This window comes from Streptomyces sp. NPDC091281 (assembly GCF_044757425.1).
Lineage (GTDB): Bacteria > Actinomycetota > Actinomycetes > Streptomycetales > Streptomycetaceae > Streptomyces.
In genome coordinates, this window is sequence record NZ_JBIVUY010000013.1 from 222,698 (window position 1) to 315,168 (window position 92,471).

Here is a 92,471-nt window from a genome sequence, read left to right on the forward strand (position 1 = left end):
CCGATACGGGTGAGGCGGATCGGCCCGATCCGGGCGAGGAAGCGCGCCGCCGTGTGCGTCGCCCGTCGGGGCGACGTCCGTGATCCGCCGGTCAGCCGGGCGCGCCCCACACCCTCCGCTTCGGTTCCGGTGCCGCGAAGCTGCCGGTCCGGCTGGTGCGCAGGCCCAGGTCCACCAGCGCCTCGGCCAGCTTCACGGCGGCGGCGACCCCGTCCACGACCGGGAGGCCGAGCTTCTCCGCCACCGTCCGTTGCAGTCCCGTCATCCCGGCACAGCCGAGCACGAGCACCTCGGCCCCGGCCTCACGGGCGCGTTCGGCGGCGGTGAGGAAGGCGGCCTCGGTGCGCTCGGCGTCGCCGAGGTCGAGCACGCCGAGTCCGGTGCCGACGACGGCGGCGCAGTTGCGGGCCACCCCGGCCAGTTCCAGGCTGTCCTCGATCTGGCCGCGCGAGCGCTCCAGGGTGGTGACGACGCCGTAGCGGCGGCCGAGCAGGCAGGCGAGGTGGGCGGCGGCCTCGGTGATGTCGACGACGGGTACGTCGACGAGTTCGCGCACGCCCTCGCGCCCGTGCTCGCCGAACCCGGCGAGGACGACGGCGTCGTAGGGCGGCCCGTCGTAGGTGCGCAGGGTGTCGAGGACGGCGGCGGCGGAGAGGTAGCTGTCGAGCCAGCCCTCGGCGGAGGCGGGTCCCCACGCGGGGGTCAGACCGGTCACGGTGGTGCCCGGACCAGCCGCGGCCCGGGCACCTCGTACGATCTCGGCGGTCATCTCCTGCGTGGTGTTGCAGTTGGTGACGACGATCCGCACGTCTCTCAGACCTCCGTGGACGTCTCGGCGGCGGGGGCGAGGGCCGGAGCGGGGGCCGCCCCGGCCGCGCGCTCGTCGCGGCACAGGAACAGGTACAGACCCCCGGCGAGGGCGGTCCCGATGAACCAGGAGTACGGGGCCACGTCACCGAAGGCCTTCACCAGTGCGAGGACCGCCGCGACCGCCGCCGAGGGGAGGAACGCCCCCAGGGCCTTGGGGTTGACGCCCCGGCGGTAGTGGTAGCGGGAGCCGGGGCGGGCGTCGAAGAGGGCGTCCATGTCGATCCGGCCGCGCTTGACCAGGAAGTAGTCGACCATGATCACGCCGAACAGCGGGCCGAGGAAGGCGCCGAGGCCGCCGAGGAAGTAGTTGACGACGGTGGGGTTGGAGAAGAGGTTCCAGGGGGTGACGAGCAGCGCGGCGACCGTGCTGATCAGACCGCCGACCTTGAAGGTGATCTTCTGCGGCCAGACGTTGGCGAGGTCGTACGCCGGGGAGACGAAGTTGGCGACGATGTTGACGCCCATGGTGGCCACGGCGAAGGTGAACGCCGCCAGCACGAGGACCCAGGTGTTGCCGACCTTGGCGACGAGTTCCGCCGGGTCGGTGATGGCCTCGCCGAACACCTCCAGCGAGCCCGCCGTGACGATGACCGAGACGACGACGAAGGCGGTGGAGTTGATGGGCAGACCCCAGAAGTTGCCGCGCCGCACGGTGCGGTAGTCGGGGGCGAAGCGGGAGAAGTCGCAGAAGTTGAGCATCAGGGTGCCGTAGGTGGCGAGGATCAGCCCGATCGCGCCGAACCACTGCCGCCACTGCTCGCCCACGGAGACCGGGTGCGGGGTGGAGGTGAGGGAGATCGTCCAGCCGGCCTTGGCGAGGATCCAGACGGCCAGCGCGATCATCACGAGCCAGATCGCGGGGCCGCAGAAGTCCTGGAACTTGCGGACCGACTCCATTCCCTGCGTGATGATCAGCGCCTGGATCAGCCAGAGCGAGACGAAGGAGACCCAGCCGAGCGCGTCCAGGCCGAGGAACGAGTGGTGGGTCCAGGACTCCAGACCGGGCCAGGCCGCGAGCAGCATCACGTTGACCGCGACGGAGGCCAGATAGGTCTGGATGCCGTACCACATGATGGCGATCACGGCGCGGATCAGGGCGGGGATGTTGGCGCCCCACACGCCGAAGCTGATGCGGCTGACCACGGGGAACGGCACGCCGTGGCGCTGGCCGATGCGGCCCATCCAGTTCATGCCGACGTAGATGAGGACGAAGCCGACGAGGAGGGAGGTGAAGACCTGCCAGACGTTCATGCCGAGGACCAGCAGACCGGCGGCGAAGGTGTAGTTGCCGAGGTTGTGGACGTCGGACATCCACAGGGCGAAGAGGTCGAAGACCTTCCAGTTCCGCTTTCCGGCGGGGGCCAGGTCTTCGTTGGTGAGCCGTGGGTCGGGGACGAACGCGGGGGCGCCGGTGGCTTCGGCGCGGTCGGCGAGGGACACGGGACCTCCAGGGCGACGGGGAGGGCGGAGGGGCTGCGGCCCGGCGGGGACCACAGAACGCGTCGTTTGGTATACCAAACTGCGGTCATGGTCCCGCCGTCAAGCGTTCCGACCGATGTCCGCTCCGTTACGGCTCCGTAAAAGCCCCCTCGCATCGGCGAAGATGGCTCCCATGAGCTCCCCGGCGAAGATCGAACCCCTCGGCGCGGTGCGGGAACGGGTCCTGGCAGCCCTGCGGCAGGAGATCATCGCCGGGCGGCTGCGCCCCGGCGACCGCCTGGTCGAACGCGAACTGGCGGACCGCTTCGGGGTGTCGAGGGTTCCGGTCCGCGAGGCCATCCGCGCCCTGGTGGCCGAGGGATTCGTGCTGTTCGAGACCCCGCGCCGGACGGTCGTGCGCAGACTGAGCCCGACGGACGTGAAGGAACTCTTCGAGCTGCGCGAGGCGTTGGAGGTGTACGCGGCCGGTCTCGCCGCCACCCGGGCCACCCCCGAGGCGCTGGCGGAGCTGCGGGAGCTGCTCGACCGGGCGGCCGAGGCGACCCGCGCCGGGGACGCCGAGACGATCACGGACGTCAACACCCGCTTCCACGACGGCATCCTGGCCCTGGCGGGCAACGGCCTGCTGATCTCGGTCATGGAACCGGTCGACGGCCGCCTGCGCTGGCTCACCCGGCAGAACGAGGAGTGGCCACAGCTCCTCACCGAGCACCGCGAGCTGTACGACGCCATCGCGTCCGGCGACCCGCAGCGCGCCCGTGCTCACGCCCTGACTCACGTGCAGGCCAACTACCGCTCCACGGTCCGCCACCTGTTCGGCGACGGGGCCGACCTGCCGCCGCCCGCCTGAGACGGGCTCGCCGCGGGATCGCTCAGCGCCGTCGGTCGTCCTGGACGGTGTCGGCGGGGTCGTCGGGGTCAGTGACGGGCAGGCCCGCCGTGAGCGCCGCCGTCCGCAGCACCTCCCGCAGCATGGCGGGGGTGAGGCGGCCGGTGAAGGTGTTGCGCTGGCTGACGTGGAAGCAGCCGTAGACGTCCAGGGGGTGAGCGGCGCCCGCGCCGTCGGGCAGGGGCAGGGACACGTGCGCGCCGTGGGCGAAGGCGGGTCGGGGGCGGGGGACGGACCGGCCGGTGGCGGCGAGGGCGGGCCAGGTGGCCTGCCAGCCGAACGCGCCGAGCACGACGACCGCCCGCAGCGTCGGCCGCAGCAGGCCCACCTCCCGGACCAGCCAGGGGCGGCAGGTGGTCCGCTCCTCGGGCGTGGGCTTGTTGGCGGGCGGCGCGCAGTGCACGGGCGAGGTGACCCGGACGCCGTGCAGGGTAAGACCGTCGTCGACCGCCACCGCGGTGGGCCGGGAGGCGAGGCCGACGTCGTACAGGGCCTGGTACAGCACGTCGCCGGAGCGGTCCCCGGTGAACATGCGGCCGGTGCGGTTGGCGCCGTGGGCGGCCGGGGCGAGGCCGACGATCAGCAGCCGCGCGTCGGGCGGACCGAACCCCGGTACGGGCCGCCCCCAATAGGTCTGCGTGGCGAAGGCCGCCCTCCTGGTCCGGGCGACCTCCTCCCGCCAGTCCACCAGCCGCGGGCAGGCCCGGCAGCCCGCGATCCGGTGGTCCAGCGCGGCCAGGGTGCCCACGGCAGCCCTGCCCCGTACCTCCTCCGCCGCGTCCGTCTCCCCACCGTAGGCGGAGCGGCCGCACGGGGCCGATCGGGTCGGGGCGGACCGGGTCGGGGCAGGGCGCTGCTTCGCGGCCCGCGTCACGCCGTACGCGTACGCCGTACCAGTCGTCGCAGGTCGGTCAGGGAGGCGCGGCGGACCCAGGCGATGAGGGCCAGCGGGACGAGCAGGATCAGGGGCGTGAGCGCGTTCTCGCCGTCGAAAGCGGTGAGCTGGACGACGAAGGCGCCCACCATGAGCGCGCCCAGCGCGGCGGCGCCGACCGAGCGCAGCACCGGGACGAGCAGCGCGATCGCGCCGGCGAGTTCGAGGACGCCGATGGCGTACATCCCGGGGTCGCCCCAGCCCATCCTGGCGAAGCTCTCGGCGGCCGACGGGTGGGCGATCAGCTTGGGCAGGGCGCTCGCGAGGGCGTAGAAGAGGGCGAGCAGGATCTCCAGCCCGAGGAGGGCGGCACGGGCCCGTCGGCGACCCGCGGTCATGCCGGAACCGCCCGCGGCGGGTACGGAGGCGGCGCCCGAGGCGGAAACATCGGTGGCGGGAGCGGCGGTGGCGGGAGCGGCGGTGGCGTCGGACATGGGGTTCTCCTGGGAAGCGGTCCGGGTGGTGTCGGAGAGATAGACCGGCCCGCCACCGTGAACTCATCGCGGACCGCACGATCCGGCCCGCACAATCCGGCCCGGCGACCGGGCCCGACGATCCCACTGCACGCCCCGGCCGCTCGTCTTCGCGCCGCAGCACCTCCGTGATCGCAAACTCCGTGATCGCGCCTCCCCCTCCCCCGGCTGCCCCACCACCGCCCTCTCCCTCTCCCCCTCTCCCTCTCCTCCTCCCCTCCCGCCACGGGGGAGTACCGTGCAGAGAGGAGTGGTGAGCGGATGCGGACCGGGAGTGAACCGACGACCGCGCGCAGCGCCCTGCGGATGCGGTGGTGGCTGAGCGTGTGGGGGCTGCTCTGGGCGGTTTTCGGGACGACCGCGTTCGCGCTCGTCGGACGGCCCGGCTGGGCGGTGGCCTGTGGGGTGCTGTGGCTGGTGGTCACGGTCGACCTCTCGGCGATCACCCGGCACCTGCGGCAGGGGCCGCACTACCAGCCGGGCCGCGACATACCGCCGTACCGGCCGCCGGAGGGCCGGATCAGGTGAATCCGCGGGCCCCCGGCCTCGCGGGGGGGGCAGGGGTACGCGGCTACGTGTCGAAGCGGGCCGCGCGCAGGTACTCCGGGTTCGGGTCGAGCGCGGCGGCGAGCCGGAAGTGGCGGGTGGCCTGGTCGCGGCGGCCCTGCCGTTCGTAGGTGCGGGCGAGCGCGAAGTGGGCGAACGCGTTGTCCGGCTCGCGCTCCAGGACGATCGTGAACTCCAGCTCCGCGGGACGCAGTTGCGCGGCGGCGAAGAAGGCGCGGGCACGCAGCAGCCGCGCCGCGGTGTTCTCGGGATGTGCGGCGATGACACCGTCGAGCAGCTTCACCGCGCCCCGCGGGTCCCGGGCGGCGAGCAGGTGCTCGGCGGCACGGAAGTCGATGACATGCGTCTCCGGAGTGCGTCCGGTCGAACCGCTGGTTTCGGGCACGGAAAATTCCTTCCCTCGCTCGCTGGGTTCAACGCGCCCGGAAAGCACCGCTATTCCGGCGCGCCGCTCCCCGGCTGATCCCCGGCCCGGTCGGGCGCCTGTGCCCGCCGGGTCAGCTCGGCCCACACCTCGTCGACGCGTCGTTCCAGGTCCGGCAGGGGTACGTCGTTGTCGATCACGAGGTCGGCGATCGCCCGGCGCTGTTCGCGGGTGGCCTGGGCGGCCATGCGGGCGCGGGCGTCGTCCTCGGTCATGCCGCGCAGCCGGACCAGGCGGTCGAGCTGGGTGGCGGGGTCGGCGTCGACGACGACGACGAGGTCGTAGAGCGGGGCGAGGCCGTTCTCGGTGAGGAGGGGGACGTCGTGGACGACGACCGCGTCGTCGGGGGCGGCGCTCTCCAGTTCGCGGGAGCGGGCGCCGACCAGGGGGTGCACGATCGCGTTGAGCGTGGCGAGCTTGTCGGGGTCGGCGAAGACGATCGCGCCGAGCGCGGGCCGGTCGAGGGCGCCGTCGGCGGTGAGGACGCCGGTCCCGAAGGCGTCGACCACGGCCGTGAGGCCGGGGGTGCCCGGGGCGACGACCTCGCGGGCGATGCGGTCGGCGTCGACCAGGACGGCTCCGCGGGCGACGAGCAGCCGGGACACTTCGCTCTTGCCGGCGCCGATCCCGCCGGTCAGGCCCACTTTCAGCATGACGGGAAGCTTAGGGCCTGCCGTGCGTGACGCCTACGGCAGGCCCTGACGGCTCGACGAGCGGACGAGGGGTCACGGTGTTCGGCCGTCGCCCCCCTGCCCGCCCCGAGGGCGGCTCTCAGCCGTCGCCCTCCCGCTCCGCGAGGAACTTCTCGAACTCCTGGCCGATCTCGTCGGCGGACGGGATCTCCACCGACTCGGCGAGCATGTTGCCGCGGGTCTCGGCGCCCGCGGCGGCGTCGTACTGGTGCTCCAGGCCCTGCACGAGGGCGGTCAGCTCCTCGTCGCCCTCCTGGACCTGGCGGTCGATCTCGGTCTGGGTGCGGTGGGCGTCGGTGCGCAGGGCGTGCGCGATGCCGGGCAGGACCAGGCCGGTTGCGGCCGTGATGGCCTCCAGGACGGTCAGGGCGGCGTCCGGGTAGGCGGAGCGCGCGATGTAGTGGGGGACGTGGGCGGCGACGCCGAGCACGTCGTGACCGGCTTCCGCGAGGCGGTACTCCACCAGACCCTCGGCGTTGCCGGGGACCTGTGCCTCGTCGAAGGGGCTGGGCCGGCCGGGCACCAGGTCGGTGCGGTTGCCGTGCGGGGTGAGGCCGACGGGCCGGGTGTGCGGGACACCCATCGGGATGCCGTGGAAGTTCACCGAGAGGCGGACGCCGAGGCGTTCGACGATCTGCCGGACCGCGGCGGCGAACCGCTCCCACTCGACGTCCGGTTCGGGGCCGGACAGAAGCAGGAAGGGGGCGCCGGTGGTGTCCTGGACGAGCCGGACCTCGATGGCGGGCTCCTCGTAGTCCGTCCAGCGGTCGCGCTTGAACGTCAGCAGCGGGCGGCGGGCCCGGTAGTCCACCAGCCGGTCGTGGTCGAAGCGGGCGACGACCTGGTGGGGCAGCGAGTCGAGGAGCCGGTCGACGATCTGGTCGCCGGTCTCGCCCGCGTCGATGTATCCGTCGAAGTGGTAGAGCATGACAAGTCCGGCCGACTCCTGGGCCAGCGCCACGTCGACGACAGCCAGCCCTTTCGGCTCCCATGCGTACAAACCCTGCGGATCAAGCACTTGGACCGCTCCTCCTCGTGTTCCTTCCGTACAACACGGGGGCGGGTGGCGGCATTCCCCGCCACCCGATCAAGATCACCGGAGTCTCGCGCGGCACACGCCCGCCGGAGCCGTTCCGGCGCTCCGAAGGTCCCTGGCACACGCCGAGGGCCCGCACCTCGGAAGGTGCGGGCCCTCGGTTCTCTCAGGCACTGCGGGTCTTGCTGGTCCTGCGTGGACGACGGCTACGACCGCTGCAAGCCCCGGGGGGCCTGCCGTGCGGTCGAGCCGGTCGAGCCGTCACCTGGAAGGTGTCAGCTCTGGCCGCCCGCGAGCTTCTCGCGGAGCGCGGCGAGCGCCTCGTCCGAAGCCAGGGCACCGGAGGTGTCCGCACCCTCGGAGGAGTACGAACCGCCACCCGAGGCGGCCGGAGCGGCGGCCTCGCCACCCTCGGCGGCAGCGGCGGCGTCGGCCTCGCGGGACTTGATGACCTGCTGCTGGTGCTGCTCGAAGCGGTTCTGGGCCTCGGCGTACTGGCCCTCCCACGCCTCGCGCTGGGTCTCGTAGCCCTCGAGCCAGTCGTTGGTCTCGGGGTCGAAGCCCTCGGGGTAGATGTAGTTGCCCTGGTCGTCGTAGGACGCGGCCATGCCGTACAGGGTCGGGTCGAACTCGACCGAGGCCGGGTCGGCACCGAAGGACTCGTTGGCCTGCTTCAGCGAGAGGCTGATGCGACGGCGCTCGAGGTCGATGTCGATGACCTTGACGAAGATCTCGTCGTTGACCTGGACGACCTGCTCCGGGATCTCCACGTGGCGCTCGGCCAGCTCGGAGATGTGGACCAGACCCTCGATGCCCTCGTCCACGCGGACGAACGCACCGAACGGAACCAGCTTCGTGACCTTGCCGGGCACGACCTGGCCGATCTGGTGGGTGCGGGCGAACTGCTGCCACGGGTCTTCCTGGGTCGCCTTCAGCGACAGGGAGACACGCTCGCGGTCCATGTCGACGTCCAGGACCTCGACCGTGACCTCCTGGCCGACCTCGACGACCTCGGAGGGGTGGTCGATGTGCTTCCAGGACAGCTCGGAGACGTGGACCAGACCGTCGACGCCACCCAGGTCCACGAAGGCACCGAAGTTGACGATCGAGGAGACGACGCCGGAACGGACCTGACCCTTCTGGAGGGTCGTGAGGAACGTCTGGCGGACCTCGGACTGGGTCTGCTCCAGCCAGGCACGGCGGGACAGGACCACGTTGTTGCGGTTCTTGTCCAGCTCGATGATCTTCGCCTCGAGCTCCTTGCCCACGTAGGGCTGGAGGTCGCGGACGCGGCGCATCTCGACCAGGGAGGCCGGGAGGAAGCCGCGGAGGCCGATGTCGAGGATGAGACCACCCTTGACGACCTCGATGACGGTACCGGTGACGATGCCGTCCTCTTCCTTGATCTTCTCGATGGTGCCCCAGGCACGCTCGTACTGGGCGCGCTTCTTCGAGAGGATCAGGCGGCCTTCCTTGTCTTCCTTCTGGAGGACAAGGGCCTCGATCTCGTCACCGACGGCGACGACCTCGTTGGGGTCGACGTCGTGCTTGATCGAGAGCTCGCGGCTCGGGATGACACCTTCGGTCTTGTAACCGATGTCGAGCAGGACCTCGTCCCGGTCGACCTTCACGATGACGCCGTCGACGATGTCGCCGTCGTTGAAGTACTTGATCGTCTCGTCGATCGCGGCGAGGAAGGCTTCCTCGTTACCGATGTCGTTGACCGCAACCTGCGGGGTGGTGGCGGTGGTCTCGGTGCTGCTCGTCATGTGGGAAAGGGCTCCGGTACGGACATTGAAGTCGTAGGTACTGCTTTACGCCGGGAGCCCGTTTCGCTCTGCAGAAGCCGGACAGCCAAGGAAGCGCCAACCGGTGACCCGGTGATGGCGCCTCGACAACCGAGGGGACATACAACAGATGCGAGCGCGACCTGCTACGTCTGAGGTGCGCAGGCCCGCAGCGCAACTTGTAGCATACGGGGGCAGCCGGGCAGGGTCAATGCGCGAAGGCGCACACCCGGGGCGGATCGCCGCATTCCCGGCACAGAACCTTTCTCACGAGGCCGCACAGGCCACGGTGAGACCCCCCGGAGCACCCCGTGTGCACCCCGGGAGAACCGCCCGAGGGCCTTCCCCCGGGCGGTGGGTTGGACGGAAGAGTACGACGAGGGAGCCGATCATCCAAGAGCCCGTGACGACCCCGGACCCGGCCGACGAGCCGGAGGCCACCCGCCGTGCGGCCGGGGTCACCGAGAGCGCCCGCGCCAACCGCGGCTGGTGGGACCGCAACGCGGACGAGTACCAGACCGAGCACGGCACCTTCCTGGGCGACGACCGCTTCGTGTGGTGCCCCGAGGGCCTTGACGAGGTGGAGGCCGAACTCCTCGGCCCGCCGGAGGAGCTGAAGGGGAAGTCGGTCCTGGAGATCGGCGCGGGCGCCGGCCAGTGCGCGCGCTGGCTCGCCGCCCAGGGCGCGCACCCGGTCGCCCTCGACCTCTCGCACCGCCAGCTCCAGCACGCGCTGCGCATCGGCGGGACGTTCCCGCTGGTCTGCGCGGACGCGGCGGTCCTGCCGTTCGCGGACGGCTCGTTCGACCTGGCCTGCTCGGCTTACGGGGCGCTGCCCTTCGTCGCCGATCCGGTGCTCGTGCTGAAGGAGGTGCGCCGGGTGCTGCGGCCGGGCGGCCGGTTCGTGTTCTCGGTGACGCACCCGGTCCGCTGGGCGTTCCCCGACGAGCCGGGCCCGGAGGGCCTGACGGCCGCCTCGTCGTACTTCGACCGCACGCCCTACGTCGAGCAGGACGACGAGGGCCGCGCGGTGTACGTCGAGCACCACCGCACGCTCGGCGACCGGGTCCGGGACGTCGTCGCGGGCGGTTTCCGCCTGGTGGACCTGGTCGAGCCGGAGTGGCCGGCCTGGAACACCTCGGAGTGGGGCGGCTGGTCCCCGCTGCGCGGCAGCCTGCTCCCGGGCACGGCCATCTTCGTCTGCGAGCGCGACTAGGGACGAGAGACTGCCGGGACCTTCCCCGAGGGCCGGGAAGGTCCCGAGGGCCGCGAAGCCCCGGCCCGCGCGCGTACGACACTTGGGGCGTGATCCGTGACGACGCCCTCGACGCGCTGCCCGTGCGGGCCGCCCTGCCCGCGCTGAACGACGCCCTGGACGCGCGCGGCGCGGCCGTGCTGGCCGCGCCGCCCGGTACCGGGAAGACGACGCTGGTCCCGCCCGCGCTGGCGGGGCTGCTCGGCGGGGGCCCGGCGCGACGGGTGGTCGTGGCGGAGCCGCGCCGGATCGCGGCCCGCGCGGCGGCCCGGCGGATCGCCTGGCTGCTGGGCGAACGGCCCGGCGAGCGGGTCGGCTACACCGTGCGCGGGGAGCGCGTCGTGGGACGGCACACGCGCGTGGAGGTCGTCACGACCGGCGTCCTGCTGCAACGCCTCCAGCGTGACCAGGAGTTGTCCGGTGTCGACGTGGTCGTCCTGGACGAGTGCCACGAACGCCACCTGGACGCCGACACGAGCGCCGCGTTCCTGTGGGACGTGCGCGAGACGCTCCGCCCCGACCTGCGTCTGGTGGCGGCCTCCGCGACCACCGACACCGCGGGCTGGTCCCGGCTGCTGGGCGGGGCGCCGGTGGTCGAGGCGACGGGCACGGCATACGACGTCGAGGTGGTGTGGGCGCCCCCGGCCCGTCCGGTACGGCCGCCGCACGGCATGCGGGTCGACCTGGCGCTCCTGGCGCACGTGGCGTCGGTGGTGCGGCGGGCGCTGGCCGAGCGGCCCGGGGACGTGCTGTGTTTCCTGCCGGGGGTGGGTGAGATCGCGCGGGTGGCCGGTCAGTTGGGCGGTCTCGGCGAGGTGGACGTGCTCCAGGTCCACGGGCGGGCCCCGGCCGCCGTGCAGGACGCGGTCCTCGCGCCGGGCGGACGGCGCCGGGTGGTGCTGGCCACGTCGGTCGCCGAGTCGTCCCTGACGGTGCCCGGTGTGCGGGTGGTCGTCGACTCGGGCCTGGCGCGTGAGCCGCGCGTGGACCACGCGCGCGGGCTGAGCGCGCTGACGACCGTACGCGCGTCGCGCGCGGCCGGGCGGCAGCGGGCCGGGCGGGCGGGGCGGGAGGCGCCCGGCGCGGTGTACCGCTGCTGGGCGGAGGCCGAGGACGGCCGCCTGCCCGCCTTCCCGGCTCCCGAGATCAAGGTCGCCGACCTGACGGCGTTCGCGCTCCAGGCGGCCTGCTGGGGCGATCCCGACGCCTCCGGGCTGGCACTGCTGGACGCGCCCCCGGAGGGCGCGATGGCGGCGGCGCGCGCCCTGCTGACGTCGATCGGCGCGCTGGACCCGGCCGGACGGGCCACCGCACGCGGGGTACGGCTCGCCCGGCTGGGCCTCCACCCGCGCCTGGGACGCGCACTCTGGGACGGCGCTTCGACGGTCGGCCTGGAGCGGGCCGCCGAGGTCGTCGCGCTGCTCAGCGAGGAGGTGCCGCGCGACTACGGCGACGACCTGGCCGCCGCGCTGCGCTCCGCCCGGCGTGGGGGTGACGGCTACGCGGCACGGTGGCGCGCGGAGGTGCGGCGACTGCGGTCGGTCGCGACGGCGGAGGGCGGCCTTGCGGGCGCGGGCGCCGTGGAGCCGGGCGCCCCGGAACAGGGCTCCTCGAAGCAGGGCTCCTTGCGGCACGGCTCTTCCGGCGGCGGGCGTCCTGGCGTCGGCGGGGCGAGCCACAAGGCGGCACGTCCGGCGAGCGACCAGGCCGAACGTTCGGCGAGCGACCAGGCTGCACGCACGGCGGACAACCATGCGGCACGCGCGGTGAGCGACCAGGCGCCACGCCCCGCGGGCGGCCAGGAGGGCCGTCACGGCATGTCCGACGACCGTGCCGTCGGGGAGGTCGTCGCCCTCGCCTTTCCCGAGCGGCTTGCGCGCGCGGACGGCGGTTCGTGCCTGATGGTGTCGGGGACCCGCGCCGAGTTGGGCGAGGCGTCCGCGCTGCGGGGCGTGCCGTGGCTCGCCGTCGCGGTGGCGGACCGCCCGCCGGGGAAGGGGCACGCGCGCGTGCGGCTCGCCGCGGTCGTGGACGAGGCGGCGGCGCGGCGCGCGGCGCGCGCGTTGCTCGACGAGCGGGACGAGGTCCACTGGTCCGCCACGGGCGGCGGTTCGGGTGGGTCCGGCGGGTCGGCCGGTTCGGGTGGGTCGGCCGGTTCAGGTGGGGACGTCGTCGCGCGGCGGGTGGAGCGGCTGGGGGCGGTGGAGCTGACGGTGCGCCCGCTGCGGGACGCCGACGCCGGACTCGTACGGGAGGCCCTGCTGGAGGGGTTGCGGCGGGAGGGGTTCGGGCTGCTGCGGTGGTCGGCCGAGGCGGAGGTGCTGCGGCGGCGGCTGGCGTTCCTGCGGACGCGGTGCGGTGAGCCGTGGCCCACGGTGGACGACGCAGCGCTGCACGCGCGCGTGGACGACTGGCTGGAGCCGGAGCTGAGCCGGGCCCGGCGGCGGGCCGACCTGGGGCGGATCGACGCGGGCCGGGCGCTGACGCGGCTGCTGCCGTGGGCGTCCGGGGAGGCGGCCCGGCTGGACGAGCTGGCGCCGGAGCGGATCACCGTGCCGAGCGGGTCCTCGGTCCGGGTCGACTACGGCGATCCGGAGCAGCCCGTGCTCGCGGTGAAGCTCCAGGAGATGTTCGGACTCCAGGAGTCGCCGCGGATCGCCGGGATGCCGCTCCTGGTGCACCTCCTCTCCCCCGCCGGGCGGCCCGCGGCGGTCACCGCCGACCTCGCCTCGTTCTGGAAGGACGGCTACCGGGGCGTACGGGCGGAGCTGCGGGGCCGGTATCCGAAGCACCCGTGGCCGGAGGACCCGGCCGCCGCCGAGCCGACCCGGCACACCAACGCGCGCCTCAGACGCTGACCGGCGCCGCCCCGGAGGACGCGACGCGCACGTGACGCGTACGGAGGCGGCCGCGGGCCTCCAGGTACAGCGACAGGACGAGCAGCAGGGCGCCGAGGGCGAGGAGGCCCCAGGGCAGGCAGGACGTCATCAGGAGGATCAGGACGCGCTGGGAGGCGACCAGGTCGACGGTGTGCCGGACGTAGTCCTCGCGCATCTTCACGTGGCCCGCGAAGGCCGTCACCCGGTCGCGGTCGCCGAGCAGGGTGCCGCCGCGCAGTTCCTCGCGGTGGATCTCCTCGCCGTAAACGGGCGCGCCGGTGAGGGGTTCGACCCAGAACCTGCGGACGGTGGTGTACCAGCGGGTGGTGCCGGTGGCGGCGACCGTCTCGGGGGTGATGCCCGCGACCGGCATGGTCTTCGGCATCGCGACGCGCGTCCAGGGCACGGTCTGCTCGAAGTAGTAGACCTCCAGGCCGCGGAAGTCGCGGGTGCCCCGGTAGTGGATCGGCGCGGTGGTGCGGGTCTGGGCGTCGAAGTAGGCGTAGTCGCGGCGTTGGGTGAGGAACGGCCACTTGAACTCCAGGCCGGTGCGGCGGACCGGGTCGCCGTCGACCGACTCGCCGGACGCGTGCACGGGCTCCTGGGTGTGGGCGTCGAAGACGTAGCGCTCGGGGATGCGGGAGACCATCTTGCCGTCGGGACCCTGGATGTAGGAGAGGGTGTCCCAGACGACGACGTCGCGGCCGGTGGTGCGTTCGACGCGCTCGGAGGCCTCCACGTCGCCCTTGAGGGTCTGCACGATGGTGATCTTCGGGACCTCTCGGGCGGTCATGGTGCCGTAGTCGAGGAGGGTGGCGTCGCGTGCCTCCAGGACGACCGCCTGGTAGGTGCCGAGCGGGATCTTCGCGAGGCGGGGGAACGCGTACCAGCGCAGCAGCGGGGCGAGCGCCGCGCTGAACACGGCGAGGGCGAGCAGGATCAGTGCGGCCCTGCGACGCATCTCGGCCTCCCTCCCGGACGGGTACGGGTCACGCGCGTGCGGGTCACGGGTGTGCGGGCACCGTGGTGAGCAGTGGTTTCGGGGAGGTCTCACCGGCCGGGGCGCGGGCGGCCACGGCGGTGAGCGTGAGCACCAGGGCGAGCGCGGCGGCGAGGCCCGCAGCGGCGGCGACGAGTGCGCGCACGGGTCCTCCCGGCTCGTACCTGATGGTGCGTCAGGTCGGCCACCGTAGCAACGGGCGCGCGAGAGGGGAACACGTCGGACGCGACGGGCACCGCGGACGGCACGGAGGAATCGGACGCGGCGGGCACCTCGTACACGTCGGGTCGGCGGCGGACGCGCGTGCGGTGCGGACGGCGGCGGCGCCCCCGCTCGCGGGGAGCGGGGGCGCCGTCGTGACGGGTGCGCCGGGCGGACGCGGTACGCGCGCGGGCTACGAGGTACGAGCTACGAACCGGTCGTCGCCGAACCGGAGGGGCTCGGGGAGGTGCTGCCTCCGGCGGGCGGCTCGGACGGGCCGGTGGGGTCGGTCGGCTCGGTGGGCCCGGTCGGGTCGGTCGGCTCCGGGGTGGGCGTCTCGGCCGCGGTGACGGTCAGCTCGACCGTGAGGGTCGCGCCGCCGGTGGTGGTGATGCGCAGCAGATACGTACCGGCGGTGTCGTCCGCGAACAGCTCGGGGAGCTTCAGGAGCCCCTTCGCGTCGGTCTCCAGGCCGGTGAGGGTACGGACGGGCTTGTCGCCAGCGCCCTTGAAGAGGGGGCCCTTGTCGTTGGCGGTCGGGTCCTCGGCCGACTTCACCAGGGTGGCGGTGGCCGCGACCCGGCCCGCCGCGGCGCCCTTCAGGGTGGCCTTGACCTCGACGCGGTCGGTGAACCGGCCGCCCGCCGTGACGGTGAGCGGGGTCGTCGCGGTGCGGGCGAGGGCGTCGGCGGCGCGGGCGGTGACGGTGGCCCGGTAGTCGACGGCGGCGACCGTCCGGCCGACGACGGTGGCGCGGACGGTGAACGTGCCGGTCTTCTCGCCCGCCTTGAGGGCGGGCGCGGTGGCGACGCCCTTGGCGTCCGTGACGACCGTGGCGACGCTCTCGCCGCCGGTGAAGACGGCGTCGGTGCCGCTGCCGGTGACGGTGACGGTGAAGCGGACGCGGACCTTGGCGACGGCCTTGCCGTCCTTGGTCTCGGCGCGGGTGGCGATCCGGTCGGTGAACGTGCTGCCCGCGGCGGCGGTGAGCTTCGCGGCGCCCGCGGCCTCCAGGTGGTGGACCGTGTCGGTCGGCGTCTGGGGCGGGGTCGTGGGCGGCGTGGTCGGCGGGGTGGTGGGCGGCGGGGTCGTGCCGCCGCCGGGACGGGAGGGCTTGGCGGGCGGCTTCGGGGACGTGGGGGGCGAGGCGGGCGGGGTGACCGTGCCCCGGCCGTTTCCGGTCCCGGCGCCGGTGCCGTTGCCCGTGCCGTTGCCGTCGCTGCGGTTGTCCGGGAGGGTGCCGGTGCCGTTGGGGACCTCGTGGGTGCCCTTGCGGTAGTACTCCAGCCACGACACGACGGTGTTGTAGTACTCCGTCGAGTTGTTGTAGCTGAGGATCGCCCGGCGCAGGCCGGTGTCGGTGGCCATGTCCCAGCTGTTGCGGCACAGGTAGTGACCGGCGGCGAGGGCGGCGTCGTAGATGTTGTTCGGGTCCTTCTTGCCGTCGGCGTTGCCGTCGCGGCCGGCCCACTCCCAGGTGGAGGGGATGAACTGCATGGGGCCGACGGCCCGGTCGTGGGTGGAGTCGCCGTCGTAGGCACCGTTGTCGGTGTCGCTGATGTTGGCGAAGCCGTTGCCGTTGAGGACCGGGCCCAGGATCGGGGAGAGGGTGGTGCCGTCGGCGCTGACGTTGCCGCCGCGCGCCTGGCCGGACTCGACCTTGCCGATCGCGGCGAGCAGCTGCCAGGGCAGGTTACAGCCGGGCTTGGCGGAGTTGAGGGCGTCGGCGGCCTTGCGGTAGGCGTCCACGACGGTCGCGGGGATGCCCGCCTCGGCGGAGCCGGTGGTGACGGGCGAGGTGCCGGGCGCGGTGCTGGAACTGGGCGCGGGGGCGGGCGTGTTCAGCGGCGGCAGATCGGTGTAGTACGGCGAGTTGCCGGTGGCGCTGTCGGCGGCGGGCGCGGAGGTGCCCTGTTCGGCGGAGGGGGCGTCGGACGCGGTGCGTCTGCCCTGGCTGTCGGCCGTGACGTCGGGGGCCTGGGACGCAGCGAGTGCCGCGACCACCACCGCGGCCACGGTGGTGTTGACCGCTCCCTTGCGCAGCCTGTTGCCGAATTGCGCCGACATGAAGTGAAGCCCTCCCCTGGACACCCGAGCGTCCGTCTGCGTCCTAGTCGCCCGCCTGCGCCGCGTGGTCCGTCCCGTCCTTGTGAACCGGCTCGTCCACGTGGTCCGTCTCCTCCGCCCGGAGGACGGCCGACCGGCGGCCTGCGTTGCCTTCGCGTACGGTTTGCGCTGGTCTGTTCGGTTGTGCGACCGCGCGTACGGTGCGGTAGCCCAGGCGACCCTACGACAACTTCTTTTGCACCGGCACCCGTTAGAGGGCGGTGTTCACCAAGCCGCCACTCCCCCGGGGCGCGTCCGGGGCGTCCCGCATACTGGTCACGACGTCGATCGGCGGACCGTGAGGTCCGGCAACCACCGTGCGGGAGAAGCTCGTTGCCGTTCACCCTGAGTCACGCGGCGGCGGTGCTGCCCGCGGTGCGCACCGACGGCACCGGCCGGGGGCGGCTGGTTCCGGCGTTCCTGATCGCCGGTTCGTTCGCTCCCGACATGACCTACTACGCGGCGAGTGTCCTGTCCGGGGCCATGGAGTTCGGTGAGGTGACGCACTCGGTCGCCGGTGTCCTCACGGTCGACGTGCTCGTGGCGTGGGCGCTGGTCGGGCTGTGGCTGCTGGTGCGCGAGCCGCTGGTGGCGCTGCTGCCGCGGGCGCGCCAGGGCCGTACGGCGGCGCTGACCCGCTGCGGGACGCCCCGCGCGCGCGTGCGGCCCGTGACGGTGACGTGGTGGTACGGGTCGGCGGCGCTCGGCGCGCTGACGCATATCCTGTGGGACGAGTTCACCCACCACGACCGGCTGGGCACACGGCTCTTCCCGGTCCTCGCCGAGGAGTTCGGCGGCTCGCCGCTGTTCTGGTACCTCCAGTACGGGGGTTCGGCCGTCGCCGCCGTCGTCCTCGCCGTCTTCACGGCACGCGCGCTGCGCGCGGCGCCCGCCGGGAGCCCGTCCGGGGTGCCGGTGCTGTCGGCGCGGGACCGGTGGTGGGCGGCGCTGCTGATCGGCGGCTGCGCCGTGGTCGCGGCGGTCCGGCGGGCCACCGTGTGGTGGGCGTACTGGGGCCCGCGGGCCAAGCCCTACGAGCTGATCCCGACCGTCTGTTTCGGCGCGGGCGCGGGCCTGGTGCTGGGGCTGCTGCTGTACGCGGTCGCCGTACGGCGGTGGCGCCCGGCCCCCCGCCCCGCCACCGGCCACCCGCCCGCCCCGGTCACCGTCCGCTGAGCCCCGGCGTCCCGGCCGCCCCGGCCGTCCCTGTGGCACGCACGACCCGCGTGCTCGCGACGAAGACGGCGATACGGCGGCTCGCGCGCCGCCTGGGCAGCCGCCGGGCGAGTGCGGCGCGCGCGAGGGCCGCGTAGCCGCGCGCGAGGTCGATCCGGAGCCGCAGGGGGCTGTCGCGGCGGGTGAGGCGGGTCATGTGGGTGCGGAGGGCGGCGTCGCCGGGGGTTGTGCGGGCCAGGTGGGTGATGCGGCTGCGGAGCTTGCGGGCGTCGGCGCCGGTGAAGCGGGCGAGGTGGGCGCGGAGCGGGCCGAGGCGGTCGGCGCGGGTCCGCCGAGCCCGCGCGGCTACGGCGCGCCCGAGCCGTGCGGGGAGGGCGCGTGCGGCGGTGAGCGGGGTCCTGGGGGCGCGGGGGACGGCCGCGCGGGGCGCGAGCGCGGGAACCGGCCGTCGTGGCGTCCCGGCGCCCTTGGCGGTTTCCCCGGCAGCGGTGAGCGCCGTGGCGTGCACGCGTGCGGAGGCCTTCCGGCGGTGAAGCATGCGTATACCCATGGCCGCATCCTGGCTGCCACGGCCCCCATCGGCCCTTTTCACGACGGCCACGCGGGTGACGGGCCCTCCGGGGGTGGACGGGGGGTGGCTGTGTGCCCGGGGGTGGGTGGCGGCTGGCCGGGGCACGCCGCCAGGGGACAGCCCGGCCGGGAGGGCGACCCACCGGGGGACGGTCTGCCGGGAGAACTGCTGGCCGAGACGACCGCCCGCCGGGGAGACAGCTGCCCCTCAGAGGACACCGGGCCAGACGACCCGCGACAGGGGCGGGCTGCCGGAGACGGGGCGGCACCGGACGGCTGCTGCCGCCCACCCGCCCGGCCGGGAGGAGGCGAGCCGGTTGCGGGCGCGGCCCCCGCCGCCCCGCCCCCGCTCGCCTCGTCTCGTGTCGCCTCTCACGGTGACCTCGCCCCCCTGGTCCCCCGTCCGACCGCCGGAGGCTAGTGCGCGGCCGACTCCCAGTCCGGGCCGACGCCCACCGAGACGTCGAGGGGGGCCCTCAGGTGGACGGCGTCGGCCATCTCGCGGCGGACCAGGGTCTCGACGGCCTCGCGCTCACCCGGGGCGATCTCCAGGACGATTTCGTCGTGGACCTGGAGCAGCATGCGGGAGGTCAGGTCGGCCTCGCGCAGGGCGCCGTCGACCTTGAGCATGGCGAGCTTCACGATGTCCGCCGCCGTGCCCTGGATGGGCGCGTTCAGAGCCATCCGCTCGGCGGCCTCGCGGCGCTGGCGGTTGTCGCTGTTGAGGTCGGGGAGATAGCGGCGGCGGCCGAAGAGGGTCGCCGTGTACCCCGTGGCGCGGGCCTCGTCGACCGCGCGGCGCAGATAGTCGCGGACACCGCCGAACCGCTCGAAGTAGGCGTCCATCAGCGCGCGCGCCTCACCCGCGTCGATGTTCAGCTGCTGGGAGAGTCCGAACGCGGACAGCCCGTACGCCAGGCCGTACGACATGGCCTTGATCTTGCGGCGCATCTCCGCGTCGACCGCGGCGGGCTCGACGCCGAACACCTGGGAGGCGGCGGTGGTGTGCAGGTCCTCGCCGGAGGTGAACGCCTCGATCAGCCCGGCGTCCTCGGAGAGGTGGGCCATCACGCGCAGTTCGATCTGGCTGTAGTCGGCCGTCATCAGCGACTCGAAGCCCTCGCCGACCACGAAGCCGCGCCGGATGGCACGGCCCTCGTCGGTGCGGACGGGGATGTTCTGGAGGTTCGGGTCGGTGGACGACAGGCGGCCGGTGGCGGCCACCGTCTGGTTGAACGTGGTGTGGATGCGGCCGTCGGCGGCGATCGTCTTGATCAGGCCCTCGACGGTGACGCGGAGCTTCGCCTGCTCGCGGTGGCGGAGCATGATGACCGGCAGTTCGTTGTCCGTCTGGCCCGCGAGCCAGGCCAGGGCGTCGGCGTCGGTCGTGTACCCCGTCTTGGTCTTCTTCGTCTTCGGCAGGCCCAGCTCGCCGAAGAGGACCTCCTGGAGCTGCTTGGGCGAGCCGAGGTTGAACTCGTGCCCGGCCGCCGCGTGCGCCTCCTTCACCGCCTGCTGCACGGCGCCCGCGAACATCTGCTCCATCGCTTCGAGGTGGGCGCGGTCGGCCGCGATGCCGTGCCGCTCCATGCGGGTGAGCAGGATCGACGTCGGTAGTTCCATGTCCCGCAGCAGGTCGGCCGCGCCGACCTCCTCCAGACGCTCCCGGAACGCGTCGCCGAGGTCGAGGATCGCGCGCGCCTGCACCATCAGCGCCTCGGCCTCTGCGCCGTCCTCCACGCCGAACGCGAGCTGCCCGTCGGACGCGGCGGCCGGGGCCAGCTCCCGGTGCAGGTACTCCAGGGACAGCGCGTCCAGGTCGAACGAGCGGCGGCCGGGCTTGACCAGGTAGGCGGCGAGCGCGGTGTCCATGGAGACCCCGCCGACGCTCCAGCCGTGCTCGGCGAAGACCCGCATGGCGCCCTTGGCGTCGTGCAGCACCTTGGGGCGGTCCTCGGCGGCCAGCCACGCCGACCAGGTGTTCTCGTCGGCCTCGTCCAGCTCGGTCGGGTCGAACCAGGCGGCGGGGCCGCCCGCCGCGGCCAGCGCGACCTCGGAGACCGAGCCGGTGCCGAGGGCCCAGGTGTCGACGGTGGCGACACCGAGGGGACCCTCGCCGTGCGCGTCGAGCCAGGCGGTCAGCTCGCCGGTGCCGAGCACGGTGGCGTCGATGTCGACCCCGGCCGCGGCGGCGGGCGCGGGCTCGGCCTCCTGGCCGCCCGGGTCGACGGCGAGCAGCCGCTCGCGCAGCGACGGGTTGCGGATCTCCAGGGTGTCGAGGACCATCGCGACGGCCGTCCGGTCGTACGGCGCGCGCTCCAGTTCGGTGACGGTCTTCGGCAGCTCGACGGTGCGGACCATCTCGGTGAGGCGGCGGTTGAGCTTGACCGCCTCCAGGTGGTCGCGCAGGTTCTGCCCGGCCTTGCCCTTGACCTCGTCGACGCGCTCGACCAGCTCCGCGAACGAACCGAACTGGTTGATCCACTTCGCGGCCGTCTTCTCCCCGACCCCGGGGATGCCGGGCAGGTTGTCCGACGGGTCGCCGCGCAGCGCGGCGAAGTCCGGGTACTGGGCGGGCGTCAGGGCGTACTTCTCGAACACCTTCTCCGGGGTGAACCGGGTCAGCTCGGAGACGCCCTTCGTCGGATAGAGCACCGTGGTGTGCTCGCTCACCAGTTGGAAGGAGTCCCGGTCGCCGGTGACGATCAGCACGTCGAAGCCCGCGGCCTCGGCCTGGGTGGCGAGGGTGGCGATGACGTCGTCGGCCTCGAAGCCGTCCACCGCGAACCGCGACACGTGCATCGCGTCGAGCAGTTCGCCGATCAGCTCGACCTGGCCCTTGAACTCGTCGGGGGTCTTGGAGCGGTTCGCCTTGTACTCGGTGAACTCCTCGGAGCGCCACGTCTTGCGGGAGACGTCGAAGGCCACCGCGAAGTGCGTGGGCGCCTCGTCGCGCAGGGTGTTCGCCAGCATCGACGCGAAGCCGTAGATCGCGTTCGTCGGCTGGCCGGTCGCGGTGGTGAAGTTCTCCGCGGGCAGCGCGAAGAACGCGCGGTAGGCCAGCGAGTGCCCGTCCATGAGCATCAGGCGGGGCCGGTCGGCGCCGGAGGGGTTCTCGGTCTTCTTCGATGCTGTTTCTGCCACGCCCCCGATCCTGCCACGCCCCACTGACACCCCGGCCCCACGCAGCCCCGTCCCGGCGGCCGGACCGAGTTGTCCACAGGCATCGGCCGCTCGATCCGACCCGTGCGAGGATCGAGTCACAGGTCCTCACCCCTGGTGCGGACACCCACCCCCGCCAGCGAAGGAGACGGCCGCGATGGCGACGAAGCCGCCCCAGGACGATCCGGTCCAGGACGCGCCGCAGGTCGACGGGCCGCAGCATGCGGCGGCGGGCCTCACGGCGATCGGGCACACCCTGCGCATCGCCCAGCAGCAGATGGGTGTCCGGCGGACCGCGCTGACCCTGCTCCGCGTGAACCAGAAGGACGGCTTCGACTGTCCGGGCTGCGCCTGGCCCGAGCCCGACCACCGGCACGCCGCGGAGTTCTGCGAGAACGGCGCGAAGGCGGTGGCGGAGGAGGCGACCCTGCGCCGGGTCACGCCCGAGTTCTTCGCCGCGCACCCGGTGGCCGACCTCGCGGGCCGCAGCGGGTACTGGCTGGGCCAGCAGGGCCGGCTCACCCACCCCATGTACCTCCCGGAGGGCGGCGAGCACTACGAGCCGGTCTCCTGGGAGCGCGCCTTCGACATCATCGCCGAGGAGACCGCCGCCCTCGCCTCCCCCGACGAGGCCGTCTTCTACACCTCGGGCCGCACCAGCAACGAGGCCGCGTTCCTCTACCAGCTCTTCGCGCGCGAGCTGGGCACGAACAACCTCCCGGACTGCTCCAACATGTGCCACGAGTCGTCCGGCTCGGCCCTGTCGGAGACCATCGGCATCGGCAAGGGCAGCGTCCTGCTGGACGACCTCCACCAGGCCGACCTGATCATCGTGGCCGGGCAGAACCCGGGCACCAACCACCCGCGCATGCTGTCCGCCCTGGAGAAGGCCAAGGCGAACGGCGCCAGGATCATCAGCGTCAACCCGCTGCCCGAGGCGGGCCTGGAGCGCTTCAAGAACCCGCAGACCCCCAAGGGCCTCACCACGGGCGCCGCGCTCACCGACCTCTTCCTCCAGATCCGCATCGGCGGCGACCAGGCCCTCTTCCGGCTGCTGAACAAGCTGATCCTGGAGACGGAGGGCGCGGTCGACGAGCCGTTCGTCGAGGAGCACACGCACGGCTTCGAGGAGTTCGCCGCAGCCGCCCGCGAGGCCGACTGGGACGACACCCTCGCCGCGACCGGCCTGTCCCGGGAGCGGATCGAGGAGGCCCTGCGCATGGTCCTCGCCTCCCGGCGCACCATCGTGTGCTGGGCGATGGGCCTCACCCAGCACAAGCACTCCGTGCCGACCATCCGCGAGGTGGTCAACTTCCTGCTGCTGCGCGGCAACATCGGACGCCCCGGAGCGGGCGTCTGCCCGGTGCGCGGCCACTCCAACGTGCAGGGCGACCGCACCATGGGGATCTTCGAGCGGCCCGCCCCCGCCTTCCTCGACGCCCTGGAGCGGGAGTTCGGCTTCGCGCCGCCCCGCGCGCACGGCTACGACGTCGTGCGTGCCATCCGCGCGCTGCGCGACGGCGAGGCGAAGCTCTTCTTCGCGATGGGCGGCAACTTCGTGTCGGCCTCGCCCGACACCGACGTCACCGAGGCCGCGATGCGGCGCGCCCGGCTCACCGTCCACGTCTCGACCAAGCTGAACCGTTCGCACGTGGTGACCGGGGCGCGGGCGCTGATCCTGCCCACCCTCGGCCGCACCGAACGCGACCGGCAGGCGGGCGGCGAGCAGTTCGTCACCGTCGAGGACTCCATGGGCCTGGTGCACGCCTCCCGGGGCCGCCTGGCCCCCGCGAGCGGGCAGCTGCTGTCCGAGCCCGCCATCGTGTGCCGGCTGGCCCGCCGGGTCCTCGGCGACGGCAGCAAGGTGCCGTGGAAGGAGTTCGAGCGGGACTACGCCCTGATCCGGGACCGCATCGCGCGGGTGATCCCCGGCTTCGAGGACTTCAACGCGCGCGTGGCCCACCCCGGCGGCTTCGCCCTCCCGCACGCCCCGCGCGACGAGCGCCGCTTCCCCACCGCCACCGGCAAGGCCAACTTCACCGCCGCCCCGGTGGAGTACCCGGAGCTGCCCCCCGGCCGCCTGCTGCTCCAGACGCTGCGCTCCCACGACCAGTACAACACCACGATCTACGGCCTCGACGACCGCTACCGGGGCATCAAGGGCGGGCGCCGGGTGGTGCTGGTCAACGCCGAGGACGCCCGGGACCTGGGGGTGGCCGACGGGGCGTACGTCGACCTGGTCGGTGAGTGGAAGGACGGGGTGGAGCGGCGGGCGCCCGGGTTCCGGGTCGTCGTCTACCCGACGGCGCGGGGCTGCGCGGCGGCGTACTACCCGGAGACCAACGTGCTGGTGCCGCTGGACGCGACGGCGGACACCAGCAACACCCCGGCCAGCAAGTCGGTCGTAGTGCGTCTGGAACAATCGGCGACCGACTGAGCGTTTGCTCAGCAAGGACGGACCTGGTCGCGCGAGCACACCGGGCCGTCCGCCCTGTCACGACGCACCGGCCACGACGAACGGAGCTGGACCCTCATGGGCGAGCAGCAGCAGGTGAAGTTCCCGCAAGAGGTCATCGACGAGTACGCGGCGCTCGGCGTCGACCTGCCCGCCCTGTTCTCGGCGGGGCACCTCGGCACCCGCATGGGCGTGCAGATCATCGAGGCGGCGGCGGACCGCGTCGTCGGCACCATGCCGGTCGAGGGCAACACCCAGCCCTACGGCCTGCTGCACGGCGGCGCCTCCGCGGTCCTCGCCGAGACCCTCGGCTCGGTCGGCGCGATGCTGCACGGCGGCATCAGCAAGATCGCGGTCGGTGTCGACCTGAACTGTACCCACCACCGCGGCGCCCGCTCCGGCCTGGTCACCGGCGTGGCCACGCCCGTGCACCGGGGCCGCTCCACGGCCACGTACGAGGTCGTGATCAGTGACGAGGAGGGGCGGCGGGTGTGCACCGCCCGGCTGACCTGCATGCTGCGCGACGTCGACCACGGCAACGCGACCGCCCCGGCGACCCCCGCGAGCTGACCCCGGCGCCTAGGGCCTGTCGTTTGGATCACGCCTGGGCCGCGGGGTGTGGCACGCCCATCTGCGGCGTTGTCGTCGGTTGCCGACGCTCCGCGTCGACGCCCTCCTCCGCCTTGCAGCTGCACGCACCACACCCCGCTCACCGGCACTCACCAGGCACCGAAGCCCGAAGCCGGCATGATCCAAACGACAGACCCTAGGGGGCCACGCCCCACCGCCGAGCCCCCAGGCCCCGGCCCCGGCCCCGGCCCCGGCCCCGGCCCCGGCCCCGAGGAGGCGTACCACACCGCCTGCCCGCCGGCCCTGGGGACGGCGCGCCTCCGCGGCTCCGGGCCTCCGGTTCCATGGGCACGCCCCACCCGCCGGGTACTCGGCCGGGGTACAGCCCGCGCCCTTCGAGCGCCTGAGGGGGTGGTGCATGTGCACCACCCCCAAGAGGCCGAGATCCCCGACCCGGCACCCCGCCGCGCCGCCACCGCCCCCACCCGCCCCGGACTTCCCCAGGACTCCCCGTCCGTCGTTGCCCCGCCCCGCTCCCACGCCCTAGCGTCGGAGCATGGCAGAGGGAGGCTTCACCCAGCCGGGACCGGGGCACCGGGGCGACCCGGCACACACGCCACGGTCGGCGACGACCGCCGCACCGACCGGGCCCTCCCGTCGGCCCCCGAGCGCAGCAACCGCCACCCTCACCGACCGCCCCCGCCGGACCCTGCTCGCGGTCGCCGCCCTGGCCGCGTCCCTGCCCCTGCTCGCCGCCTGCGCCAGCAGCACCCCCGCCGCGCCCGGCACCCCCGCCGCCCCGTCGCCTTCCGTGACCCCGCCCGAAGCGCTCTGCGCCCGGATCGTCACCCACTGGGCGCGGGAGCTGCTGGTCGGCGAGGGGTACGGGGACTACCAGTCGATGGGTCTGTCGGACGGCCAGTACACGATCCTGCGGGACGTCCTGGACGCCGCCCGCGCCGAGCGGGAGCGCCAAGGGGCCCGCGCGGCCGACGAGTTGATCGAGCACCGCGCCCGGACGGGCTGCGTGGCGTGGTACCGCTCCGGAGGGCCGGGCGAAGGGCCTTGGCGGTGAGCGGCGTTGGCCCGGTCGAGCCGGGCGAGGGCACCCGCCCCCGCGAGGACGACGGCCCCGCCCGCGTCGGCAACGTACGGCGGCTCGCGGCGCGGCTGCCCGCGCGCGGGCGGCGCGCGGCGATCGGGGCGCTGGCCGCGGCGGCCCTGCTCGCCGGGGGCGGGGTGCTGTACGCGACCCGGCCATCCGCGCCCCAACAGACCACGGCCGCCCCGCCGTTCCCGTCTCAAGTGGTGGACGTCCGTTACGTCGGCCCGCTGACCGTGCCGCCCGGCACCCGGCCGCGGACGTTCGCCTTCGAGGTGCTGCTCGGTGTGGCGACGGGCCCGCCGGTGACGACGACCCGGCTGGGGCAGCCGTACCCGGGAATCTCGCTGACCTCCTCACCGCGCACCCCTTTCCGCACGGTGGCGGGCACCACCCGCAAGGTCACCCTCGCGATGCATGTCACGGAATGCGGAAAAGTGCCAAGGAACGTCGGACTCCCTTTCCTGGATGTAACTCTGCGTAATGCGCGCGCAATGCGCGCGCACAGTTTCATCCTCGGTTCCCGCTATGCGCGAGACCTCTCCCAGGCCCTGGAAGTCGCCTGTAGCAACGAATCCGAGTAATCAGCAAAACCGCCGAGACGCCTGAACCCAGTAGGGCCCGTCCTGCGGATTCTCACTATGCGGACAGGGCGAATCAGCCGGAATTCCACTGTTCCACCCCCTGAGTACCGCTCTGCATTACCTCGTGTCATAACAAGAGAGTCACAGCATGGGCCAGGCCCTCCTCTGGGTTCCCTTCCCACGTTTAGAGTCACGGCCAGTCACCGCGCCACCGAAAAGCACTTCGGCCCAGCGCACCGACTCGGTCTCTTCCAGGGGGGAGGACCGCCAGGGAAAGGACACCTCGTGCGTCAACGTTCGCTCATCGCCATCACCGCCGCGCTGGCGGCGGGAGCACTCACCCTCACCGCCTGCGGTTCGCGCGACGACGACGGCGGCTCCGACTCCGGCAGCGACGGTGGCACCACCGTCACCATCGGCGTGGACGCCCCGCTGACCGGCGACCTGTCCTCGCTGGGCCTCGGCATCAAGAACTCGGTCGACCTCGCGGTCAAGACCGCCAACAAGGACAAGTACGTCGAGGGCGTCACCTTCAAGGTCGTCGCCAAGGACGACCAGGCGCAGCCCTCCGCGGGCCAGCAGAACGCCACCGCCTTCGTCGCGGACAAGAGCGTGCTGGGCGTGGTCGGCCCACTGAACTCCTCCGTCGCCGAGTCGATGCAGAAGGTCTTCGACGACGCAAAGCTGGTCGAGATCTCCCCGGCCAACACCGGCCCGGCCCTCACCCAGGGCGCCGACTGGCAGAAGACGAAGACCCGGCCGTACAAGTCGTACTTCCGCACCGCGACCACGGACGCCATCCAGGGCCCGTTCGCCGCGCAGTACGTCTTCAACGACGCCAAGAAGAAGAAGGTCTTCGTCATCGACGACAAGAAGACCTACGGCGCCGGCCTCGCCGCCACCTTCACCGCGGAGTTCAAGAAGCTCGGCGGCCAGGTCGTGGGCACCCAGCACATCAACCCGGACACCAAGGACTTCTCCGCGGTCGCCACCGAGGTCAAGAACAGCGGCGCCGACGTCGTCTACTACGGCGGCGAGTTCCCGCAGGCCGGTCCGCTGAGCAAGCAGATCAAGGCCGCCGGTGCCAAGATCCCGCTGGTCGGCGGCGACGGCATCAAGGACGACAACTTCATCAAGCTCGCGGGTGCCGGCAGCACCGGCGACCTCGCGACCTCCGTGGGCGCCCCGGTCGAGGACCTCGACTCGGCCAAGAAGTTCGTCGCCGACTACAAGGCGGGCGGCTACAAGGAGGACTACGCGGCGTACGGCGGCTACTCCTACGACTCCGCCTGGGCGATCATCGAAGCCGTGAAGAAGGTCGTCGACGGCAACGACGGCAAGCTTCCCGACGACGCCCGCGCCAAGGTCACCGAGGCCGTGCAGGGCGTCTCCTTCGACGGCGTGACCGGCAAGGTCTCCTTCGACGAGTACGGCGACGCCACCAACAAGCAGCTCACCGTGTACGCCGTCAAGAACGGTGCCTTCGAGACCGTCAAGTCCGGCACCTACACCGGCTGACCCACCCCGCACCACTCCTGAGCCGCGCGGGGCGCTGTTCCACTGGCGCCCCGCGCGGTCTCACATCCGGACACATCCGTCGAAATCATCCGAACGTCTCGGAGGACATGCGGTGAACGAACTGCCGCAGCAGCTGGTCAACGGCCTGCTACTGGGATCCATGTACGGGCTGGTCGCCATTGGCTACACAATGGTCTACGGCATCGTCCAGCTCATCAACTTCGCCCACGGCGAGATCTTCATGACCGGAGCCTTCGGCGCTCTCACGGTCTATGCGTACATCCTGCCGGACGGCACCCCCATGGCCGTGGCCCTGCCGCTGATGCTGGTCGGCGCGGTGATGGTCTCCGTGACCGTCGCCGTGGGAGCGGAACGTTTCGCCTACCGGCCGCTCCGCAACGCTCCACGCCTGGCCCCGCTCATCACGGCCATCGGACTCTCGCTCGCCCTCCAGCAGGCCGTCTGGGCCTGGTACCCCGACGCCAAGGCGGCCCGCGTCTTCCCCGAGATCCAGGGCGGCCCGTTCGAGATCGGCAACGTCACCATCCAGACCGGTGACATCTTCCTGATCATCGCGGCCCCGATCAGCATGGGCATCCTGGCCTACTTCGTCATGAAGACCCGCACCGGCCGCGGCATGCAGGCCACCGCGCAGGACCCGGACACCGCCAAGCTCATGGGTGTCAACACCGACCGCATCATCGTGATCGCCTTCGCCCTCGGCGCGACCTTCGCCGCCGTCGGCGGTGTCGCCTACGGCCTCAAGTACGGCCAGATCACCTTCACCATGGGATTCATCCTCGGCCTGAAGGCCTTCACCGCGGCCGTCCTCGGCGGTATCGGCAACATCTACGGAGCCATGATCGGCGGACTCGTCCTCGGCGTCGCCGAGACCCTCGCCACCGCCTACGTCGCCGACATCCCCGGCATGGACAAGTTCGGCAGCCAGTCCTGGGCCGACGTCTGGGCCTTCGTACTCCTCATCCTCGTGCTCCTGCTGCGGCCCCAAGGCCTCCTCGGCGAGCGCGTCGCTGACAGGGCGTGACATCGATGACCACACAGACCACCGCTCCCGGGACCCCGGAGACCCTCGGCACCGCCCCCGCCGGTCTCATTCCCCTCCCGGCCCCCACCGCTCGCGCCCTCGCCACCGGTGGCTCCGCTCTCACTCTCGTCTCCACGTTCCTCGCCTGGACCTGGACCGACGCCTTCCCGGGCGACCTCACGATCTACGGCTTCCCCGGCGGCCTCCAGGTGCTCGTGCTCATCGGCGCCGCCCTCACCGCTCTGTTCTGTCTCTCCTCCTACGGCGTCAAGGGACTCGGCTGGCTCACCCCCGCCGGAGCAGACGGCGCCATCAAGTTCGCGGCGCTCGCCACGTTCGCCACCAGCTGGTACACGGTCATCGCGATCACCGTCGACCTCGGCGGCATCGTCAACCTCGAACCCGGCGGCTACGTCGTCGCGATCGGCAGCCTCGCCGCCCTGGTCGGCGCCCTTGGCCTGCCGTTCCAGCACCCGGCGCCGGACCCGATCGATCCGGACGACACCTCCTGGGAACACACCAAGCACAAGGCCGCCCACCAGTGGGAGACCGCCAAGACCGCCTTCACCTCAGGCAAAGTCCGCCCCGTCGGCCCGCTGAACTCCTTCGTCGAGATCCTGATCATCGTCGGCATCCTCGCCCTCGGCCTGACCGTCTTCACCTACGGCATCGGCACCGAGTACGACGAACTGTTCATCGGCTTCCTCATCACCGCGGGCTTCGGCTTCGCCGCCCTCGCCAAGGCCGGACTCATCGCCCAGGCCAGCCAGATCACCGCACGGCACCAGAACATCACCGTCTGCGGCGCCTTCGTCGCGGCCGCGCTGTTCCCCTTCACCCAGACCGACGACCAGTACGCGACGATCGGCGTCTACATCCTGATCTTCGCCACCGTCGCCCTCGGCCTCAACATCGTCGTCGGCCTCGCCGGCCTCCTCGACCTCGGCTACGTCGCCTTCCTCGGCGTCGGCGCCTACGCCGCGGCCATGGTCTCCGGCTCCCCCAGTTCCCCCTTCGACGTGCACTTCCCCTTCTGGGCCGCCGCTCTCGTCGGCGCCGCGGCGTCCCTCGTCTTCGGCGTCCTCATCGGCGCCCCGACGCTGCGCCTGCGCGGCGACTACCTCGCCATCGTGACCCTCGGCTTCGGCGAGATCTTCCGCATCACCGCCAACAACCTCGATGGCACCTCCGGCCCCGACATCACCAACGGCTCCAACGGCATCTCCTCCATCCCGAACCTCAAGATCTTCGGGTTCGACTTCGGTGCCGTGCACAACATCCTCGGCGTCGAGATCGGGCGATTCGCCAACTACTTCTTCCTGATGCTCGTCATCACGGCGATCGTCGTCCTCGTCTTCCGCCGCAGCGGCGACTCCCGCATCGGCCGCGCCTGGGTCGCCATCCGCGAGGACGAGACCGCCGCCCTCGCCATGGGCATCAACGGCTTCCGCGTCAAGCTCATCGCCTTCGCCGTCGGCGCCTCCCTCGCCGGCCTCGCCGGCACCGTCCAGGCCCACGTCACCTACACCGTGACGCCCGAGCAGTACGTCTTCGCCGGCGCCATCCCGCCCAACTCGGCCTTCCTGCTCGCCGCGGTCGTCCTCGGCGGCATGGGCACCATCGGAGGCCCCCTCATCGGCGCCGCACTGCTCTTCCTCATCCCCAACAAGCTCCAGTTCCTCGGCGACTACCAGCTGCTCGCCTTCGGCATCGCACTCATCCTGCTGATGCGCTTCCGTCCCGAGGGCCTCATCCCCAACCGGCGCCGCCAGCTCGAATTCCACGAGGACGCCGAAGCTCCCACCGTCCTCACGAAGGCAGGGGCCTGACGACCATGACCACCGACACCACCACCAAGGACGCCACCTCCGCCACCGCCCCCGGCGAGACCGTCCTCGACGCCCGCGGCGTCACCATGCGCTTCGGCGGCCTCACCGCCGTCCGCAACGTCGACCTCACCGTCAACAGCGGCGAGATCGTCGGCCTCATCGGCCCCAACGGCGCCGGCAAGACCACCTTCTTCAACTGCCTCACCGGCCTCTACATCCCCACCGAGGGAGAGGTCCGCTACAAGGGCACCGTCCTGCCGCCCCAGTCCTTCAAGGTCACCGCGGCAGGCATCGCCCGCACCTTCCAGAACATCCGTCTCTTCGCCAACATGACGGTCCTCGAGAACGTCCTCGTCGGCCGCCACACCCGCACCAAGGAAGGCTTCTGGTCGGCCGTCCTGCGCGGACCCGGCTTCCACCGGGCCGAGGCCGCCTCCCGCGCCCGCGCCATGGAACTCCTGGAGTTCGTCGGCCTCGACGCCAAGGCCGACCACCTCGCCCGCAACCTCCCCTACGGCGAGCAGCGCAAGCTGGAGATCGCCCGCGCCCTCGCCAGCGAGCCCGGCCTGCTCCTCCTCGACGAGCCCACCGCGGGCATGAACCCGCAGGAGACGCGCGCCACCGAGGAACTCGTCTTCGCCATCCGCGACCAGGGCATCGCCGTCCTCGTCATCGAGCACGACATGCGGTTCATCTTCAACCTCTGCGACCGCGTCGCCGTCCTCGTCCAGGGCGAGAAGCTCGTCGAGGGCGACAGCGCCACCGTCCAGGGCGACGAACGCGTCGTCGCCGCCTACCTCGGCGAGCCCTTCGAGGACGCCCCCGGCGCGGACGAGGTCGCCGAGGTCGAGGCCGCCGAAGCACAGGCCGACCCCACGACGGACGCCGCGCCCGGCAAGGAGAACGACCGATGACCGCACTGCTCGAGGTCGAGGACCTCCGCGTCGCCTACGGCAAGATCGAAGCCGTCAAGGGCATCTCCTTCAAGGTCGACGCCGGCGAGGTCGTCACCCTCATCGGCACCAACGGCGCGGGCAAGACCACCACCCTGCGCACCCTGTCGGGCCTCCTCAAGCCCGTCGGCGGCCAGATCAAGTTCAACGGCCGCTCCCTCAAGAAGATCCCCGCCCACAACATCGTCTCGCTGGGACTCGCCCACTCCCCCGAGGGGCGGCACATCTTCCCGCGCATGACGATCGAGGACAACCTCCGCCTCGGCGCCTTCCTGCGCAGCGACCGGCCCGGCATCGAGAAGGACATCCAGCGCGCCTACGACCTCTTCCCCATCCTGGGAGAGCGCCGCAAGCAGGCCGCGGGCACCCTCTCCGGCGGTGAACAGCAGATGCTCGCCATGGGCCGCGCCCTCATGTCGCAGCCCAAGCTGCTCATGCTCGACGAGCCCTCCATGGGTCTCTCCCCGATCATGATGCAGAAGATCATGGCGACCATCGCCGAGCTGAAGGCCCAGGGCACGACGATCCTCCTCGTCGAGCAGAACGCCCAGGCCGCCCTCTCCCTGGCCGACCACGGTCACGTCATGGAGATCGGCAAGATCGTCCTGTCCGGCACCGGCGGGGACCTCCTCCACGACGAGTCCGTCCGCAAGGCGTACCTCGGCGAGGACTGACCTCCCCCGCAGCACGCGAAGAGGCCCGCACCCCGACCAGGGTGCGGGCCTCTTCCGGTCTCCGGGTCGGCTATCCCTTCGACGCCTTCTTCTCGTCCGCGTCAAGGATCACGGCCTCCGCGACCTGCTGCATCGACATACGGCGGTCCATCGACGTCTTCTGGATCCAGCGGAACGCCGCGGGCTCCGTCAGCCCGTACTCCGTCTGGAGGATCGACTTCGCCCGGTCCACCAGCTTGCGGGTCTCCAGGCGCTGGGTGAGGTCGGCGACCTCGTTCTCCAGCTCCTTCAGCTCCGTGAAGCGGGACACGGCCATCTCGATCGCCGGCACCACGTCGCTCTTGCTGAACGGCTTCACCAGATACGCCATCGCCCCGGCGTCCCGGGCCCGCTCGACCAGGTCACGCTGGGAGAAGGCGGTCAACATCAGCACCGGGGCGATCCGCTCCTCGGCGATCCTCTCCGCCGCCGAGATGCCGTCCAGCTTCGGCATCTTCACATCGAGGATGACCAGGTCCGGCTTGTGCTCCCGCGCCAGCTCCACGGCCTGCTCGCCGTCCCCGGCCTCACCGACGACGGAGTAGCCCTCCTCCTCCAGCATCTCTTTGAGATCCAGCCGGATCAGGGCCTCGTCCTCGGCGATGACGACACGGGTCGTCAGCGGAGGCACATGCGACTTGTCGTCGTCGGGCACGTCCACGGGCTGGGGCGACTCGGGGGCGGTCACGGGGGCTCCTCGTTCAGGCAGGGCTGCTGCTGACAAGAGCCTACCTAGCTGCGGTATGGTGGACGGGCAGCGGGTCGAGGTCAACCTTCGATTCATTGGGCCCCGGTAGCCCAATTGGCAGCAGGCGATGCTCTCAAACAGCATACAGTGTGGGTTCGAATCCCACCCGGGGCACTTTTCCTTCGTTTCCAAGGATTGCGCCACCAAGCGGATGTCCACGTTCTCGTGAACATCCGCTTTTTGCTGCACGCCTTCGCGATCAGTGACGCACCGTGTTGCCATGCCCCTGCATGGAACCGATGTACGACACCAGGCCCTCACGCTGCTTCGGGACGGCGTACGGAACTCCGACGTGGCCCGACGACTGAACGTCCCGGCCGGCACGGTCAGTTACTGGAAACACCTGGACCGCGCGCGACGTGGAGAGACGGGCGGGCGGCACGAACCCCAGTGCCCCCGATGCCACGACCGCCCCCTCGACGAGCCTGCCTACAGTTATCTGCTCGGGCTCTACCTGGGAGACGGCCACATCAGCGACTACCCGGGGCAGGGCGCCCCGAGCCTGATGGTCACCTGCGCCGAGTCGTGGCCGGGCCTCATGGATCTGTGCGAGCTGGCCATGCGGGCGGTCTTCCCCGGCAATTCCGTCTGCCGGGTGCAGCGCAGCGGCTGCCGCAATCTCAAGCTCTACTCCCGCCATCTCCCCTGCATGTTCCCCCAGCACGGCCCCGGCAAGAAGCACGAGCGGATCATCGAGCTGGCGGGCTGGCAGCAGGCGATCGTGGACGCGCATCCCTGGGAGTTCGTCCGGGGGCTTCTCCACTCGGACGGCTGCCGGCTCACCAATTGGACGACCCGTGTCGTCCAGGGTGAGCGCAGGCGCTACGAGTATCCGCGTTACTTCTTCACCAACGTCTCCGGCGACATCCGGCGCCTCTACACCGACACCCTCGACCGGCTGGGCGTCGCCTGGCGGCAGGCGAACGCGCAGAACGTGTCCGTGGCCAGGAAGGCCGATGTCGCCCTGCTCGACGCGCACGTGGGCCCCAAGCACTGACCGCCCGCCCCCTACGTGTCGTCCTCGCCGATGTGGTGGACGCGGACCAGGTTGGTGGAGCCGGAGACTCCGGGTGGGGAGCCGGCTGTGATGACGACGGTGTCGCCGGGGGCGCAGCGGCCGTGGCGGAGGAGGAGGTCGTCGACCTGGTCGACCATGGCGTCGGTGGAGTCGACGTGGGGGCCGAGGAAGGTCTCGACGCCCCAGGTGAGGTTGAGCTGGGAGCGGGTGGCGGGTTCGGGGGTGAAGGCGAGGAGGGGGATGGGTGAGCGGTAGCGGGAGAGGCGGCGGACGGTGTCGCCGGACTGGGTGAAGGCGACGAGGTACTTGGCGTCGAGGAAGTCGCCGATCTCGGCGGCGGCGCGGGCGACGGCGCCGCCCTGGGTGCGGGGTTTGGTGCGGTCGGTGAGGGGCGGGAGGCCTTTGGCGAGGATGTCCTCCTCGGCGGCGGTGACGATCCTGGCCATGGTGGTGACGGTCTCGACGGGGTGTTTACCGACGCTGGTCTCGCCGCTGAGCATGACGGCGTCGGTGCCGTCGTAGACGGCGTTGGCGACGTCGGAGGCCTCGGCGCGGGTGGGCCGGGCGTTGTCGATCATGGAGTCGAGCATCTGGGTGGCGACGATGACCGGCTTGGCGTTGCGCCGGGCGAGTTTGACGGCGCGCTTCTGGACGATGGGGACCTGTTCGAGGGGCATCTCGACGCCGAGGTCGCCGCGGGCGACCATGAGGCCGTCGAAGGCGGCGACGATGTCGTCGAGGTTCTGGACGGCCTGGGGCTTCTCGATCTTGGCGATGACGGGGAGGCGGCGGCCTTCGTCGTCCATGATGCGGTGGACGTCGAGGATGTCGCGGCCGGTGCGGACGAAGGAGAGGGCGATGACGTCGAAGCCGGTGCGCAGGGCCCAGCGGAGGTCTTCCTCGTCCTTCTTGGCGAGGGCGGGGACGGAGACGGCGGCGCCGGGGAGGTTGAGGCCCTTGTGGTCGGAGATGACGCCGCCCTCGACGACGCGGGTGTGGACGCGGGGGCCGTCGACGGCGGTGACCTGGAGGCAGACCTTGCCGTCGTCGACGAGGACGTGGTCGCCGGGGGTGACGTCGTCGGCGAGTCCGGCGTAGGTGGTGCCGCAGATGTGGCGGTCGCCCTGGACGCCTTCCTCGACGGTGAGGGTGAAGGTGTCGTCGCGTTCGAGGAGTACGGGGCCTTCGGCGAAGCGGCCGAGGCGGATCTTCGGGCCTTGAAGGTCGGCGAGGAGGCCGACGCTGCGGCCGGTCTCGTCGGAGGCCTTGCGAACGCGTCGGTACCGTTCCTCGTGCTCGGCGTGGGTGCCGTGGCTGAGGTTGAGGCGGGCGATGTCCATTCCGGCGTCGACCAGGGCTTTGATCTGGTCGTATGTGTCGGTGGCGGGGCCCAGGGTGCAGACGATTTTCGCTCGGCGCATGGTTCGAGCCTAGGGCTTACCGCCGGGTAGCGACCGGGGAGCGCGTGGCCGCCCAACATCCGTCGGGTGAAGGGTTCTTGACAAGTGTTGAAGTGGGCGGCGGGCTGCTCCGATGAGCGATGTTTTACGGGGGTGTCATGTCGGGGCGGGGCGGGTCACCGGATCGCAACCTCACAGGGCTTTCCCGTTTGCCATGGCCGGGTCAGAATCTACGCGCGTATCCCTGACGCGTGCGTCTACGCGCGTCATCCGTCGTGTGCGAGGAGCTGGAATCATGCCGTTGAACCGCCGGACGTTCCTTCAGAAGTCCGCCGTGACCGGGGCGGGGGTGGCGGTCGCGGGAGCGGCGGCGGCTCCGGCGGCCGAGGCGGCGCCCGCGGGTGGGAGGAGGAAGCCGGTGAAGCGGTACGCGCTGACGGTGCTGGGCACGACCGACCTGCACGGCCACGTCTTCAACTGGGACTACTTCAAGGACGCGGAGTACACCGACGCGCAGGGCAACGCGCAGGGGCTGGCGCGGATCTCGACGCTGGTGAACGCGATCCGCCGGGAGCGGGGCCGGGAGAACACGCTGCTGCTGGACGCGGGCGACACGATCCAGGGCACGCCGCTGACGTACTACTACGCGAAGGTGGACCCGATCACCGCGAAGGGGGGTCCGGTGCACCCGATGGCGCAGGCGATGAACGCGATCGGGTACGACGCGGTGGCGCTGGGCAACCACGAGTTCAACTACGGCATCGAGACGTTGCGGAAGTTCGAGGAGCAGTGCCGTTTCCCGCTGCTGGGGGCGAACGCGCTGCACGCGAGGACGCTGAAGCCGGCGTTCCCGCCGTACTTCATGAAGACGTTCCGGGTGAAGGGCGCGCCGCCGGTGAAGGTGGCGGTGCTGGGGCTGACGAATCCGGGGATCGCGATCTGGGACAAGGCGTACGTGCAGGGGAAGCTGACGTTCCCGGGGCTGGAGGAGCAGGCGGCGAAGTGGGTGCCGAGGCTGCGGTCGATGGGCGCGGACGTGGTGGTGGTGTCGGCGCACTCGGGCTCGTCGGGGACGTCGTCGTACGGTGACCAGTTGCCGTACGTGGAGAACTCGGCGGCGCTGGTGGCGCAGAAGGTGCCGGGGATCGACGCGATCCTGGTGGGGCACGCGCATGTGGAGATCCCGGAGCTGAAGGTCGTCAACGAGAAGACGGGGCGGACGGTGGTGCTGTCGGAGCCGCTGGCGTTCGCGGAGCGGCTGTCGGTGTTCGACATCGGGCTGACGTTCGAGCGGGGCCGCTGGTCGGTGGAGTCGGTGGCGTCGTCGGTGCGCAACACGAACACGGTGGCGGACGACCCGCGGATCACGCGGCTGCTGAAGGACGAGCACGCGAAGGTCGTGGCGTACGTCAACCAGGTGGTGGGGACGGCGACACAGACGCTGACGACGGTGGACGCGCGGTACAAGGACGCGCCGATCATCGATCTGATCACCAGGGTCCAGGAGGACGTGGTGAGGGCGGCGCTGGCGGGGACCGAGTTCGCGGCGCTGCCGGTGATCGCGCAGGCCTCGCCGTTCTCGCGGACGTCGGAGATCCCGGCGGGCGAGGTGACGATCCGGGATCTGTCGGGGCTGTACGTGTACGACAACACGCTGGTGGCGAAGGTGCTGACGGGGGCGCAGCTGCGGGCGTACCTGGAGTACTCGGCGGAGTACTTCGTGCGGACGGCGGCGGACGCCCCGGTGGACGTGGCGAAGCTGACGAACGCGAACAACCGGCCGGACTACAACTACGACTACGTGTCGGGGCTGTCGTACGACATCGACGTGGCGCAGGCGCCGGGGTCGCGCATCCGGAACCTGACGTACGGCGGGGTTCCGCTGGACGACGCGCGGGAGTTCGTGCTGGCGGTGAACAACTACCGGGCCAACGGCGGCGGGGCGTTCCCGCATGTGGCGTCGGCGCGTGAGGTGTGGTCGGAGTCGACGGAGATCCGGACGCGGATCGCGGAGTGGGTCACGGCGAAGGGGGTGCTGGACCCGGAGGACTTCGCGTCGGTGGACTGGCGGCTGACACGGGACGGTGTGCCGGTGTTCTGAGCGGGTCCCCGGTCGGTCGGGGCCGAGGGGGCGGTGGGAGGTCTCTCCCGCCGCCCCTTCCGTGTGCCGGGGGGCTGCGGTGCCGTACGGCGGGTCAGTGGGTGTCGACGAGGGGGACGAGGGTGGGCGGCCTGCGGGCGTGGGGGACCTGGGGGTGGGGTTCGAGGCCGAAGGTGGTGAAGGCGGTGCGGTCGGGGAGAGGGTAGGTGTCCTCGCCGGTGAGGGTGTTGAGGATGGTGGCGGCGCGCCAGGCGGTGAGGCCGAGGTCGGGGGCGCCGACGCCGTGGGTGTGGCGTTCGGCGTTCTGGACGTGGACGGCGCCGGTGACGGAGGGGTCGAGGTGGAGGCGGAAGCGGTCGTCGACGCGGGGGCGTTCGGAGCTGTCGCGGCGGAGGTAGGGGTCGAGTCCGGCGAGGATGCGGTCGAGGGGGCGTTCGCGGTGGCCGGTGGCGAGGACGACGGCGTCGGTGGTGAGGCGGGTGCGGGTCTGCTGCTGGACGTGTTCGAGGTGGAGTTCGATGCGGGTGGTGGCGATGCGGCCCGCGGTGCGGACGCGGACGCCGGGGGTGAGGACGGCGTCGGGCCAGCCGCCGTGCAGGGAGCGGCGGTACAGCTCGTCGTGGATGGCGGCGGCGGTGTCGGCGTCGATGCCCTTGTGGAGCTGCCACTGGGCGGCGACGAGGCGGTCGCGGGTGGCTTCGGGGAGGGCGTGGAAGTAGCGGGTGTAGTCGGGGGTGAAGTGTTCGAGGCCGAGTTTGGAGTACTCCATGGGGGCGAAGGCCTCGGTGCGGCCGATCCAGTGGAGGCGTTCGCGGCCTTCGGGGCGGTGGCGGAGGAGGTCGAGGAAGATCTCGGCGCCGGACTGTCCGGAGCCGACGACGGTGACGTGGCCGGCGGCGAGGAGGGCGTCGCGGTGGGTGAGGTAGTCGTCGGAGTGCAGGACGGGCACGCCGGGGGTGTCGGTGAGGGGGCGCAGCGGGTCGGGGACGTGCGGCTCGGTGCCGATGCCGAGGACGACGTTGCGGGTGTGGGTGCGGCCGAGGGCCTCGGCCTCTCCGTCGGCGTCGAGTTGGGTGAAGTCGACTTCGAAGAGGGCGCGTTCGGGGTTCCAGCGGACGGCGTCGACCTGGTGGCGGAAGCGGAGTGCGGGGAGGTGTTCGGCGACCCAGCGGCCGTAGGCGTCGTACTCGGCGCGGTGGATGTGGAAGCGTTCGGCGAAGTAGAAGGGGAAGAGGCGCTGCCTGCTTCTGAGGTAACTGAGGAAGCTCCAGGGGCTGGTGGGGTCGGCGAGGGTGACGAGGTCGGCGAGGAAGGGGACTTGGACGCGGGCGCCGTCGATGAGGAGGCCGGGGTGCCAGCGGAAGTCGGGGCGCTGTTCGTAGAAGACGGCGTCGAGGCCGGTGCGGGGGTGGGCGAGGGCGGCGAGGGAGAGGTTGCTGGGGCCGATGCCGATGCCGACGAGGTCGCGGGGGGTGTCGGGGGTGGTGGGGTGGTGCGGCTGGGGGTGGGGCGTGTTCATGCGGGGGCTCCTCCGGGGGGCGAGGAGTCCCAGTGTGTCCACGGGGGTGGGGGTGCGCCCCGGCTGTGGGGGTTTTGGACCCGAAAGGGGGAGGCGGGGCGGTGGCGGGGGTCCGGTGCGGCGGCCGGACCCCCGTCGGGCGGGTCAGGCGCCGCGGACGCGCAACGCGCGGCGCAGGTCGTCGAGTTGGTCGGCGAGCCGGCGTCGCAGGGCGGGGGTGAGGTCGGTGTCGCGCAGGCGGCTCTCGCCGAGGGCGAGGTGGTCGGCGTCGACGGCGTGGGCGGGGAACGCCCAGCGGGCGGCGGCGTCGGCGATGGCGGGGCCGCGGCGGGCGGCGACGGTGGGGGCGTCCTGGTAGAAGCGCGCGACGTACGGCTTCACGAGGTCGGCCTGTTCGGGCTGCCAGAAGCCCTGGGCGGTGGCGGTGAACAGGTAGTTGGAGAGGTCGTCGCCGTCGAAGAGGGCGGCCCAGGCGGTGGCCTTGGCGTCCGGGTCGGGGAGGGCGGCGCGGCAGCGGGCGGCGCCTTCGCGGCCGGTGGCGGAGGGGTCGCGGTCGAGTTCGGCGGCGATGGCCGTCTCGTCGGTGGCGCCGAGGACGGCGAGCCGGGCGAGGACGCGCCAGCGCAGGTCGGGGTCGAGTTCGGGGCCGCCGGGGACGGTGCCGTCGGCGAGCCAGTCGGTCAGGGGCTCGGGGTGGGCGGCGACGTCGATGAAGTGGCGTACGGCGAGCAGGCGCAGGCCGGGGTGGTCGCCGTCCTCGGTGCGGCGGATGAGGTCGCGGCAGAGGGAGGCGAGGGTGGCGAGCGCGGCGGGGCGCTCGTCGGGGGTGACGTAGCGGTCGGCGACCTGGGCGGCGGCGAAGGCGAGGACGCCTTGGACGAGGGCGAGGTCGGTCTCGCGCGGGAGGTGGGTGCGGGCGGTCTCCAGGTAGGCGCCGGGGGCGAGTTCGCCGTCGCGGACGGCGTCGCGCAGGGCGTTCCAGACGACGGCGCGGGTGAGGGGGTCGGGGAGCCGGGAGAGGTGGGCGGCGACGGCTTCGGCGGAGGCGGGGTCGAAGCGGACCTTGGTGTAGGTGAGGTCGCCGTCGTTGAGGAGGAGCAGCGCGGGGCGCTTGCCGAGGGGGTGGGGGGCGGTCTGCGGGACGTCGAGGTCGAGGCGTTCGCGCAGGACGAGGCCGCCGCGGTCGTCGGTGAGGTCGGTGTCGTAGAGGCCGACGGCGATGCGGTGGGGGCGGCTGCCGGTGCGGTCGACGGTGAGGGCGCAGGTGCCGCCGTCGGCGGTGACGGTGGGGGTGAGGGTGTCGACGCCGGTGGTGCGCAGCCAGGTGTCGGCCCAGGCGTGGACGTCGCGTTCGGTGGCGGCGGCGAGGGAGTCGATGAAGTCGGCGAGGCTGGCGTTGCCGAACCGGTGCCGGGCGAAGTGGGTGTTGATGCCGGCGAGGAAGTCCTTCTCGCCGAGCCAGGTGACGAGTTGGCGCAGCGCGGAGGCGCCCTTGGCGTAGGAGATGCCGTCGAAGTTGAGGAGGGCGGAGGCGGTGTCCTGGACGTCCTCGGGGGCGACGGGGTGGGTGGAGGGGCGCTGGTCGGCGTCGTAGCCCCAGGCCTTGCGGGCGACGCCGAACTCGGTCCAGGTGGCGGTGAAGCGGGTGGCCTCGGCGGTGGTCTGGTAGCCCATGTACTCGGCGAAGGACTCGTTCAGCCAGATGTCGTCCCACCAGCGGAGGGTGACGAGGTCGCCGAACCACATGTGGGCCATCTCGTGGGCGATGACCATGGCGCGGGTCTGGCGTTCGGTGTCGGTGACGGCGGAGCGGTAGACGAAGTCGTCGCGGAAGGTGACGAGTCCGGGGTTCTCCATGGCGCCGGCGTTGAACTCGGGGACGAACGCCTGGTCGTAGGAGTCGAAGGGGTAGGGCTCGTCGAACTTCTCGTGGTAGCGGTCGAAGCAGGCGCGGGTGACGTCGAGGATCTCGTCGGCGTCGGCGTCGAGGTGGGGGGCGAGGGAGCGCCGGCAGTGGATGCCGAAGGGCAGGCCGCGGTGTTCGGTGCGCACGGAGTGCCAGGGTCCGGCGGCGACGGCGACGAGGTAGGTGGACAGGGGCGGGGTGGTGGCGGCGCGGTGGCGGCCGCCGCCGAGGTGTTCGGTGACGCCGTTGGCGAGGACGGTCCAGTCCTCGGGGGCGGTGACGGTGACGTCGAAGACGGCCTTGAGGTCGGGCTGGTCGAAGGCGGCGAAGACGCGCTGGACGTCGTCGAGGAAGAGCTGGGTGTAGACGTAGGTCTCGCCGTCGGAGGGGTCGGTGAAGCGGTGCATGCCCTCGCCGGTGCGGGAGTAGCGCATGCGGGCGGTGACGCGGAGTTCGTGCTCGCCCTCGGTGAGGCCGGTGAGGGGCAGCCGGTTGCCGTCGAGGGCGGCGGGGTCGAGGGGCTGTCCGTCGAGGGTGGCGGAGCGCAGTTCGGCGGGCTTCAGCTCGACGAAGGTGTCCGCGCCCGTGCGCGCGGCGAAGTGGATGACGGTCTCGGACTCGAAGGTCTCGTCGCCGGTGGTGAGGTCCAGCGCGATGGTGTAGCGGCGGACGTCGAGGAGTCGGGCACGGGTCTGCGCTTCGTCGCGCGTCAGTACGGACATGCGGGCCATGCTGCCCGAAACCGCAGGCGGGGCACAGAGGCGATTCCGGTACGCGCCGTTTGTCCGGGGGCGGCGGAGGCGGACATGGGGTTTCCCCTACGGGCAGGGGCGTACGTCGGCGGGGCGCGCGCCGGGGTGTGCGCGCTGTGGGGGCGCGTACGGGGGCGTGGGGGTGCGGGGGGGGGTGCGGGGCGGGTGGTCGTACGGGGCGTACGGCGGTACGGGTCGTGCGGCGGTACGGCGCTGCGGCGGGTTCAGGGGGCCGCCGGGGCGGTCGGGGCCGGTGGGCCGGTGAGGTCGCGCTGTACGGGGACCCGGGCGTCCCGTAGGTCCCGTGGGTCGGAGGTGCGGCGGGGCGGGCGAGGGCCTCGTGGGTCGCGCGGGTCGCCCGGACCGCCGCCGGGGCTGTCGGGGTCGCGGAGGCGGGCGCGTAAGGCGCGGACCTCCTCGGCGAGGGTGAGCTGGCGCTGGTGGGCGTCGTAGAGGTAGCGGACCTTGGTGCGCAGCGCCCAGGGGTCGACGGGCTTGGTCACGAGGTCGGCGACGCCGAGGCCGAAGGCGGCGGAGGTCAGCTCGTGGTCGGGGCCGAATCCGGTGAGGAGGACGACCGGGATGTGCTGGGTCTGCTCCAGCCGCCGCAGGTAGCGGACCACGTCCAGGCCGTCGGTGCCCGGGGTGCGCAGGTCGAGCAGGAGCAGCCCGACCCGGCCCCGCATCACCTGCTTGAGCGCCTCGTCGCCGCTGGTCGCGCGGGCGAGGCGGTAGCCCAGCGGGGCGAGGGCGCTCTCCAGCGCGTACAGCGTGTCCTGGTGATCGTCGACGATGAGAATCCGTGCGTCCGGTGGCATGCCCCCACACCCCTCCCGCGATGGGACCACCAGCTTACGTCGGAACCCTGACGCGGAGTGCCCGTCGGTTGACGCCGGGTGTGCGCCGGGGCGTGTCCGGGGGCGGACGGAGCGCGCCGGGGGCGGGGATCAGGGGCGCGGAGGGCGCGGATCAGGGGCGCGGGGCGGAGGTCAGGGGCGTGAGGCGGTCGTCAGGGGCGCGGGGCGGGGGTGCGGCCCGCGTCGTCGGCGATGCTCTCGTGGTGGCGGATCACCTCGGCGATGATGAAGTTCAGGAACTTCTCGGCGAACGCGGGGTCCAGCTTGGCGCTCTCGGCGAGGGCGCGCAGCCGGGCGATCTGGCGGGCCTCGCGCGCCGGGTCGGCGGGCGGCAGCTGGTGGCGGGCCTTGAGGAGACCGACCTGCTGGGTCGCCTTGAACCGCTCGGCCAGCATGTGGACGACGGCCGCGTCGATGTTGTCGATGCTGTCCCGCAGCCGGCCGAGCTGCTCCTGGACGGCGGGCTCCACGGGGTCGACGTCACCGGTTCCGGTGCTGCTGGTGGTCATGGGGGATCACCCTAGTGCGGGACCGGTGCCCCGTGATCGCCTGTCCGGATCTCGGCCGGGGCCACCGGCGCGCGTTCTCGTACAGTGGAAGGGGCTGCCCGGCGGCTTGGGGGTGCGGACGTGGCGAACGGCGGACCGGTCGAGCACGGCTATCCGCATCTGGAGACGGTGCGGGACGCCGTCACCGCGCTGTACCGGCGGCTCTCCCCCGACACCGTCCGGCTCTTCGCGACCAGCGTCGCCCCGGCCGACGTCGCCTTCGGCGACACCGACGACCTGCACCTCGGCGCCCAGCGGATCGCCCGCGAACTCGTCCGGCACTTCCGGCTCCCCGACGCCCGCATGATCGTCGGCTTCCGCGCCATGGAACACGCGGCGAACGTCGAACTCACCGCGGGACCCGAGTACTTCATCGAACTCAACGACCGGTTCCGCACCCATCGGCGGGACATCGGGGCCGCCCTCGCGCACGAGATCATGCACGTCTTCCTGCACCGGATGGACCTCGCGTTCCCCGGCACCCGCGCCAACGAGATCCTCACCGACACCGCGACCACCTACCTCGGGGCGGGCTGGCTGCTGCTGGACGCCTTCCGCGAGGACGGGGCCTCCTCGCAGAAGCTGGGCTATCTGACGCCGGAGGAGTTCGGATACGTCCTCGCCAAACGGGCGCGCGTCTTCGACGAGGACCCGTCCGCCTGGTTCACCAGCGCGCAGGCGTACGCCGCGTATGTCGCGGGGCGCGAGCGGGCGCGGTCGGACGAGCGGCGGCCACCGCTGGTGGGGGCGGGGTGGGTGGGGCGGCGCAAGTACGCGCGGGCGCGGGCCGCCTCCGGCGGGACGGCCTCCGGCGGGGCTGGGGGTGAGGGGGGTTATGCGTTCGAGGTCGATGGGCGGGGGGTGTCTCGGGTGACGTTCGCCTGTCCGGCGTGTTGGCAGCGGATTCGGGTGGTGGTGCGGGGGCGGGTTCGGGTGCGGTGTGGGGTGTGCGGGGGGATCTGGGAGTGCGATACGTAGGCTGCGGGCGGGGGTTGGATTCTGTGCTGGTGGGTTGGTGGGTGGGGTTGGTTTGGGTGGGCGTTCTGGGGGCTGCTGCCCCCAGGCCCCCGCTTCGGCCCTGGACGGGCCTCGTCCTCAAACGCCGGACGGGCTGGAGGGGGCGGCCCGGGTCCTGGAAGGAGCGGCCGGGCTCTGGGAGGGGCGGCCCAGGTCCGGAGTGGTGGGTCATGTTCCGTACACCCTCCCCGGTTCCGTCGCCTCCGCCAGGAGTTGGCGGGCCCGCTCCCCCGCCTCCCTGGGGGTCCAGCGTGCGCCTTTGTCGGCTGTGGGGCCCTCGCGCCAGCCTTCCATGACGGTGATGCGGCCGGCCTCGGTGGCGAAGACGCGGCCGGTGACGCCCTCGGCGGCGCGGGAGCCGAGCCAGACGACCAGGGGGGAGACGTTGTCGGGGGCCATCGCGTCGAAGCCGGTGGCGGGGGCGGCCATGGTGGTGGCGAAGGTGCGTTCGGTCATCCGGGTACGGGCGGCGGGGGCGACGGCGTTGACCTGGACGCCGTAGCGGGCGAGTTCGGCGGCGGCGACCAGGGTCAGGGCGACGACCCCTGCCTTGGCGGCGCTGTAGCCCGCCTGGCCCACCGAGCCCGACAGGCCCGCCCCGCTGCTGGTGTTGACGACCCTGGCCGCCGGTCGGCGCCCCGCCTTCGCCTCCGCCCGCCAGTGGGCCGCCGCCTGCCGCAGCGGGAGGAAGTGCCCCCGCAGGTGGACCCGGATCACGGCGTCCCAGTCGTCCTCGTCGAGGTTGACGAGCATCCGGTCGCGCAGGAAGCCCGCGTTGTTGACCAGGGTGTCGAGGCGGCCGTACGTGCCGAGGGCCGTCGTGATCAGCGAGGCGGCGCCCTCGGCGGTCGCGATGTCGGCGGTGTGGGCGACGGCCTCGCCGCCCGCCGCCCGGATCTCCGCGACGACCCGCCCGGCGGGGCTGCCGGGACCGGGAGTGCCAGGATCTGGGCTGCCCCGGTCGGGGGTGCCGTCCAGGGTCACGCCGAGGTCGTTGACGACGACGCGGGCGCCCTCGGCGGCGAAGGCCAGGGCGTGGGCCCGGCCGAGGCCGCGCCCCGCGCCGGTCACCACCACGACCCGGCCCGCGCAGAGCCCGCCCGCGCCGGGGACTCCGGTCAGCCGTTCGTCGTCGTCTCTCACCGGTCCCTTCCCTCCCCTTTCCGCTCCCCCTCCGGTACGGCCCTGTCCCGTGTGCCCGTCGCGGTCGCCGCGGTCAGGAACGCGGGGCGTTCGCCGCCGCCGTGGACGTGCAGGCTCGCGCCGCTGACGTAGGCCGCGGCGTCGGAGGCGAGGAACACCGTGGCGGCGCCGATGTCCGCCGGGTCGGCGAGGCGGCCGAGCGGGACCGTGCGGGCGACCGCGGCGAGGCCCTCGGCGTCGCCGTAGTGGAGGTGCGCCCGCTCGGTGCGGACCATGCCGACGACCAGGGTGTTCACCCGCACCTCCGGCGCCCACTCCACCGCCATGGAGCGGGCCAGGTGCTCCAGCCCCGCCTTGGCCGCGCCGTACGCGGCGGTGCCGGGCGAGGGGCGGGTGCCGCCGACGCTGCCGATCATCACCACCGAGCCCCGGGCGCGGCGGAGGTGGGCGTGGGCGGCGAGTGACACCGTGAGGGGCGCGAGAAGGTTCAGTTCGAGCACCCGCAGGTGGTGGCCGGGATCGGGGCCGGTGAACGGGCGGTGGGGGGCGCCGCCCGCGTTGTTGACCAGGACGTCCAGGCGGGGCAGCGCGTCCACGGTGCGCCGTACGGCGTCCGCTTCCCGCACGTCCAGGGGGACGAACTCGGTTCCGGGCAGGGGCACTTCGGGGGGTCTGCGGGCGCAGACCAGGACCTCGGCACCGGCCGCGGCGAGGGCCCGCGCGATGCCCGCGCCGACGCCCCGGGTGCCGCCCGTGACGACGGCGAGCTTCCCGTGCAGCTCCATCCGCGCTACCTTCCGCCTAACAAACGTTTGGTGGAAAGGTAGCTGATGCTTCCATGGGTGTCTCCACCTCGTCCCCGGAAAAGGGGATCGCGTCGGTCACGGTGTCCTTCCCGCCGGTGAACGCCCTTCCGGTGGACGGGTGGTTCGCGCTGGCCGACGCCGTACGGGCCGCCGGGCGCGACCCCCGGACCCGGTGTGTGGTGCTGGCCGCCGAGGGGCGCGGCTTCAACGCGGGCGTGGACATCAAGGAGTTGCAGACGGGCGGCCCCGGCGCGCTGATCGGCGCCAACCGCGGCTGCTTCGAGGCGTTCGCGGCGGTGTACGAGTGCGAGGTGCCCGTCATCGCGGCGGTGCAGGGCTTCTGCCTGGGCGGCGGCGTCGGGCTGGCGGGCACCGCGGACGTGGTGGTGGCCGCCGAGGACGCGGTGTTCGGGCTGCCCGAGCTGGACCGGGGCGCGCTCGGCGCCGCCACCCACCTGGCCCGGCTGGTCCCCCCGCACCTGCTGCGCGCCCTGTACTTCACCGCGCGCACCGTCACCGCGGCCGAGCTGCGCGCCCACGGCTCGGTGTGGCGGGTGGTGAAGCGGAGCGAACTGCTCCCGGCCGCGCTGGAGTTGGCGCGGGAGATCGCCGCGAAGGACGGTGAGCTGCTGCGGCTGGCCAAGGCCGCCCTCAACGGCATCGACCCCGTCGACGTGCGCCGCAGCTACCGCTTCGAGCAGGGCTTCACCTTCGAGGCGGCGGTGAGCGGCGTGGCCGACCGGGTGCGCGGCACCTTCGGACGGGACGGGGAGGCCTGAGTGGACGACACGGCACGGACGGGACGCGGGGCGGACGGGGCGGCCGGGGTGGCCGCGGAGCGGGGCGGGAAGGTGATGTCCGCCGACGAGGCCGTGTCCCGGCTGCGCAGCGGGATGAAGGTCGGGATCGGCGGGTGGGGGTCGCGCCGCAAGCCGATGGCGCTGGTGCGGGCGCTGCTGCGCTCGCCGGTCACCGATCTGACGGTCGTCTCCTGCGGTGGTCCGGACGTCGGGATGCTGGCGGCGGCGGGGCGGATCAGGCGGCTGGTCGCCGCGTTCGTGACGCTCGACTCCGTGCCCCTCGAACCGCACTACCGCGCGGCCCGCGAGGGCGGCACCCTCGCCCTGGCCGAGCTGGACGAGGCGATGTTCCTGTCCGGGCTGCGCGCGGCGGCCGAGCGGCTGCCGTTCCTGCCGGTGCGGGCCGGTCTCGGCTCCGACGTGATGCGGGTCAACCCCGGCCTGCGGACGGTCACTTCGCCGTACGAGGACGAGGAGACCCTGGTCGCCGTGCCCGCGCTGCGGCTGGACGCGGCGCTGGTGCACGTCAACCGGGCCGACCGGCTGGGCAACGGGCAGTACCTGGGGCCCGACCCGTATTTCGACGACCTGTTCTGCGCGGCGGCCGACACCGCGTACCTCTCGTGCGAACGGATCGTCGACACGGCCGAGTTGACGAAGGCGGGGCCGCCGCAGTCGCTGCTGGTCCGGCGGCACACGGTGACCGGGGTGATCGAGGCCCCGGACGGGGCGCACTTCACGTCCTGCGTGCCCGACTACGGCCGCGACGAGGCGTTCCAGAAGCGGTACGCGACCACGCCCTGGCCCCTGTTCGCGGCCCGCTACCTCGACGGCGGCGACGAAGCGGCGTACCGGGCAGCCGTGGCGGACGACCGGGAGAGGGGCGGGGCGTGACCGGCACCGGCGACAGCGGCACAGGCACCAGCCCAGACGGCAGCGGCAGCATCGATGCCCTCGGCACGGGTTCCGGTGTCGGCCGCGCGGGCGCCGACTCCCGGACCCCCCGGCTCTCCCGGACCTCCCGGCCCTCCCGCGCCGAGTACTGCGTCGTCGCCTGCGCCGAGGCGTGGCGGGGCGCCGGGGAGATCCTGGCGAGCCCCATGGGCACGGTCCCGTCGATCGGCGCGCGGCTCGCCCGGCTGACCTTCGCGCCCGAGCTGCTGCTGACCGACGGTGAGGCGCGTCTCGTCGCCGCGGACGGCACCGTGGAGGGCTGGCTGCCCTACCGGGACCACCTGGCGCTGGCCGCGGGCGGGCGGCGGCACGTGATGATGGGCGCGAGCCAGCTCGACCGGTACGGCAACCAGAACATCGCCTGCGTCGGCGACTGGCGGCGGCCCGTACGGCAGTTGCTCGGGGTGCGCGGGGCGCCCGTCAACACCCTGAACCATCCGGTGAGTTACTGGATACCGAGGCACTCGCGCCGGGTCCTCGTCGAGCGGGTCGACATGGTGTGCGGGGTGGGGCACGACCGGGCGGACGGGCCGCACGGTGCCCGGCCGCACCGGCTGGTCCGGGTCGTGACCGACCTGGCGGTGCTGGACTTCGCCACGCCCGACGGCTCGATGCGGCTGGCCTCGCTGCATCCGGGCGTGACCGTGGGGCGGGTCCGGGAGGCGACCGGCTTCGCGCTCACCGTCCCGGACGGCGTGCCGTACACCCGTGAACCGACCGCGCGGGAGCTGGAGTTGATCCGCGCGGTGCTGGACCCGGGCGGGGCGCGGAACCGGGAGGTGGCGGGCTGATGGAGACCGCGCTGACCCGGCTCGTCGGGGTGCGGCACCCCCTTGTGCAGACCGGGATGGGCTGGGTGGCGGGGCCACGCCTGGTGTCGGCGACGGCGCGGGCCGGTGCGCTCGGCATCCTCGCCTCCGCGACCATGACCGTCGACCAACTCCGGGACGCCGTAAAGGAGGTGCGGTCGCGGACGACGGCGCCGTTCGGGGTGAACCTGCGGGCGGACGCGGCCGACGCCGGGGACCGGGTGCGCGTCCTGGTCGAGGAGGGCGTGCGGGTGGCGTCGTTCGCGCTGGCGCCCTCGCGGGAGCTGATCACGGAGCTGAAGGAGGCGGGCGTCGTCGTCCTGCCGTCCGTGGGAGCCCGGCGGCACGCGGAGAAGGTCGTCGCCTGGGGCGCGGACGCGGTGCTGGTGCAGGGCGGGGAGGGCGGCGGGCACACCGGGGAGGTGGCCACGACGGTGCTGCTGCCGCAGGTGGTGGACGCCGTGGACGTACCGGTGGTGGCGGCGGGCGGCTTCTGCGACGGGCGGGGGCTCGTCGCGGCGCTCGCGTACGGCGCGGCGGGCGTCGCCATGGGCACGCGGTTCCTGCTGACCTCGGACTCGACCGTGCCGGACGCGGTGAAGGCGCGGTACCTGGCGGCGACCGTCCGGGACGTCACGGTGACCCGGGCCGTGGACGGGCTGCCGCACCGCATGCTCCGCAGCGACCTGGTGGACGCGCTGGAGCGGGCCGGGCGGGTGCGCGCGCTGGGGCAGGCGGTGCGGAGGGCGGCGGAGCTGCGGCGGCTGACCGGGCTGACCTGGCGCGGGATGCTCCGCGACGGGCGGGCGCTGCGGCACGGCAAGGACCTCTCCTGGAGCCAGGTCCTGCTCGCCGCGAACACCCCGACGCTGCTGCGCGCGGCGATGGTCGACGGCCGTACCGACCTCGGTGTGATGGCGGCGGGCCAGGTCACGGGCCTGATCGACGATCTGCCGTCGTGCGCGGAACTCGTGGAGCGGGTGATGGCGGAGGCGGAGGAGGTCCTGGGCAGGCTCACGCTCATGGCGGACGGTCCGCGCGCGGCGGACGATCCAGCGACTTCTGCCTGACCGACCGTCCCGCCTGACCGACCGTCCCGCCTGACCGTACGTTCCGCCTGACGGAGCCGCCGTACGACGGCTCCCCCGCCCGCACGGGTCCACTCAGAGGCGTTCGATGATCGTCACGTTCGCCTGGCCGCCGCCCTCGCACATGGTCTGGAGGCCGTAGCGGCCCCCGGTGCGTTCGAGTTCGTGCAGGAGGGTGGTCATCAGGCGGGCGCCGGTGGCGCCGAGGGGGTGGCCGAGGGCGATCGCGCCGCCGTTGACGTTGACGCGGGCGGGGTCGGCGCCGGTCTCGGCGGTCCAGGCGAGGACGACCGGCGCGAACGCCTCGTTGATCTCCACGAGGTCGATGTCGTCCAGGGTCAGGCCGGTCTTCTTCAGGGCGTGCGCGGTGGCCGGGATCGGCGCGGTCAGCATCCGGATGGGGTCCTCGCCGCGCGCCGAGAGGTGGTGGACGCGGGCGCGGGGCCGCAGCCCGTGCGTGCGGACGGCGGCCTCGGAGGCCAGCAGCAGCGCGGCGGCGCCGTCGGAGACCTGGGAGGAGGTCGCGGCGGTGACGGTGCCGCCGTCGAGGACGGGCTTCAGGGCCGCCATCCGTTCGGCGGAGGTGTCGCGGCGCGGGCCCTCGTCGACGGTCACCGGGCCGAGGGCCACGATCTCGCGCCGGAAGCGGCCCTGGTCGAGCGCGTTCAGCGCCCGCCGGTGGGAGCGCAGCGCGTACTTCTCCTGGTCGGTGCGGGAGATGCCCCAGCGGGCGGCGATCATTTCGGCACCGGCGAACTGGTTGACCGGCCGGTCGCCGTAGCGGGCCCGCCAGCCCGCGCTGCCCGCGAAGGGGCCCTCCGTGAAGCCGAGGGGTGCGGCGGCCTGCCGGGTCGCGAACGCGATCGGTATCTGCGACATGTTCTGCACGCCGCCCGCGACGACGAGGTCCTGGGTGCCGGACAGCACGGCCTGCGCCGCGAAGTGCACGGCCTGCTGGGACGACCCGCACTGGCGGTCCACGGTCACGCCGGGCACCTCCTCGGGGAGTCCGGCGGCCAGCCAGCAGGTGCGGGCGATGTCCCCGGCCTGCGGTCCGACGGTGTCGAGACAGCCGAGGACGACGTCCTCCACGGCGGCCGGGTCGACGCCCGCGCGCGCCATCAGCTCCTTGAGGACGTGGGCGCCGAGGTCGGCGGGATGCACCCCGGCGAGCCCTCCCCCGCGCCGCCCCACGGGCGTACGGACCGCTTCGACGATGTAGGCCTCGGCCATGGCGACTCCCGGTGCGTCGGATACGTGGAGACGTACGTGCGTGCGCGCGTGGGACACGTGCGCTGGTGCGGGAGGTACGGGAGGTGCGGGACGTACGAGGTGGTGCGAGGTCGTGCGAGGTGGTGCGAGGTGGTGCCGGTGGCGCGGGTGGTGCGGAACGGCGCCCGCCGTGCGGACGGGGCGTCAGGCGGGGCGTACGGCGATGCCGTCCAGGACCATCGACAGGTACTGGCGGGCGATCTCCTCGGGGCTGTGCTGTCCGCCGGGCCGGTACCAGGAGGCGGCGACCCAGACGGTGTCGCGGACGAAACGGTAGGTGAGGCGGACGTCCAGGTCGGCGCGGAAGACGCCCGCGCCGACGCCGCGTTCCAGGGTGGCCAGCCACGCCCGTTCGAAGCGCCGCTGGGAGTCGGCGAGGAACGCGAACCGTTCCTGCGCGGCCAGGTGACGGCTCTCCTTCTGGTAGATCGCGACGGCGGCACGGTGCCGGTCGATCTCCCGGAACGACTCGGTGACCAGGGCCTCCAGCGTCTCGCGCGGCCCGGACCCGGCCGCGAGGACGGAGTCGTAGCCGTCCCACAGCTCGTCGAGGAAGGTCCGCAGGATCTCCTCCAGCATCGATTCCTTGGAGTCGAAGTGGTAGTAGAGGCTGCCCGCGAGCAGGCCCGCGTGGTCGGCGATGCGGCGGACGGTGGTGGCGTTGTAGCCCTGCTCGGCGAAGACCTCGGCGGCGGTGTCGAGGATCTCCCGGCGCCGGGCGGGCGCCGCCGCCTTCGCGGCACCCTTCACGGCGGGCTTCGCGGCAGGCTTCGCGGGGGGCTGCCGCGGGGACGTCACCGGCGGCTTCACCTGGGGCTGTTTCTTCGGGGGCACCCGCACATTGTCGCTCCGCCGCCCCCGTCTCAGGCACGCCGGCTGCTGACGGACACGACCTCGCCGGTCATGTACGACGAGTAGCCGGAGGCGAGGAACACGATCACGTTGGCCACCTCCCAGGGTTCGGCGGGCCGCCCGTACGCCTCGTGCGCGGTGAGGTCGGCGAGGAGGTCCGGGGTGGTGACCTTGACCAGGTGGGGGTGGAGGGCGAGGCTCGGCGCGACCGCGTTGACCCGCACCCCGAGGGCGGCGGCCTCGACGGCGGCGCAGCGGGTCAGCGCCATCACGCCCGCCTTGGCTGCCGCGTAGTGCGCCTGTCCGGCCTGGGCCCGCCAACCGGCCACGGAGGCGTTGTTGACGACGACCCCGCCGCCCTCCTGATCGCGGAAGTGCCGCAGCGCGGCGCGCACGCAGCGGAAGGTGCCGGTCAGGGTGACGTCCAGGACGCGCGCCCACTGCGCGTCGGTCATCTCGGTCAGGGGCGCGGTGCCGCCGAGCCCGGCGTTGTTGACGACGACGTCGAGGCGGCCGTGGGTGTCGACGGCGGCGGCGAACAGGCGGCGGACCTGGTCCTCGTCGGTGACGTCGCAGGGCAGCGCGGTGACCGCCGCCGGGCCGAACTCGGCCGCGAGGGCCGCCTCGTGCTCCTTGAGGCGGCGCGGGTGGGCGTCGCTGAGCAGCACCCGGGCGCCCTCCTCCAGCAGGCGGCGGGCGGTGGCGCCGCCGATGCCGGTCCCGGCCGCGGCGGTGACGAGGGCGGTCCGCCCGCGCAGCAGCCCGTGCCCCGGCACATAGGACGGAGTCTCGACGTCTGTCATGGGGGCACGCTAACCTACCAAACACTTGTTAGGGAAGACTAGGGATGACGGAGCGAGGCAGGCCAGGCAGGAGAGACGAGAGAGACAGGAGAGGGAGGGCGAGCATGGAACGGGACCGCACGGGCGACGATGCGGACCGCACGGGCACGGACCTGGACCGCACCGGCATGAATCTCGACCTGACGCCGGAGGACGAGGCGTTCCGGGCCGAGGCGCGCGCCTGGCTGCGCGCGCACGTCCCGGCGCGGCGCCCGCCGTCGCTGGAGACGGCGGAGGGCTTCGCCGCGCACCGCGCGTGGGAGGCCGAACTCGCCGCGGACCGCTGGTCGGTGGTGGACTGGCCGGCCCGGTTCGGCGGCCGGGACGCGGGCCTGGTCCGCCGTCTGCTCTTCGAGGAGGAGTACTGGGCGGCGGGCGCCCCCGGCCGCGTCGGGCAGAACGGGGTGAGCCTGCTCGCCCCGGCCCTGTTCGCGCACGGCACCGAGGAGCAGCGGGCCCGTGTGCTGCCGTCGATGGCGACGGGCGCGGTGGTGTGGGCGCAGGCCTGGTCGGAGCCGGAGGCAGGGTCGGATCTGGCGGCGCTGCGCTCGCGGGCGGTGCGCGCGGACGGCGGCTGGCTGCTGAGCGGGCTGAAGACGTGGTCGTCGCGGGCCGCGTTCGCCGACCGCGCCTTCGGCCTGTTCCGCTGCGCCCCGGACACCCCGAAGCCCCATCAGGGCCTGGTCTACGTCATGTTCGGGCTGCGCGAGCCGGGGGTGACGGTCCGGCCGATCGCCCGGCTCGACGGCAGACCGGCGTTCGCGGAACTCCACCTCGACCGGGTCTTCGTGCCCGACGCGGACGTGATCGGCGCGCCGGGGGACGGCTGGCGGATCGCGATGGCGACGGCGGCCGACGAGCGTGGGCTCACCCTGCGCTCCCCCGGTCGCTACCTCGCCGCCGCCGACCGGCTGCACGCCCTGTGGCGGGCGACGGGCAGCCCGGCGTGGGCGCAGGACCGGGTCGCGGACGCGCTGACCGGCGCCCGCGCCTACCAGTTGTTCACGTACGCCGCCGCCTCCCGCCACCTCGCGGGCGAGCCGCTCGGCCCGGAGTCCAGCGAGAACAAGGTCTTCTGGTCGGAGTACGACCTCGCCCTCCACGAGACCGCCCTCGACCTCCTCCCCGACCACCCACCCCCCACCCCGACCCCGCCGCCACGCCCACGCCCACCGATCCCCCCGGCCGACCCGGCCGACCCGCTCACCGACCCCCACCAGCAGTGGCAGGAATGGCACGCCTGGCAGGAGGGCTACGTCTTCGCCCTCGCCGGTCCCCTCTACGCGGGCACCAACGAGATCCAGCGCGACATCGTCGCCGAACGCCTCCTGGGCCTGCCGAGAGGACGCCGCTGATGCGCTTCCTGCCCGACCCCGAGCAGCGGGCGTTCGTCCGCGCGCTGGACGCCCGGCTGACCGCGGCCGGCACCCCGGCGGTGGTACGGGCGTGGAGCCGCGGCGCGCACGGCCCCGGCCGGGCCCTGTGGTCCGGTCTCGCGGAGGCAGGCGTCTTCGCGCTGGCCGTCCCCGAGGAGTACGACGGGCTGGGCGTGCGGCCCGTGGAGCTGGCCCTCGCCTTCGTCGAGCTGGGACGGCACGCGGTTCCCGGCCCGCTGGTCGAGACGGTGACCGCGGCAGCCCTGCTGACCGGCACCCCGTACGCGCGGAGGTTCCTGCCGGGGCTCGCGGCCGGGGAGACGCTCGCGACCCTGGCACCGGACGGCGCGCCCGCCCTGGACGGCGACGCGGCGGGGCTGCGCCTGGCGCTCTCCCCCGGCGGGCTGCGGCTCGCTCCGGGCCACGGTCCCGTCCGTACCGGCATCGACCCGTCCCGCCGCCTCACCCCGCTGCTGCCCGGCGGGCCGTCCCTGGGCCCGCCCGCGCCCGGTGCCCTCGGCGTGGCCCGGCTCGCCACCGCCGCCCAGGCCCTCGGTGTGGGTCTCGCCCTGCTGGAGCGGACGGTCGGACACGTCCGGCGGCGGCACCAGTTCGGTGTCCCGGTGGGCTCGTTCCAGGCGGTGAAGCACCGGCTCGCCGACGCCCGGATCGCCCTGGACTTCGCCCGCCCCCTGGTCCTCGGCGCCGCCCTGACCCGCTCCCCCACCGACCTCGCCATGGCCAAGTCGGCCGCCTGCGAGGCCGCGTACGCCACCGCGCGTACGGCGCTCCAGTTGCACGGCGCGCTCGGCTACACGGCGGAGTACGACCTGTCGCTCTGGATCGTCCGGGCGCGGGCCCTGCGCACGGCGTGGGGCGGCCCGCACGCCTGCCGGGCGGCCGTCCTCGAAGGCGCCGCCGCCCGTGAACGGCCCGCGACCGTGTGACTCAGGGCGCGGCGGGCCGTACGATCCCCCGCGCCCGCGCCGCCACCAGCCACTGGGGGAACTCGCCCAGCAGCCGGTCGTAGAGCTGGGCGTCGGAGACCTTGCGCGGGTCGGCGCCCGCGTGGAAGAACCCGGCGTTGTCGACGACCCGCTTCCCCGGCACGGGCAGGTCGTCGAGGCGGCGCAGGAAGTCGAACTGCTTGCTCGACGCGTCACCGAAGCCGATGAACTGCCAGAAGAGGGGCAGCACGGCGGCCTTGCAGAGGTACCGCTCGGTCGCGGCCCTGTTGCTCGGCCCGCCGTCCGTCTGGAAGACCACGAACGCGGGGTCCCTGGAGCCGCTGTCGAGGTAGTGGTCGATGACTTCGTCCATCGCCAGGTGGTAGTTGGTCCTCCCCATGTGCCCGAGGCCCGCCACGATGCGGTCCACGCGGCCGTGGTGGTCGTCGAGGGCGATGTCGGTGACGGCGTCGACGTCGGTGGAGAAGAACACCACCGGGACGCTGCCGTCGTCGTCGAGGTGCGCCGACAGGCCGAGGACGCGGTCGGCGAGCGCCTGGACGCTGCCGTCGCGGTAGTACGGCTTCATGGAGCCCGAGTAGTCGACGACCAGGTAGACGGCGGCGCGCTGCCCGTCGAGGCCGTGCTTCGTGAGGGAGACCCCGGCGCTCTTGTAGAGGTCGACCAGGGCGGGGGCCGTCTCCTGGACCTTGCGGAGGCTGATCGCGACCATGGGGCACACCCTCCCACACCGGGCGGCGGCCCGGACATGCGGAGGCGCCCGCCCAGTCGTCCGGTCGGGGACTGTGGGGCAGGCGCCACCAGTGTCCCGCACGCCATTGTGCGGAAACGCTGTCGGACGGTCGGACGACCGTCGGGACGGTCGGGGACCGTCCGGTCGGCCGGGGTCCGTGCGGACCGCCGGCCGGGGCCGTCAGACCATCAGGGAACGGTCGGTCGGGCGGATCGGGGCCGGCAGGTCGCTGGCCCCGGTCAGGAAGCGGTCGCAGCCGCGGGCGGCCGAGCGGCCCTCCGCAATCGCCCACACGATGAGCGACTGGCCGCGGCCGGCGTCACCGGCGACGAAGACACCCGGCACGTTGGTCCGGAAGTCGGCGTCGCGGGCGATGTTACCGCGCTCGTCCAGCTCCAGGCCGAACTGCTCGACCAGGCCGTTCTCCCGGTCGGTGCCGGTGAAGCCCATGGCGAGCGTCACCAGCTGAGCCGGAATCTTACGCTCCGTTCCGGGCTTCGGCGTCAGCCGCCCCTCGACGAACTCGACCTCGGTGAGGTGCAGCCACTGGACGTTGCCGTCCTCGTCGCCCTCGAAGTGGGTGGTGGAGACGGAGTAGACCCGCTCGCCGCCCTCCTCGTGCGCGGAGGTGACCTTGTAGAGCAGGGGGAAGGTCGGCCAGGGCTGGGAGGCCTTGTTCCGCTCGTCGCCGGGGCGGGGCATGATCTCCAGCTGGGTGACGGAGGCGGCGCCCTGGCGGTGGGCGGTGCCCACGCAGTCGGCGCCGGTGTCGCCGCCACCGATGACGACGACGTGCTTGCCCTCGGCGGAGAGGGGGGCCGTCACGTAGTCGCCCTCCTGCACCTTGTTGGCCAGGGGCAGGTACTCCATCGCCTGGTGGACGCCCTTGAGTTCGCGGCCGGGGACCGGGAGGTCGCGGGCGGTGGTGGCACCGGCGGCGATGACGACGGCGTCGTAGCGCTTCCTGAGGTCGGTGGCCTTCAGGTCGCGGCCGATCTCGATGCCGGTCCGGAAGCGGGTGCCCTCCGCGCGCATCTGCTCGATACGGCGGTTGATGTGCCGCTTCTCCATCTTGAACTCGGGGATGCCGTACCGCAGGAGGCCGCCGACGCGGTCGGCGCGCTCGTAGACGGCGACGGTGTGACCGGCGCGGGTGAGCTGCTGGGCGGCGGCGAGACCGGCCGGGCCGGAGCCGATGACGGCGACGGTCTTGCCGGAGAGCCGCTCGGGGGCCTGCGGGGCGACGTCGCCGCTGTCCCAGGCCTTGTCGATGATCGAGACCTCGACGTTCTTGATGGTGACGGCGGGCTGGTTGATGCCGAGCACGCACGCCGACTCGCAGGGCGCGGGGCACAGGCGGCCGGTGAACTCGGGGAAGTTGTTGGTGGCGTGCAGGCGCTCGGAGGCGGCCGTCCAGTCCTCGCGGTAGGCGAAGTCGTTCCACTCGGGGATCAGGTTCCCGAGCGGGCAGCCGTTGTGACAGAACGGGATGCCGCAGTCCATGCAGCGGCTGGCCTGCTTGCTGATGATCGGCAGCAGGGAGCCGGGGACGTAGACCTCGTTCCAGTCCTTGAGCCGGACGTCGACCGGACGGGAGGTGGCGACCTCGCGGCCGTGGTTCAGGAAGCCCTTCGGATCAGCCATGGGTCGCCGCCTCCATCATCTTCTCGGTGATCTCGGTCTGGGAGAGACCGGCTCGCTCGGCGGCGTCCTTGGCGGCGAGCACTGCCTTGTACGTGCTGGGGATGATCTTGCTGAAGCGTTCGGCGGCGGTGTCCCAGTCGGCGAGCAGCTTCTCCGCGACGGTGGAGCCGGTCTCCTCGGCGTGCCGGCGCACCACGTCGTGCAGCCAGGCCTTGTCGGTGTCGTCCAGCGGGTGGACGGCGTCGAGGTTGCCGACGTTGACGTGGTCGCGGTCGAGGTCGACGACGTAGGCGATGCCGCCGGACATGCCGGCCGCGAAGTTGCGGCCGGTCTCGCCGAGGACCACCGCGTGGCCGCCGGTCATGTACTCGCAGCCGTGGTCGCCGACGCCCTCGGAGACCACCGTGGCACCGGAGTTGCGGACGCAGAACCGCTCGCCGGTGCGGCCGCGCAGGAACAGTTCGCCGCCGGTCGCGCCGTAGGCGATGGTGTTGCCCGCGATGGTGGAGTACTCGGCGAGGTGGTCGGCCGCGCGGTCGGGGCGGACGACGATCCGGCCGCCGGAGAGGCCCTTGCCGACGTAGTCGTTGGCGTCGCCCTCCAGGCGGAGGGTGACCCCGCGCGGGAGGAAGGCGCCGAAGGACTGGCCCGCCGAGCCGGTGAAGGTGATGTCGACGGTGTCCTCGGGCAGGCCCGCGCCGCCGAACTTCTTCGTCACCTCGTGGCCGAGCATGGTGCCGACCGTGCGGTTGATGTTGCGGATGGCGACCTGGGCGCGCACGGGCGCGGCGTCGGTGGCGGAGTCCGCGGCGAGGGCGTCGGCGGCGAGCCGGATCAGCTCGTTGTCGAGCGCCTTCTCCAGGCCGTGGTCCTGGGAGATCACCTGGTGTAGGGCGGCGCCCTCGGGCAGGTCGGGCACGTGGAACAGCGGTGCCAGGTCGAGGCCCTGGGCCTTCCAGTGGTCCACCGCCCGCTGCACGTCGAGGAGTTCGGCGTGGCCGACGGCCTCCTCGACGGAGCGGAAGCCGAGTTCGGCGAGGAGTTCGCGGACCTCCTGGGCGATGAACTGGAAGAAGTTCACGACGTGGTCGGCCTGTCCGGCGAACCGCTCGCGCAGCACCGGGTTCTGGGTGGCGATGCCGACCGGGCAGGTGTCGAGGTGGCAGACGCGCATCATGACGCAGCCGGAGACGACGAGCGGCGCGGTGGCGAAGCCGAACTCCTCGGCGCCGAGGAGCGCGGCGATGACGACGTCGCGGCCGGTCTTGAGCTGGCCGTCGGTCTGGACGACGATCCGGTCGCGCAGCCCGTTGAGCAGCAGGGTCTGCTGGGTCTCGGCGAGGCCGAGTTCCCAGGGGCCGCCCGCGTGCTTGAGCGAGGTGAGCGGGGAGGCGCCGGTGCCGCCGTCGTGGCCGGAGATGAGGACGACGTCCGCGTGCGCCTTGGAGACGCCGGCCGCGACCGTGCCGACGCCGACCTCGGAGACCAGCTTCACGTGGATGCGGGCGGCCGGGTTGGCGTTCTTGAGGTCGTGGATGAGCTGGGCGAGGTCCTCGATGGAGTAGATGTCGTGGTGCGGCGGCGGGGAGATCAGGCCGACGCCGGGGGTGGAGTGGCGGGTCTTGGCGACCCACGGGTAGACCTTGTGGCCGGGGAGCTGGCCGCCCTCGCCGGGCTTGGCGCCCTGGGCCATCTTGATCTGGATGTCGTCGGCGTTGACGAGGTACTCGGAGGTGACGCCGAAGCGGCCGGAGGCGACCTGCTTGATCGCGGAGCGGCGGGCCGGGTCGTACAGGCGCTCGGGGTCCTCGCCGCCCTCGCCGGTGTTGGACTTGCCGCCGAGGCGGTTCATGGCGATGGCGAGGGTCTCGTGCGCCTCCTGCGAGATGGAGCCGTACGACATGGCGCCGGTGGAGAAGCGCTTGACGATCTCGCTGACCGGCTCGACCTCGTCGACCGGGACCGGGGTGCGGCCGTCGGCCGTGAACCCGAACAGGCCGCGCAGGGTCATGAGGCGTTCGGACTGCTCGTTGACGCGGTCGGTGTACTGCTTGAACACGTCGTAGCGGCCGGTGCGGGTGGAGTGCTGGAGGCGGAAGACCGTCTCGGGGTCGAACAGGTGGGGTTCGCCCTCGCGGCGCCACTGGTACTCGCCGCCGATCTCCAGGGCGCGGTGGGCGGGCGCGATGCCGCTGGCCGGGTACGCCTTGGCGTGGCGGGCGGCGACCTCCCGGGCGACGACGTCGATGCCGACGCCGCCGATCTTGGTGGCGGTGCCGTTGAAGTAGCGGCCGACGAAGGCCTGGTCGAGGCCGACGGCCTCGAAGACCTGGGCGCCGCGGTAGGAGGCGACGGTGGAGATGCCCATCTTGGACATGACCTTGAGGACGCCCTTGCCGAGGGCGTGGATCAGGTTGCGGATGGCCCGCTCGGTGTCGATGCCGGAGAGGAAGGTGCCCGCGCGGACCAGGTCCTCGACGGACTCCATGGCGAGGTAGGGGTTGACGGCGGCGGCGCCGTAGCCGATGAGCAGGGCGACGTGGTGGACCTCGCGGACGTCTCCGGCCTCGACGAGGAGGCCGACCTCGGTGCGCTGCTTGGTGCGGATGAGGTGGTGGTGGACGGCCGCGGTGAGCAGCAGCGACGGGATCGGGGCGTGCTCGGCGTCGGAGTGCCGGTCGGACAGGACGATGAGGCGGGCGCCGTTGCCGATGGCCTCGTCGGCCTCGGCGCAGATCTCGTCGATGCGGGCGGCGAGGGCGTCGCCGCCGCCGTGCACCCGGTAGAGACCGGAGAGGGTGGCGGCCTTGAAGCCGGGCATGTCGCCGTCGGCGTTGATGTGGATGAGCTTGGCCAGCTCGTCGTTGTCGATGACCGGGAAGGGCAGCACGACGGTGCGGCAGGAGGCGGCGCTCGGGTCGAGGAGGTTGCCCTGCGGGCCGAGGGAGGAGCGCAGCGAGGTGACGAGTTCCTCGCGGATGGCGTCCAGCGGCGGGTTGGTGACCTGGGCGAAGAGCTGGGTGAAGTAGTCGAAGAGCAGGCGCGGGCGGGCGGAGAGCGCGGCGATCGGCGAGTCGGTGCCCATGGAGCCGATCGGCTCGGCGGCCGCCTTGGCCATCGGCGCGAGGATGACGCGCAGCTCTTCCTCGGTGTAGCCGAAGGTCTGCTGGCGGCGGGTGACGGAGGCGTGCGTGTGCACGATGTGCTCGCGCTCGGGCAGGTCGCCCAGCTCGATCTCACCGGCTTCGAGCCATTCGGCGTACGGCTGCTCGGCGGCGAGGGCGGCCTTGATCTCGTCGTCCTCGATGATGCGGTGCTCGGCGGTGTCGACGAGGAACATGCGGCCGGGCTGGAGGCGGCCCTTGCGGACGACCCTCGCGGGGTCGATGTCGAGGACGCCGACCTCGGAGCCGAGGACGACGAGGCCGTCGTCGGTGACCCAGTAGCGGCCGGGGCGCAGGCCGTTGCGGTCGAGGACGGCGCCGACCTGGACGCCGTCGGTGAAGGTGACGCAGGCGGGGCCGTCCCAGGGCTCCATCATCGTGGAGTGGAACTGGTAGAACGCGCGCCGGGCGGGGTCCATGGAGGCGTGGTTCTCCCAGGCCTCCGGGATCATCATCAGCACGGAGTGCGGCAGGGACCGGCCGCCGAGGTGGAGGAGTTCGAGGACCTCGTCGAAGGACGCCGAGTCGGAGGCGTCGGGCGTACAGACCGGGAAGACGCGCTCGATGGCCCGCTCGTCGTCGCCGAAGAGGTCGGAGACGAGCTGGGACTCGCGGGCCTGCATCCAGTTGCGGTTGCCCTTGACGGTGTTGATCTCGCCGTTGTGCGCGACGAAGCGGTAGGGGTGGGCGAGCGGCCAGCTCGGGAAGGTGTTGGTGGAGAAGCGGGAGTGGACCAGGGCGACGGCCGACGCGAAGCGGCGGTCGGACAGGTCGGGGAAGAACGGCTCCAGCTGGCCGGTGGTGAGCATGCCCTTGTGGACGAGGGTGCGCGCGGAGAGCGACGGGAAGTAGACACCGGCCTCGCGTTCGGCGCGCTTGCGCAGCACGAACGCCTTGCGGTCCAGGGCGATGCCGGTGCTGGTGCCGTCGGTGACGAACAGCTCGCGGAAGGCGGGCATGGTGGAGCGGGCGGTGGCGCCGAGGAGCTGGGGGGCGACGGGGACCTCGCGCCAGCCGAGGACGGTGAGGCCCTCGTCCGCGGCGATCGTCTCGATCCGTGAGACGGCGTCCTGGAGGCCGTCCTCGGGGAGGAAGGCGATGCCGACGGCGTAGCCGCCCGCCTCGGGGAGGGCGAAGTCGGTGACCTCGCGGAAGAACGCGTCGGGGACCTGGGTGAGGATGCCCGCGCCGTCGCCGGAGTCCGGCTCGGAGCCGGTGGCGCCACGGTGTTCGAGGTTGCGCAGCACGGTCAGGGCCTGGTCGACCAGCGTGTGGCTCGCCTCACCGGTCAGGGTGGCCACGAAGCCGACGCCGCAGGCGTCGTGTTCGTCACGGGGGTCGTACATACCCTGGGCAGCAGGGCGAGCATCCATGAAGGACCAGTTCTGGCCATTCGCGGAGTGCTGGGACGGCTGGCGCGGCGTACGCATCGGCTCTCCCGTCGTCGTCTCAGGTGGCATGTCTGCTGGCGAAGGGACGACGTTGGCCCTCTGCATGAGTGCAAAATTTCGTGCAGGTTACATGATGGAGCGGTTCTCGGGAACCGGATACTCCGTTCCAACATGCGGACGCCTGGGGGGTGATGGCGAGGTGCCGCGCGGGTGGCTGAAAGGAGAGGGGGACCGGACGGGACGAGATCGATCAGACCGGTGTCCGTGGGGCCCATGGGGGCAGGGGGAGCGTCGTCACTCTTCCCGCGAGTGCGCTGCGGGCCTCATTGCCCACAGCGCTTACGGCTCATGCCCGGTGGTTAAGCGTTCGAAACCAGCGAGTAACGGTTGCGTATGCGGGGGTCCGCATAAGTAGCAGATCTCCCGCCTCGCAGCCAGCGGATCTCCCGCCTCCTCCGCACAGCCCGGAGCCGCGTCCGCTCAGCCCGGAGCCGTGCCTGACTCACCCCAGGGCCGTGCCGAACACTGTGCCGAGGGCGTACGTGACCCCGGCCGCCGCGCCGCCGAGGGCGAGCTGCCGCAGGCCGCTGTACCACCAGGTGCGGGTGGTGACGCGGGCGACGACGGCGCCGCACAGGAAGAGTCCGAGCAGGGCGAGCAGGACGGCGGGCCAGAGCGCGGTCGCGCCGAGGAGGTAGGGCGCGACGGGCAGCAGGGCGCCGAGCGCGAAGGAGCCGAAGCTGGAGACGGCGGCGACGGCGGGCGAGGGCAGGTCGGCGGGGTCGACGCCGAGTTCCTCGCGGGCGTGGATCTCCAGGGCCTGTTCGGGGTCGCGGGAGAGCTGCCGGGCGACCCGCCGGGCGAGGTCGGGGTCGACACCGCGCCCCTCGTACAGCGCGGCCAGTTCGGCCTCCTCGTCCTTGGGGTGCTTGCGCAGCTCACGGCGTTCGACGTCGAGTTCGGCCTCGACGAGTTCGCGTTGCGCGGCGACGGAGGTGTACTCCCCGGCCGCCATGGAGAAGGCCCCGGCGGCCAGCCCCGCGAGCCCGGTCAGCACGATCGTCTCCCGCCCCACGGCACCTCCGGCGACGCCGGTCATCAGCGCGAGGTTGGAGACGAGCCCGTCCATCGCCCCGAACACGGCGGGCCGCAGCCAGCCGCCGTTGACGTCCCGGTGCGTGTGGTTGTCGCGGTGCGCGTCGTGCAGCGCCGCCTCGTTGTCGATGAGTGCCATGCCTCTTTCCCTTGCCGAACGCGACGGCGGCCCTCAACCGGCGCCACCTTACTTAGACTCATTCCACTTCTATACAACACCCAGACTACGCCCGCCCATTCCCCCCGACCACCCAGCAAAGCCTCCCCTAACCTGCACTTTTACCGTCCACCGCTCATCTGATAGCCACACCCATCACTTGTCGATCGGGTGACTTGACCGGGTGACTTAAGGGCGTTCCGGGCTCAGGTCAACCGCCGAAGGTGGGACACATCCGCCGAGGGCCCCGCACCCGCGCACGGGCCCCCTGGAGGAGAGGCCCCGCATGGCATCGACCGCCCGCGTCCCCGCGCTCCCGCCGCCCTGCGCCGCCCCCGGCCTGCGGGCACGGGCCCGCGGCGCCCTGCTCGGCCTGGCCGTCGGCGACGCCCTGGGCGCGCCCGCCGAGAACCTGCGGCCCTCGGAGATCCGCGCCCGCTGGGGCCGCATCACCGGCTACGTCGTCGAGCACCCGGCCGGTACGGACGACACCGAGTACGCGATCTTCTCCGGCCTGCTGCTGGCCCGGCACGGCTCCGCGCTCACCCCCGCGCACGTGGAGGAGGCCTGGCGCCGCTGGATCGCGGACCTCGACGAGGGCCCGTTCCGCGGGGCGGGCTTCAGCGAGCGCGGCACGCTGGAGAACCTGCGCCGCGGCCTGGCCGCCCCCGTCTCCGCGCAGCACCGGCACGCGTGGAGCGACGGCCTGGCGATGCGGGCGGCGCCCTTCGGGGTGTTCGCCGCGGGCCGCCCGGCGGAGGCGGCCCGCCTGGTGGCGATCGACGGCTCGGTCAGCCACGAGGGCGAGGGCGTGTACGGCGGGCAGGCGGTCGCCGCCGGGGTGGCGGCGGCGATGGCCGGGGCACCCCCAGTCGCGGTGGTGGCCGCCGCGCTGGCCGTGATCCCGGACGACTCGTGGACGGCGCGTTCCCTGCGGCGGGCGGCGGCGGTGGCGCACCGGGGCGAACGGGTGCTGCGCTCGGCGGTCGTCGTCGGCGGCTACCCGTGGACCGACCTGGCACCCGAGGCGGTGGCCCTGGCCTTCGGCGCGTACGCGGCGGCCGACGGGGAGTTCGCCCCGGCGGTCCTCACGGCCGTGAACATGGGCCGCGACGCCGACACGACGGCGGCGGTGGCGGGCGCGCTGGCCGGGGCGACGGGCGGTGTCGAGGCGATCCCGCCCGACTGGGCGGCGGCCATCGGCCCGGCCCGCGGCACCTGCCTCCCCCCGATGGCGGGCCACCACGTCCTGAACATCGCCGACCGCCTCACCCCACCGGAGCCCCCCACCCCCACGGAGACCCCACGATGAGACCCCCGACGGCACCCCCAAAACCGACGACGCCCCCGCCCCTGACGGCCATGTCGACCCCGACGGCACTCCTGGACACCGAGGCCCCGCCGGCCCCGAAGACCCTGCTGGACGCTGCGGCCCCGCCAGTCCCAGCAACCCTGCTGGCCCCGACCACCCCCGCACCCGCACCCGCCGACGGCGAGGACCCCCCACAGGGGCCACCCGCACCCGACCCACCGTCCCGCACGGGCGGTGCGGGTGGGAACACACCGGCCGACGGCGCAGCCGAGGCCGCCCTGCCCGAGGGCGTAGCCGAGGAGACAGGCCGCCACCCCGCCCCACCCCACACCCACCGCACCCTGGGCCTCCTGCTCGGCCTCGCCGCAGGCGACGCCGCCGGCTGGCCCGCCGCCCGGCACCGCGCGTCCCGTATGCCGGAGTGGACCCGCCGCCTCACCCGCGAGCTGGACACCTTCGCGGAGCGGAGCGCGACGACCACGCTCCCGGTCCCCCTCGCCCTCAACCAGCCCCCCGCGCCGCTCCGCCTGGGCCCGTCCGACGACGCCGAGTGGGCGGCGTTCGCCGCGCAGGCCCTCCTGAGCGCGGCCGACGGCCCGGCCCCGGCGGACCCGGACCGTACCGGCCGTAGGGGCGCCGCGCCCGACGCCGCCCGCTCGACCGGCGGTCTCCCCCGCGACCGCCGTATCCGCGCGGCCGTCGACCTGACGTGGAACACGCTCGCCGCGGAGGTGGCCGCCGCCGCGGACCGCGCGCCGGAGGTCGAGTCGGCGGTGCTTCCGCTGCGCGCCCGTATCTCGGTGCGGGCCGGTCTGGGCAACCTGGCCACCGGTCTGCGCCCGCCCGCGACGGGCCACGACAACCCGCACTACTTCGACGACGCGGCCTGCGTACGGGCGTGCGTGCTGGCGGTCGCGTATCCGGGCGACCCCCGCCGCGCGGCCGACCTGGCCGAGTTCGACGCGCGGTACACGCAGGACGGCGACGGCGTGCGCGGCGCCCGCGCGATGGCGGCGGCCGTCTCCCTGGCGCTGACGGGCGCGGACGTCACCGTCTGTGTGGCGGCGGCGCTGGCCGAGCTGCCCGAGGCGACGGAGATCGGCCGCAACGCCCGTCACGCCCTGGCGCTGGCCCGTACGGCGGGGAGCGCCTTCGCCCTGGTGCCGCCGCTGGAGCACCAGATCGTCGACCACGTCTACAGCTACGGCGTGGCCGCCGCGGAGACCGTCCCGGTCGCCCTGGCCCTGGCGACCGCGTCCGGCGGGCGGCTGACGGAGGCGGTACCGGCGGCGGCCTGTCTGTCGCGGGTCGCGGACTCGGCCCCCGCGCTCACGGGCGCCCTGACCGGCGCGCTGGGCGGGGGCGGCGCGGTCCCGGCGTCCTGGACGGCGGCGTGCCGCACTCTCTCCGGCTGCTCCCTGCCCCGGCTGACCGGCACGGACCTGGTGGAACTCGCCGGGCTCCTGGAAGCCGTCCACCCGGCCCCACCAGGAGGATGATGCGCGCTATGCCACCCAAAGCCCCCGAAGTGCACCAAAACCCTCCTGCCCCCATCGCCTCCCCCTCCTCCACCCCCACCCCCTCCGCAACCCTGGAGGACCGCATCACCCACGCCCTGGTCGGCGCGGCCGTCGGTGACGCCCTGGGCGGGCCGGTCGAGGGCTACTCCCCCGAGCAGATCCTCGAACGGCACGGCGGCCGGATCGGCGGGATCGTCGGCCCGTGGAACGGCGACGCCTGGCGCACCGCCCGCCCGCTGGCGCCGTACCACAAGGGCGACGGGCACGTCACCGACGACACCCTCATGACGCACGCGCTGGTCCGCGTGTACACGACGGTCCGCGACCACCTCGACGCGTACGCCGTCGCCGACCACCTGGTCCCCGACCTGATGACGACGCCCCGCTGGATTCCGGAGCTGGAGACGGACGCGCTCCCCCTCCAGCGGGTCTTCCTCGCCGAGAAGTGGCTGGCCACCCGCCTGCACTACGGCCACGTCGACCCGCGCGAGGCGGGCGTCGGCAACATCGTGAACTGCGGGGCGGCCATGTACATGGCCCCGGTCGGCCTGGTGAACGCCGCCGATCCGGCGACCGCGTACGCGGAGGCGATCGACGTCGCGGGCGCCCACCAGTCCTCGTACGGGCGGGAGGCGGCCGGGGTCCTCGCGGCGGCCGTCGCCGCGGCCTGCGCGCCCGGCGCGACCCCGGACTCGGTGGTGGCGGCCTGCCTGGCGCTGGCCAAGGACGGCACCCGGGCCGCGATCGAGCGGGTCTGCGAGACGGCCGCCCGCCACACCGACGCGGAGTCCGCGCTCGGCCCGCTCCGGGAGGCGGTCGCCCCGTACGACACGGTCGGCCCGGACTACCGGCGGCCCTCGCTCGGCGCGCGCCGCCCGTCCCGGCTGCACGCCATCGAGGAACTTCCCGTCGCCCTGGGCATGGTGGTGGTCTCCGGCGGCGACCTGCGGCACGCCGTGCTGGGCGCGGTGAACTACGGCCGCGACTGCGACTCGATCGCCACCATGGCGGGCGCGATCACCGGCGCTCTCGGCTCACCCGTGCCGGACGCCTGGTCGAAGCCGGTCGCCGAGGCGAGCCGCCTGGACCTGTGGGCCCCGGCGACCGCGCTCGCGGGGGTCGCGCGGGAGGTCTTCGCCAAGGACACGGCCCGCCGCCGCGCCCGTGAAGAGGCGTTCGCCCGGCTGGGGAACGGGTGATGCTCCGGCTGACCTGGGTCCAGCCGGAGGACCTGGTGGGCCACGAGCTGGACCAGGCGGCCCTGGACGGCCGTGACCCGGCCGCCGTCGCGGCGGTCGCCGCCCGCTGGCGGGCGGCGGGCGGCCACGACGCCCCGCCCCGCGCGGGCGCCTCCCCCACCGCCGCCTCCCCCGCCCTGCGCCGCCTCGCGGAGTCCCTGCTCGACGAACTCTCCGACCTGACCGGTCCGTCGACCGCCGCCGAACCCACCGACCTGCCGGACATCGTGGCCGCCTGCCCCGACTGGCCCGCCCCCGCGCCGCGCGGGGCCTCCGTCACCCCCGCCCGTCTGGAGGCCGCCTGGCTGGGCCGCGCCGTGGGCTGCCTGCTCGGCAAACCGGTGGAGAAGCTGCCCCTGGAGGGGGTGCGGGCGCTGGCCCGCGCCACCGGCAACTGGCCTCTGGACACCTGGTTCACGGCGCGCGGCGTCCCGGCCGACCTGCTCGCCGCGTACCCGTGGAACCGCCGCTCGGCGCCCACCTCCCTCGCCGAGAACATCGACGGCATGCCCGAGGACGACGACCTCAACTACCCGCTGCTGAACCTGCTGTTGCTGCGCCGGCACGGCCACGGCTTCACCACCGCCGACGTGGCCCGGCTCTGGCTGGACGAACTCCCCGCGGGCCGCGCCTTCACCGCCGAACGCGTCGCCTACCGCAATCTCCTCGACGGCGTGGAACCGCCGCACACGGCCCGGTACCGCAACCCGTTCCGCGAGTGGATCGGCGCGCTGATCCGGGCCGACCTGCACGGCTGGACCCGTCCGGGCGACCCGGCCGCCGCGGCGGCGCAGGCCCACCGGGACGCCGTCCTCACCCACACCGGCAACGGCGTCTACGCGGCGATGTTCACCGCGGCCGCCGTCGCCGTCGCGGCAGGCGGCACCCACGACGTGCACGCCTGCCTGCGCACCGGCCTCCGCGTCGTCCCGCCGCGCTCCCGCCTCGCGCGGGCCGTCACCGACGCGATCGAACTGGCCGCCGCCGAGCCCGACTTCGACACGGTCGTGGACCGGCTGCACGCCCGCCACGGCGCCACCCACCACTGGGTCCACGCGATCCCCAACACCGCCCTGACCGCCGCCGCGCTCACCCACGCCGACGGCGACTTCACCGGCTCGATCACCCGCGCCGTGTCCGGCGGCTGGGACACCGACTCCAACGGCGCCACGGCGGGCGGCCTCGCGGGCCTGCTCGCCGGGGACCCCGCCGCCCTCCCGGACCGCTGGACGGCGCCCCTCAGGAACCGGCTCGCCAGCTCCGTCGCCGACTTCGACGGCATCGGCTTCGACACCCTCGCCCACCTCACCCACCGGCTCACCGAACCCCTCCCGCCCCACCGGCGCACCGAACCCCACCTGCGCACCGAGCCCCGCACCGCCCCCGCCCGCTCCACCCCGCCCCGTCCCACCTCTCGGGAGGCATCCCGCCCATGACCGACATCGTCGTGCTCGGCAGCACGAACATGGACCTCGTCGCGTACGTCGCGCGGGCCCCGCGACGCGGGGAGACCGTCACCGGCCGGGAGTTCCGTACGATCCCCGGCGGCAAGGGCGCCAACCAGGCCACCGCCGCCGCGCACGCGGGCGGCGTCGTCTCGCTGATCGGCGCGGTCGGCCACGACTCCTTCGGCGCCCGGCTGCGTTCCACCCTGGAGCACGCCGGGGTCAACACCGACCACCTGCGCACCGTGGAGTTCCCCTCCGGCACCGCGCACATCGTCGTGGACGACGAGGGCGGCAACGCGATCGTCGTCGTCCCCGGCGCCAACGGCACCGTCGACCACCTCGCCCCCGGCGACGAGGCCCTGATCGCCTCCGCCTCCGCGCTGCTGCTCCAGCTGGAGATCCCGCTGCCCGCCGTGGTCGCGGGCGCGCGGGCGGCCCGCGACCACGGCGTCCGGACGATCCTCACCCCGTCCCCGGCCCAGCCCCTGCCGCCCGAACTGCTCGCCGCCACCGATCTGTTGGTGCCCAACGAGCACGAGGCGGCGGCCCTCACCGGCCGTGCCGACCCGCGCGAGGCGGCGACCGCCCTCCTCGACGCCGTCCCGGAGGTCGTCGTCACCCTCGGCGCCTCCGGCAGCCTGTACGCGGCGCGGGGCGCCGAGCCGTTCACCGTCCCGGCGCCCCGCGTGACGGCGGTGGACTCGACGGGCGCGGGCGACACCTTCGTCGGGGCGCTGGCCGTGGCCCTCGGCGAGAACCGGCCCGTACGGGACGCCCTGACCTGGGCGGCCGCCGCGGCGGCCCTCTCGGTGCAGCGGGCGGGCGCCTCCGCGTCGATGCCGTACCGCGCCGAGATCGACGCGCAGGTCTCCGCATGACCGCCCCCCGCCCGCCCCGCGCCCCGCAGTCCGCCCCCGGCACCCCGCCGCCGCCCGCGCCGCCCCTCACCGGGCTGCGCGTCCTCGACCTCGCCACCCTCTTCGCGGGACCGCTCGCCGCCACCCTGCTCGGCGACTTCGGCGCCGACGTCGTCAAGATCGAGCACCCGCGCAAGCCCGACCCGTCGCGCGGGCACGGCCCGGCCAAGGACGGCGTCGGCCTGTGGTGGAAGATCCTCGGCCGCAACAAGCGGACCATGACCCTCGACCTGTCCCGGCCCGGCGGACGCGCCACCCTGCTGAGGCTCGCCGCCGACGCCGACGTGATCATCGAGAACTTCCGCCCCGGCACCCTGGAGAAGTGGGACCTCGGCTGGCCGGAACTCTCGGCCGTCAACCCCCGGCTGGTGCTCACCCGCGTCACCGGCTTCGGCCAGTTCGGGCCCTCGGCCCACCGGCCCGGCTTCGGTACCCTCGCCGAGGCGCTGAGCGGCTTCGCCGCCATCACCGGCGAACCGGACGCGCCCCCGGTCCTGCCGCCGTTCGGCCTCGCCGACAACATCACCGCGCTGGCCACCGCGTACGCCGTGCTCACCGCGCTCGCCGCCCGGGACCGCACCGGCCAGGGCCAGGTCGTGGACATGGCGATCATCGAGCCGATCCTGACGGTCCTCGGCCCCCACCCCCTCTGGTACGACCAGCTCGGCTACGTCCAGGAACGCACCGGCAACCGCTCCACCAACAACGCCCCGCGCAACACCTACCGCACGGCCGACGGCACCTGGGTCGCCGTCTCCACCTCGGCCCAGTCCGTCGCGGAACGCGTCCTGCGGCTGGTCGGCCGCCCCGACCTGGTCGCCCACGACTGGTTCGGCTCCGGCGCCGGGCGGGCCGCGCACGCCGACGAGCTGGACGCGGCCGTCGGCGGCTGGATCGCGGAGCGGTCGCGCGCCGACGTGCTCGCCGCGTTCGACAAGGCCGAGGCCGCCGTCGCCCCGGTCCAGGACGTCCGGGACGTACTGGCCGACCCGCAGTACCAGGCCCTGGACACCCTCACCACGGTCGACGACCCCGAACTCGGCCCGATCCGCATGCAGAACGTCCTCTTCCGGCTCTCCGCGACGCCCGGCGCGATCCGCTGGGCCGGCCGCCCGCACGGCGCCGACACCGACGCCGTCCTCGCCGAACTCGGCCTCACCGCGGCCGAGGTGGCCGCCCTGCGCACGGAGGGCGCCCTGTGACCGTCCCCCTGACCTGGCTCTACGTCCCCGGCGACCGGCCCCACGTGGTGACCAAGGCCCTCGCCTCCGGGGCGGACGTCGTCGTGATCGACCTGGAGGACGCGGTCGCCCCGGACCGTAAGGAGTACGCCCGCGCCGCCACCGCCGAACGGCTCGCCGAGGAGCAGCCGGTGCCGGTGCACGTCCGGGTCAACGCCCTCGACGGCCCGGCGGCCCCCGCCGACCTGCGGGCCGTGGGCGCCCTGCCCGGCGTCTCCGGGCTCCGCCTGCCGAAGGTGACCTCGCCCGGCCAGGTCACCCGGATCGCGGACCGCACCCCGCGCCCGCTGTACGCCCTGCTGGAGACGGCCCTCGGCGTCGAGCACGCCTACGCCATCGCCGCCGCCCACCCCTCCCTGCGCGGTGTCTCCCTGGGCGAGTCGGACCTCCGCGCCGACCTGGGCGTACGGGAGGAGGCGGGCCTGGACTGGTGCCGCTCGCGGGTGGTGGTCGCCGCGCGGGCCGCGGGGCTCGCGCCGCCGCCGCAGTCGGTGCACCCGGACACCCGTGACCTGGAGGGCCTCGCCGCGTCCTGCGCGCGGGGCCGGGCGCTCGGCTTCCTCGGCCGCTCGGCGATCCACCCCCGCCAGCTGCCGATCATCGAGCGGGCCTACCTGCCGACCCAGCGGGAGATCGAGGAGGCCGAGACGATCGTGAAGGCCGCCGCCGCCGAACCCGGCGCGCAGGCCCTGCCCGACGGCCGCTTCATCGACGCGGCCGTGGTGGCGGCGGCCCAGCGGACCCTGTCCCTCGGCCGCCGCGCCTGACCGGCCCGCGCGCGGACGACGGCGAGGGGCGCCCGGATCACCGGGCGCCCCTCGCTGCGCGGAACCTGCCTGCCGTACGGGTACGGGACCCGGCGTCAGCCCTGCGTGGCCTTGTCGTCGACGGCCCCGGCCGCGTCCTTCTCGGGCTCGGCCTTCGCGGCGGGCTCGGCCTTCCCCGCGTCGGCCTTCTTCGCGTCGGCCTTCTCCGCCTCGACCTTGTCGGACTTGGCGAGGTCCGGCTTGCCGCCCTCGGCCTTGTCCTCGCTCTGGTCCTTGGTCTTGTCCTCGGTCTTGTCCTTGCGCTCGGCCGCGTCCTTCGCCTCGGTGTCGGCCGCACCGGCACCACCGGCCCCCTCCGCGGCGTCGGCGTCCTCGACGGCGGCGGGTTCCACCACGGCCTCCCGGCCGGGCCGCTTCTTCGCGGAGATCACCAAGTAGGCCACCGCGAGGAGGAACACGAGCAGCGCGGTCCAGTTGTTGAGCCGCAGTCCGAGGATGTGGTGGGCGTCGTCGACGCGCAGGTACTCGATCCAGAAGCGGCCCGCGCAGTAGGCGGCGACGTAGAGCGCGAAGGCCCGTCCGTGGCCGAGGCGGAAGCGGCGGTCGGCCCAGATCACCAGGAACGCGACGCCGATGCACCACAGCGACTCGTAGAGGAACGTCGGCTGGTAGTAGCCGGGCACGCGGCCGTCGGCGGAGGAGGTGATGTGCAGCGCCCACGGCAGGTCGCTCGCCTTGCCGTACAGCTCCTGGTTGAACCAGTTGCCCCAGCGGCCGATGCCCTGCGCGAGGGCGATGCCCGGCGCGACGGCGTCGGCCCAGGCGGGCAGCGGGATGCCCCGGCGGCGGCAGCCGATCCAGGCACCGAGCGCGCCGAGCGCGATCGCGCCCCAGATGCCGAGGCCGCCCTCCCAGATCTTGAAGGCGTCCACCCAGTCACGGCCCTCGCTGAAGTACAGCTCGTAGTCCGTGATCACGTGGTAGAGGCGTCCGCCGATCAGGCCGAACGGGACGGCCCAGACAGCGATGTCCGCGACCGTGCCCGCCCGTCCGCCCCGGGCGATCCAGCGCCGGTTGCCGAGCCAGACGGCGACGAAGACGCCGATGATGATGCAGAACGCGTAGCCGCGCAGCGGAATGGGGCCGAGGTGGATCACCCCGCGCGACGGGCTGGGAATGTAGGCAAGTTCCATGGCAGGGTCGACGCTACCGTGCCGGGCCGGGCCCGTGGCGGGCGGCCCGGCAACGGCTCCATAACGGGCCGGTGCGGCACCGGACGACCGGCGCCCACGGACCCGGCCTACCCCTGGTCGGCCTCCTCCACCATCTGCTTCAGCTTCTGCGGGGTCATCGTCTGGTCCGCGTAGATGTTCTTGCCGTTGAACAGGACGGTCGGGGTGCCGGTGAAGCCGCCGGTGCGGAAGGCCTCGTTGGACTTGGCGACCCAGCTGTCGTGGGTGCCGTCCTCGACGCAGGTGCGGAAGGCGGGGGTGTCGAGGCCGTCGACCTTCTTCGCCAGGTCGAAGAGCTCGGCGTTCTCCGCGAACGCGTCGTCGGTCTCCTCGGGCTGGTTCTGGTAGAGGACGTCGTGGTACTCCGGGAACTTGCCCACGTCCTGGGCGCAGGCCGCCGCGTTCGCCGCCTTGCGGGAGCCGGAACCGCCCATGTTGCCGTCGATGATCGTGGCGAGGTGGTAGTCGACCTTGAGCTTCCCGGCGGCGGTCAGCTCGTGGATCGTCGAGCGGTACGCGTCCTCGAAGCCCTTGCAGGCGGGGCAGCGGAAGTCCTCCCACACGGTGAGCGTGGACTTCGCGCCCTCCTCGCCGACCGGGATCGCGAGGGCGTCCTTGCCCTGCGCGCCGGAGGGCGCGACGACCGGGCCCGCGTCCTTGGCGCTGTCGTCCTTGCCGGAGTTCGCGGCGACGACGCCGATGACCGCCGCGAGGCCCAGCACGCCCACCACGCTCGCGGCGACGATCAGGGTGCGGCGCCGCCGCTCCCCCGCCTTCTGCTTCTCCCGCTCGACCGCCAGCCGCTCCCGGGCGGTGCGCTTCCCATCACGATTCTTCTCGCTCACACCCCGGAAACGAACCGGGGAGGCGCCCAGCGCCTCCCCGGTCCCAGGTCCACCCGTTCGAGTGACCGTGCTCTTCCGCGGCCGTCTCCGCGGGCCGCCCGCTACGCCTGTCCGCGCACGCCCTTCGCCAGCTCGCCCGCGAGCGCCCGCACGGCCTCGATCCCGGCCGCGTGGTCGGGGGCGTCCAGCATCCGCTGCACGAAGGCCGAGCCGACGATCACGCCGTCCGCGAAGCCCGCCACCTCGGCGGCCTGGGTGGCGTCGGAGACGCCGAGGCCGACGCAGACGGGCAGGCCGGTGCCGGTGGCGCGGGTGCGCTCGACCAGGTCCTGGGCCTGCGCGCCGACGGAGGCGCGGGTGCCGGTGACGCCCATCAGGGAGGCGGCGTAGACGAAGCCGCTGCCCGCCTCGGTGATGGTGGCGAGGCGCTCGTCCCTGCTGCTGGGCGCGACGACGAAGACGGTCGCGAGACCGTGCTTGTCGGCGTGCTCGCGCCACAGCGCGGACTCCTGCACGGGCAGGTCGGGCAGGATCGCCCCGGCGCCGCCCGCCTCGGCCAGCTCGGCGGTGAACCGCTCGACGCCGTAGCGGTCGATGGGGTTCCAGTACGTCATGACGAGGACCGGCTTGCCGGTGGCCTCGTGGGCCTCGCGGACGGTGCGCAGCACGTCGGCGATGCGGACGCCGCCGCGCAGGGCGATGTCGTCGGCGGTCTGGATGACGGGGCCGTCGAGGACGGGGTCGCTGTGCGGCAGGCCGACCTCGACGATGTCGGCGCCGCCGTCGAAGGCGGCCTTGACGGCCTCGATGCCGCCGTCGACGGTGGGGAACCCGGCCGGGAGGTAGGCGATGAGGGCGGAGCGGCCCTCGGCGCGCGCGGCGGCGAGGGTGTCCGACAGCAGCTGGATGGTCCCGCTCACTTGGCGTCCCCCTGGATCTCCGCGGTGGCGGCCGCGTCGGCGGCGACCTCGGCGTCGGTGTCGTACAGCCCGAAGTAGCGGGCGGCGGTGTCCATGTCCTTGTCGCCGCGGCCGGACAGGTTGACCACGATCAGCCCGTCCCGGCCCAGCTCGCGGCCGACCTCCAGGGCACCGGCCAGGGCGTGGGCGCTCTCGATGGCCGGGATGATGCCCTCGGTGCGGGACAGCAGGCGCAGCGCCTGCATGGCCGCGTCGTCGGTGACCGCGCGGTACTCGCCGCGCCCGGAGTCCTTGAGGTAGGAGTGCTCGGGGCCGATGCCCGGGTAGTCCAGGCCCGCGGAGATGGAGTAGGGCTCGGTGATCTGGCCCTCGTCGTCCTGGAGGACGTAGGAGCGGGAGCCGTGCAGGATGCCGGGCTCGCCCGCGGTGAGGGTGGCGGCGTGCTCGCCGGTCTCCACACCGTGTCCGGCGGGCTCGCAGCCGATGAGGCGGACGCCGGTGTCGGGGATGAAGGCGTGGAAGAGGCCGATGGCGTTGGAGCCGCCGCCGACGCAGGCGACGGCGGCGTCGGGCAGGCGTCCGGCGCGCTCCAGGATCTGGCGGCGGGCCTCGACGCCGATGACGCGGTGGAAGTCGCGGACCATCGCCGGGAAGGGGTGCGGGCCCGCGACCGTGCCGAAGAGGTAGTGGGTGCGGTCGACGTTGGCGACCCAGTCGCGGAACGCCTCGTTGATGGCGTCCTTGAGGGTGCGGCTGCCGGACTTCACGGCGACGACCTCGGCGCCGAGCATCCGCATCCGGGCCACGTTGAGGGCCTGGCGCTCGGTGTCGATCTCGCCCATGTAGATGGTGCAGTCGAGGCCGAACAGGGCGCAGGCGGTGGCGGTGGCGACGCCGTGCTGTCCGGCGCCGGTCTCGGCGATGACGCGGGTCTTGCCCATGCGCCGGGTGAGCAGGGCCTGCCCCAGCACGTTGTTGATCTTGTGGGAGCCGGTGTGGTTGAGGTCCTCGCGCTTGAGGAACACCCGGGCGCCGCCCGCGTGTCCGGCGAAGCGGGGCACCTCGGTGAGGGAGCTGGGGCGGCCGGTGTAGTGGACGAGGAGGTCGTCCAGTTCGCGGGCGAAGGCGGGGTCGTTCTTGGCCTTGTCGTACTCGACAGCGACCTCGTCGACGGCGGCGACGAGGGCCTCCGGGATGAACTTGCCGCCGAAGGCGCCGAAGTAGCCCTCGGGGCTCGGGACCTGGCCGTCGGGATCGGGGATGAAGAACTCGCTGGGCATGCGGAAACCTCACGGTGAGTGCGGAAGACGACTCGGTGTCCGTGGGGCGGTGCCGGGTGCGGGCGACTCAGGCCGGGTGCGGCCGGTCGCGTCGTGGCGCGCGCCCCTCGGGGGCGCGCTGCCATCGCATGCCGTTCACCTGGCCGGGCTCGTCGCCGATGACGTACCGGACCCGGCGGCCGTGCACCCGGCGGGCGGGCGCGCGGCAGCCTCGGGGTCGGCAGCCGCGCGCGAGGCGGGCGTACCGGTCCGGGGCGGGCGCGGCGGGGGCGGTGGGCGTCATCGGGGCCAGCCTAGCGGGGGGTCAGCCCCGGCCGTGGCGCAGTGCGGGGTGCTCGCCCGCGGCGACCAGGTCGGCGACGGCCGTCTTGGGGTCGCGGCCGGTGACCAGGGACTCGCCGACGAGGACGGCGTCGGCGCCCGCGTTGGCGTAGGCGATGAGGTCGTGCGGGCCGCGGACGCCGGACTCGGCGATCTTGACCAGGTGGTCGGGGATCTCGGGGGCGACCCGCTCGAAGGTGCCCCGGTCGACCTCCAGGGTCTTCAGGTTGCGGGCGTTGACGCCGATGACGCGGGCCCCGGCGTCCACCGCGCGCTCGACCTCGTCCTCGTCGTGGACCTCGACGAGCGGGGTGAGGCCGATGGAGACGGCGCGCTCGATGAGCGACTCCAGGGCGGGCTGGTCGAGGGCGGCGACGATCAGCAGGGCGAGGTCGGCGCCGTACGCGCGGGCCTCCCACAGCTGGTACGAGGTGACGATGAAGTCCTTGCGCAGCACGGGGATGTCGACGCGCGCGCGGACCGCTTCGAGGTCGGCGAGGGAGCCGCCGAAGCGGCGCTGTTCGGTGAGGACGGAGATGACGGCGGCGCCGCCCGCCTCGTAGTCCGCGGCGAGTCCGGCCGGGTCGGCGATCGCGGCGAGCGCGCCCTTGGAGGGGCTGGAGCGCTTGACCTCGCAGATGACCTTGACGCCGTCGCCCTTGAGGGCGGCGAGCCCGTCCTTGGCGGCGGGGGCCTTGGCCGCGCGCTCCTTCAGCTCGTCGAGGCTGACGCGCGCCTGCCGCTCCGCGAGGTCGGCACGGACTCCGTCGATGATCTCGTCGAGCACACTCACGCGAGCGGTCCCCTTTCGGACGGTGACTTCCAGCGGTGGACGGGTGGCGGCGACCAGAGGTGAACCGGTGGTCACTGCGATGGTATCCGCAGCGGGGCGATGGCCCCGCATCCGGAGGGCGGCAGTCCCATTACCTGGACGTTCGCCCGATGATCAAGGTCGGAACCAGCCACCGAAGGGCAGGTTCCGGACAACCGTGAAGAGCAGCAGGAACGCGCCCAGGAGCCACAGGTGGACGGGCGCGGGATCGACGCGCAGTGACCGGCCGCGGGCGGCGCGGACCACCCAGACGGTCCACAGCACGGCGAGGCCCGCGTAGGCGGCCACGGCCATCGCGTTGGCGTGCAGGGCGGCCGGGAGGTCGCCGTGCACGAGGGCGTGCGCGCCGCGCAGCCCGCCGCAGCCGGGGCAGAGGAGGCCGGTGTACGCGTAGAGCGGGCACGTCGGGTAGTGGCCGGCCTCGTTGGGGTCGACGGCGCCGACGTACGCGAAGGCCCCGGCGACGGCCGCGAGGAGCGCGGCGGGGACGGCGACCCGGCGCGGGACACCGGCCGGGGCACCGCGCGGTACGGCGGCGGGGGGCGCGGCGGGCGGTGTCACGCTGCGGGGGTCGGCGGTCACGTCTCGCATTGTGCCGCGCGCGGGCGCCGGGCGCGCGTGAGGGGCGGCCGGTCCGGGGACCGGGCGCCCCTCACGCGGGGTCCGCCGTAGGTGGCGGGCGCTCAGCTGTCGGCCGCGACCGGCTCGCGCGCGGGCGTCACCTGGTGCACGGGGTGGGTCTCCTTCGGCATGCCGAGGCCCATCGCGCGCATGACGAGGCCGACGACGCCGCCGAGGAGGGTGATCGCCATGCCGGCCCAGAAGCCGAGCGGCTCGGCCATCACCATGAACGCGCCCGCGACGCAGAAGCCGATGAAGACGATGGTGACACCGGTCCAGGCGGCCGGGGTGTGTCCGTGGCTGCTGCCCGCCATGACGTTGCTCCTCGTTGCAGTCGGTTGCTGTCGATCACCGGGGATCGCCGGGGATCGCTCCGGGGTGTTCGTCCGGGACCGGACGCCCGCTCCCCATTGTCCCGTATCCGGAGGGGGTGCCGTGCGTCAGGGTGGTGTCCTCGCCGCGTCTGATGCGCCACATCGGGTTCGACGGCGAGGGGCGGACGTCGGTGGCGGGGGGGGGTACGGGCGTCAGGCGGGGCCGGTGCCCGTGGGGTCCTCGCCGCGGTCGAGGGCCTTCCACATCTCCTCGGGCCGCTCGGGGTCGGGCGCCGCACGGCGCGGGCGAGGCGCCCCCGCGCGCTCGTAGCGGCCCGACATGGCGGGCCACAGGCGGCCGTAGCGCAGGGCGAGCAGGCCCGCCAGGAGGATCAGGACCCCGCCCGCGGCGGCGGCGTACGGCCAGCCGGTGTGGGTGAGCGCGTGGACGGCGGCGGAGGTGTCGCCGGAGGCCTGGGCGGCCCGCTCGTCGAGGGCGGAGCTGTCGTCGGCGCCGACCAGGGCGGCGGCGACGATGCCCGCGCCGGAGAGGGCGAGCAGGCCGGAGACGGCGAGGCGGCCCGCGCGGCGGACGGCGAACACGGCGACCAGGGCGGCGAGGCCGACTATGGCGAGCGCGGCCGGGACGCCGGTGACGTCGCTGCCCTTGACGGTCAGGGGGAAGTCGCCGCCGGCCACCGTCGCCGTACCGGCCGACCAGCGCTGCCGGGTCGCGAGCAGGGCCAGGGCGGCGCCGAGCGCGCCGGACAGCAGGGCGAGGCCCAGGCTGCGGCGGCCGGACCGGGCGGGGGCGGCTTCGGAGCGGGGGGAAGGAACTGCGGCAGTCACGTACTCCACTATCGCCTGAACCCCGGGCGAACCGGCACCCGGGGCTCACGTGACGCACGTCCTATTCGCCGCCGCTCACACCCCGCGGCCCGCGCGCCCGCCCGGCCCCGGCGCCCGTGCGGCGCTACCCGGCGGTCGTGGCCGCCGGAGCGGCCGGGGCGGCGAGCCGGTTGGCGGTGTGGACCGCGCGGAGGACGGCCGCCGCCTTGTTGCGGCACTCCTGGTCCTCGGCGACCGGGTCGGAATCGGCGACGATGCCCGCGCCCGCCTGGACGTAGGCGGTGCCGTCGCGCAGCAGGGCGGTGCGGATGGCGATGGCGGTGTCGGAGTCGCCCGCGAAGTCGAGGTAGCCGACGCAGCCGCCGTAGAGGCCGCGCCGGGACGGCTCCAGTTCGTCGATGATCTGCATGGCGCGCGGCTTGGGCGCGCCGGAGAGGGTGCCCGCGGGGAAGCAGGCGGTCAGCACGTCGAAGGCGGTCCGGCCCGGGGCGACCCGGCCGGTGACGGTGGAGACGATGTGCATGACGTGCGAGTACCGCTCGACGGACATGAAGTCGACGACCTCCACCGAGCCGGGTTCGCAGACCCGCCCGAGGTCGTTGCGGCCGAGGTCGACGAGCATGAGGTGCTCGGCGCGCTCCTTGGGGTCGGCGAGGAGTTCCTCGGCGAGCGCCTGGTCCTCCTGCGGGGTGGCCCCGCGGTGCCGGGTCCCGGCGATGGGGTGCACCATGGCCCGCCCGTCCTCGACCTTGACCAGCGCCTCCGGGCTGGAGCCGACCACGTCGAAGGCGCCGCCGCCCCCGTCGGGGAACCGGAAGAGGTACATGTACGGCGACGGGTTGGTGGCCCGCAGCACCCGGTACACGTCGAGGGCGGTGGCGGTGCACGGCGTCTCGAACCGCTGGGAGGGGACGACCTGGAAGGCCTCGCCCGCGCGGATGCGTTCCTTGACGTCCTCCACGGCCCGCTGGAAGTCGGGGCCGCCCCACAGCGCGGTGTACGCGGGGAGTTCGGAGGGCGGCAGCACGGCGGGCGGCTGGACCACCGGCCGGGACAGGTCGGCCTCCATGGCGTCGAGGCGGGCCACGGCGTCCGCGTACGCCTCGTCGACGCCGGTGTCGAGGTCGTTGTGGTTGATCGCGTTGGCGATCAGCAGGACCGAGCCCTCCCAGTGGTCCATCACGGCGAGGTCGCTGGTGAGGAGCATGGTCAGTTCGGGCAGCCGCAGGTCGTCGCGGTCGCCGGGGCCGATCTTCTCCAGGCGGCGGACGATGTCGTAGCCGAGGTAGCCGACCATGCCGCCGGTGAACGGGGGCAGCCCGTCGTCGGCCTGGTGGGGGGTGTGCAGGGCCTCGATGGTGGCGCGCAGCGCGGCGAGCGGGTCGCCGTCGGCGGGGACGCCGACGGGCGGGGTGCCCAGCCAGTGGGCCTGGCCGTCGCGGGCGGTGAGGGTGGCGGCGGAGCGGACGCCGACGAAGGAGTACCGCGACCACTGGTAGGCCGTACGGCCGTTCTCGGCGGACTCCAGCAGGAAGGTGCCGGGGCGTTCGGCGGCGAGCTTGCGGTAGAGCGCGACCGGGGTGTCGCCGTCGGCGAGGAGCTTGCGGGTGACGGGGACGACCCGGCGGTCGGCGGCCAGCTTGCGGAACGTGTCGAGGTCCATGGCGGCTGACCTTACTGATCCGTGCCGGGGGCACCGGAACCGGCGGCGCGGGCGGCGGACGGGATCGCGCCGTCCCGGTCCGCTCCGGTGCCGTCCGTGAGGAGGACGTCGGCGTCGAAGCAGGTGCGGTCGCCGGTGTGGCAGGCGGCGCCGACCTGGTCGACCTTGACGAGCAGGGTGTCGGCGTCGCAGTCGAGGGCGACGGAGCGGACGAGCTGGACGTGGCCGGATGTGTCGCCCTTGACCCAGTACTCCTGGCGGCTGCGCGACCAGTACGTGCAGCGGCCGGTGGTGAGGGTGCGGTGCAGCGCCTCGTCGTCCATCCAGCCGAGCATGAGCACCTCACCGGTGTCGTACTGCTGGGCGACGGCGGGGAGGAGCCCGTCGGGGCCGCGCTTGAGGCGCGCGGCGATCTCCGGGTCCAGGCGGCTGGGCGGGGGCGTGCTGGTCATGCGCCCATTGTGCCGCGCGGAGGGGGCCGTTCCGGGCGGCCGTCCATTGGGCGGACCCGCTACGCGGTCGTAGGCTGACGGCATGTCGACCTTCGCCAAGCGTGAACGACTTCTGCTCGCCGACCTGCTGGAGACGGCGGGCCCCGAGGCGCCGACCCTCTGCGAGGGCTGGCTGACCCGCGACCTGGCCGCGCACGTGGTGGTGCGCGAGCGCCGGCCCGACGCCGCCGGGGGCATCCTCATCAAGAAGCTGGCGTCCCGGCTGGACAAGACGATGGAGGAGTTCACGGCCAAGCCGTACGAGGAGCTGATCCAGCTCATCCGCACCGGCCCGCCGCGCTTCTCGCCGTTCCAGCTGAAGCAGCTCGACGAGGCGTCCAACACGATCGAGTTCTACGTCCACGCCGAGGACGTGCGCCGGGCGCAGCCGGAGTGGACGCCGCGCGAGCTGGACCCGGTGTTCCAGGACGCCCTGTGGGCGCGGATGGAGCGCGCGGCCCGGCTGATGGGGCGCTCCACGCCGACGGGGCTGGTGCTGCGCCGCCCGGACGGCCGCACGGTCGTCGCCAACCGGGGCACCCCGGTCGTCACGGCGACCGGCGAGGCCGCCGAGCTGCTGCTGTTCCTGCACGGCCGGCGCTCCGCCGCGCAGGTGGACCTGACCGGCGACGCGGACGCCCTGGCCAAGCTGCGGGGCGGCGGGCAGCTCGGCCTGTGACCCCCGGCCGGTGAACCCCGGCGGGGCCGCGCTCCACGAGAGGACAGTCCATGATCAAGGTCGCCATGACCAGCGTGTACGTGGACGACGTGGCGCGGGCCCACGCCTTCTACACCGAGGTCCTCGGCTTCGAGACCCGTATCCACCTCGATCTGGGCGGCGGCGCCCTCTTCGTCACCGTGGGCGCCGCCGAGGGGGCGCAGCCGGACCTCCAGCTGCTGCTGGAGCCGGGCCAGGGCCCGATCGCCGAGCCGTACCGCACGGCGCTGCGCGAGGCGGCGCTGCCCTGCATCGTGTTCTCGGTCGACGACCTGAACGCCGAGTACGCGCGCCTGACCGCCCTCGGCGTCCACTTCGCCCAGTCCCCGCAGCGGCAGGGCCCGATGCTCACCGCCGTCCTCGACGACACGGTCGGCAACTACGTGCAGCTGGCGCAGCCGACGGAGTAAGCCGACGGGGCGGCCCCACGCCCGCCCCGAGGGTGCGCTAGCGCACCGGGTGGCCCGCCCCCCGCAGCGCGTCCTTCACCTCGCCGATGCGCAGGTCACCGAAGTGGAAGACGGAGGCGGCGAGGACCGCGTCGGCGCCCGCGCCGATCGCGGGGGCGAAGTCGGTGAGGCGGCCCGCGCCGCCGGAGGCGATCACCGGGACGGTGACGTGCCGGCGGACGGCGGTGATCATCTCCAGGTCGTAGCCGTCCTTGGTGCCGTCGGCGTCCATCGAGTTGAGGAGGATCTCGCCCGCGCCGAGTTCGGCGGCGCGGTGCGCCCACTCGACGGCGTCGATGCCGGTGCCCCGGCGGCCGCCGTGCGTGGTGACCTCGAAGGAGCCGGACGGGGTGCGGCGGGCGTCGACCGACAGGACCAGCACCTGGCGGCCGAAGCGCTCGGCGATCTCCCGGATCAGCTCGGGGCGGGCGATCGCGGCGGTGTTGACGCCCACCTTGTCGGCGCCCGCCCGCAGCAGCTTGTCCACGTCCTCGGGGGCGCGGACCCCGCCGCCGACGGTGAGCGGGATGAAGACCTGCTCGGCGGTGCGCCGGACCACGTCGTACGTCGTCTCGCGGTCGCCGGAGGAGGCGGTGATGTCGAGGAACGTCAGCTCGTCGGCGCCCTCGGCGTCGTATACCTTGGCCATCTCGACCGGGTCGCCCGCGTCGCGCAGGTTCTGGAAGTTGACGCCCTTGACGACCCGGCCGTTGTCCACGTCCAGGCAGGGGATGACTCGGACCGCCAGGGTCATGAATCCACGGCTCCTCTGATGTTCTGCGAACTGCTTCGGCGGCTCGAACGGCCCCTACAGCTCTCTGAATGCTTCCAGTTCGACGGAGACCAGGACGCGCGGGTCGATGAAGCCCGCCACGACCAGCAGGGTCGCGGCCGGGCGCACGGCGCCGAAGATCTCCTGGTGGGCGCGGCCCACCGCGTCGATGTCCCGGCTGTGCGCCAGGTGCATACGGGTGCGGAGCACCGCGTCGGGGCCGAGCCCGAACGCGGCGATCGCCTCCAGGGCGGTGGTGAACGCGGTGCGGGCCTGCTCGTAGGGGTCGCCCTCCCCGTACAGCACGCCGTCCTTGAAGGCCGTCGTGCCCGCCACCAGCACCCGGTCGCCCGCCGCGACGGCGCGGGCGAAGCCGAGGGTGTCCTCCCAGGGATTACCGCTCTGCACGCGCCGTACGGCTTCGGACGTCATGACGACACAGCCTCCAGGGCCTCTTCCAGGGTGAACGCCTTCGCGTACAGCGCCTTCCCGACGATGGCGCCCTCCACGCCGAGCGGGACGAGGTCGGCGAGGGCCCGCAGGTCGTCGAGGGAGGAGACACCGCCGGAGGCCACGACGGGCCGGTCGGTGGCGGCGCAGACGTTCTTCAGCAGCTCCAGGTTGGGGCCCTGGAGGGTGCCGTCCTTGGCGATGTCGGTGACGACGTACCGCGCGCAGCCCTCCTTGTCGAGGCGGGCCAGCGTCTCGTAGAGGTCGCCGCCGTCGCGGGTCCAGCCCCGGCCGCGGAGCGTGGTGCCGCGTACGTCGAGGCCCACGGCGATCTTGTCGCCGTGCTCGGCGATGATCCCGGCGACCCAGTCGGGGGTCTCCAGGGCGGCGGTGCCGAGGTTGACGCGGGTGCAGCCGGTGGCGAGGGCCGCGGCGAGGGTGTCGTCGTCGCGGATGCCGCCGGACAGCTCGACCTTGAGGTCCATGGCGCGGGCGACCTCGGCGATCAGGGCCCGGTTGTCGCCGGTGCCGAACGCGGCGTCGAGGTCGACCAGGTGCAGCCACTCGGCGCCCGCCCGCTGCCAGGCGAGGGCCGCCTCCAGCGGGGAGCCGTAGGAGGTCTCGGTGCCGGACTCGCCGTGCACGAGACGGACGGCCTGTCCGTCGCGGACGTCGACGGCGGGGAGGAGTTCGAGCGTGCTCACAGGGTTCCGATCCAGTTGGTGAGGAGCTGGGCTCCGGCGTCGCCGGACTTCTCGGGGTGGAACTGGGTGGCCCACAGGGCGCCGTTCTCCACGGCGGCCACGAACCGCTCGCCGTGCGTCGCCCAGGTCACCGCGGGGGCCCGCATCGCCGGGTTCTGCACCTCGAAGTTCCAGTCGTGGACGGCGTAGGAGTGCACGAAGTAGTAGCGCGCGTCCGCGTCGAGACCGGCGAAAAGGCGGGAGTCCTCGGGCGCCTCGACGGTGTTCCATCCCATGTGGGGCACGACGTCGGCCTTGAGGGGGCCGACGGTGCCGGGCCACTCGTCGAGGCCCTCGGTCTCCGTGCCGTGCTCGATGCCGCGCGCGAAGAGGATCTGCATGCCGACGCAGATGCCGAGCACCGGGCGCCCGCCGGACAGGCGGCGGTCGACGATCCAGTCGCCGCGCGCCGCGCGCAGGCCGCCCATGCAGGCGGCGAAGGCGCCGACGCCCGGCACGAGCAGCCCGTCGGCGTTCATCGCCCGGTCGAAGTCGCGGGTGATCTCGACGTCCGCGCCGGCGCGCGCGAGGGCGCGTTCGGCGGAGCGGACGTTGCCGAAGCCGTAGTCGAAGACGACGACCTTCTTCGCCGCCCCGCTCAACTCCACACCTCCAGCCGCATCACGCCCGCGACGATGCACATCGCGGCGCTGACGGACAGCAGGACGACGAGGCTGCGCGGCATGTCCTGCTTGACGAAGGAGATGATGCCGCCGACCAGGAAGAGGCCGACGACGATCAGGATGGTCGACAGGCCGGTCACAGCGCGCCCTTCGTGGAGGGGAGGATGCCGACGGCGCGGGGGTCGCGCTCGGAGGCGTAGCGCAGCGCGCGGGCGAGGGCCTTGAACTGGCACTCGACGATGTGGTGGGCGTTGCGCCCGTAGGGCACGTGCACGTGCAGGGCGATCTGCGCCTGGGCGACGAAGGACTCCAGGATGTGCCGGGTCATCGTCGTGTCGTACGAGCCGATCATCGGCGCCATGTTCTCGGGCTCGGTGTGCACGAGGTAGGGGCGGCCGGAGAGGTCGACGGTGACCTGGGCGAGGGACTCGTCCAGCGGGACCGTGCAGTTGCCGAAGCGGTAGATGCCCACCTTGTCGCCGAGGGCCTGCTTGAAGGCGGCGCCGAGCGCGAGGGCGGTGTCCTCGATGGTGTGGTGGGAGTCGATGTGCAGGTCGCCGTCGGTCTTGACGGTGAGGTCGAACAGACCGTGGCGGCCGAGCTGGTCGAGCATGTGGTCGTAGAAGCCGACGCCGGTCGACACCTCGACGCGGCCGGTGCCGTCGAGGTCGATCTCGACGAGGACCGATGTCTCCTTGGTGGTGCGCTCGACCCTGCCGATGCGCCCTTCGCGGCGGCTCATGAACCCTGCTCCTTCTTGATCTCACGGACCGCGTCGAGGAACGCGTCGTTCTCTTCGGGGGTGCCGGCGGTGACCCGCAGCCAGCCGGGTACGCCGTTGTCCCGGACCAGGACGCCCCGGTCGAGGATCTGCCGCCACACGGCGTGCGCGTCGGCGAAGCGGCCGAACTGGACGAAGTTGGCGTCCGAGGCGGTCACCTCGTAGCCCGCCGCGAGGAGTTCGGCGACCAGCCGGTCGCGTTCCGCCTTGAGCTGCTCGACGTAGCCGAGGAGGGTGGCGGTGTGTTCCAGGGCGGCGAGCGCGGTCGCCTGGGTGACGGCCGAGAGGTGGTACGGCAGCCGCACCAGCTGGACGGCGTCCACCACCGCGGGGTGCGCGGCGAGGTAGCCGAGGCGCAGGCCCGCCGCGCCGAAGGCCTTCGACATCGTCCGGGAGACGACGAGATTCGGCCGATCTTCCAGCAGCGGGAGCAGCGAGTCGTGGTGACTGAACTCGACGTACGCCTCGTCGACGACGACCATCGACGGCCCGGCGGCCTGCGCGGCCTCGTACAGCGCGAGGACGGTGTCGGCGGGGACGGCGGTGCCGGTGGGGTTGTTGGGGGTGGTGACGAAGACGACGTCGGGGCGGTGCTCGGCGATCGCCCGCGCGGCGGCGTCCACGTCGAGGGTGAAGTCGGGGTGGCGCGGCCCGGAGATCCAGCCGGTGCCGGTGCCGCGCGCGATGAGCCCGTGCATCGAGTACGACGGTTCGAAGCCCATCGCCGAGCGGCCGGGTCCGCCGAAGGTCTGGAGGAGCTGCTGGATGACCTCGTTGGAGCCGTTGGCCGCCCACACGTTGCCGGGGCCGACCTCGTACCCGGTGGTGTCGGTGAGGTAGGCGGCGAGCCGGGTGCGCAGCTCGACGGCGTCCCGGTCGGGGTAGCGGTTGAGGTCGCGGGCGGCGTCGCGCACCCGCTCCGCGATCCGCTCGACCAGTGCCTCGGGCAGCGGGTAGGGGTTCTCGTTGGTGTTCAGCCGGACCGGGACGTCCAGCTGGGGGGCGCCGTACGGCGACTTGCCGCGCAGCTCGTCGCGGACGGGCAGGTCGTCGATGCCGAAGCCGGGGCGGCCGCCGGGGCCCGCGGCGGTGTCGGTGCCTGTGCCCTGTCCGGGGCCGCCGGGGCCCGCGCTTCCGGGGCTTCCGGTGCTGATGTCGGTGCTGCTCACGGGGTCTCCGGTACCTTCCACCCGAACCTGGCCTTGATCGCCGCGCCGTGCGCGGGCAGGTCCTCCGCCTCGGCCAGCGTGACCACGTGGTGGGCGACCTCGGCGAGGGCGTCCTCCGTGTAGTCGACGATGTGGATGCCGCGCAGGAAGGACTGCACGGACAGGCCCGAGGAGTGGCAGGCGCAGCCGCCGGTGGGCAGCACGTGGTTGGACCCGGCCGCGTAGTCGCCGAGGGAGACCGGCGCCCAGGGCCCGACGAAGATCGCCCCGGCGTTCCGGACGCGGGCGGCGACGGCGGTGGCGTCGGCGGTCTGGATCTCCAGGTGCTCGGCGCCGTAGGCGTCGACCACGCGCAGGCCCTCGTCGACGCCGTCGACCAGGACGATCGCGGACTGCCGTCCGGCGAGCGCCGGGACGATGCGGTCCTCGACGTGCCTGGTGGCGGCGACCTGCGTCTCCAGCTCCTTCGCGACCGCGTCGGCGAGCGCGACGGAGTCGGTGACCAGCACGGCGGCGGCCAGCGGGTCGTGCTCGGCCTGGCTGATCAGGTCGGAGGCGACGTGCACCGGGTCGGCGGTGTCGTCGGCGAGGACGGCGATCTCGGTCGGTCCGGCCTCGGCGTCGATGCCGATCCGGCCCGTGTAGTAGCGCTTGGCGGCGGCGACCCAGATGTTGCCGGGGCCGGTGACCATGTCGGCGGGCGGGCAGGACTCGGTGCCGTGGGCGAACATGGCGACGGCGGTGGCGCCCCCGGCCGCGTACACCTCGTCGACGCCGAGGAGGGCGCAGGCGGCGAGGATCGTGGGGTGCGGGAGGCCGCCGAACGCGGCCTGGGCCGGGGAGGCGAGCGCGATCGACGGGACGCCGGCCTCCTGGGCCGGGACCACGTTCATCACCACGGAGGACGGGTAGACCGACCGGCCGCCCGGCGCGTACAGCCCGACGCGCTGGACGGGAACCCACTTCTCGGTCACGGTCCCGCCGGGCACGACCTGCGTGGTGTGGTCGGTGCGGCGCTGCGCGCGGTGCACGAGACGGGCGCGGCGCACCGACTCCTCCAGGGCCGCGCGGACCTTCGGGTCCAGGTCGGCGAGGGCGCGCTCCAGGGCCTCGGCGGGCACCCTGACCTGCTCCAGGCGGACGCCGTCGAAGGTCTCGGCGAAGTCGATCAGCGCCGCGTCACCCCGATGATGCACGGCCTCGCAGATCGGACGCACCTTCTCCAGGGCGGCCGAGACGTCGAAGTCGGCTCGGGGCAGCAGGTCGCGCAGGGCGGGTCCCTCGGGGAGGGCGTCGCCGCGCAGATCGATTCGGGAGATCACGCGGTCAATTCTCTCAGACCGGCTCCGGGCCCCGTCCGCGCGTATCAATGGCTGATACAGAACGTGGCCGGAAACGCCCCGGAAACGGACGATCGGCTTCTTGGATGGGGTGCGGCGGGCCGCCCGGCGGGCATCACCGCTGGGCACGGCGTGCGCGCGAGGGACCGGGGCGCGCGTGCTGTGCGCGAGCGAACGGAGGGAACGGCGTGTCGGAAGGGTCCGGCGTCCGGGCCGGTGATCTGCCGGACGATCTGACCGCCGCCGAGGCCGGCATGTGGCAGGCGTTCCGCAACGGCAGCGTGTACGACCTCAGCGGCGGCGACGCGGTCGTCGACGATCCGCACGGCGGGCATCCGTGGGGTCCCGGGCGGACGGTGCGGGCCCGGATCGTGGCCTGGCTGCTGCTCGACGGACCGCCCGCGCTGGCGGGCCGGGTGTCCTCGCTGAAGCTGGTCGGGGTGCAGATCAGCGGCTCGCTGGACCTGGCGGGCGGCACGGTGGTGCCGTACGTGGAGATGAAGCGCTGCCGCTTCGAGCGGGACGTGCTGCTGCCGGAGGCGCGGGTGACGACGCTGCGGCTGGTGGACTGCTCGGTGCCGCGGCTGGAGGCGGCCCGGCTCCAGACGGAGGGCGACCTGCACCTGCCGCGCTGCCGCTTCCACAACGGGGTACGGCTCACCGACGCGCACATCGGCACCGACCTGATGCTCAACATGGCGATCGTCTACCGGGACCGCACCGGCCGGTCCATCGCCGCCGACGGGATGACCGTGGGCCAGGACCTCCAGGCGGAGATGCTGGAGTCGCACGGCGAGCTGCGGCTGCGGTCCGCGAAGATCGGCGTGTCGCTGAGCCTGCGCGGGGCGCGGCTGACCAACCCGTACACCCGGTTCGCGCTGAACGCGCCCCAGCTGACCGTGGAACGGTCCCTGTACCTGACCCCGGCCGGGCTCGGCGGGCACCTGCTGAGCGGGACGACGCCCGCGCGCGGCACGCGCGTGCAGCGCTTCGAGTGCCGGGGCGGGGTCCGCCTCGACGACGGCCGGTTCGGCGACGCCGTCGACCTGGACCGGGCCAGATTCACCCTCACGGAGGACCAGGAGCTGTCGCTGCGCCGGGTGCAGACGCCCGAGCTGCGCTTCCTCGGGGAGGCGCCGGAGCGCGGCACGGTGGTGCTGTCGGGGGCGCGGGTGGTCAACCTGGTGGACCGGGCCAGTGCCTGGCCGGGGCCGGGCGCGCTGCACATGGGCGGCTTCGCGTACGAGAACCTGGTGCCGCAGGGGCCGTTCCCGCTCCAGGAGCGGCTGGGCTGGGTCTCCGCCGCGACCGCCGAGTACAACCCGGAACCGTACGAGCGGCTGGCGACGGTGCTGCGGGCGGGCGGCGAGGACGAGGACGCGCGCGAGGTGCTGCTCGCCAAGCAGCGCCGACGGCGCGAGACGCTGCCCCCGGCGGCGAAGCTGTGGGGCTTCCTCCAGGACTGGACGGTGGCCTACGGCTACCGGCCGGGCCGGGCGGCGGTGTGGATGGCGGTGCTGTGGGCGGCGAGTTCGGTGGCCTTCGCGCACGCCGACCATCCCCCGGTCAACCGGGACGGCCACCCGCCGTGGAACCCGGCCCTGTTCGCCCTGGACCTGCTGCTCCCGGTGATCGACCTGGGCCAGGTCGGGCAGTGGCGCCTCCAGGGCGGCTGGCAGTGGGTGCAGGCGGCGATGATCCTGCTGGGCTGGGTCCTCGCGACGACCGTGGCGACGGGGGCGACCCGGCTGCTGCGGCGGAGCTGAGGCGAGGGCGCGGCGCCCCGGCGCGGACGAGCCGCGCGGGATGAACCTGAGGGTCGCCCCCGACCCCCTCACCTTTTACCCTCCCTTGACCCGGCCGCGTACAACTTTCCGCGGGTTCGCCTCGCCCCCTGGCGTCCGGCGGACGCGGCCTTTTCAATGGCAAAACCATGGCTCTGCTGCCCCCGTTCATCCGCGCCTCCCGGACGGCCACGTCCCGGCGGGCCCGGACCGCCGCCCCCCACACCGCGCACGGGCTCCCCGCCGACGACGAGGTGCTGCTCGACGTGCCCGACGACCGGCTCGGCCCCGCGCTGGTCGCGGCGGGCCTCGGCACGCACGAGACGGCCGCCCGGCTGATGGCGGCCACCCGGCAGCGCGCCGAGTGGGAGTACCGCGACCGGTACGCCGTCCGCCTCGCCTCCTTCGCGCACGCCCGCCCGGAGTGGTTCGACGCCTGGCGGGCCGCCGCGCCCCGCGACCCGGACCTCCTGCTGGTCGCCGCCCAGCTCGCCGTGGACCGCGCCTGGCGTTCACCGGACCGGGCGTCCCTGCTGCGCGAGGTGAGCCCGCTGATCACCGCCGCCGCGCAGGCCGACCACAGCGATCCGGTGCCCTGGCGGATCGCCCTGGACCACGCGCGCGGCACGAACGCCGGGCCGAAGTACGTGGAGGAGCTGTGGGAGGCGGCGGTGCGGCGCGCCCCGCACCACTACGGCTGCCATGTCGCCGTCGAGCGCTATCTCGCCGAGTCCTGGCACGGCTCCCACCGCGAGTGCTTCGACTTCGCCGAGCGGGCCGCCCAGGACGCCCCGGACGGCTCGCTCGTCCAGGCGCTGCCGGCACGGGCCGCGTTCGCCTACCTCACCGACGGCTGCGGGCCCGACGTGCCCCGCGCGGACCTCGACCTGGCCGCCGACCGGGCGATCGCGCTGTCGGCGCGCTTCCCGGCCGACGACCCGTGGACGGCGGAGATCCGCAACCTCCTGACGTACGTCCTCGTCCGCCTCGGCCGCCGCGAGGACGCCCTCGCCCAGCTGCGGCTGATCGGCCCGTACGCCACCTCGTTCCCCTGGGGACAGCTGTCCGAGGACCCGCTCGGGCACTTCCTCGCGGTGCGCGAGCGGGTGTGCTCCGGGCGGCCCACCGGGCTCGCCGGGGAGCCGCGGGGCGGCCACGGGGAACGCGGGCACCCCGGAGAGCACTAGGCTTCTGCGCCGTGACCACCGTCCGGCTGCCGCTCTTCCCCCTGAACTCCGTCCTCTACCCGGGGCTGGTGCTTCCGCTCAACGTGTTCGAGGAGCGCTACCGCGCCCTGATGCGCGATCTGCTGAAGACCCCCGAGGAGGAGTCCCGGCGCTTCGTCGTCGTCGCGATCCGGGACGGCCACGAGGTGGCCCCCGCCGCCCCGGGCCTGCCCGACGCCACGGCCGTGCCCGAACGGGGCGCGGCGGCGGGGTTCGGCACGGACCCGCTGAAGTCCTTCCACACGGTGGGCTGTGTCGCCGACGCGGCGACGATCCGGGAGCGGGAGGACGGCACCTTCGAGGTGCTGGCCACCGGCACGACCCGGGTGCGGCTGCTGTCGGTGGACGCCTCGGGCCCGTTCCTCACGGGCGAGCTGGAGGAGCTGACGGAGGAGCCAGGCGACGAGGCGGGCGCGCTCGCGGAGGGGGTGCTGCGGTCCTTCCGGCAGTACCAGAAGCGGCTGGCGGGCGCCCGTGAGCGGTCCCTGGCCACCGGCACGGAGCTGCCCGACGAACCGGCCGTGGTGTCGTACCTGGTGGCGGCGGCGATGATGCTGGACACCCCGACCAAGCAGCGGCTGCTCCAGGCCCCCGACACGGCCTCCCGGCTGCGCGACGAGCTGAAACTCCTGCGCGCGGAGACCGCGATCATCCGTAATCTGCCCTCGCTGCCCGCGGCGGACCTGACCCGCGGGCCGACCAGCCTCAACTGACGCACCGGAAAGGCCCTGGGTCCCCGCATGGGCAAGAAGCCGAAGAAGCAGCAGCAGTCCGGCGGCACCCCCGCCACGGTCGCCCTGACGGCGGCGGGCGTCCCGTTCACGGTCCACGCCTACGAGCACGACCCGTCCCACCCGTCGTACGGCGAGGAGGCCGCCGAGGCGATGGGCGTCTCCCCCGAACGGGTGTTCAAGACCCTGGTGGCCGACGTGGACGGCACGCTGACGGTGGCGGTGGTCCCGGTGGCGGGCTCCCTCGACCTCAAGGCCCTCGCGGCGGCGGTCGGCGGCAAGCGCGCCGCGATGGCCGACCCGGCCCTCGCGGAACGCACCACGGGCTACGTCCGCGGCGGCATCTCCCCCCTCGGCCAACGCAAACGCCTCCCCACCGTCCTGGACGCCTCCGCCACCACCCACCCCACCGTCTGCGTCTCGGCGGGCCGCCGGGGCCTGGAGGTGGAACTGACCCCGACGGACCTGGCCCGCCTCACGGGCGCGACGCTGGGGGCGATCGGACGGGGCTGAGGGGCCCTGCCGGGGGCTGGACGGGGTGGCGCGCCGCCCGAGGGGCGCTGCCTGCCGAGCGCGGGGTGCGGGGTGCCGGGGGGTGCCTCTATGTCTTTCGTCAAGCGAGGCGTGGGGTTCGGGGTTCGTAGAAGGTGCCGTCGCGGAGCATCGCGAACAGCACGTTGATCC

Annotated in this window: 83 protein-coding genes and 1 tRNA gene; 37 read left to right on the top strand and 47 right to left on the bottom strand. The window is 73.4% G+C overall.

The genetic code is table 11. The features are described 5' to 3' along the window. Positions 1 to 91: 91 nt before the first annotated feature. Positions 92 to 808: an aspartate/glutamate racemase family protein gene (locus ACIQPQ_RS29880; RefSeq protein ID WP_401309800.1), complete on the bottom strand. Its 717-nt coding sequence runs from the start codon at positions 806 to 808 to the stop codon at positions 92 to 94. Between the two features lie 5 nt (positions 809 to 813). Continuing rightward, positions 814 to 2,310, bottom strand: coding sequence for an NCS1 family nucleobase:cation symporter-1 (locus ACIQPQ_RS29885; RefSeq protein ID WP_401309803.1), 1,497 nt, complete (start codon positions 2,308 to 2,310; stop codon positions 814 to 816). A 163-nt stretch (positions 2,311 to 2,473) separates the two neighbouring features. Between ACIQPQ_RS29885 and ACIQPQ_RS29890 the strand changes: the two genes are divergently transcribed. Continuing rightward, positions 2,474 to 3,160, top strand: coding sequence for a GntR family transcriptional regulator (locus ACIQPQ_RS29890; protein WP_401309806.1), 687 nt, complete (start codon positions 2,474 to 2,476; stop codon positions 3,158 to 3,160). A 22-nt stretch (positions 3,161 to 3,182) separates the two neighbouring features. Here ACIQPQ_RS29890 and ACIQPQ_RS29895 read toward each other — a convergent pair whose 3' ends face one another. Further along, on the bottom strand, positions 3,183 to 3,947 hold the full coding sequence (locus ACIQPQ_RS29895; RefSeq protein WP_401309810.1) for a uracil-DNA glycosylase: 765 nt from the start codon (positions 3,945 to 3,947) through the stop codon (positions 3,183 to 3,185). Between the two features lie 122 nt (positions 3,948 to 4,069). Continuing rightward, complete coding sequence (locus ACIQPQ_RS29900) at positions 4,070 to 4,567, bottom strand: DoxX family protein (RefSeq protein WP_401309813.1); 498 nt, start codon at positions 4,565 to 4,567, stop codon at positions 4,070 to 4,072. 300 nt (positions 4,568 to 4,867) lie between these two features. On the opposite strand from ACIQPQ_RS29900, the gene ACIQPQ_RS29905 reads away from it, so the two are divergent. After that, positions 4,868 to 5,134 (top strand): DUF6343 family protein, encoded by a 267-nt coding sequence (locus ACIQPQ_RS29905; protein ID WP_401309816.1) that lies wholly within the window; start codon positions 4,868 to 4,870, stop codon positions 5,132 to 5,134. 43 nt (positions 5,135 to 5,177) lie between these two features. On the opposite strand, the gene ACIQPQ_RS29910 is transcribed toward ACIQPQ_RS29905, so the two are convergent. The 4 genes from ACIQPQ_RS29910 to rpsA form a co-directional block, all read right to left on the bottom strand. Then, positions 5,178 to 5,558: a tetratricopeptide repeat protein gene (locus ACIQPQ_RS29910; protein WP_401309819.1), complete on the bottom strand. Its 381-nt coding sequence runs from the start codon at positions 5,556 to 5,558 to the stop codon at positions 5,178 to 5,180. A 50-nt stretch (positions 5,559 to 5,608) separates the two neighbouring features. Next, positions 5,609 to 6,250: a dephospho-CoA kinase gene (coaE, locus tag ACIQPQ_RS29915; protein ID WP_401309821.1), complete on the bottom strand. Its 642-nt coding sequence runs from the start codon at positions 6,248 to 6,250 to the stop codon at positions 5,609 to 5,611. 118 nt (positions 6,251 to 6,368) lie between these two features. Beyond that, positions 6,369 to 7,307, bottom strand: coding sequence for a PAC2 family protein (locus ACIQPQ_RS29920; RefSeq protein ID WP_401309824.1), 939 nt, complete (start codon positions 7,305 to 7,307; stop codon positions 6,369 to 6,371). A gap of 293 nt (positions 7,308 to 7,600) precedes the next feature. Then, complete coding sequence (gene rpsA, locus ACIQPQ_RS29925; protein WP_383773681.1) at positions 7,601 to 9,094, bottom strand: 30S ribosomal protein S1; 1,494 nt, start codon at positions 9,092 to 9,094, stop codon at positions 7,601 to 7,603. 229 nt (positions 9,095 to 9,323) lie between these two features. Between rpsA and ACIQPQ_RS29930 the strand changes: the two genes are divergently transcribed. Next, positions 9,324 to 10,328 (top strand): class I SAM-dependent methyltransferase, encoded by a 1,005-nt coding sequence (locus tag ACIQPQ_RS29930; protein ID WP_401309828.1) that lies wholly within the window; start codon positions 9,324 to 9,326, stop codon positions 10,326 to 10,328. An 89-nt stretch (positions 10,329 to 10,417) separates the two neighbouring features. Beyond that, positions 10,418 to 13,225, top strand: coding sequence for an ATP-dependent RNA helicase (locus ACIQPQ_RS29935; protein ID WP_401309831.1), 2,808 nt, complete (start codon positions 10,418 to 10,420; stop codon positions 13,223 to 13,225). On the opposite strand, the gene ACIQPQ_RS29940 is transcribed toward ACIQPQ_RS29935, so the two are convergent. The 3 genes from ACIQPQ_RS29940 to ACIQPQ_RS29950 form a co-directional block, all read right to left on the bottom strand. After that, entirely contained in the window at positions 13,215 to 14,207 is a 993-nt protein-coding gene (locus ACIQPQ_RS29940) for a DUF3068 domain-containing protein (protein ID WP_401309834.1), read from the bottom strand. The genes ACIQPQ_RS29935 and ACIQPQ_RS29940 overlap by 11 nt on opposite strands. A 43-nt stretch (positions 14,208 to 14,250) precedes the next feature. Further along, the gene (locus tag ACIQPQ_RS29945; protein ID WP_383773673.1) at positions 14,251 to 14,391 is read right to left on the bottom strand and encodes an SPW_0924 family protein; all 141 of its coding nucleotides are present in this window, start codon (positions 14,389 to 14,391) and stop codon (positions 14,251 to 14,253) included. 263 nt (positions 14,392 to 14,654) lie between these two features. Then, the gene (locus ACIQPQ_RS29950) at positions 14,655 to 16,514 is read right to left on the bottom strand and encodes a lytic murein transglycosylase (RefSeq protein ID WP_401309837.1); all 1,860 of its coding nucleotides are present in this window, start codon (positions 16,512 to 16,514) and stop codon (positions 14,655 to 14,657) included. A 372-nt stretch (positions 16,515 to 16,886) separates the two neighbouring features. Here ACIQPQ_RS29950 and ACIQPQ_RS29955 point away from each other — a divergent pair, with 372 nt between their 5' ends. Further along, positions 16,887 to 17,729, top strand: coding sequence for a DUF4184 family protein (locus ACIQPQ_RS29955; RefSeq protein WP_401309840.1), 843 nt, complete (start codon positions 16,887 to 16,889; stop codon positions 17,727 to 17,729). On the opposite strand, the gene ACIQPQ_RS29960 is transcribed toward ACIQPQ_RS29955, so the two are convergent. Both ACIQPQ_RS29960 and polA read right to left on the bottom strand, forming a co-directional pair. Further along, positions 17,716 to 18,279, bottom strand: a complete 564-nt coding sequence (locus ACIQPQ_RS29960) for a hypothetical protein (protein WP_401309843.1) — start codon at positions 18,277 to 18,279, stop codon at positions 17,716 to 17,718. The genes ACIQPQ_RS29955 and ACIQPQ_RS29960 overlap by 14 nt on opposite strands. Before the next feature lie 437 nt (positions 18,280 to 18,716). Then, positions 18,717 to 21,443, bottom strand: a complete 2,727-nt coding sequence (polA, locus tag ACIQPQ_RS29965) for a DNA polymerase I (RefSeq protein ID WP_401309846.1) — start codon at positions 21,441 to 21,443, stop codon at positions 18,717 to 18,719. A 175-nt stretch (positions 21,444 to 21,618) separates the two neighbouring features. On the opposite strand from polA, the gene ACIQPQ_RS29970 reads away from it, so the two are divergent. The 9 genes from ACIQPQ_RS29970 (at position 21,619) to ACIQPQ_RS30010 (ending at position 32,191) form a co-directional block, all read left to right on the top strand. Next, positions 21,619 to 23,898 (top strand): FdhF/YdeP family oxidoreductase, encoded by a 2,280-nt coding sequence (locus ACIQPQ_RS29970; protein ID WP_401309849.1) that lies wholly within the window; start codon positions 21,619 to 21,621, stop codon positions 23,896 to 23,898. 96 nt (positions 23,899 to 23,994) lie between these two features. Then, positions 23,995 to 24,486: a PaaI family thioesterase gene (locus ACIQPQ_RS29975; RefSeq protein ID WP_401309851.1), complete on the top strand. Its 492-nt coding sequence runs from the start codon at positions 23,995 to 23,997 to the stop codon at positions 24,484 to 24,486. Positions 24,487 to 25,042: 556 nt separating this feature from the next. Further along, a complete protein-coding gene (locus ACIQPQ_RS29980; protein ID WP_401309854.1) occupies positions 25,043 to 25,561 on the top strand; it encodes a hypothetical protein in 519 nt (172 codons plus the stop codon). Further along, entirely contained in the window at positions 25,558 to 26,172 is a 615-nt protein-coding gene (locus tag ACIQPQ_RS29985) for a Tat pathway signal sequence domain protein (protein ID WP_401309857.1), read from the top strand. Before ACIQPQ_RS29980 ends, ACIQPQ_RS29985 begins: the two co-directional genes overlap by 4 nt. Before the next feature lie 285 nt (positions 26,173 to 26,457). Then, positions 26,458 to 27,690, top strand: coding sequence for a branched-chain amino acid ABC transporter substrate-binding protein (locus tag ACIQPQ_RS29990; RefSeq protein WP_401309860.1), 1,233 nt, complete (start codon positions 26,458 to 26,460; stop codon positions 27,688 to 27,690). A gap of 112 nt (positions 27,691 to 27,802) precedes the next feature. Then, positions 27,803 to 28,735 (top strand): branched-chain amino acid ABC transporter permease, encoded by a 933-nt coding sequence (locus tag ACIQPQ_RS29995; RefSeq protein WP_401309863.1) that lies wholly within the window; start codon positions 27,803 to 27,805, stop codon positions 28,733 to 28,735. A gap of 5 nt (positions 28,736 to 28,740) precedes the next feature. Next, a complete protein-coding gene (locus tag ACIQPQ_RS30000; protein WP_401309866.1) occupies positions 28,741 to 30,564 on the top strand; it encodes a branched-chain amino acid ABC transporter permease in 1,824 nt (607 codons plus the stop codon). 5 nt (positions 30,565 to 30,569) lie between these two features. Continuing rightward, positions 30,570 to 31,478 (top strand): ABC transporter ATP-binding protein, encoded by a 909-nt coding sequence (locus ACIQPQ_RS30005; protein ID WP_383773649.1) that lies wholly within the window; start codon positions 30,570 to 30,572, stop codon positions 31,476 to 31,478. Beyond that, positions 31,475 to 32,191 carry an ABC transporter ATP-binding protein gene (locus tag ACIQPQ_RS30010; protein ID WP_383773647.1) on the top strand — a complete coding sequence of 239 codons (717 nt, stop codon included), beginning with the start codon at positions 31,475 to 31,477 and terminating at the stop codon, positions 32,189 to 32,191. Before ACIQPQ_RS30005 ends, ACIQPQ_RS30010 begins: the two co-directional genes overlap by 4 nt. Before the next feature lie 70 nt (positions 32,192 to 32,261). Here the strand turns inward: ACIQPQ_RS30010 and ACIQPQ_RS30015 are convergent, their stop codons facing one another. Continuing rightward, a complete protein-coding gene (locus tag ACIQPQ_RS30015) occupies positions 32,262 to 32,918 on the bottom strand; it encodes an ANTAR domain-containing response regulator (RefSeq protein ID WP_401309871.1) in 657 nt (218 codons plus the stop codon). A 99-nt stretch (positions 32,919 to 33,017) separates the two neighbouring features. On the opposite strand from ACIQPQ_RS30015, the gene ACIQPQ_RS30020 reads away from it, so the two are divergent. Then, positions 33,018 to 33,092, top strand: a tRNA-Leu gene (locus tag ACIQPQ_RS30020). Between the two features lie 106 nt (positions 33,093 to 33,198). Next, entirely contained in the window at positions 33,199 to 33,975 is a 777-nt protein-coding gene (locus ACIQPQ_RS30025) for a helix-turn-helix domain-containing protein (RefSeq protein ID WP_401309874.1), read from the top strand. An 11-nt stretch (positions 33,976 to 33,986) separates the two neighbouring features. Here ACIQPQ_RS30025 and pyk read toward each other — a convergent pair whose 3' ends face one another. Beyond that, entirely contained in the window at positions 33,987 to 35,417 is a 1,431-nt protein-coding gene (gene pyk, locus ACIQPQ_RS30030) for a pyruvate kinase (RefSeq protein ID WP_401309877.1), read from the bottom strand. A gap of 274 nt (positions 35,418 to 35,691) precedes the next feature. On the opposite strand from pyk, the gene ACIQPQ_RS30035 reads away from it, so the two are divergent. Next, a complete protein-coding gene (locus ACIQPQ_RS30035; RefSeq protein ID WP_401309879.1) occupies positions 35,692 to 37,497 on the top strand; it encodes a bifunctional metallophosphatase/5'-nucleotidase in 1,806 nt (601 codons plus the stop codon). Between the two features lie 94 nt (positions 37,498 to 37,591). Here ACIQPQ_RS30035 and ACIQPQ_RS30040 read toward each other — a convergent pair whose 3' ends face one another. The 4 genes from ACIQPQ_RS30040 to ACIQPQ_RS30055 all read right to left on the bottom strand — a co-directional run bounded on the left by ACIQPQ_RS30040 (position 37,592) and on the right by ACIQPQ_RS30055 (position 43,040). Continuing rightward, positions 37,592 to 39,016 (bottom strand): lysine N(6)-hydroxylase/L-ornithine N(5)-oxygenase family protein, encoded by a 1,425-nt coding sequence (locus tag ACIQPQ_RS30040; RefSeq protein ID WP_401309882.1) that lies wholly within the window; start codon positions 39,014 to 39,016, stop codon positions 37,592 to 37,594. Between the two features lie 144 nt (positions 39,017 to 39,160). Beyond that, positions 39,161 to 41,644: an aminopeptidase N gene (gene pepN / locus ACIQPQ_RS30045; RefSeq protein ID WP_401309885.1), complete on the bottom strand. Its 2,484-nt coding sequence runs from the start codon at positions 41,642 to 41,644 to the stop codon at positions 39,161 to 39,163. Positions 41,645 to 41,898: 254 nt separating this feature from the next. After that, on the bottom strand, positions 41,899 to 42,492 hold the full coding sequence (locus tag ACIQPQ_RS30050) for a two-component system response regulator (protein WP_401309887.1): 594 nt from the start codon (positions 42,490 to 42,492) through the stop codon (positions 41,899 to 41,901). Positions 42,493 to 42,683: 191 nt separating this feature from the next. Further along, the gene (locus tag ACIQPQ_RS30055) at positions 42,684 to 43,040 is read right to left on the bottom strand and encodes a chorismate mutase (protein WP_401309890.1); all 357 of its coding nucleotides are present in this window, start codon (positions 43,038 to 43,040) and stop codon (positions 42,684 to 42,686) included. 120 nt (positions 43,041 to 43,160) lie between these two features. Here ACIQPQ_RS30055 and ACIQPQ_RS30060 point away from each other — a divergent pair, with 120 nt between their 5' ends. Beyond that, on the top strand, positions 43,161 to 44,057 hold the full coding sequence (locus ACIQPQ_RS30060) for a hypothetical protein (RefSeq protein ID WP_401309893.1): 897 nt from the start codon (positions 43,161 to 43,163) through the stop codon (positions 44,055 to 44,057). A gap of 207 nt (positions 44,058 to 44,264) precedes the next feature. On the opposite strand, the gene ACIQPQ_RS30065 is transcribed toward ACIQPQ_RS30060, so the two are convergent. Further along, on the bottom strand, positions 44,265 to 45,239 hold the full coding sequence (locus tag ACIQPQ_RS30065; protein WP_401309896.1) for an SDR family oxidoreductase: 975 nt from the start codon (positions 45,237 to 45,239) through the stop codon (positions 44,265 to 44,267). Further along, positions 45,236 to 46,024 (bottom strand): SDR family oxidoreductase, encoded by a 789-nt coding sequence (locus ACIQPQ_RS30070; RefSeq protein ID WP_401309899.1) that lies wholly within the window; start codon positions 46,022 to 46,024, stop codon positions 45,236 to 45,238. Before ACIQPQ_RS30070 ends, ACIQPQ_RS30065 begins: the two co-directional genes overlap by 4 nt. A gap of 53 nt (positions 46,025 to 46,077) precedes the next feature. Here ACIQPQ_RS30070 and ACIQPQ_RS30075 point away from each other — a divergent pair, with 53 nt between their 5' ends. The 4 genes from ACIQPQ_RS30075 to ACIQPQ_RS30090 all read left to right on the top strand — a co-directional run bounded on the left by ACIQPQ_RS30075 (position 46,078) and on the right by ACIQPQ_RS30090 (position 49,678). Further along, on the top strand, positions 46,078 to 46,824 hold the full coding sequence (locus tag ACIQPQ_RS30075; protein WP_401309902.1) for an enoyl-CoA hydratase family protein: 747 nt from the start codon (positions 46,078 to 46,080) through the stop codon (positions 46,822 to 46,824). Positions 46,825 to 46,899: 75 nt separating this feature from the next. Next, a complete protein-coding gene (locus tag ACIQPQ_RS30080; protein ID WP_401310013.1) occupies positions 46,900 to 47,739 on the top strand; it encodes a CoA transferase subunit A in 840 nt (279 codons plus the stop codon). After that, entirely contained in the window at positions 47,736 to 48,590 is an 855-nt protein-coding gene (locus ACIQPQ_RS30085; RefSeq protein ID WP_401309905.1) for a CoA-transferase subunit beta, read from the top strand. The genes ACIQPQ_RS30080 and ACIQPQ_RS30085 overlap by 4 nt, the downstream gene beginning before the upstream one ends. Beyond that, complete coding sequence (locus ACIQPQ_RS30090; protein WP_401309908.1) at positions 48,590 to 49,678, top strand: NAD(P)H-dependent flavin oxidoreductase; 1,089 nt, start codon at positions 48,590 to 48,592, stop codon at positions 49,676 to 49,678. Before ACIQPQ_RS30085 ends, ACIQPQ_RS30090 begins: the two co-directional genes overlap by 1 nt. Positions 49,679 to 49,771: 93 nt before the next feature. Here ACIQPQ_RS30090 and ACIQPQ_RS30095 read toward each other — a convergent pair whose 3' ends face one another. From ACIQPQ_RS30095 to ACIQPQ_RS30105, 3 genes are all read right to left on the bottom strand, one after another. Next, a complete protein-coding gene (locus ACIQPQ_RS30095) occupies positions 49,772 to 50,929 on the bottom strand; it encodes an acetyl-CoA C-acetyltransferase (protein WP_401309911.1) in 1,158 nt (385 codons plus the stop codon). A gap of 183 nt (positions 50,930 to 51,112) precedes the next feature. Continuing rightward, a complete protein-coding gene (locus tag ACIQPQ_RS30100) occupies positions 51,113 to 51,718 on the bottom strand; it encodes a TetR/AcrR family transcriptional regulator (RefSeq protein ID WP_401310015.1) in 606 nt (201 codons plus the stop codon). A gap of 113 nt (positions 51,719 to 51,831) precedes the next feature. Continuing rightward, the gene (locus tag ACIQPQ_RS30105; protein ID WP_401309914.1) at positions 51,832 to 52,623 is read right to left on the bottom strand and encodes an SDR family oxidoreductase; all 792 of its coding nucleotides are present in this window, start codon (positions 52,621 to 52,623) and stop codon (positions 51,832 to 51,834) included. A 167-nt stretch (positions 52,624 to 52,790) separates the two neighbouring features. Here ACIQPQ_RS30105 and ACIQPQ_RS30110 point away from each other — a divergent pair, with 167 nt between their 5' ends. Continuing rightward, positions 52,791 to 54,017 carry an acyl-CoA dehydrogenase family protein gene (locus ACIQPQ_RS30110; protein ID WP_401310018.1) on the top strand — a complete coding sequence of 409 codons (1,227 nt, stop codon included), beginning with the start codon at positions 52,791 to 52,793 and terminating at the stop codon, positions 54,015 to 54,017. Continuing rightward, positions 54,017 to 54,985 (top strand): acyl-CoA dehydrogenase family protein, encoded by a 969-nt coding sequence (locus tag ACIQPQ_RS30115; protein ID WP_401309917.1) that lies wholly within the window; start codon positions 54,017 to 54,019, stop codon positions 54,983 to 54,985. The genes ACIQPQ_RS30110 and ACIQPQ_RS30115 overlap by 1 nt, the downstream gene beginning before the upstream one ends. 1 nt (position 54,986) lies before the next feature. Here the strand turns inward: ACIQPQ_RS30115 and ACIQPQ_RS30120 are convergent, their stop codons facing one another. The 4 genes from ACIQPQ_RS30120 to ACIQPQ_RS30135 all read right to left on the bottom strand — a co-directional run bounded on the left by ACIQPQ_RS30120 (position 54,987) and on the right by ACIQPQ_RS30135 (position 63,172). Continuing rightward, positions 54,987 to 55,718 (bottom strand): vWA domain-containing protein, encoded by a 732-nt coding sequence (locus ACIQPQ_RS30120; RefSeq protein WP_401309920.1) that lies wholly within the window; start codon positions 55,716 to 55,718, stop codon positions 54,987 to 54,989. Positions 55,719 to 55,919: 201 nt separating this feature from the next. Next, a complete protein-coding gene (locus ACIQPQ_RS30125; RefSeq protein WP_401309923.1) occupies positions 55,920 to 57,383 on the bottom strand; it encodes a glutamate synthase subunit beta in 1,464 nt (487 codons plus the stop codon). Next, complete coding sequence (gltB, locus tag ACIQPQ_RS30130) at positions 57,376 to 61,977, bottom strand: glutamate synthase large subunit (protein WP_401309926.1); 4,602 nt, start codon at positions 61,975 to 61,977, stop codon at positions 57,376 to 57,378. Before gltB ends, ACIQPQ_RS30125 begins: the two co-directional genes overlap by 8 nt. A gap of 463 nt (positions 61,978 to 62,440) precedes the next feature. Continuing rightward, positions 62,441 to 63,172, bottom strand: coding sequence for a VIT1/CCC1 transporter family protein (locus tag ACIQPQ_RS30135; protein ID WP_401309929.1), 732 nt, complete (start codon positions 63,170 to 63,172; stop codon positions 62,441 to 62,443). A gap of 304 nt (positions 63,173 to 63,476) precedes the next feature. Here ACIQPQ_RS30135 and ACIQPQ_RS30140 point away from each other — a divergent pair, with 304 nt between their 5' ends. Genes ACIQPQ_RS30140 through ACIQPQ_RS30170 form a run of 7 tightly spaced genes read left to right on the top strand, consistent with a single transcriptional unit; the run spans position 63,477 to position 71,633 of the window. Next, complete coding sequence (locus ACIQPQ_RS30140; protein ID WP_401309931.1) at positions 63,477 to 64,502, top strand: ADP-ribosylglycohydrolase family protein; 1,026 nt, start codon at positions 63,477 to 63,479, stop codon at positions 64,500 to 64,502. Between the two features lie 50 nt (positions 64,503 to 64,552). Continuing rightward, positions 64,553 to 66,001, top strand: coding sequence for an ADP-ribosylglycohydrolase family protein (locus ACIQPQ_RS30145; protein ID WP_401309934.1), 1,449 nt, complete (start codon positions 64,553 to 64,555; stop codon positions 65,999 to 66,001). 8 nt (positions 66,002 to 66,009) lie between these two features. Then, the gene (locus tag ACIQPQ_RS30150) at positions 66,010 to 67,221 is read left to right on the top strand and encodes an ADP-ribosylglycohydrolase family protein (protein ID WP_401309937.1); all 1,212 of its coding nucleotides are present in this window, start codon (positions 66,010 to 66,012) and stop codon (positions 67,219 to 67,221) included. After that, positions 67,221 to 68,696: an ADP-ribosylglycohydrolase family protein gene (locus tag ACIQPQ_RS30155; RefSeq protein ID WP_401309939.1), complete on the top strand. Its 1,476-nt coding sequence runs from the start codon at positions 67,221 to 67,223 to the stop codon at positions 68,694 to 68,696. Before ACIQPQ_RS30150 ends, ACIQPQ_RS30155 begins: the two co-directional genes overlap by 1 nt. Then, the gene (rbsK, locus tag ACIQPQ_RS30160; protein WP_401309942.1) at positions 68,693 to 69,586 is read left to right on the top strand and encodes a ribokinase; all 894 of its coding nucleotides are present in this window, start codon (positions 68,693 to 68,695) and stop codon (positions 69,584 to 69,586) included. Before ACIQPQ_RS30155 ends, rbsK begins: the two co-directional genes overlap by 4 nt. Next, positions 69,583 to 70,827: a CaiB/BaiF CoA transferase family protein gene (locus ACIQPQ_RS30165; RefSeq protein WP_401309944.1), complete on the top strand. Its 1,245-nt coding sequence runs from the start codon at positions 69,583 to 69,585 to the stop codon at positions 70,825 to 70,827. Before rbsK ends, ACIQPQ_RS30165 begins: the two co-directional genes overlap by 4 nt. Beyond that, on the top strand, positions 70,824 to 71,633 hold the full coding sequence (locus ACIQPQ_RS30170; RefSeq protein ID WP_401309946.1) for an HpcH/HpaI aldolase/citrate lyase family protein: 810 nt from the start codon (positions 70,824 to 70,826) through the stop codon (positions 71,631 to 71,633). The genes ACIQPQ_RS30165 and ACIQPQ_RS30170 overlap by 4 nt, the downstream gene beginning before the upstream one ends. Before the next feature lie 95 nt (positions 71,634 to 71,728). On the opposite strand, the gene lgt is transcribed toward ACIQPQ_RS30170, so the two are convergent. The 11 genes from lgt to hisI all read right to left on the bottom strand — a co-directional run bounded on the left by lgt (position 71,729) and on the right by hisI (position 80,962). Next, entirely contained in the window at positions 71,729 to 72,826 is a 1,098-nt protein-coding gene (gene lgt / locus ACIQPQ_RS30175) for a prolipoprotein diacylglyceryl transferase (RefSeq protein ID WP_401309949.1), read from the bottom strand. Positions 72,827 to 72,933: 107 nt separating this feature from the next. Further along, positions 72,934 to 73,710, bottom strand: a complete 777-nt coding sequence (locus tag ACIQPQ_RS30180) for a thioredoxin domain-containing protein (RefSeq protein WP_401309952.1) — start codon at positions 73,708 to 73,710, stop codon at positions 72,934 to 72,936. A gap of 101 nt (positions 73,711 to 73,811) precedes the next feature. Next, positions 73,812 to 74,630: a tryptophan synthase subunit alpha gene (gene trpA / locus ACIQPQ_RS30185; RefSeq protein ID WP_401309955.1), complete on the bottom strand. Its 819-nt coding sequence runs from the start codon at positions 74,628 to 74,630 to the stop codon at positions 73,812 to 73,814. Then, positions 74,627 to 75,910: a tryptophan synthase subunit beta gene (gene trpB / locus ACIQPQ_RS30190; RefSeq protein WP_401309958.1), complete on the bottom strand. Its 1,284-nt coding sequence runs from the start codon at positions 75,908 to 75,910 to the stop codon at positions 74,627 to 74,629. The genes trpA and trpB overlap by 4 nt, the downstream gene beginning before the upstream one ends. A gap of 67 nt (positions 75,911 to 75,977) precedes the next feature. Further along, on the bottom strand, positions 75,978 to 76,193 hold the full coding sequence (gene trpM / locus ACIQPQ_RS30195) for a tryptophan biosynthesis modulator TrpM (RefSeq protein ID WP_401309960.1): 216 nt from the start codon (positions 76,191 to 76,193) through the stop codon (positions 75,978 to 75,980). Positions 76,194 to 76,214: 21 nt separating this feature from the next. Beyond that, on the bottom strand, positions 76,215 to 77,024 hold the full coding sequence (trpC, locus tag ACIQPQ_RS30200) for an indole-3-glycerol phosphate synthase TrpC (RefSeq protein ID WP_401309963.1): 810 nt from the start codon (positions 77,022 to 77,024) through the stop codon (positions 76,215 to 76,217). Positions 77,025 to 77,177: 153 nt separating this feature from the next. Continuing rightward, complete coding sequence (locus tag ACIQPQ_RS30205; RefSeq protein WP_401309966.1) at positions 77,178 to 77,654, bottom strand: DUF2752 domain-containing protein; 477 nt, start codon at positions 77,652 to 77,654, stop codon at positions 77,178 to 77,180. 92 nt (positions 77,655 to 77,746) lie between these two features. Continuing rightward, positions 77,747 to 77,998: an HGxxPAAW family protein gene (locus ACIQPQ_RS30210; protein WP_401309968.1), complete on the bottom strand. Its 252-nt coding sequence runs from the start codon at positions 77,996 to 77,998 to the stop codon at positions 77,747 to 77,749. Positions 77,999 to 78,211: 213 nt separating this feature from the next. Next, positions 78,212 to 78,856 carry a TIGR02234 family membrane protein gene (locus ACIQPQ_RS30215; RefSeq protein ID WP_401309970.1) on the bottom strand — a complete coding sequence of 215 codons (645 nt, stop codon included), beginning with the start codon at positions 78,854 to 78,856 and terminating at the stop codon, positions 78,212 to 78,214. Positions 78,857 to 78,971: 115 nt separating this feature from the next. Further along, positions 78,972 to 80,510: an anthranilate synthase component I gene (locus tag ACIQPQ_RS30220; protein WP_401309973.1), complete on the bottom strand. Its 1,539-nt coding sequence runs from the start codon at positions 80,508 to 80,510 to the stop codon at positions 78,972 to 78,974. An 11-nt stretch (positions 80,511 to 80,521) separates the two neighbouring features. Next, a complete protein-coding gene (gene hisI / locus ACIQPQ_RS30225; RefSeq protein ID WP_401309975.1) occupies positions 80,522 to 80,962 on the bottom strand; it encodes a phosphoribosyl-AMP cyclohydrolase in 441 nt (146 codons plus the stop codon). Between the two features lie 82 nt (positions 80,963 to 81,044). Here hisI and ACIQPQ_RS30230 point away from each other — a divergent pair, with 82 nt between their 5' ends. Both ACIQPQ_RS30230 and ACIQPQ_RS30235 read left to right on the top strand, forming a co-directional pair. Further along, positions 81,045 to 81,680 carry a TIGR03085 family metal-binding protein gene (locus ACIQPQ_RS30230; RefSeq protein WP_383773577.1) on the top strand — a complete coding sequence of 212 codons (636 nt, stop codon included), beginning with the start codon at positions 81,045 to 81,047 and terminating at the stop codon, positions 81,678 to 81,680. Positions 81,681 to 81,730: 50 nt separating this feature from the next. Further along, positions 81,731 to 82,129 carry a VOC family protein gene (locus ACIQPQ_RS30235; RefSeq protein ID WP_401309978.1) on the top strand — a complete coding sequence of 133 codons (399 nt, stop codon included), beginning with the start codon at positions 81,731 to 81,733 and terminating at the stop codon, positions 82,127 to 82,129. A gap of 37 nt (positions 82,130 to 82,166) precedes the next feature. On the opposite strand, the gene hisF is transcribed toward ACIQPQ_RS30235, so the two are convergent. The 8 genes from hisF to hisD form a co-directional block, all read right to left on the bottom strand. Then, complete coding sequence (hisF, locus tag ACIQPQ_RS30240) at positions 82,167 to 82,922, bottom strand: imidazole glycerol phosphate synthase subunit HisF (RefSeq protein ID WP_401309980.1); 756 nt, start codon at positions 82,920 to 82,922, stop codon at positions 82,167 to 82,169. A 54-nt stretch (positions 82,923 to 82,976) separates the two neighbouring features. Then, complete coding sequence (locus ACIQPQ_RS30245; RefSeq protein WP_383773571.1) at positions 82,977 to 83,372, bottom strand: RidA family protein; 396 nt, start codon at positions 83,370 to 83,372, stop codon at positions 82,977 to 82,979. Beyond that, entirely contained in the window at positions 83,369 to 84,094 is a 726-nt protein-coding gene (priA, locus tag ACIQPQ_RS30250) for a bifunctional 1-(5-phosphoribosyl)-5-((5-phosphoribosylamino)methylideneamino)imidazole-4-carboxamide isomerase/phosphoribosylanthranilate isomerase PriA (RefSeq protein WP_401309982.1), read from the bottom strand. Before priA ends, ACIQPQ_RS30245 begins: the two co-directional genes overlap by 4 nt. Then, positions 84,091 to 84,735 carry an imidazole glycerol phosphate synthase subunit HisH gene (gene hisH / locus ACIQPQ_RS30255; protein ID WP_401309985.1) on the bottom strand — a complete coding sequence of 215 codons (645 nt, stop codon included), beginning with the start codon at positions 84,733 to 84,735 and terminating at the stop codon, positions 84,091 to 84,093. Before hisH ends, priA begins: the two co-directional genes overlap by 4 nt. After that, complete coding sequence (locus ACIQPQ_RS30260; protein ID WP_383773565.1) at positions 84,732 to 84,896, bottom strand: hypothetical protein; 165 nt, start codon at positions 84,894 to 84,896, stop codon at positions 84,732 to 84,734. The genes hisH and ACIQPQ_RS30260 overlap by 4 nt, the downstream gene beginning before the upstream one ends. Next, the gene (gene hisB / locus ACIQPQ_RS30265; protein WP_401309988.1) at positions 84,893 to 85,498 is read right to left on the bottom strand and encodes an imidazoleglycerol-phosphate dehydratase HisB; all 606 of its coding nucleotides are present in this window, start codon (positions 85,496 to 85,498) and stop codon (positions 84,893 to 84,895) included. Before hisB ends, ACIQPQ_RS30260 begins: the two co-directional genes overlap by 4 nt. Beyond that, positions 85,495 to 86,592 carry a histidinol-phosphate transaminase gene (locus ACIQPQ_RS30270; protein WP_401310020.1) on the bottom strand — a complete coding sequence of 366 codons (1,098 nt, stop codon included), beginning with the start codon at positions 86,590 to 86,592 and terminating at the stop codon, positions 85,495 to 85,497. Before ACIQPQ_RS30270 ends, hisB begins: the two co-directional genes overlap by 4 nt. A 110-nt stretch (positions 86,593 to 86,702) precedes the next feature. Then, positions 86,703 to 88,028: a histidinol dehydrogenase gene (hisD, locus tag ACIQPQ_RS30275; protein WP_383773561.1), complete on the bottom strand. Its 1,326-nt coding sequence runs from the start codon at positions 88,026 to 88,028 to the stop codon at positions 86,703 to 86,705. A 206-nt stretch (positions 88,029 to 88,234) separates the two neighbouring features. Here hisD and ACIQPQ_RS30280 point away from each other — a divergent pair, with 206 nt between their 5' ends. From ACIQPQ_RS30280 to ybaK, 4 genes are all read left to right on the top strand, one after another. Then, positions 88,235 to 89,812 (top strand): oxidoreductase, encoded by a 1,578-nt coding sequence (locus ACIQPQ_RS30280; protein ID WP_401309991.1) that lies wholly within the window; start codon positions 88,235 to 88,237, stop codon positions 89,810 to 89,812. Positions 89,813 to 89,979: 167 nt separating this feature from the next. After that, complete coding sequence (locus ACIQPQ_RS30285; protein WP_401309994.1) at positions 89,980 to 91,017, top strand: hypothetical protein; 1,038 nt, start codon at positions 89,980 to 89,982, stop codon at positions 91,015 to 91,017. 11 nt (positions 91,018 to 91,028) lie between these two features. After that, positions 91,029 to 91,769 carry an LON peptidase substrate-binding domain-containing protein gene (locus tag ACIQPQ_RS30290; protein WP_401309997.1) on the top strand — a complete coding sequence of 247 codons (741 nt, stop codon included), beginning with the start codon at positions 91,029 to 91,031 and terminating at the stop codon, positions 91,767 to 91,769. Positions 91,770 to 91,796: 27 nt separating this feature from the next. After that, entirely contained in the window at positions 91,797 to 92,300 is a 504-nt protein-coding gene (gene ybaK, locus ACIQPQ_RS30295; RefSeq protein ID WP_401310000.1) for a Cys-tRNA(Pro) deacylase, read from the top strand. Positions 92,301 to 92,471: the final 171 nt, after the last annotated feature.

Coding starts and splice junctions, on each gene's coding strand:
- ACIQPQ_RS30155 (WP_401309939.1), top strand. CDS start 67,221: ATGCTCCGGCTGACCTGGGTCCAGCCGGAGGACCTGGTGGGCCACGAG.
- ACIQPQ_RS30010 (WP_383773647.1), top strand. CDS start 31,475: ATGACCGCACTGCTCGAGGTCGAGGACCTCCGCGTCGCCTACGGCAAG.
- ACIQPQ_RS29890 (WP_401309806.1), top strand. CDS start 2,474: ATGGCTCCCATGAGCTCCCCGGCGAAGATCGAACCCCTCGGCGCGGTG.
- ACIQPQ_RS30050 (WP_401309887.1), bottom strand. CDS start 42,492: ATGCCACCGGACGCACGGATTCTCATCGTCGACGATCACCAGGACACG.
- ACIQPQ_RS30140 (WP_401309931.1), top strand. CDS start 63,477: ATGGCATCGACCGCCCGCGTCCCCGCGCTCCCGCCGCCCTGCGCCGCC.
- ACIQPQ_RS29905 (WP_401309816.1), top strand. CDS start 4,868: ATGCGGACCGGGAGTGAACCGACGACCGCGCGCAGCGCCCTGCGGATG.
- ACIQPQ_RS30135 (WP_401309929.1), bottom strand. CDS start 63,172: ATGGCACTCATCGACAACGAGGCGGCGCTGCACGACGCGCACCGCGAC.
- ACIQPQ_RS30230 (WP_383773577.1), top strand. CDS start 81,045: ATGTCGACCTTCGCCAAGCGTGAACGACTTCTGCTCGCCGACCTGCTG.
- ACIQPQ_RS29975 (WP_401309851.1), top strand. CDS start 23,995: ATGGGCGAGCAGCAGCAGGTGAAGTTCCCGCAAGAGGTCATCGACGAG.
- ACIQPQ_RS29930 (WP_401309828.1), top strand. CDS start 9,324: ATGCGCGAAGGCGCACACCCGGGGCGGATCGCCGCATTCCCGGCACAG.
- hisF (WP_401309980.1), bottom strand. CDS start 82,922: ATGACCCTGGCGGTCCGAGTCATCCCCTGCCTGGACGTGGACAACGGC.
- ACIQPQ_RS29980 (WP_401309854.1), top strand. CDS start 25,043: ATGGCAGAGGGAGGCTTCACCCAGCCGGGACCGGGGCACCGGGGCGAC.
- ACIQPQ_RS30285 (WP_401309994.1), top strand. CDS start 89,980: ATGGCTCTGCTGCCCCCGTTCATCCGCGCCTCCCGGACGGCCACGTCC.
- ACIQPQ_RS30040 (WP_401309882.1), bottom strand. CDS start 39,016: ATGAACACGCCCCACCCCCAGCCGCACCACCCCACCACCCCCGACACC.
- ACIQPQ_RS30150 (WP_401309937.1), top strand. CDS start 66,010: ATGCCACCCAAAGCCCCCGAAGTGCACCAAAACCCTCCTGCCCCCATC.
- ACIQPQ_RS30005 (WP_383773649.1), top strand. CDS start 30,570: ATGACCACCGACACCACCACCAAGGACGCCACCTCCGCCACCGCCCCC.
- ACIQPQ_RS30205 (WP_401309966.1), bottom strand. CDS start 77,654: ATGCGAGACGTGACCGCCGACCCCCGCAGCGTGACACCGCCCGCCGCG.
- ACIQPQ_RS29940 (WP_401309834.1), bottom strand. CDS start 14,207: ATGCGTCGCAGGGCCGCACTGATCCTGCTCGCCCTCGCCGTGTTCAGC.
- rpsA (WP_383773681.1), bottom strand. CDS start 9,094: ATGACGAGCAGCACCGAGACCACCGCCACCACCCCGCAGGTTGCGGTC.
- trpB (WP_401309958.1), bottom strand. CDS start 75,910: ATGCCCAGCGAGTTCTTCATCCCCGATCCCGACGGCCAGGTCCCGAGC.
- ACIQPQ_RS30245 (WP_383773571.1), bottom strand. CDS start 83,372: ATGACGTCCGAAGCCGTACGGCGCGTGCAGAGCGGTAATCCCTGGGAG.
- ACIQPQ_RS30025 (WP_401309874.1), top strand. CDS start 33,199: ATGCCCCTGCATGGAACCGATGTACGACACCAGGCCCTCACGCTGCTT.
- ACIQPQ_RS30000 (WP_401309866.1), top strand. CDS start 28,741: ATGACCACACAGACCACCGCTCCCGGGACCCCGGAGACCCTCGGCACC.
- ACIQPQ_RS30105 (WP_401309914.1), bottom strand. CDS start 52,623: ATGACAGACGTCGAGACTCCGTCCTATGTGCCGGGGCACGGGCTGCTG.
- hisI (WP_401309975.1), bottom strand. CDS start 80,962: ATGACCAGCACGCCCCCGCCCAGCCGCCTGGACCCGGAGATCGCCGCG.
- ACIQPQ_RS30220 (WP_401309973.1), bottom strand. CDS start 80,510: ATGGACCTCGACACGTTCCGCAAGCTGGCCGCCGACCGCCGGGTCGTC.
- gltB (WP_401309926.1), bottom strand. CDS start 61,977: ATGCGTACGCCGCGCCAGCCGTCCCAGCACTCCGCGAATGGCCAGAAC.
- ACIQPQ_RS30110 (WP_401310018.1), top strand. CDS start 52,791: ATGAATCTCGACCTGACGCCGGAGGACGAGGCGTTCCGGGCCGAGGCG.
- pepN (WP_401309885.1), bottom strand. CDS start 41,644: ATGTCCGTACTGACGCGCGACGAAGCGCAGACCCGTGCCCGACTCCTC.
- ACIQPQ_RS30080 (WP_401310013.1), top strand. CDS start 46,900: ATGTCCGCCGACGAGGCCGTGTCCCGGCTGCGCAGCGGGATGAAGGTC.
- ACIQPQ_RS30075 (WP_401309902.1), top strand. CDS start 46,078: ATGGGTGTCTCCACCTCGTCCCCGGAAAAGGGGATCGCGTCGGTCACG.
- ACIQPQ_RS29950 (WP_401309837.1), bottom strand. CDS start 16,514: ATGTCGGCGCAATTCGGCAACAGGCTGCGCAAGGGAGCGGTCAACACC.
- ACIQPQ_RS30055 (WP_401309890.1), bottom strand. CDS start 43,040: ATGACCACCAGCAGCACCGGAACCGGTGACGTCGACCCCGTGGAGCCC.
- ybaK (WP_401310000.1), top strand. CDS start 91,797: ATGGGCAAGAAGCCGAAGAAGCAGCAGCAGTCCGGCGGCACCCCCGCC.
- ACIQPQ_RS30090 (WP_401309908.1), top strand. CDS start 48,590: ATGGAGACCGCGCTGACCCGGCTCGTCGGGGTGCGGCACCCCCTTGTG.
- ACIQPQ_RS29970 (WP_401309849.1), top strand. CDS start 21,619: ATGGCGACGAAGCCGCCCCAGGACGATCCGGTCCAGGACGCGCCGCAG.
- ACIQPQ_RS30035 (WP_401309879.1), top strand. CDS start 35,692: ATGCCGTTGAACCGCCGGACGTTCCTTCAGAAGTCCGCCGTGACCGGG.
- ACIQPQ_RS30115 (WP_401309917.1), top strand. CDS start 54,017: ATGCGCTTCCTGCCCGACCCCGAGCAGCGGGCGTTCGTCCGCGCGCTG.
- ACIQPQ_RS30235 (WP_401309978.1), top strand. CDS start 81,731: ATGATCAAGGTCGCCATGACCAGCGTGTACGTGGACGACGTGGCGCGG.
- trpM (WP_401309960.1), bottom strand. CDS start 76,193: ATGACGCCCACCGCCCCCGCCGCGCCCGCCCCGGACCGGTACGCCCGC.
- ACIQPQ_RS30210 (WP_401309968.1), bottom strand. CDS start 77,998: ATGGCGGGCAGCAGCCACGGACACACCCCGGCCGCCTGGACCGGTGTC.
- ACIQPQ_RS30120 (WP_401309920.1), bottom strand. CDS start 55,718: ATGGTCGCGATCAGCCTCCGCAAGGTCCAGGAGACGGCCCCCGCCCTG.
- ACIQPQ_RS30095 (WP_401309911.1), bottom strand. CDS start 50,929: ATGGCCGAGGCCTACATCGTCGAAGCGGTCCGTACGCCCGTGGGGCGG.
- rbsK (WP_401309942.1), top strand. CDS start 68,693: ATGACCGACATCGTCGTGCTCGGCAGCACGAACATGGACCTCGTCGCG.
- ACIQPQ_RS29960 (WP_401309843.1), bottom strand. CDS start 18,279: ATGGGTATACGCATGCTTCACCGCCGGAAGGCCTCCGCACGCGTGCAC.
- lgt (WP_401309949.1), bottom strand. CDS start 72,826: ATGGAACTTGCCTACATTCCCAGCCCGTCGCGCGGGGTGATCCACCTC.
- pyk (WP_401309877.1), bottom strand. CDS start 35,417: ATGCGCCGAGCGAAAATCGTCTGCACCCTGGGCCCCGCCACCGACACA.
- coaE (WP_401309821.1), bottom strand. CDS start 6,250: ATGCTGAAAGTGGGCCTGACCGGCGGGATCGGCGCCGGCAAGAGCGAA.
- ACIQPQ_RS30165 (WP_401309944.1), top strand. CDS start 69,583: ATGACCGCCCCCCGCCCGCCCCGCGCCCCGCAGTCCGCCCCCGGCACC.
- hisB (WP_401309988.1), bottom strand. CDS start 85,498: ATGAGCCGCCGCGAAGGGCGCATCGGCAGGGTCGAGCGCACCACCAAG.
- ACIQPQ_RS29900 (WP_401309813.1), bottom strand. CDS start 4,567: ATGTCCGACGCCACCGCCGCTCCCGCCACCGCCGCTCCCGCCACCGAT.
- ACIQPQ_RS30070 (WP_401309899.1), bottom strand. CDS start 46,024: ATGGAGCTGCACGGGAAGCTCGCCGTCGTCACGGGCGGCACCCGGGGC.
- ACIQPQ_RS30145 (WP_401309934.1), top strand. CDS start 64,553: ATGTCGACCCCGACGGCACTCCTGGACACCGAGGCCCCGCCGGCCCCG.
- ACIQPQ_RS30125 (WP_401309923.1), bottom strand. CDS start 57,383: ATGGCTGATCCGAAGGGCTTCCTGAACCACGGCCGCGAGGTCGCCACC.